The organism is Actinorhabdospora filicis (assembly GCF_030269765.1).
GTDB classification, from domain to species: Bacteria; Actinomycetota; Actinomycetes; order Mycobacteriales; family Micromonosporaceae; genus Actinorhabdospora; species Actinorhabdospora filicis.
The window spans coordinates 114413-228236 of sequence record NZ_BSTX01000006.1 but is presented as its reverse complement, the minus strand read 5'-3'; the positions used below and the strand labels follow the sequence as shown (position 1 = coordinate 228236).

The 113824-nt window shown below is 73.6% G+C and carries 100 protein-coding genes and 1 pseudogene (1 of these 101 only partly in view); 51 read left to right on the top strand and 50 right to left on the bottom strand.

Features of this window, described 5'->3' with window-relative positions; all coding sequences use genetic code 11:
* Positions 1-884, bottom strand: the 5' portion of a protein-coding gene (gene rocD, locus QSK10_RS31690; protein ID WP_285667162.1) for an ornithine--oxo-acid transaminase. It extends 298 nt beyond the left edge of the window; only the first 884 of its 1182 coding nucleotides appear in the window; it begins with the start codon at positions 882-884; its stop codon lies beyond the left edge, outside the window.
* A gap of 48 nt (positions 885-932) precedes the next feature.
* On the bottom strand, positions 933-1946 hold the full coding sequence (tsaD, locus tag QSK10_RS31685) for a tRNA (adenosine(37)-N6)-threonylcarbamoyltransferase complex transferase subunit TsaD (RefSeq protein ID WP_285667161.1): 1014 nt from the start codon (positions 1944-1946) through the stop codon (positions 933-935).
* A gap of 115 nt (positions 1947-2061) precedes the next feature.
* Here tsaD and QSK10_RS31680 point away from each other — a divergent pair, with 115 nt between their 5' ends.
* Both QSK10_RS31680 and QSK10_RS31675 read left to right on the top strand, forming a co-directional pair.
* On the top strand, positions 2062-2871 hold the full coding sequence (locus tag QSK10_RS31680; protein ID WP_285667160.1) for a hypothetical protein: 810 nt from the start codon (positions 2062-2064) through the stop codon (positions 2869-2871).
* 9 nt (positions 2872-2880) lie between these two features.
* Complete coding sequence (locus QSK10_RS31675; protein WP_285667159.1) at positions 2881-5529, top strand: helix-turn-helix transcriptional regulator; 2649 nt, start codon at positions 2881-2883, stop codon at positions 5527-5529.
* Here QSK10_RS31675 and QSK10_RS31670 read toward each other — a convergent pair.
* The 3 genes from QSK10_RS31670 to QSK10_RS31660 all read right to left on the bottom strand — a co-directional run bounded on the left by QSK10_RS31670 (position 5519) and on the right by QSK10_RS31660 (position 8417).
* Entirely contained in the window at positions 5519-6256 is a 738-nt protein-coding gene (locus tag QSK10_RS31670; protein WP_285667158.1) for a hemerythrin domain-containing protein, read from the bottom strand. The two genes, QSK10_RS31675 and QSK10_RS31670, sit on opposite strands and share 11 nt — an antisense overlap.
* 79 nt (positions 6257-6335) lie before the next feature.
* On the bottom strand, positions 6336-7544 hold the full coding sequence (locus QSK10_RS31665; protein WP_285667157.1) for a cytochrome P450: 1209 nt from the start codon (positions 7542-7544) through the stop codon (positions 6336-6338).
* A 69-nt stretch (positions 7545-7613) separates the two neighbouring features.
* Positions 7614-8417: an intradiol ring-cleavage dioxygenase gene (locus QSK10_RS31660; protein ID WP_285667156.1), complete on the bottom strand. Its 804-nt coding sequence runs from the start codon at positions 8415-8417 to the stop codon at positions 7614-7616.
* Between the two features lie 108 nt (positions 8418-8525).
* Here QSK10_RS31660 and QSK10_RS31655 point away from each other — a divergent pair, with 108 nt between their 5' ends.
* Positions 8526-11486 carry an AfsR/SARP family transcriptional regulator gene (locus QSK10_RS31655; protein ID WP_285667155.1) on the top strand — a complete coding sequence of 987 codons (2961 nt, stop codon included), beginning with the start codon at positions 8526-8528 and terminating at the stop codon, positions 11484-11486.
* On the opposite strand, the gene QSK10_RS31650 is transcribed toward QSK10_RS31655, so the two are convergent.
* The 3 genes from QSK10_RS31650 to QSK10_RS31640 are packed head-to-tail and all read right to left on the bottom strand — an operon-like array spanning position 11479 to position 14498.
* Complete coding sequence (locus QSK10_RS31650; RefSeq protein ID WP_285667153.1) at positions 11479-12390, bottom strand: GIY-YIG nuclease family protein; 912 nt, start codon at positions 12388-12390, stop codon at positions 11479-11481. The two genes, QSK10_RS31655 and QSK10_RS31650, sit on opposite strands and share 8 nt — an antisense overlap.
* A gap of 55 nt (positions 12391-12445) precedes the next feature.
* Complete coding sequence (locus tag QSK10_RS31645) at positions 12446-13903, bottom strand: MDR family MFS transporter (protein WP_285667151.1); 1458 nt, start codon at positions 13901-13903, stop codon at positions 12446-12448.
* Between the two features lies 1 nt (position 13904).
* Positions 13905-14498 (bottom strand): NADPH-dependent FMN reductase, encoded by a 594-nt coding sequence (locus QSK10_RS31640; protein ID WP_285667149.1) that lies wholly within the window; start codon positions 14496-14498, stop codon positions 13905-13907.
* Between the two features lie 120 nt (positions 14499-14618).
* Between QSK10_RS31640 and QSK10_RS31635 the strand changes: the two genes are divergently transcribed.
* Positions 14619-15362 (top strand): TetR/AcrR family transcriptional regulator, encoded by a 744-nt coding sequence (locus QSK10_RS31635; RefSeq protein ID WP_285667145.1) that lies wholly within the window; start codon positions 14619-14621, stop codon positions 15360-15362.
* Here QSK10_RS31635 and QSK10_RS31630 read toward each other — a convergent pair.
* Positions 15245-16519 carry an aminotransferase class I/II-fold pyridoxal phosphate-dependent enzyme gene (locus QSK10_RS31630; protein ID WP_285667144.1) on the bottom strand — a complete coding sequence of 425 codons (1275 nt, stop codon included), beginning with the start codon at positions 16517-16519 and terminating at the stop codon, positions 15245-15247. The two genes, QSK10_RS31635 and QSK10_RS31630, sit on opposite strands and share 118 nt — an antisense overlap.
* Before the next feature lie 105 nt (positions 16520-16624).
* Here QSK10_RS31630 and QSK10_RS31625 point away from each other — a divergent pair, with 105 nt between their 5' ends.
* Together QSK10_RS31625 and QSK10_RS31620 are read left to right on the top strand one after the other, a co-directional pair.
* Positions 16625-17749, top strand: a complete 1125-nt coding sequence (locus QSK10_RS31625; protein WP_285667142.1) for a 5'-methylthioadenosine/S-adenosylhomocysteine nucleosidase family protein — start codon at positions 16625-16627, stop codon at positions 17747-17749.
* Between the two features lie 5 nt (positions 17750-17754).
* On the top strand, positions 17755-19716 hold the full coding sequence (locus QSK10_RS31620) for a hypothetical protein (RefSeq protein WP_285667141.1): 1962 nt from the start codon (positions 17755-17757) through the stop codon (positions 19714-19716).
* Positions 19717-19777: 61 nt separating this feature from the next.
* Here QSK10_RS31620 and QSK10_RS31615 read toward each other — a convergent pair whose 3' ends face one another.
* Entirely contained in the window at positions 19778-19978 is a 201-nt protein-coding gene (locus QSK10_RS31615) for a hypothetical protein (RefSeq protein ID WP_285667140.1), read from the bottom strand.
* A complete protein-coding gene (locus QSK10_RS31610) occupies positions 19975-20175 on the bottom strand; it encodes a hypothetical protein (RefSeq protein ID WP_285667137.1) in 201 nt (66 codons plus the stop codon). The genes QSK10_RS31615 and QSK10_RS31610 overlap by 4 nt, the downstream gene beginning before the upstream one ends.
* Before the next feature lie 507 nt (positions 20176-20682).
* On the opposite strand from QSK10_RS31610, the gene QSK10_RS31605 reads away from it, so the two are divergent.
* Both QSK10_RS31605 and QSK10_RS31600 read left to right on the top strand, forming a co-directional pair.
* On the top strand, positions 20683-20922 hold the full coding sequence (locus QSK10_RS31605) for a DUF397 domain-containing protein (RefSeq protein ID WP_285667135.1): 240 nt from the start codon (positions 20683-20685) through the stop codon (positions 20920-20922).
* A 292-nt stretch (positions 20923-21214) separates the two neighbouring features.
* On the top strand, positions 21215-22096 hold the full coding sequence (locus QSK10_RS31600) for a Sco1979 family transcriptional regulator (RefSeq protein ID WP_285667134.1): 882 nt from the start codon (positions 21215-21217) through the stop codon (positions 22094-22096).
* A gap of 54 nt (positions 22097-22150) precedes the next feature.
* On the opposite strand, the gene QSK10_RS31595 is transcribed toward QSK10_RS31600, so the two are convergent.
* Together QSK10_RS31595 and QSK10_RS31590 are read right to left on the bottom strand one after the other, a co-directional pair.
* A complete protein-coding gene (locus tag QSK10_RS31595; protein ID WP_285667133.1) occupies positions 22151-22987 on the bottom strand; it encodes an SAM-dependent methyltransferase in 837 nt (278 codons plus the stop codon).
* A 203-nt stretch (positions 22988-23190) separates the two neighbouring features.
* A complete protein-coding gene (locus tag QSK10_RS31590) occupies positions 23191-24648 on the bottom strand; it encodes a DUF1349 domain-containing protein (protein ID WP_285667132.1) in 1458 nt (485 codons plus the stop codon).
* Between the two features lie 86 nt (positions 24649-24734).
* Here QSK10_RS31590 and QSK10_RS31585 point away from each other — a divergent pair, with 86 nt between their 5' ends.
* From QSK10_RS31585 to QSK10_RS31535, 11 genes are all read left to right on the top strand, one after another.
* Entirely contained in the window at positions 24735-25799 is a 1065-nt protein-coding gene (locus QSK10_RS31585; protein WP_285667131.1) for a sensor histidine kinase, read from the top strand.
* Positions 25796-26467: a response regulator transcription factor gene (locus QSK10_RS31580; RefSeq protein ID WP_285667130.1), complete on the top strand. Its 672-nt coding sequence runs from the start codon at positions 25796-25798 to the stop codon at positions 26465-26467. The genes QSK10_RS31585 and QSK10_RS31580 overlap by 4 nt, the downstream gene beginning before the upstream one ends.
* 30 nt (positions 26468-26497) lie before the next feature.
* Complete coding sequence (locus tag QSK10_RS31575) at positions 26498-27010, top strand: hypothetical protein (RefSeq protein ID WP_285667129.1); 513 nt, start codon at positions 26498-26500, stop codon at positions 27008-27010.
* Between the two features lie 73 nt (positions 27011-27083).
* Positions 27084-28616 carry a choice-of-anchor A family protein gene (locus QSK10_RS31570; RefSeq protein ID WP_285667128.1) on the top strand — a complete coding sequence of 511 codons (1533 nt, stop codon included), beginning with the start codon at positions 27084-27086 and terminating at the stop codon, positions 28614-28616.
* A 293-nt stretch (positions 28617-28909) separates the two neighbouring features.
* A complete protein-coding gene (locus QSK10_RS31565) occupies positions 28910-30010 on the top strand; it encodes an ABC transporter permease (protein WP_285667126.1) in 1101 nt (366 codons plus the stop codon).
* Positions 30007-30885: an ABC transporter permease gene (locus QSK10_RS31560; RefSeq protein WP_285667125.1), complete on the top strand. Its 879-nt coding sequence runs from the start codon at positions 30007-30009 to the stop codon at positions 30883-30885. Before QSK10_RS31565 ends, QSK10_RS31560 begins: the two co-directional genes overlap by 4 nt.
* 7 nt (positions 30886-30892) lie before the next feature.
* Positions 30893-31933: an ABC transporter ATP-binding protein gene (locus tag QSK10_RS31555; RefSeq protein WP_285667123.1), complete on the top strand. Its 1041-nt coding sequence runs from the start codon at positions 30893-30895 to the stop codon at positions 31931-31933.
* Positions 31926-32951 (top strand): ABC transporter ATP-binding protein, encoded by a 1026-nt coding sequence (locus tag QSK10_RS31550; protein ID WP_285667122.1) that lies wholly within the window; start codon positions 31926-31928, stop codon positions 32949-32951. The genes QSK10_RS31555 and QSK10_RS31550 overlap by 8 nt, the downstream gene beginning before the upstream one ends.
* Entirely contained in the window at positions 32951-33139 is a 189-nt protein-coding gene (locus QSK10_RS31545) for a hypothetical protein (protein ID WP_285667120.1), read from the top strand. The genes QSK10_RS31550 and QSK10_RS31545 overlap by 1 nt, the downstream gene beginning before the upstream one ends.
* The gene (locus QSK10_RS31540) at positions 33136-34923 is read left to right on the top strand and encodes an ABC transporter substrate-binding protein (RefSeq protein ID WP_285667119.1); all 1788 of its coding nucleotides are present in this window, start codon (positions 33136-33138) and stop codon (positions 34921-34923) included. The genes QSK10_RS31545 and QSK10_RS31540 overlap by 4 nt, the downstream gene beginning before the upstream one ends.
* Before the next feature lie 174 nt (positions 34924-35097).
* On the top strand, positions 35098-36081 hold the full coding sequence (locus QSK10_RS31535; protein ID WP_285667118.1) for an MsnO8 family LLM class oxidoreductase: 984 nt from the start codon (positions 35098-35100) through the stop codon (positions 36079-36081).
* A gap of 7 nt (positions 36082-36088) precedes the next feature.
* Here QSK10_RS31535 and QSK10_RS31530 read toward each other — a convergent pair whose 3' ends face one another.
* From QSK10_RS31530 to QSK10_RS31515, 4 genes are all read right to left on the bottom strand, one after another.
* Positions 36089-36691: a hypothetical protein gene (locus tag QSK10_RS31530; protein ID WP_285667117.1), complete on the bottom strand. Its 603-nt coding sequence runs from the start codon at positions 36689-36691 to the stop codon at positions 36089-36091.
* 13 nt (positions 36692-36704) lie between these two features.
* Positions 36705-37763: a hypothetical protein gene (locus QSK10_RS31525; RefSeq protein WP_285667116.1), complete on the bottom strand. Its 1059-nt coding sequence runs from the start codon at positions 37761-37763 to the stop codon at positions 36705-36707.
* A gap of 110 nt (positions 37764-37873) precedes the next feature.
* The gene (locus tag QSK10_RS31520) at positions 37874-40390 is read right to left on the bottom strand and encodes an ATP-binding protein (protein ID WP_285667114.1); all 2517 of its coding nucleotides are present in this window, start codon (positions 40388-40390) and stop codon (positions 37874-37876) included.
* A gap of 71 nt (positions 40391-40461) precedes the next feature.
* Positions 40462-41748 (bottom strand): hypothetical protein, encoded by a 1287-nt coding sequence (locus QSK10_RS31515; protein WP_285667112.1) that lies wholly within the window; start codon positions 41746-41748, stop codon positions 40462-40464.
* A 183-nt stretch (positions 41749-41931) separates the two neighbouring features.
* Between QSK10_RS31515 and QSK10_RS31510 the strand changes: the two genes are divergently transcribed.
* Positions 41932-43311: a M20/M25/M40 family metallo-hydrolase gene (locus tag QSK10_RS31510; protein WP_285667110.1), complete on the top strand. Its 1380-nt coding sequence runs from the start codon at positions 41932-41934 to the stop codon at positions 43309-43311.
* A gap of 58 nt (positions 43312-43369) precedes the next feature.
* On the opposite strand, the gene QSK10_RS31505 is transcribed toward QSK10_RS31510, so the two are convergent.
* Together QSK10_RS31505 and QSK10_RS31500 are read right to left on the bottom strand one after the other, a co-directional pair.
* Complete coding sequence (locus QSK10_RS31505; protein WP_285667108.1) at positions 43370-43582, bottom strand: hypothetical protein; 213 nt, start codon at positions 43580-43582, stop codon at positions 43370-43372.
* A gap of 117 nt (positions 43583-43699) precedes the next feature.
* Positions 43700-44692 carry a sigma-70 family RNA polymerase sigma factor gene (locus QSK10_RS31500; RefSeq protein ID WP_285667106.1) on the bottom strand — a complete coding sequence of 331 codons (993 nt, stop codon included), beginning with the start codon at positions 44690-44692 and terminating at the stop codon, positions 43700-43702.
* A gap of 61 nt (positions 44693-44753) precedes the next feature.
* Here QSK10_RS31500 and QSK10_RS31495 point away from each other — a divergent pair, with 61 nt between their 5' ends.
* Positions 44754-45554, top strand: coding sequence for an alpha/beta fold hydrolase (locus tag QSK10_RS31495; protein WP_285667104.1), 801 nt, complete (start codon positions 44754-44756; stop codon positions 45552-45554).
* Positions 45555-45592: 38 nt separating this feature from the next.
* Here QSK10_RS31495 and QSK10_RS31490 read toward each other — a convergent pair whose 3' ends face one another.
* Both QSK10_RS31490 and QSK10_RS31485 read right to left on the bottom strand, forming a co-directional pair.
* Complete coding sequence (locus QSK10_RS31490; RefSeq protein WP_285667102.1) at positions 45593-46747, bottom strand: DUF4132 domain-containing protein; 1155 nt, start codon at positions 46745-46747, stop codon at positions 45593-45595.
* Positions 46748-46832: 85 nt separating this feature from the next.
* On the bottom strand, positions 46833-48224 hold the full coding sequence (locus tag QSK10_RS31485; RefSeq protein ID WP_285667100.1) for a M36 family metallopeptidase: 1392 nt from the start codon (positions 48222-48224) through the stop codon (positions 46833-46835).
* A gap of 239 nt (positions 48225-48463) precedes the next feature.
* Between QSK10_RS31485 and QSK10_RS31480 the strand changes: the two genes are divergently transcribed.
* Together QSK10_RS31480 and QSK10_RS31475 are read left to right on the top strand one after the other, a co-directional pair.
* Positions 48464-51259, top strand: coding sequence for a hypothetical protein (locus QSK10_RS31480; protein ID WP_285667099.1), 2796 nt, complete (start codon positions 48464-48466; stop codon positions 51257-51259).
* 68 nt (positions 51260-51327) lie between these two features.
* Positions 51328-52182 (top strand): peptidoglycan-binding protein, encoded by an 855-nt coding sequence (locus tag QSK10_RS31475; RefSeq protein ID WP_285667098.1) that lies wholly within the window; start codon positions 51328-51330, stop codon positions 52180-52182.
* 440 nt (positions 52183-52622) lie between these two features.
* On the opposite strand, the gene QSK10_RS31470 is transcribed toward QSK10_RS31475, so the two are convergent.
* Positions 52623-53651 (bottom strand): hypothetical protein, encoded by a 1029-nt coding sequence (locus QSK10_RS31470; RefSeq protein ID WP_285667097.1) that lies wholly within the window; start codon positions 53649-53651, stop codon positions 52623-52625.
* Between the two features lie 115 nt (positions 53652-53766).
* Between QSK10_RS31470 and QSK10_RS31465 the strand changes: the two genes are divergently transcribed.
* Positions 53767-56829 (top strand): ATP-binding protein, encoded by a 3063-nt coding sequence (locus QSK10_RS31465; RefSeq protein WP_285667096.1) that lies wholly within the window; start codon positions 53767-53769, stop codon positions 56827-56829.
* On the opposite strand, the gene QSK10_RS31460 is transcribed toward QSK10_RS31465, so the two are convergent.
* From QSK10_RS31460 to QSK10_RS31425, 8 genes are all read right to left on the bottom strand, one after another.
* Complete coding sequence (locus QSK10_RS31460; RefSeq protein ID WP_285667095.1) at positions 56775-57734, bottom strand: hypothetical protein; 960 nt, start codon at positions 57732-57734, stop codon at positions 56775-56777. The genes QSK10_RS31465 and QSK10_RS31460 overlap by 55 nt on opposite strands.
* Positions 57735-57781: 47 nt before the next feature.
* Entirely contained in the window at positions 57782-58045 is a 264-nt protein-coding gene (locus QSK10_RS31455; RefSeq protein ID WP_285667094.1) for a GlsB/YeaQ/YmgE family stress response membrane protein, read from the bottom strand.
* A 90-nt stretch (positions 58046-58135) separates the two neighbouring features.
* Positions 58136-58399: a GlsB/YeaQ/YmgE family stress response membrane protein gene (locus QSK10_RS31450; protein ID WP_285667093.1), complete on the bottom strand. Its 264-nt coding sequence runs from the start codon at positions 58397-58399 to the stop codon at positions 58136-58138.
* A gap of 72 nt (positions 58400-58471) precedes the next feature.
* Positions 58472-59317, bottom strand: a complete 846-nt coding sequence (locus tag QSK10_RS31445; RefSeq protein WP_285667090.1) for an NAD-dependent epimerase/dehydratase family protein — start codon at positions 59315-59317, stop codon at positions 58472-58474.
* A gap of 820 nt (positions 59318-60137) precedes the next feature.
* The gene (locus QSK10_RS31440; RefSeq protein WP_285667088.1) at positions 60138-60821 is read right to left on the bottom strand and encodes a response regulator transcription factor; all 684 of its coding nucleotides are present in this window, start codon (positions 60819-60821) and stop codon (positions 60138-60140) included.
* The gene (locus QSK10_RS31435; protein ID WP_285667086.1) at positions 60818-61894 is read right to left on the bottom strand and encodes a sensor histidine kinase; all 1077 of its coding nucleotides are present in this window, start codon (positions 61892-61894) and stop codon (positions 60818-60820) included. Before QSK10_RS31435 ends, QSK10_RS31440 begins: the two co-directional genes overlap by 4 nt.
* Positions 61891-62364, bottom strand: coding sequence for a hypothetical protein (locus tag QSK10_RS31430; RefSeq protein ID WP_285667084.1), 474 nt, complete (start codon positions 62362-62364; stop codon positions 61891-61893). The genes QSK10_RS31435 and QSK10_RS31430 overlap by 4 nt, the downstream gene beginning before the upstream one ends.
* Before the next feature lie 84 nt (positions 62365-62448).
* A complete protein-coding gene (locus QSK10_RS31425) occupies positions 62449-63537 on the bottom strand; it encodes a WD40/YVTN/BNR-like repeat-containing protein (protein ID WP_285667083.1) in 1089 nt (362 codons plus the stop codon).
* A 181-nt stretch (positions 63538-63718) separates the two neighbouring features.
* On the opposite strand from QSK10_RS31425, the gene QSK10_RS31420 reads away from it, so the two are divergent.
* Positions 63719-64378 (top strand): hypothetical protein, encoded by a 660-nt coding sequence (locus QSK10_RS31420; protein ID WP_285667081.1) that lies wholly within the window; start codon positions 63719-63721, stop codon positions 64376-64378.
* Here the strand turns inward: QSK10_RS31420 and QSK10_RS31415 are convergent.
* Together QSK10_RS31415 and QSK10_RS31410 are read right to left on the bottom strand one after the other, a co-directional pair.
* Positions 64317-65516, bottom strand: a complete 1200-nt coding sequence (locus tag QSK10_RS31415; protein WP_285667079.1) for an RNA polymerase sigma factor — start codon at positions 65514-65516, stop codon at positions 64317-64319. The genes QSK10_RS31420 and QSK10_RS31415 overlap by 62 nt on opposite strands.
* Positions 65513-65926, bottom strand: a complete 414-nt coding sequence (locus QSK10_RS31410; RefSeq protein WP_285667078.1) for a YciI family protein — start codon at positions 65924-65926, stop codon at positions 65513-65515. Before QSK10_RS31410 ends, QSK10_RS31415 begins: the two co-directional genes overlap by 4 nt.
* 156 nt (positions 65927-66082) lie before the next feature.
* Here QSK10_RS31410 and QSK10_RS31405 point away from each other — a divergent pair, with 156 nt between their 5' ends.
* The gene (locus QSK10_RS31405) at positions 66083-67669 is read left to right on the top strand and encodes an alkaline phosphatase D family protein (RefSeq protein ID WP_285667076.1); all 1587 of its coding nucleotides are present in this window, start codon (positions 66083-66085) and stop codon (positions 67667-67669) included.
* A gap of 67 nt (positions 67670-67736) precedes the next feature.
* Here QSK10_RS31405 and QSK10_RS31400 read toward each other — a convergent pair whose 3' ends face one another.
* Entirely contained in the window at positions 67737-68642 is a 906-nt protein-coding gene (locus QSK10_RS31400; protein ID WP_285667075.1) for an oxidoreductase, read from the bottom strand.
* A 79-nt stretch (positions 68643-68721) separates the two neighbouring features.
* Between QSK10_RS31400 and QSK10_RS31395 the strand changes: the two genes are divergently transcribed.
* From QSK10_RS31395 to QSK10_RS31375, 5 genes are all read left to right on the top strand, one after another.
* The gene (locus QSK10_RS31395) at positions 68722-69321 is read left to right on the top strand and encodes a TetR family transcriptional regulator (protein WP_285667074.1); all 600 of its coding nucleotides are present in this window, start codon (positions 68722-68724) and stop codon (positions 69319-69321) included.
* 154 nt (positions 69322-69475) lie between these two features.
* Positions 69476-70579 (top strand): NHL repeat-containing protein, encoded by a 1104-nt coding sequence (locus QSK10_RS31390; RefSeq protein ID WP_285667073.1) that lies wholly within the window; start codon positions 69476-69478, stop codon positions 70577-70579.
* A 56-nt stretch (positions 70580-70635) separates the two neighbouring features.
* Positions 70636-71205: a hypothetical protein gene (locus tag QSK10_RS31385; protein ID WP_285667071.1), complete on the top strand. Its 570-nt coding sequence runs from the start codon at positions 70636-70638 to the stop codon at positions 71203-71205.
* A gap of 67 nt (positions 71206-71272) precedes the next feature.
* The gene (locus QSK10_RS31380; RefSeq protein ID WP_285667070.1) at positions 71273-71950 is read left to right on the top strand and encodes an NIPSNAP family protein; all 678 of its coding nucleotides are present in this window, start codon (positions 71273-71275) and stop codon (positions 71948-71950) included.
* A 75-nt stretch (positions 71951-72025) separates the two neighbouring features.
* Positions 72026-73150 (top strand): LLM class flavin-dependent oxidoreductase, encoded by a 1125-nt coding sequence (locus QSK10_RS31375; protein WP_285667069.1) that lies wholly within the window; start codon positions 72026-72028, stop codon positions 73148-73150.
* On the opposite strand, the gene QSK10_RS31370 is transcribed toward QSK10_RS31375, so the two are convergent.
* The 4 genes from QSK10_RS31370 to QSK10_RS31355 all read right to left on the bottom strand — a co-directional run bounded on the left by QSK10_RS31370 (position 73117) and on the right by QSK10_RS31355 (position 75717).
* Positions 73117-73584, bottom strand: a complete 468-nt coding sequence (locus QSK10_RS31370) for a GNAT family N-acetyltransferase (protein ID WP_285667067.1) — start codon at positions 73582-73584, stop codon at positions 73117-73119. The two genes, QSK10_RS31375 and QSK10_RS31370, sit on opposite strands and share 34 nt — an antisense overlap.
* Positions 73581-74693, bottom strand: coding sequence for an LLM class flavin-dependent oxidoreductase (locus tag QSK10_RS31365; RefSeq protein WP_285667065.1), 1113 nt, complete (start codon positions 74691-74693; stop codon positions 73581-73583). Before QSK10_RS31365 ends, QSK10_RS31370 begins: the two co-directional genes overlap by 4 nt.
* Before the next feature lie 108 nt (positions 74694-74801).
* Positions 74802-74981: a hypothetical protein gene (locus QSK10_RS31360; RefSeq protein WP_285667063.1), complete on the bottom strand. Its 180-nt coding sequence runs from the start codon at positions 74979-74981 to the stop codon at positions 74802-74804.
* Between the two features lie 220 nt (positions 74982-75201).
* Positions 75202-75717, bottom strand: coding sequence for a CGNR zinc finger domain-containing protein (locus QSK10_RS31355; RefSeq protein ID WP_285667061.1), 516 nt, complete (start codon positions 75715-75717; stop codon positions 75202-75204).
* Between the two features lie 96 nt (positions 75718-75813).
* Between QSK10_RS31355 and QSK10_RS31350 the strand changes: the two genes are divergently transcribed.
* The gene (locus QSK10_RS31350) at positions 75814-77037 is read left to right on the top strand and encodes an MFS transporter (RefSeq protein ID WP_285667059.1); all 1224 of its coding nucleotides are present in this window, start codon (positions 75814-75816) and stop codon (positions 77035-77037) included.
* Here the strand turns inward: QSK10_RS31350 and QSK10_RS31345 are convergent.
* Entirely contained in the window at positions 77027-78412 is a 1386-nt protein-coding gene (locus QSK10_RS31345; RefSeq protein ID WP_285667057.1) for a basic amino acid/polyamine antiporter, read from the bottom strand. The genes QSK10_RS31350 and QSK10_RS31345 overlap by 11 nt on opposite strands.
* Before the next feature lie 260 nt (positions 78413-78672).
* Here QSK10_RS31345 and QSK10_RS31340 point away from each other — a divergent pair, with 260 nt between their 5' ends.
* On the top strand, positions 78673-79440 hold the full coding sequence (locus tag QSK10_RS31340; protein ID WP_285667056.1) for a ribosomal RNA small subunit methyltransferase A: 768 nt from the start codon (positions 78673-78675) through the stop codon (positions 79438-79440).
* Between the two features lie 54 nt (positions 79441-79494).
* On the opposite strand, the gene QSK10_RS31335 is transcribed toward QSK10_RS31340, so the two are convergent.
* Positions 79495-80424 (bottom strand): hypothetical protein, encoded by a 930-nt coding sequence (locus QSK10_RS31335; RefSeq protein WP_285667055.1) that lies wholly within the window; start codon positions 80422-80424, stop codon positions 79495-79497.
* 207 nt (positions 80425-80631) lie between these two features.
* On the opposite strand from QSK10_RS31335, the gene QSK10_RS31330 reads away from it, so the two are divergent.
* The 4 genes from QSK10_RS31330 (at position 80632) to QSK10_RS31315 (ending at position 84775) form a co-directional block, all read left to right on the top strand.
* The gene (locus QSK10_RS31330; protein ID WP_285667054.1) at positions 80632-80961 is read left to right on the top strand and encodes a hypothetical protein; all 330 of its coding nucleotides are present in this window, start codon (positions 80632-80634) and stop codon (positions 80959-80961) included.
* A gap of 61 nt (positions 80962-81022) precedes the next feature.
* Positions 81023-83737 carry an ATP-binding protein gene (locus QSK10_RS31325; RefSeq protein WP_285667053.1) on the top strand — a complete coding sequence of 905 codons (2715 nt, stop codon included), beginning with the start codon at positions 81023-81025 and terminating at the stop codon, positions 83735-83737.
* A gap of 182 nt (positions 83738-83919) precedes the next feature.
* Positions 83920-84141, top strand: coding sequence for a hypothetical protein (locus tag QSK10_RS31320; protein ID WP_285667051.1), 222 nt, complete (start codon positions 83920-83922; stop codon positions 84139-84141).
* A 58-nt stretch (positions 84142-84199) separates the two neighbouring features.
* Positions 84200-84775 (top strand): dienelactone hydrolase family protein, encoded by a 576-nt coding sequence (locus QSK10_RS31315; protein ID WP_285667049.1) that lies wholly within the window; start codon positions 84200-84202, stop codon positions 84773-84775.
* On the opposite strand, the gene QSK10_RS31310 is transcribed toward QSK10_RS31315, so the two are convergent.
* From QSK10_RS31310 to QSK10_RS31300, 3 genes are read right to left on the bottom strand one after another with little or no spacing between them, the layout of a single operon-like run.
* Positions 84690-86249, bottom strand: coding sequence for a non-homologous end-joining DNA ligase LigD (locus tag QSK10_RS31310; RefSeq protein WP_285667047.1), 1560 nt, complete (start codon positions 86247-86249; stop codon positions 84690-84692). The two genes, QSK10_RS31315 and QSK10_RS31310, sit on opposite strands and share 86 nt — an antisense overlap.
* Before the next feature lie 40 nt (positions 86250-86289).
* Positions 86290-87507 (bottom strand): MFS transporter, encoded by a 1218-nt coding sequence (locus tag QSK10_RS31305; RefSeq protein WP_285667045.1) that lies wholly within the window; start codon positions 87505-87507, stop codon positions 86290-86292.
* A gap of 41 nt (positions 87508-87548) precedes the next feature.
* A complete protein-coding gene (locus QSK10_RS31300; RefSeq protein WP_285667043.1) occupies positions 87549-88445 on the bottom strand; it encodes an NAD(P)-dependent oxidoreductase in 897 nt (298 codons plus the stop codon).
* 63 nt (positions 88446-88508) lie between these two features.
* Between QSK10_RS31300 and QSK10_RS31295 the strand changes: the two genes are divergently transcribed.
* The 4 genes from QSK10_RS31295 to QSK10_RS31280 all read left to right on the top strand — a co-directional run bounded on the left by QSK10_RS31295 (position 88509) and on the right by QSK10_RS31280 (position 94747).
* Positions 88509-91427, top strand: a complete 2919-nt coding sequence (locus QSK10_RS31295) for an AfsR/SARP family transcriptional regulator (protein ID WP_285667041.1) — start codon at positions 88509-88511, stop codon at positions 91425-91427.
* A 797-nt stretch (positions 91428-92224) separates the two neighbouring features.
* Positions 92225-92863 (top strand): maleylpyruvate isomerase N-terminal domain-containing protein, encoded by a 639-nt coding sequence (locus tag QSK10_RS31290; protein ID WP_285667039.1) that lies wholly within the window; start codon positions 92225-92227, stop codon positions 92861-92863.
* 17 nt (positions 92864-92880) lie between these two features.
* Complete coding sequence (locus QSK10_RS31285; protein ID WP_285667037.1) at positions 92881-93738, top strand: aminoglycoside phosphotransferase family protein; 858 nt, start codon at positions 92881-92883, stop codon at positions 93736-93738.
* Between the two features lie 226 nt (positions 93739-93964).
* Positions 93965-94747 (top strand): GNAT family N-acetyltransferase, encoded by a 783-nt coding sequence (locus QSK10_RS31280; protein ID WP_285667036.1) that lies wholly within the window; start codon positions 93965-93967, stop codon positions 94745-94747.
* 10 nt (positions 94748-94757) lie between these two features.
* Here QSK10_RS31280 and QSK10_RS31275 read toward each other — a convergent pair whose 3' ends face one another.
* Both QSK10_RS31275 and QSK10_RS31270 read right to left on the bottom strand, forming a co-directional pair.
* Positions 94758-96041 (bottom strand): extracellular solute-binding protein, encoded by a 1284-nt coding sequence (locus QSK10_RS31275; RefSeq protein WP_285667035.1) that lies wholly within the window; start codon positions 96039-96041, stop codon positions 94758-94760.
* Complete coding sequence (locus QSK10_RS31270) at positions 96025-98040, bottom strand: vWA domain-containing protein (RefSeq protein ID WP_285667034.1); 2016 nt, start codon at positions 98038-98040, stop codon at positions 96025-96027. Before QSK10_RS31270 ends, QSK10_RS31275 begins: the two co-directional genes overlap by 17 nt.
* Before the next feature lie 57 nt (positions 98041-98097).
* Between QSK10_RS31270 and QSK10_RS31265 the strand changes: the two genes are divergently transcribed.
* From QSK10_RS31265 to QSK10_RS31245, 5 genes and pseudogenes are all read left to right on the top strand, one after another.
* Positions 98098-98487, top strand: coding sequence for an ASCH domain-containing protein (locus QSK10_RS31265; protein ID WP_285667033.1), 390 nt, complete (start codon positions 98098-98100; stop codon positions 98485-98487).
* A gap of 56 nt (positions 98488-98543) precedes the next feature.
* A complete protein-coding gene (locus QSK10_RS31260) occupies positions 98544-101048 on the top strand; it encodes an Hsp70 family protein (RefSeq protein WP_285667032.1) in 2505 nt (834 codons plus the stop codon).
* Entirely contained in the window at positions 101045-101458 is a 414-nt protein-coding gene (locus tag QSK10_RS31255) for a hypothetical protein (RefSeq protein WP_285667031.1), read from the top strand. The genes QSK10_RS31260 and QSK10_RS31255 overlap by 4 nt, the downstream gene beginning before the upstream one ends.
* Positions 101455-101922, top strand: a complete 468-nt coding sequence (locus tag QSK10_RS31250; protein WP_285667030.1) for a hypothetical protein — start codon at positions 101455-101457, stop codon at positions 101920-101922. The genes QSK10_RS31255 and QSK10_RS31250 overlap by 4 nt, the downstream gene beginning before the upstream one ends.
* A 78-nt stretch (positions 101923-102000) precedes the next feature.
* Positions 102001-102615, top strand: a pseudogene (locus tag QSK10_RS31245) (DedA family protein); the annotation flags it as partial.
* Positions 102616-102620: 5 nt separating this feature from the next.
* Here QSK10_RS31245 and QSK10_RS31240 read toward each other — a convergent pair.
* Both QSK10_RS31240 and QSK10_RS31235 read right to left on the bottom strand, forming a co-directional pair.
* Complete coding sequence (locus QSK10_RS31240) at positions 102621-103268, bottom strand: response regulator transcription factor (protein ID WP_285667028.1); 648 nt, start codon at positions 103266-103268, stop codon at positions 102621-102623.
* A complete protein-coding gene (locus QSK10_RS31235; RefSeq protein ID WP_285667027.1) occupies positions 103259-104419 on the bottom strand; it encodes a sensor histidine kinase in 1161 nt (386 codons plus the stop codon). The genes QSK10_RS31240 and QSK10_RS31235 overlap by 10 nt, the downstream gene beginning before the upstream one ends.
* Positions 104420-104511: 92 nt before the next feature.
* Between QSK10_RS31235 and QSK10_RS31230 the strand changes: the two genes are divergently transcribed.
* Positions 104512-105033: a hypothetical protein gene (locus tag QSK10_RS31230; RefSeq protein WP_285667026.1), complete on the top strand. Its 522-nt coding sequence runs from the start codon at positions 104512-104514 to the stop codon at positions 105031-105033.
* Here the strand turns inward: QSK10_RS31230 and QSK10_RS31225 are convergent.
* Complete coding sequence (locus tag QSK10_RS31225) at positions 105030-106163, bottom strand: amino acid deaminase/aldolase (RefSeq protein WP_285667025.1); 1134 nt, start codon at positions 106161-106163, stop codon at positions 105030-105032. The two genes, QSK10_RS31230 and QSK10_RS31225, sit on opposite strands and share 4 nt — an antisense overlap.
* Complete coding sequence (locus QSK10_RS31220) at positions 106160-107464, bottom strand: D-arabinono-1,4-lactone oxidase (RefSeq protein ID WP_285667024.1); 1305 nt, start codon at positions 107462-107464, stop codon at positions 106160-106162. The genes QSK10_RS31225 and QSK10_RS31220 overlap by 4 nt, the downstream gene beginning before the upstream one ends.
* A gap of 97 nt (positions 107465-107561) precedes the next feature.
* On the opposite strand from QSK10_RS31220, the gene QSK10_RS31215 reads away from it, so the two are divergent.
* The 3 genes from QSK10_RS31215 to QSK10_RS31205 all read left to right on the top strand — a co-directional run bounded on the left by QSK10_RS31215 (position 107562) and on the right by QSK10_RS31205 (position 109179).
* Positions 107562-108479: a LysR family transcriptional regulator gene (locus QSK10_RS31215; protein WP_285667023.1), complete on the top strand. Its 918-nt coding sequence runs from the start codon at positions 107562-107564 to the stop codon at positions 108477-108479.
* A gap of 85 nt (positions 108480-108564) precedes the next feature.
* Positions 108565-108762, top strand: a complete 198-nt coding sequence (locus QSK10_RS31210; protein ID WP_285667022.1) for a hypothetical protein — start codon at positions 108565-108567, stop codon at positions 108760-108762.
* A 186-nt stretch (positions 108763-108948) separates the two neighbouring features.
* Positions 108949-109179 (top strand): helix-turn-helix domain-containing protein, encoded by a 231-nt coding sequence (locus QSK10_RS31205; protein WP_285667021.1) that lies wholly within the window; start codon positions 108949-108951, stop codon positions 109177-109179.
* A 61-nt stretch (positions 109180-109240) separates the two neighbouring features.
* On the opposite strand, the gene QSK10_RS31200 is transcribed toward QSK10_RS31205, so the two are convergent.
* A complete protein-coding gene (locus QSK10_RS31200) occupies positions 109241-109939 on the bottom strand; it encodes a TetR/AcrR family transcriptional regulator (protein ID WP_285667020.1) in 699 nt (232 codons plus the stop codon).
* A gap of 198 nt (positions 109940-110137) precedes the next feature.
* Here QSK10_RS31200 and QSK10_RS31195 point away from each other — a divergent pair, with 198 nt between their 5' ends.
* Positions 110138-111154: an aldo/keto reductase gene (locus QSK10_RS31195; RefSeq protein ID WP_285667019.1), complete on the top strand. Its 1017-nt coding sequence runs from the start codon at positions 110138-110140 to the stop codon at positions 111152-111154.
* 1434 nt (positions 111155-112588) lie between these two features.
* On the opposite strand, the gene QSK10_RS31190 is transcribed toward QSK10_RS31195, so the two are convergent.
* The gene (locus tag QSK10_RS31190) at positions 112589-113695 is read right to left on the bottom strand and encodes a thioesterase domain-containing protein (protein ID WP_285667018.1); all 1107 of its coding nucleotides are present in this window, start codon (positions 113693-113695) and stop codon (positions 112589-112591) included.
* Positions 113696-113824 lie beyond the last annotated feature (129 nt).

Here is a 113824-nt window from a genome sequence, read left to right as displayed (position 1 = left end):
ACGACCTCGGCGCCGACGGCGGCGGCGAGGGGGTTGCCGCCGAAGGTGGAGCCGTGGCGGCCGGGGGTGAACACGTCCATGACCTCGCGGTCGGCGGCGATCGCCGAGAGCGGGACGACACCGCCGCCGAGGGCCTTGCCGAGCAGGTACACGTCGGGGCGGACGCCTTCGCGCTCGCAGGCGAAGGTGTGCCCGGTGCGGCCGAGGCCGGACTGGATCTCGTCGGCGATGAGCAGCATCCGGTGCTCGTCGCAGAGCTCGCGGACCCGGGCCAGCCAGCCGGGCGGCGGGATCAGCACGCCCGCCTCGCCCTGGACGGGTTCGGCGAGGACCGCGACGGTGTCGGGGGTGATGGCGGCTTCGAGGGCCTGGGCGTCGCCGTAGGGGACGACGTCGAAGCCGGGCGCGAAGGGCCCGAAGCCGTCGCGGGCGACGGGGTCGGTGGAGAAGCCGACGATGGTGGTGGTGCGGCCGTGGAAGTTGCCATCGAAGACGATGACGCGCGCGCGGCCGTCCGGGACGCCCTTGCGGGTGTAGCCCCAGCGGCGGGCGGCCTTGATGCCGGTCTCGACGGCTTCGGCGCCGGTGTTCATGGGCAGCACGGCGTCCATGCCGGTGAGGGCGGCCAGGTCGGCGACGAAGCGGCCGAGCCGGTCGTTGTGGAAGGCGCGGCTGGTGAGGGTGAGCCGGTCGAGCTGGGCGTGCGCGGCGGCGATGAGGCGGGGGTGGCGGTGCCCGAAGTTCATCGCCGAGTAGGCCGAGAGCAGGTCGAGGTACCGGCGGCCCTCGACGTCGGTCACCCACGCGCCCTCGCCGTGGGCGAGGACCACCGGGAGCGGGTGGTAGTTGTGCGCGCCGAAGCGGTCTTCCAGATCGATGGTCATCGTTCCCCCTACTGGAGATGGGCCGCGGTGGGCGGCGCGTTGGCCGCCTTACTGCAGTAGGGCGGCGATCAGCGGTGCGGACGGGTCAGCCGCAAGCCCCATGGGCGCCCATGGGGCTCCGGCGGCGGCGACCATGGAGCCGACGGCGGCGATCATCGCGCCGTTGTCGGTGCACAGGCGGGGCGGTGGGACGCGGAGGGTGATCCCGGCGGCGGCGCAGCGGGCCTCGGCGACCGCCCGCAGGCGCGCGTTGGCCGCGACGCCACCGGCGATGACGAGGGTGCCCACCTCGTGGGCGGCGCACGCGGCGACGGCCTTGGCGGTGAGCACGTCCACGGCGGCCTCCTGGAAGGACGCGGCGAGGTCGGCGATCGGGAGGGGCCCGTCGTGGCGTTCGATCCAGCGCGCGACGGCGGTCTTGAGGCCGGAGAAGGAGAAGCCGTAGGTCCCGGCGCTGGGGCGCGGGAAGCGGATCGCGGCCGGGTCGCCGCGCTCGGCGGCGCGCTGGACGGCGGGCCCGCCGGGGTAGCCCAGGCCCAGGAGCCGGGCGACCTTGTCGAAGGCCTCCCCGGCGGCGTCGTCGGCGGTGTCGCCGAGGTGGACGATCGGGTCGCGCGCCAGGTCGCCCAGCAGGAGCAGCGAGGTGTGCCCGCCGGAGACGACCAGGGCGATGCTGCGCTCGGGCAGCGGGCCGTGGACGAGGGTGTCGGCGGCGACGTGCCCGGCGAGGTGGTGGACGCCCAGCAGCGGCACGCCGAGGCTCACCGCGTAGGCCTTCGCGGCGGCCAGCCCCACCTGGAGCGAGGAGGCCAGGCCGGGACCGGAGGTGACGGCGACCGCGTCGATGTCGGACAGCGCGAGCCCGCCCTCGCGCAGCGCGGCGCGGACGGTGGGCACCAGGGCGTCCAGGTGGGCGCGGGCGGCGATCTCGGGCACCACGCCGCCGAAGCGCAGGTGCTCGGCCATGCTCGACGAGAGCGCCTCGCCGAGCAGGACCCCGTCGCGGACGAGGCCGACGCCGGTCTCGTCGCAGGAGGACTCGATGCCGAGGACGAGGGTCACGCGCGGCTCCTAATCAACCGGCCGGGGCGGCACTAACACAAGATCACTGTTGTTGCATATTACTTGCAACAAGACCGCCCGCCGGTTCGGGCTCCACTCCCCTACGGTGGGGCATATGGACCGTTTACCCCTCCGCACGATCCTCATCGCCGCGGCGGCCGTCCTCGCCGCCGCAGCACTCACCGCCGCGCAGATCCTCATCGCCGAGTGGTGCGGGCTCATCCGCCTCACCCCCTTCCCCGGCGGAGGCGACGACCGCGTCGGCGAGTCGAGCCTCGCCGTCGCGGGCTGGTTCGTGGCGGTCTCGGCCTCCATCGCCGTGCTCCTCGCGCGCCATCTGGCGCTGCCGGTCCGGCTGCTCACGGCGGCGCTGGCCACCGGGGCGGGCGCCGAGGCCGCGCTGCTGACCGCCGGGTTCTACACCGACGCCGACGGCGTCTCGATCATGACCGGGACGGTCCTGGGACTGGGGATGGCGCTGCTGACGGCGTGGCTCCCGGCGGCCGGGGCGGGCATGGGGCTGCACGCGGGCGTGCTGTGGCTGACGGCGGCGGCCGGGAGCGTGGCCGGTCACCCGGCGATGCTGGTGGGCTTCACGGTGGACTCGATCATCGAGCCGGGCCTGCTCACCGGGTGGGGCTTCCTCCCGGACCACGGCGTGGTCACGCTCGGCGCGCTGCTGCTCTTCGCGGCGGTGACGCCGGCCGTCGCCCACCGGGCCACCGGGCGGGTCCGGGACGCGCTGCTCGCCGCGTGCGCCGGGCCGCCGTTCGCGCTGGCGCTGTACCTGCCGCGCCCGCAGGACCTCGTCCAGTGGCACGGGTACGCGTTCGGCCTGCTGGTGCTCCTCACCCCGGCGATGCTGGTCCTGAGTGGACTGTCCACGCTGATCGCGGCACTGTGGCGGCGGGCCCGTTCGGGCTAAGGTCACCGGATGATCCACGGTCGGGACGGCGAACTGGCGGCGATCGGCGAGGCCCTCGGGCGCGTCCGGGACGGCGGGAGCGCGGCCCTGGTGCTGCGCGGCGAGCCCGGCGCGGGCAAGACCGCGCTGCTGGAGCACGCCGCCGGGACGGCCGCGGACATGACGGTCCTGCGCGCCGCCGGGGTCCAGGTCGAGACCGAACTGCCCTACGCCGCGCTGCACCAGGTCCTGCGCCCCGCGCTGCGGCTGAGCGAGCGGCTCCCCGCGCCGCAGGCCGCCGCGATCGGGGCCGCGCTGGGCCTGGCCGAAGGCGGCGCGCCCGACCGCTTCGCCGTCGGCCTGGCCACCTTGAGCCTGCTGGCCGAACTGGCCGAGGAGCGGCCGGTGCTGTGCCTGGTGGACAACGCGCAGTGGCTGGACCGCGAGTCCGCCGACGCCCTCACCTTCGCCGCGCGCCGCCTGCACGCCGACCGCCTCGGGCTGCTCTTCGCCGCCCGCGACGGCGGTTTCCCCGCCGAGGGGCTGGCCGAGCTGCCCGTCCCGGGCCTCGACGACGAGGCCGCGCAGGCGCTGCTGGCCGAGGCGGGACTCGCCCCCGCGCTGCGCGCCCGCGTCATCGCCGAGACCGGCGGCAACCCCCTCGCGCTGCGGGAACTGGCGCGCACCGCCGCCAGCGCCGACCCGGCCGGGTCGGCGCTGCCGCTGCCCCGCCGCGTTCAGGACGCCTTCGCCGCCGAGGTCGCCGCGCTGCCGGGCGAGGCGCGCACGTTCCTGCTCATCGCCTCCGCCGAGGACACCGGCGAGCTCGGCGTCCTGCTGCGCGCGGCCGCCGCGCTGGGCGTGCCCGCCACGGCGGTGGAGTCCTGCGGCGAGCTGATCGAGGTCTCGGCCTCGGCCGTGGCGTTCCGGCATCCGCTGGTGCGGGCCGCGGTGTACCAGTCGGCGCCGCTGACCGAGCGCCTCGCCGCGCACCGGGCCCTGGCCGGGGTCCTCACCGACGACCGCCGCGCCTGGCACACCGCCGCGGCCGCCACCGGCCTCGATGACGACGCCGCCGACCTGCTGGCGGCCACCGCCGAGCGCGCCCGCGCCCGCGGCGGACGCGCGGCGGCGGTGACGGCGCTGGTGCGCGCCGCCGAGCTGACCTCGGGCACCGAGAAGAAGGCCGCGCGGCTGGCGGCGGCCGCCGAATCGGCCGGTGACTCCGGGCAGGGCGCGCGGGCCCGCGACCTCGCCGAGCGGGCCGCCGCGCTGGCCACCGACCCGCGCGTGCTCGCCCACGTCGCCGAGCTGCGCGGGGAGGCCGAGCTGCTCACCGGCTCCCCCGCCACCGCCCACCGGGTCATGCTCGCCGGGGCCGCCGCCGTCCTGCCGGTCGATCCCGGGCGGGCGGCGATCATGGTGATGCACATCGTGGACGGCTGCCGCCAGGCCGGCGATCACGAGCGCGCGGCCGAGGCGGTGTCGCTTCTGGACGGCGTGGACCTCACCGGGCCCGCCGCCGCCGGGCTCCCGGCCACCCGCGGCCTCGCCGCGATCATCGCCGGGCGTCCCGCCGGGGCCGCCGCGCCGATCCGGGGCATGGTCGAGGCGATCCTGCCGCTGCGCGGCGGGCAGCCGGGCCTGCGCGGGTACGCCGCCTCCCTCGCCTTCGCCGTCGGCGACCACGACCGCGCCGCCGAGCTGACCGGCGCCCTGGCCGGGGAGTGCCGCTCGGCGGGCATGGCGGGCTGGCTGCCGACGGTCCTGTCCACCCTCGGCGAGTCGCTGCTGCGCCTGGGCCGCTTCGCCGAGGCCCGCATCATCGCCGCCGAGGGCGGCCGGATCGCCGCCGACACCGGGCAGTACCGGCTCACCGGCCACTTCGGCGCCCTCGCCGGCTGGCTGGCGGCCACCGCCGGTGAGGTGCCCGCCGAGACCGACGACGACGCCCTCACCTCGACCGTCGCGACGCGCGCGTGGGCGCACGCGCTGGCCGATCTCGGCGCCGGGCGCCACGAGGCCGCCGCCGACCGCTGGGACGCCGCCACGCGCGGCCCCGCGCGCCACACCGCCGCCGCCCTGGGCTGGGCGCCCGACCACGTCGAGGCCGCCGTCCGCGCGGGCGACCCGGCGCGCGCCGAGGCCGCCCTGGCGCTGTTCGCGCCCTGGGCCGAGGAGAACGGGCGGCCGTGGGCCGAGGCGGTCCTCACCCGCTGCCGCGCGCTGTTGTCGGCCTCACCGGAACCGCACTTCGAGCGCGCGATGGCCCTGCACGGCCGCGAGCGCCGCCCGTGGGACGAGGCGCGCACCGCGCTGCTGTACGGCGAGTGGCTGCGCCGCGAGAAGCACCGCTCGCGCGCGAGGGCGCACCTGCGCGCGGCGGCCGAGACCTTCGAGCGGCTGGGCGCGACGCCGTGGGCCGAGCGCGCCACCACCGAGCTGCGCGCGTCCGGCGAGAGCCACGGGCCCGCGCGCGCCGCCGAACCAGACACGTGGTCGCGGCTGACCCCGCAGGAGGCGCAGGTGGTGCGGCTGGCCGCGACCGGCGCGTCCAACCGCGACATCGCCGCGCAGCTGTTCCTCAGCCCCCGCACCGTCGGCCACCACCTGTACAAGGCCTACCCGAAGCTGGGGGTGTCCGGGCGCGGCGAGCTGGCGCGGCTGATCAGCCCGTGAGCTCCCGCGCCAGGGGCTCCCACGGGGTCTGCACGGCCGACACGTCCGGGCGCGGCAGGCCGCCGAAGACGGTGCGCTCGGTGGCGGCGAAGGCGTCCTTCGTGGCGTCGAGGAGCCCCTGGACGCGCCCGCCGCTGACGGTGTTCATCCGGTCCCACTCGGCGGGCGTGGCGTAGCGGGCGGTGAAGGGCAGCACCCACCCGGCGTGGGCGGGGTCGATCTCGGCGCGGATGCGCGCGTCGGCCTCGGCGTAACCGGCCGCCGACACGTACCGCAGGATCGCCGGGAACAGCTCGCGCTCCTCGGCGGCGATGTGCTCGTCGAGGAACGCGCTCAGCTCCAGCAGCTCACCGCCCAGGACCGCCCGGTGGTTGCCGGGGTCGGCGGCGAAACGCGCGGCGGCGTCGGCGATGCGGTCCAGCACCGGGTCGAGGTCGCCGTGCTCGGCGCTGAGCGCGGCGAGGTCGACGGCGTCTCCGGGCACCGAGGCGGCCACGTAGGGCCACAGGATGCGGTCCTCGCGCTCGTGATGGGAGTGGACCTCGGCGCACACCGCGCCGATGTAGTCGCGGATCGCCACCGCCCGGTCGGGTCCCACCGGCCCGAGCTCGCCCATGAGGGCGGCGAGGCGGCGGACCTCGGCGAGCATCGCGCGGTGCACCAGCGCGAAGGAGGTCAGGTCGGCGACGGGGTCGCCCTCGGCGCGCGGGGCGAGGTTCTCGATCATGGGCCGATGGTGGTACGGACCGATAGCAGCCCGGTTGCAGAAGAGTGGCGGCCCCACCCGGGCGGGGCCGCCCCCGGCGTCACCAGGTGACCGGCAGCTTCTCCAGCCCGCCGACCACGACGCCCTTGCGGAGCGGCAGTTCCTCCAGCGGCACCGCCAGGTCCAGTCCCGGCAGCCGCCGCAGCACGACCGACAGCACGCTCTGCAGCTCGGTGCGGGCCAGCGCCTGCCCGATGCAGGAGTGCGGCCCGACACCGAAGGACATGTGCGTGTTGGGTGAGCGGTCCAGGCGCACGTCCCCGGCGCCGTCGAAGACGCTCTCGTCGCGGTTGGCCGACGAGAGGCTGGAGATGACGGTGGTGCCCGCCGGGAGGGTCTCCCCGCCGATCTCGACGTCCTCGGTCAGGTAGCGCGGCAGCCCGAAGCCGGACAGGGCGTCCATCCGCAGGGTCTCCTCCACGGTGGTGCGCACCAGGCCCGGATCGGCCAGCAGCGCCGACCAGCGCTCGCGGACGGCGAGGAGCTGGGTGAACATCTTGCCGAGCTGGTTGGACGTGGTCTCGTGCCCGGCGAGCAGGAGGCCCTGGCCGGTGGCGATCAGCTCGGGCTCCGACAGCCGCCCGTCCTCGGCGTCGACGACGGTGATCAGCTCGCTGAGCAGGTCGTCGCCGGGAGCGGCCCGCTTGGCGGCGATGTGCGCGGCGAAGTACTCGGCGTACTCGGCGGCGGCGGTGTCCACCTCCTCCTGGGTGTACTTCGAGATGTTCAGCCCGGCGCTGGACCAGTGCGAGAAGCGGTCGCGGTCGCCGTCCGGGACGCCCAGGATCTCGCAGATGACCCACACCGGCAGCGGGAAGTTCAGCCCGGCGACCATGTCGGCGGGCGGGCCGTCCTTGATCATGCCGTCCAGCAGCGTCTCGGCCATCGCCTCGATGCGCGGCTGAAGCTCGTTCATGCGCCGGACGGTGAACCACCGCCCGACCAGCCGCCGCCACCGCTGATGCCCGGGGCCGCTGGCGGGGATGACCGAGGCGCCCTCGAAGACGCCGCCCCGGGTGGTGGCCAGGCGCGCGGCGTCCGGCGCGGTGAGCTCGCGGGTGAAGCGCGGGTCGGACAGCATCGCCCGCACGTCGTCGTAGCGGGTCAGGAGGCGGGCCTCGTCGCCGCTGGGGAGACGCACGTGCGCGACGGGACAACCTTGTCGCAGTTCGGCCCACTCCGGCGGCGGCTCGACCGGAGTGGGGGCGGTGAAGGGATAGTCGGGCGGGGTCTGCGTGGTTTCGCTCATGGTGAGCCCCTTTCGACGGGTGATCGCCCACTCACCCTATGCCGCACGCCCTTTCCAGTCCAATGTGGATCAAACCCCCACGTCGAGGCTCACGTGGTATCCGGCGGAGGGGTCGCCGGTGATCGCCGCGAGCTGCTTGTCCGAGCCGTCCCGGAAGACCATGTCGGAGTCGAGGGAAACCCGCGCGAAGGTCCGGGTGCTCTTCTCGTACCCGCCGGTCGCGTAGACCTCGTCGCAGGCGGCCTTCGGCAGCGCCAGCTGCGAGGTCTTCAGCTTGTCCCCCGCCGAGGTCGCCGCGGCCAGGTCGGCGTAGACCTCGAAGTGCATGTGCGGCCAGCGCCCGTCGTAGCAGGCGGGGAAGATCGTGGTGAAGGTGACCGTGCCGCCCGCGTCGGCCTCCTGGACGCCGCGCAGGTAGTTCTGGTCCTTGGCCGCCGCGGAGTACATGGAATAGTTCCCGTCGCGGTCGCAGTGCCAGATGTAGACCGCCGCGCCCTTGAGCGGGGTGGCGGTGCCCGCGTCCACGATGTTCAGGGTGACCACCGCCGGCACGCCCTCGGCGGTGCCGCTCGCCGTCCCGAAGCTCGACCGGATGTCGGAGCGCACGATGCCGCTCTCGGTGAGCGCGTTCGGGCCGTTCGAGCCGTCGCCGGGGTAGGGCCCGGCGGTCTCCTCCGGGATCTCGCCGACGTCGGTGGCGGTGCCGGTGGCCGGGCCCGGCGCGGACGCCTTGGGCTCGGCGGCCTTCGGCGCGGCGCACGCGGCGAGCGCGCCAGCGCCCGCCGCGCCGAACAGCCCGAGCACGAGCCTGCGGCTGGTCAGGGTCCGCAGGTCGAAGTCGAGTCCGCGGTCGTGGTCTTCGATCTCTGTCATCGTTCCTCCTTGGTCGCCGCGACGTTATGGCGGCGGCCTCGGAGCCGGGTCGGCGTCACCTCGGAGGGACCTCGGAACCGGTGCCGGGCGTCGGGCAGACTGGCCGTCGTGCGTGTACAGCTCCTGGGCGCCTTCGAACTGCGCGGCGATGACGACGTCGTGCTCCCCCTGTCGGGCGGGCGGCTGCGCGCGCTGGTGGCGCGGCTGGCGCTGGAGCCGGGCCGGGTGGTGTCGGCCGAGGCGCTGATGGACGCGATCTGGGGCGAGGGGCTCCCGGCCAACGGCGCCAACGCGCTCCAGGCGCTGGTCTCGCGGGTCCGGCGGGTGGTGGGGGCGGCGGCGCTGGAGGGGCGCGCGCCGGGTTACGTGCTGCACGTCGGGGAGCCGGATGTGGACGCCCTGCGCTTCGAGCGGCTGGCCGCGCTGGGCCGCGAGCGCGGTGACGCGACGCTGCTGCGGGAGGCGGAGGCGCTGTGGCGGGGCACGGCCCTCGACGGGCTGCGGGACGCGCGCTTCGCCGACGCGGCGGCGGTGCGGCTGGAGGGGCTGCGCCTGGCGGCCGCCGAGGAGCGGCTGGCGCTGGAGCTGGCCGCCGGGGGCGAGGTGCTGGGCGAGCTGGAGCCGCTGGCGGCGGCGCATCCGCTGGCGGAGCGGTTGCAGGGGTTGCTGATCCGCGCGCTGTACGCGGCCGGGCGGCAGGCGGAGGCGCTGGCCGCCTACGACCGCACCCGCGACGCGCTGGCCGATGAGCTGGGCATCGACCCGTCGCCGGAGCTGGCCGGGCTGCGGACGCGGCTGCTGCGGCAGGACGAGGTCCTCGCGCCCCGGCGGCGGGGGAATCTGCGGGCGCGGCTGAACGGTTTCGTGGGCCGCGCCGACGAGCTGGCCGGGCTGCGGGCGCTGATGGACGAAGCGCGGCTGGTGACGGTGGTCGGGCCGGGCGGGGTCGGCAAGACGCGCCTGGCGGTGGAGGCCGCGGCCGGGCTGGACGTCCGCGACGGGGTGTGGCTGGTGGAGCTGGCCGCCGCCGAGGCCGGTGACGTGGCCACGGCGGTGCTGCGGGCGATCGGGACCCGCGAGGCGGGCCTGCTGGAGGCGGCCGCGCACGACGCGGCGTGGCGGCTGGCGGAGTACTTCGCCGAACAGCGGGCGGTGCTGCTGCTGGACGACTGCGAGCACGTCGTCGACGCCGTGGCGGTGCTGGCCGAGCGGCTGGTGGCCGAGTGCCCCGGGCTGCGCGTGCTGGCCACCAGCCGGGAGTCCCTGGGCGTCCCCGGCGAGCGGCTGTTCCCGCTGGGGCCGCTGGGTGAGGCGGCCACCGAGTTGTTCGCCGAGCGCGCGCGGGCGGTGCGGCCCGATTTCCGCCCCGAGGCCGAGGCCGGGGTGGTGGCCGAGATCTGCCGCCGCCTGGACGGGCTGCCGCTGGCGATCGAGCTGGCGGCGGCGCGGCTGCGGTCGATGAGCGCCGCGCAGATCGCCGCTCGCCTCGACGACCGTTTCGCGCTGCTGAGCGCCGGTCCCCGCACCGCCGCCGAGCGGCACCGCACGCTGGAGGCGGTGGTCGCGTGGAGCTGGGAGCCGCTCACCGCCGCCGAGCGTGACCTGGCGACGCGGCTGGCGGTGTCGCCGGGCGGCGTGGCGGCGGCGCACGTCGCCGACACCGACCTGGACGCCCTGTCGGCGCTGGTCGACAAGTCCCTCGTGCAGCACGCCGGGGACCGCTACCGGATGCTCGAAACGATCCGGTCCTACGCCCTGGCGCGGCTGGCGGAGTCCGGTCGCGCCGATGAGGTCACCGGCGCGCACGCCCAGTTCTTCCTCGCGCTGGCCGAGGACGCCGACGCGGCCCTGCGCGGCGCCGGTCAGCTCGCGGCGCGGGCGCTGCTGGCCGCCGAGCACGAGAACCTCCTCGCCGCGCTGCGGTACGCCGCCGGTGACGCGGCGGTGAGCCTGCGGCTGGTCGCCGCGCTCTTCTGGTTCTGGCACCTGCGGGGCCTGCCGACCGAGCGGACCCGCTGGACGCGCGCGGCCCTGGCGATCCCCGGCGCGCCGCCGGAGCTGGCGCCGGTCGCCGAGGTCCTGCGCGGGCTGCTGGCCTACGAGTCGGGCGCGTTCGCCGAGGGCGCCGCGCTGATCGCGAAGGCCGCCCCGGGGCCCGGTGGCGGCGCGCTGTTCGTGATCGCCTCGGCCTTCCTGGAGGGCGCCGAGGCCCGCGCGGCCGCCGAGCGCCTGTCGGGCGCTTCGGGCTGGGAGCGCGGCATGGCGCTGCTGCTGTGGCCGGGCGAGGAGGGCGGGCGCGAGCGCGTGGCCGAGGCGCTGCGGGAGTTCACCGCGGCCGGTGAGCGCTACGGGCTGTCCTCGGCCCTGCGCGTCCACGCGCAGTTCCTGTCCCGCGACGGCGACCTGGCCGGGGCGGTGGACGCGCTGCGCCGCGCGGCGGTGCCGGTGGGCGAGCTGGACGTCCCCGCCGACGCCGCCGAGGTGCACGCCGAGCTGACGATGGCCCTCGCCCGGCTGGGCGACCTGGCCGGGGCGGGCCGCGCGCTGGCCCGCGCCGACGAGCTGGCCGCCGAGGTCCACGAGCCCCGCACGGCCGCCTACGTCCGCGTCGCCGAGGCCGAGCTGCGTTTCGCCGCGGGTGACCTCGTGGCGTCCCGGGCCCTGCTCGACGTGGTCGACGCCGCCTTCGCCGGTACCTCCCTGGCGGCCCGGGCGCGCACCTGGACGGGCGGGTTCCGGATCATGGCGGCCGTCCTGGACGGCGATCTCGCCGCCGCGCGCGCCGAGCTGCGCGCCTGCGTCCCCGACCCGGCGGCCGTCCCCGCGCCGGACCTGGCGATGGTCGCGCACGCCGCGGCGGCGCTGGCCCTGGCCGAGGGCGAGGCCGGGCGCGCGGCCTTCCTGCTGGGCGCGGCGGCGTCCCTGCTCGGCGGCGAGGACCGCCGCGGCTACGACGCGCCCCTGCGCCCCGCCGAGCGCGCCCGCGAGCTGCTCGGGGAGCGGTTCGCGGAGGCGTACGGACGGGGCGCGGGGCTGGGTGCGGCGGAGGCGGTGGCGGTCTTCAGCTGAAACCGCCGCGCGGGTAGTCGGGAATCGGCCTGGGACTCGGGATGTCGGGTCGGCCGACGCGCATCGCGATCCTCCCCGCCCGCTCCATCGCGGGCGGCAGCCGGTCCCAGGTGTAATAGTTCAGGATCTTCGGCCACGTCCCGTCGACGAGCTGGACGTCCCAGGTTCGGCTGAGTACCCGGCAGTGCGAGCGCATCTCGAACATCGCGAAGTCACAGCCCCCGTCGGACCTCGCGGAGAGCCATACCAGCCGATCGGCCGGAAACAGCCCCTCGTGCCCGTTCAAGATGCCGTTCGGGCGCTCCTCCTTCGGATCGAAGTAGCGCCGGGGATCTGTCAGGGCCTCCTCGTCGCCCGCGGCGAACGATGGCGCGGGCGTGGCCGTGCCTTCCAGCTCCAGCATGTCACCGGTCGCGTGGACCTCCCACAGGTCGAGCAGGTCGGGACGCGGGTCATCGGGCCGGTGGTGCGCCTGGACCAGGAACACGTCACCGGCTCGCGCGCTCAGCGCGAGGATGTCCCCGGCCTCGACCCGCACGAAGTCCGCGAACCCTCCCCAGTGACCGATGCCGCTCATCCTCAGCAGTTCGGCCCGCACGGCCTTGACGGCTTCTTCGACGGTGACGTCGAAGTACTCCCGGCCGGGCCTGACCCGCGCGTCCGCGAGACGCTCGTGAACCGCCCGCTCGACCGCCTTCACATTCGACGCCCGTGCCTGGAACTCGACCACGAAGTCCTCCGGAACGGCGGTGCTCAGCTCACGAAGTCGCGACTCGACATAGGGTCGTTCGGTGAACCCGATCTTGAGCGGGTTGCCCATGAACGACGGATTGCTCAGTACATAGACGTACCCGGTCTCGTACGCTCCCCCGGTCCGCCCGGCCGAGCCTCGTACACGTCCCATGCCGTGAATCTCCCTTCAGGACGGTCGGCGAGAACCCTGCCATTCCCCTGTGACATCAGGCGTCCTTCGGCTTGTCCCGCACCCACCACGCCACCGCCAGGGCCAGCGCCGAGGCGATCGCCACGCCGATCACCACCGCGTGCATGCCCGATACGACGCCCTCGCGGAAGGTGTCGCGCGCGGCGGCGGGCATCGCCGCGACCGCCTCGGGGGTGGCGTGGGCGTCGCCGATGTTGCTCGCGAACAGCGCGCCCAGGGCGGCGATGCCGAGGGAGCCGCCGATGGTGCGCAGGAGGGTGACGGTGCCGCTGGCGGCGCCCATGTCGCGCCGGGGTGCGCTACCGAGGGTGATGAGCATGCTGGCCTGGGCGATGAAGCCGACGCCCGCTCCGGCGATCACGCCGAGGCCGGAGGCGAGCCAGGTGGGCGTGCCGGTGTCCAGGACGAGCAGCAGTAGCGCGCCGGCGGTGGACAGCAGGCCGCCCAGGATCGGGTAGATCCGGTACTTCCCGGAGCGGGCGGCCAGGCGCCCGCTGCCCAGTTGCGCGGCGAGCATGCCCATCAGCAGCGGCAGGAGCAGCAGGCCGCCGGTGGTGGGCGAGGCCCCGGCGACGAACTGCATGTACTGCGGCAGGTAGTTGGCCAGGGTCATCATCGCCGCGCCGCCCAGGAAGCTGAGGACCTGCGCGAGCCCGAACTCGCGGCTGGCGAACAGGCGCGGCGGGATGATGGGCTCGGCGGCGCGGCGTTCGACGCGCACGAACCAGGCGGTGGCCAGCGCGCCGACGGCGATGAGGGCCAGGATCTGCGGCGAGGTCCAGGCGTACATCGTGCCGCCCCACGCCGCGACCAGGGTGACGGCGAGGATCGCGGTGACCAGCAGGGCGGCGCCCAGGACGTCCACGCGCGCCCGGACCCGCTCCTGGGTGAAGCGGACGCGGAAGGCGACCAGCAGCAGCGCGATCGCGCCGATCGGGAGGTTGACGTAGAACGTCCACCGCCAGTCGAGTTGATCGGTGAGGAAGCCGCCCAGCAGGGGCCCGCCGACGAACGCGATCGGCATCATGATCCCGATCATCGACTGGGCCTTGCCGGCCTCGGCGGGCGGCAGGATCGTGCCGATGATGGCCAGCGCACCCACCATCAGCCCGCCCGCGCCCAGGCCCTGCACGGCCCGGAACGCGATGAGCTGCGTCATGTCCCCGGCCAGCCCGGACAGCGCCGATCCGGCCAGGAACAGCGAGATGGCGGCCATGAAGGTGGGTTTGCGCCCGGCGAGGTCGCCGAGCTTGCCCCACAGCGGCGTGGTCACCGCGGCGGTGAGCAGGTAGGCGGTGACCACCCAGGACAGGCGGTCGAGCCCGCCGAGCTCACCGACGATGGTGGGCAGGGCGGTGCCGACGATCAAGCCGTCCAGCATCGCCAGGAACATCCCCAGCATCAGCCCGAAGACGCCGACGTAGAGGCCGCGGCGGGTCGCGGGCGCCGGTGGGGCGAGGGTCGCGGTGGTCATCTCAGGCCGCCACCGTCCCGAACGGGCGCGCCGCGCGGGCCTCGCGCAGCGCCAGTCCCCACCAGGTGAGCTGGTCGAGGAACGCGGTGAGGCTCTTCTCGCCCCCGGCGTCGGCGTTGCCCTCGGCGTCGAAGCGCTCCCACGCCCCGGCGAAGCTGACCGTCTCACGGATGGTCATCGCGTTGAGTTCGGCCAGCACGTGACGCAGGTGCTCCACCGCCCGCAGGCCGCCGGAGACGCCGCCGTAGGAGACGAAGCCGACGGGCTTGCCGTGCCATTCGGTGTCGTGCCAGTCGATGGCGTTCTTCAGGGACGCCGGGTAGCTGTGGTTGTACTCGGGCGTCACGATCACGAAGGCGTCGGCGGCGGCCAGGCGCGGCGAGACCTCGGCGAGCGCCTCGGTGGTGCCCGGCCGGGGCGGCTGCCCGAAGGCGGGCAGGACGGTGGGGAGCTCGTGCTCGGCGAGGTCCACGACGTCAACGGTGAGGTTCGCCCGGTCGGCGAGGCGGCGGGCCAGCCAGCCCGACACGACGGGGGCGAAGCGGCCGTCACGGGTGCTGCCGACCAGGACGGCGATGCGCAGAGGGGTGGTCATCTCGGGCTCCTGAACATAGGTGTGTGTACGTTGTATCTAGCTCGATACAACGTACACAGGATCGGGTACACCGTCTACTCCGGGTACGATGTACACAGCCGACCAGGAAGGATGGTCCCCTTGCCGACCACATCCCCGTCCCCCAAGGGCGACGCCGACCGCCGCAGCCTCTGGGAGCGCATCGACCCGTCCGCGCCCTCACCGCGCCCGTCGCTGACCGCCGAGCGGATCGGCCGGACCGCCATCGCCGTCGCCGACGCCGAGGGGCTCGACGCGATCACCATGCGCCGCCTGGCCACCGAGCTGGGCGTGGCGCCGATGGCCGCCTACCGCTACGTCGACGGCAAGGACGAGCTGCTCCAGCTGATGGGCGACCTCGTCCACGACGAGATCGAGCTGCCCGAGGCCGGCGTGCCCTGGCGGGAGACCTTCCGGACGATCGCGCTGCGCACCCGCGAGCTGCGGCTGCGCCACCGCTGGCTGGCGGCACTGCCACCGGAGGCCGCCGTCATCCCCAGCCCGCACCGCATGGCGATCACCGAGCGGCTCATGGCCTCCCTCGACGGCCTGCTCCCCGGTCCCGACGAGCGCATGGCGACCGCGCGCTCGCTGCACGCCTACGTCGGCGGCGCGATCAACTACGAGGCCTCGCTGGTCATGCTAATGGAGAACCGGGGGTGGGCCAGCGGCCACGAGGTCCGCACCGCGCTGGCCCCCGAGATGACCTACCTGATGGAGTCCGGCCGCTACCCCTCCATCCGGGCCTGGGCGCTCGGCGCCGCCCGCAAGGACGACCCGTCCTGGGAGTTCACCTTCGGGCTCGACTCACTGCTGGACGGCATCGCCGCCCGCCACGGCATCTGAGCCCGCGCCCGCACGAAGGCCGCCACGATCGCGTCCACCTGCTCGCCGGTGTGCCGCGCGGTGACCGCGACGCGCACCAGCTCGCCGCCCACCGGCACACCCGGCGAGGAGACCGCGTTGACCAGGACGCCCTCGTCCAGCAGCGCCCGCCACATCGCCCGGCAGCGCTCGTCGTCCCGCACGAAGACCGGCACGATCGGCGCGTCACCCGCCGTCTCGAAACCCTCCGCGCGCAGCCCCTCCCGCAGCCGCGCCGACAGCCCCAGCACCCGCTCCCGCAGCTCCGGCTCGCTCTCGATGATCTCCAGCGCGGCCAGCGCCGCCCCCACCGACGGCGGCGGCAGGGCCGCGGAGAACACCAGCGACCTGGCGTGGTGCCGCAGGAAGTCCACCACCTCCCGATCACCCGCCAGCACTCCTCCCACCGACCCGAAGCACTTGGAGAACGTCGCCGTCACCAGATCCGGCGCCACCCCCTGCACCTCCGGCGTCCCCCGCCCGTTCGGGCCGAGCAACCCCATGTCGTGCGCGCAGTCGACGACCAGCCGCGCCCCCTGCTCCCCCGCCAGCCGCTTCAGCGCGGGCAGATCGGCGACATCGCCCTCCATCGAGAACAGTCCATCGGTGACGATCAGCCGCCCGCAATCAGGATCCGTCGCCTCCAGCAGCCGCCGCAGATGCCCCAGATCGGCGTGCCGGTACCGCCGGTGCCCACCGAACCCGAGCCGCGCGGCGTCCACCAGCGACGCGTGATTGGCCCGGTCGGCGAAGACCGTGTCACCCCGCCCGAGCAGCGTCGCCAGCGCCAGATTCGCCTGAAAACCACTCGGCGCCAGCACCGCCGCCTCCCGCCCGAGGAACACCGCGAGCCGCTCCTCCAGCTCCCGGTGGATCCCCGTCGTCCCGTTCATGATGGGCGCCCCCGTACACGACGCCCCATACCGCCGCGCCGCCCGCGCGGCCCCCTCGACGACCCGCGGATCGACCGACAGACCCAGATAGTCGTTCGAGCTGGCCATGATCACCTCCCGCCCCCCGACCACCGCGACCGGCCCCCGCCGCTCGGCGAGGACCGTGCCGTAGGGGTAGGTGCGATCGCGCTTCATGGCGTCGGCGCGGGTGGTGCTGGCCTGGATCTTGGCGAAGACGTCTCTCATCCGGTGACGGTAGGGGGAGGGATCAAGGGGTGGGGTGGGTGGGACGGGATAAGGATCAAGAGGAGAGGGGTTTACGTCAACTTGACATTAAGCTAGCCTCGGGTCATGGAAGAGAAACTCATCGTGATCCTCACCGCTCTCGACCTTGAGTACGAAGCGGTCCTCGCCCACATCGGACCCGTCACCCCGCACCGCTACCGGGGCGGCACCCGCGCCGAGATCGGCCGCGGCCCAGGCGGCTGCCGGATCGCGTTGACCAATGTCGGCAAAGGGAACACGTCCTCCGCCGCGCTCACCACCCGCATCATCGACGAGGCCGACCCGGCCGCGGTGATCTTCTCGGGCGTGGGCGGATCCCGGCGCGCGAACATCGTCCTCGGCGACGTGGTCGTCGCCAGCCACGTCTACCACTACCAGGGCGGCACCAGCACCGACACCGGATTCAAAGCCCGCCCACGGGTCTTCCCGACCAGCCACGCCGCCGAGCAGATCGCCCATCACCTGAACCGCTCGAACGACTGGCGGAAGCACTTACGCGGAGCCGCCCACCCCAAGGTCCACTTCGGTCCCATCGCCGCCGGCGAGATCCTGCTGGATTCGGTCACCTCACCCGAGGCGATACTGCTGTTCGAGCACTACAACGACACCTACGCCGTCGAGATGGAGGCGGCGGGCGTCCTCCAGGCCGCCCACATGGCCGGTTCACTTCCCACGGTCGTCGTCCGGGGGATCAGCGACTTCGCCGACGGGCGCAAGTCCGAGACCGACGCCCGCGACTCCCAGCCCAATGCCGCCGCGCACGCCGCCGCGTTCGCCTTCGCCCTGGCGGGCGAGCTCGCCACCCTCGACCGCCCCGCGCGGGGACTCACCCGAGAGGACCGGACCATGGTCGGCTCCAACCAGAACAACGCCAACGGGAACGCCCGGGTCGGTGTCCAGACGGGCGTCTTCGCCGGCAGCTACACCTTCCACGAGGTGGACGCCATCCCGGTCGGCGACGCCTTCGCCGGTCTCCGCGCCGCGCTGCGCCGGGCCGCCGACTCCGGCGAGCTCGACACCACCGACCACGGCGCCGCGATCGCCGAACTGGACGCCGCGGAGTCCCTGCGCGCCACCGACCGCGCCGCGGCGCTGCTGGCGCTGAAGCGCCTGCGCGGCTTCATCTTCGCGCTGCCCGGCCCGGCCGGGCTGCTATCGGCGCTGATCACCGACCTCGGGGACGGGCGGTGAGCCCGGTGGAGAACGCCAATACCGCCGACGGCCACGCCCGGGTGGGAGTACAGGCGAACACGGTCCACGAGGTCACCGTCTACCAGGTCGGCGCCGACGCCGATCCGAAGGAGAAGTTCCTGGCGGGGGTGCGGTACCTCGACGGCGGGATGCCCACCGCCGCGCGGAAGCTCATCGACGAAGCCGTGCACGCCGGCCACACCGGCGTCGACGTGGGCTTCTACTGGGTTCTCGCCCGGCTCAGCGGCCGTACCCGGCGTGACCTGTCCGATGAGGACATGGCCGCCCTGCGCCGTGCGCCCGAACGGTTCCCTTCCCGCGAGAACGGACAGTGGACGCACGGGCTTCGAATGATCGCGCGCCTGATGGAGACGCCCGAGGCCGACGTCGAGACCGTGACCCGCGATTTCGACCACCTGCCGGTCAGGCTGCGCGAGGACATCCTGCGGCACCTCGACCGATTCCTCACCGGGCCGATCCGGGACCGGCTGTGGGAACGCACGGTGCGGCAGGCGGCGAGCGGATGGCGTGCCGGGTACCGGGTCGAGCGGGCCTGGAAGTTCTTCCAGCCCACGCCGAATCCTCCGCGCCCACGCCGCACCGAGCCCTTCGCCGCCACCCGCCGTGAGCGCGGCACGATGTGGACCACCGCCGCGCTCGCCGCGCTGTCCGCCGCGGGCATCGGCGCGATGCTCGTCGCGAACCCGAACGTGCCCGGCCTGGTGGCCTACGCCCTGGCCGTCACCGCCGGGCTGTTCGGCGCGGGACCCGCCACCGACTGGCGCCACCTGGCCGAGCGCGTGCGCGCGAAGGAGGCCGTGCTCAGCCCGTACCGGCCACCGCGCCGGGAACCACCGGACGGTGGCTTCACCGCGCGGATCCGCGAGCTGTTCGCCCACTACTTCGCCACGTACGTCCCCGCCGGGCTCACCGCGAACGCGTGGCGTGCCCAGATGGCGGGGATCGAGCAGGATCTCGGCACCGAGGTGGCCCACCGGTACCGCGAGAGCAGAATCGGCGCCGACGGGCTGGAGTGGCTGGTCGATTTCCTCGCCCGCCGCACGATGGAGCGATGGGAGAGCGGCGCGATGCTCGCCCACCGGCACCGGCCGGTCGCGCCCGCCCGGATGAAGGCGCTCGCCGGGGTGGCCGCCGCCGCGTTCATCGTGACGACGCCGATCGCGCTGATCGGAGCCTGGTCGTCCTCCCCGGAGCTCGGGTTGCCGCTCACCGTCTCGCTGGCGCTCTTCGGCTTCACCGCCGCAAAGATCGCCTACCGGCTGCGCACCGGCCCGGTCCGGGCGGCGGAGGACGCGAAGGCCGCCTCGGCGGAGTACGCCGAGTGGCACGGCGCGTACCTGCGCCGCGTCGCCGAGCTGGCCGACCGGCCGTCCGACGAGGAGATGGCCGCCTGGCTCGCCACCGACAAGGTGCTCCTGATGAACCGGGCCCTCCATGACTACAAGCTGTCTCCGGCCGACGTACTGGAGCACGCGTTACTCGAAGATCCCGCGCAGGAGGCCGGACGGGCCCGCATCAAGGACGGCCCATGGCGCTACACCTGGTACCGCCTCATGCTGTTCATCCTCACCGCCGACGGGGTCCGCCAGGTCCTGGCCGAGGTGAACACGTCGACCGGGCGGCTGCACATGAAGGAGTGGAACGAGTACGGCTTCCACACGATCGCCTCGGCGCACCTGGTCCGCTACGAGAACAACCGGCGCCGGTTCACCTTGCGGCTCCTCTCCGGCCTGGAGACATCGATCCCGGTGCGTGGGCCGCGCAGCGATGACACCGAGGAGGAGCGGACGACCCGGCTGACCATGGACGCCTCCGGTGTCCACGCCACCCTCCACGTCCTCCAGGGCGTGGCCGCCGAGGGCAAGGAGTGGGTCGCGCTCGACGGCCGCCGCGATCGCAACCGCATGTCGCTCCTCAAGGCGTCCCTGCACGCCATGACCCCCTGACCCCCACAAAAAAACCGGCCACCCCCCACCGGGTGGCCGGTTCGTCTCTGCGGGCGCCCGGTCATAACGCCGGGATCGCGACCTCCCCGCGTTTCACCGCGTACGGGTCGACTCCCGCTTCGCGCAGCTGCGAGTCGGCGTCGCGGCGGGAGGCGCAGGGCCAGGATTCGTGGCAGCCTTCGCGGCAGACCTTGTACGGGACGATGGCCTGGCCGTGGGCGTCCCAGACCGACCACATCGCGTGGATCTCCATGGCGTTCATGAGGCGCTGCCGGCCGCGGCGAGACGTTCGTCGTCGCGCAGGATCTGGGCGGCCATTTGATGGGGACCGCAGGGGAAGCTGCGTCCACAGTCGACGCAGCGGCCGGTGCCTACGGGCTCGCCGTGCTCGCCGGGCGTATGTATCGCCTCGACGTGAGCATCCCGGATCGCCTTCCACGCGACCACCAACGCGGCCATGATCACCGTCTCCCTCCGTACCCGGGGCGCGCTTCTTTCGGCGCGTCCCTCCCACCGATTCGCGAAGTGATCTCACCGGCGGCGGGTGTCGTGGTTCCGACAATCGCACTCTCGACTCCGTATGTGGGGGGACGGCTCCCGCGCGGCTGGTGAGCCGCGGCCGGAGCCGTCCCCGCCGACGACGTAGCGAAGCCACCCCATGGCCTCCTGCGCCTGTGCCGCGCGGAGTGTCCGAAATGGACCCGCACGACCCCACCTGACTATGGATCTCCACCTACTTGTCGGTGCCGGTGCATGTGTACGTTATCACATTCATCGTCACTTGCATCCGACCGCCGCAGATGCACGTGCATCTGCACGGCAGTTTTCTCGCGCATTCGCACGCGCGGCCTTAGAGTGTTCCTTGCACAGCCGCTGACGGCCGGTGGTGGGATTCCGGCCGTCGCGCCCCCAGCAGGCGGCAGGTGCCGACCGCCCGTCCACATCGGACGGGGGAAAGGAAGACCCATGGACACGGCTCGCAACGGCATACCGGCCGGCGAACTGCCCTCCACCGTCGTCTGGCAGAAGAGCCGCCGCTCCAACCCGAGCGGCAACTGCGTTGAGATGGCCGCCCTTCCCGGTGGCGAGTTCGCGGTGCGCAACTCGCGCGACCCGCAGGGACCCGCGCTCGTCTACACGCGCGATGAGATCGTGGCGTTCCTCGAAGGCGCCCGCGACGGCGACTTCGACAACCTGATCCGGTAGTCGTCCCCAAAGGACGGACCGCCGGAGGCATCGCGCCACCTCGCCTCCGGCGGTCCCGGCTAAGCTGGAACAGTGCGCGAGCGGGCACCGTCCCGCCGTCCCAACGGCGGATCCGCGAGCGCGCGGGCCTCATCTGATGCACCATGTGGTATCCCGGACGGCCGCTCGGCGGCGGGCGGACGGGACCGCGTAAACGGAGTGGGGCCACGGCAGCGCGCCCTCGCCGGGACGCGTCCCTTAAGCGAACCGGTGAGTAGGCCCGTATACATCGACGAGGCGAGGAGGTGGGATCGTGACGTCAGCACCATCGTCGTCCGGTGGCGCCACCGGACCGACCGCGCTGCGCATGCTGTTGGGCGCGCATCTGCGCCGGCTACGCGAGGCCGAGGGCATCAGCCGGGCCGACGCGGGCTGGGAGATCCGCTCCTCCGAATCCAAGATCAGCCGCATGGAGCTGGGCCGGGTCAGCTTCAAGGAACGCGACATCGACGACCTGCTCACGCTGTACGGCGTGGACGATCCCGATGAGCGCAAACGGCTGCTCGACCTGGCCCGCGAGGCCAACGCGCCGGGATGGTGGCACCGCTTCGGCGACGTCCTGCCCGGCTGGTTCCAGTCCTACATGGGCCTGGAGGCCACCGCCTCGCTGATCCGCAACTTCGAAGTGCAGTTCGTGCCGGGCCTGCTGCAGACCCGCGCGTACGCCGAGGCCGTGGTGCGGCTGGCGCACGACCTCAAGGGAAGCAAGGACGTGGAACGCCGCGTCGACCTGCGCATGTCGCGGCAGGCGGTCCTCACCCGCCCCAACGCGCCGCGACTGTGGACGGTCATCGACGAGGCCGCGCTGCGCCGCCCGATCGGCGGCCGGGAGATCATGCGCGACCAGCTGGAGACGCTGATCAAGCTGTCCGGCAAGGCGAACGTGCAGATCCAGATCATCAAGTCCGACGCGGGCGGTCACGCCGGTGCCGGTGGCGCGTTCACCGTGCTGCGGTTCCCCGACGCCGACCTGCCGGACCTGATCTACCTGGAGCAGCTCACCAGCGCGCTGTACCTGGACAAGCGGGACGACGTCGACCAGTACGTCGCGGCGATGGAGCGGCTCTGCGTGCAGGCCTCACCGCCGTCGGACACCCCGAAGATCATCGACGCCATCATCGATGAGCTCTACTGACCGTTAGCTCTATATGGACGGGCGCGGCACCATCGGGTGCCGCGCCCGCCGTCGCTACTTCTTGACCGCGATTCCGGCCATCAGGATGCGCTGCCACGGCTCCAGCGCCTGCTTGTCGGGCACCTCGGCGGTGGGGTTCTCGGGGAACCACCGGGCGAGGAAGTCCACGCCCGGCTTGATGATCTCCATGCCCAGGAAGTGCTCCTCGATCCGCTCGGGGCTGCGGATCCAGCCGTTGCCGAGGGACTCCAGACCGGCCTGCTCCATGCCCTTCTGGAGCGGTTCGCCGGTGTCGACGAAGTCGGTGATGAAGAGGTGGCTGCCGGGGACCATGGCGTCCATCAGCGTGCGGACCCATTCGTCGGGCTGCTCATCGTCGTGGAAGTGCATGTGCAGGCCCACCAGCATCAGCCCGATCGGGCGGGTGAAGTCGAGCATGCGCTTGACGTCGGCGTTGCCCAGGATCTTGTCCGGCTCGCGCAGGTCGGCGGTGATCACCGTGGTCGACTCGTTGGTCGCCAGCAGCGCCCGCCCGTGGGCCAGCACGATCGGGTCGTTGTCCACATAGACCACGCGGGCGCTCGGGTTGATCTCCTGCGCCGCCTCGTGGGTGTTCTTCGACGTCGGCAGTCCGCTGCCGACGTCGAGGAACTGGTCCAGCCTCGCCTTGCGGGCCATGTAATGGACGCCCTTGATGAGCGCCTGACGGTTCTCCTGGGCGCAGCGCCCGGCGTCCGGCACGTACTTCAGGTAGGTCTGCGCACCGACGCGGTCGGCCTCGAAGTTGTCCTTGCCGCCGAGCAGCGCGTCGTAGACGCGGGCGATGGTCGGCTGGGAGATGTCGAACTCGGGCACGTAACCGGGGTCAGTCACGCCGTCGGTAGCGGTCATGGCGTCGCCTTTGCGGCTAGGGAGTAATTGGTGCCGCATATGTTACGACTTCCCTTGTCCGCCCGGGTAACCGATCGTACCCGGTTTCGGCCCCGGGAAGATGATCTAGCCGGTTCCGCGCGGAAAGCGCAGGTCCGCGCGGTCCCGGGTCACTCGTTCGGGCCGGACGGCCCCCGACCGACTGGCCGGTTCGTAGTGGTCTCCTAGCGCCAGGCGGGCCGGTCGGCGCGTCCCTTGCGGACGGCCGGGTACAGCAGCGCCCCCGCGTAGGCGGCCGCGATGAGCAGCCCCGCCCACCACGGCAGCGGGTAGTAGCCGGTGTAAGGCGCGTAGAGCGACTCCACCTGCGGGTAGGCGGTCAGGACGCCGAGGACGGAGTACCCGGCCGACGGCGTCACCATGAACAGCCAGTCGACGACGCCCGGCGGCAGCACCGGCAGCATGACGAAGAGGTAGGGCACCAGGGCCGCCGCCGAGGCCACCAGCCCCGCCCGCCATCCCTTGCGCAGCAGCACTCCGAGCGCCAGCGCGAGGACGGCCGCGCAAGCGCCGAACACTCCCGCCCCGAGCACGACGCGCGCGCCGGTGGCGAATCCGGCGTGGAACATCGGAGTCTCCGGTGCCCGCAGCGCCGATCCGGCCCACACCGCCACCGCGGCGCCCACCGTCGTCACGGCGAACGCGGCGGCACCGGCGACGCCCGCCCGCGCGGCGGTCCCCGGCCTCCCCGCCCCGCGCGCGCCGAAGCGGGCGGCGGCGATGAGCAGCGCCAGCAGCGCGAAGGGCAGCCCGGCGAGCGTGTCGGAGAGCGTGCGCACCATGTCGGTCGACACCGGGCCGATGTCGCCCGAGCCGGTGACCTCGAAGGCCTCTCCGTCGCGCACGACACCGGAGGCCTTGTGGTCCTTCTCCCAGTCGGTGTGGCCGTACTCGCCGACGTGATCGGCCGACCACTCCTGCTGCGGCGCGCCCTCCACGGTGACGTTCTCGAAGCGCCCGGTGGCCTGGGTGAAGCGCATGGCCGCGCCGATCGCCTCCACGGTCACGTCACCGGGCGAGGCGGTGAACAGGCCGACGCGGACGCGCTCGGGCAGCCGCAGCCGCGCCCGGCCCACCTCCGTCCACTGGAGACCGTCCGGCGACTCGTAGCCGGTGATCTCGTCCCCGGCGCGCACCAGCCGCAGCCAGCGCGTGAGCTCACCGGCGGGACTGCCGGCGATGTCGCCGGTGTAGTCGTACTGGAAGCGGACGCCGTGCGCGCCGGTCATCGCGATCGCGGCGTAGGAGGAGCCCTGCCCGGTGCCGTCCTTGATGATCAGGCCGGTCTTGGCCCACGGCACCAGGCCGGAGACGATCTCGTCGTGGTTCGGCGGCGGGTAGGTGATGATCCCGTTCATCGCGGTGAGCCGGGCCGTGATCATGCCGTCGGGGCCCAGATCGCGCCCGGCCATGGCGAAGATGTCGGCGACCGGATTCCCGTCGGGCCCCACCGGGCCGCTCACGCAGGCGACCTCCAGATCGCCCTGCATGCAGGCGTTTCCGTCACCGGCGCCGACCAGGACGCCGAAACCGGCCAGCAGCAGGAAGGCGCAGGCGAGCCCGATCCAGTTCCCGATCCGGCGGCGGTAGTCCGTCCACTGTGTTGCGAATGCGTTTGGCATGCCGTCGTTTCTAGGGATCCGGCCATGACGCGGGCCGCATCGCCGCCGTCATCGCGGTGTTATCCGCCGCCGGGCATGCTGATGCGATGGTGCGGACGGTCGGCTGGCGGTACACGCTGCTCTACGCGGTGGTCTTCCTGGTGTCGGGAGTGGCGCTGCTCGGGCTCTCCGGCGCGCTCTCGTGGAGCGACACCACATCGGCCGCGCCCGCCGGGGCGCCGCCGGTGGCCGAGCGGGAGCGGCTGCGCGCGCTGGAGGAGGAGCGCAACCGGCAGCTCCTGGTCTCCTCCGCGCTGTCGCTGACGGTGATGACGGCCGCCTCGCTGGTGCTGGGCCGCCTGCTGGCCGGGCGGGTCCTGCGTCCACTGCGGACGATCACCGCGGCCACCCGGCGGATCACCGCCGAGAACCTGCACGAGCGGCTGCGGGCGCCCGGTCCCGACGACGAGGTCAAGCGCCTGGCCGACACCATCGACGGCCTCCTGGAGCGGCTGGAGGCGTCCTTCACCGCGCAGCGCCGGTTCGCGGCCAACGCCTCCCACGAGCTGCGCACGCCGCTGACCACGATGCGCGCCTCGGTGGACGTCGCGCTGGCCAAGCCCGGCCCGCTCGCGGAGTCCACGGTGGCGCTGGCGGGACGGGTCCGCGCCGAACTGGACCGCATGGAACCGCTGCTGGAGGGCCTGCTGCTGCTGGCCCGCGCGCAGCATCCGGACGCCGGTGAGCGCGTCCCGGTGACGCTGCGCGACCTCGTGGACGACGCGCTCGCCGCCCGCGACCGCTCACGCGCCTCGGTGGTCGCCGACGCCAGCGCGGTCCGCGGTGTCCCGGCGCTGCTGGCGGGGCTGGTGGACAACCTGGTGGCCAACGCGTTCGCCCACAACCGGGACGGCGGCGCGGTGCGGATCGCCGTGGCCGCCGGGATCCTCACGGTGGAGAACGACGGGCCGGAGCTGGATCCGGCGCAGGTGGCCGGGCTCGGCACGCCGTTCCGGCGCGCGGCCCCCGAGCGCACCGGGCGCGGCACGGGGCTCGGGCTGTCCATCGTGGCCGCGGTGGCCGAGGCGCACGGGGCGGTGCTGGAGCTGTCGGCGCGCCCGGCCGGCGGGCTGCGCGCGGTGGTGGCGTTCCCGGGAGAGGAGAACCGGTGAGGATCCTGGTGGCCGAGGACACCGAGGCGCTGGCCGCGGTGCTCGCCGAGGGCCTGCGCGATCAGGGCATGGCGGTGGACGTGGCCCCGGACGGCGCCGAGGCGCTGGCGCGGGTGGGCGTGAACTCCTACGACGTGGTCGTGCTGGACCGGGACCTGCCGGGCGTGCACGGCGATGACGTGTGCCGGATCCTCACCGAGCGCGAGGACCGGCCGATGGTGCTGATGCTGACCGCGGCCGCCGCGCCGGGCGACCGGGTGAGCGGGCTGTCCCTGGGCGCCGACGACTACCTCGGCAAGCCCTTCCACTTCCCCGAGCTGGTCCTGCGTGTCCACGCCCTGGCCCGCCGCCGTCCCGGCGCGCGGCCCCGGGTGCTGCGCGCGGCCGGGATCGAGCTGGATCCCCTGCGCCGCAGCGCGACCCGCGACGGCCGCGTGCTGGACCTGTCGGTGAAGGAGTTCGCGCTGCTGGAGGAGCTGCTGCGGGCGGTGCCGGGCTATCTGAGCGCCGAGGACCTGCTGGAGCGGGTCTGGGACGAGCACGCCGATCCCTTCACCAACACTGTCGCGGTGACGATGGGGCGGCTGCGCCGCAAGCTCGGCGAGCCGGGCGTCATCGCGACGCTGCCGCGCGTCGGCTACCGGATCATGGTGGACGCCGCCGGATAGCATGTGCTCCCCTTCGCGGAGGTGCCCGCCATGCGCAGGATGTTCGCGCCGCTGCTCGCCCTCGTCCTGTTCGCGCTGGCCGCCTGCGGCGGCGGCGGTGAGCCGGAGGCGACCGTCGGCACCGATGAGCCCTCGGCCGTGGCGCGCGAGATGCGCACGGTCCTGGACGGCGTGGTCGCCGGGAACGGGCTGAGCGCCTCGCGGAAGGCGTTCACGACGGCCTTCTGCGAGAAGCCGAAGTTCGACAACCCGCCCAAGGACCGCTTCAAGATCCGCGCGGAGTACGACTATCCGCAGGAGCGCGGCATGGGGAACGAGCACGTGCGGGCCCTGTTCGAGCGGTGGCAGGCCGACGGCTGGGGCGCCGAGGAGAAGTTCGACGAGTTCGGCTACGCGCGCGCCAGCGCCATCGATCCGGCCACCGGCTACTACTACGCGGCCTGGACGGACTGGCTGACGCTCAAGGTGTGGGTGATCTCGCGCTGCCATCGCTATCCCGAGGGGAGCGAGGTCTACGGCGAGGTCGATCCGGACGCGCTATGAGATCCACTTTGCCGGACAAATTGGACTAATGCCACTAATGTGATTCCTCAGGCCGTCTATCTGGGGGATCCACGTGCGCACCAGAGCCCGTCTCGCAGTCGTGCTGACCGTGGCCGGGGTGGCCGCGCTACTGGGCATCGTCATGGCCCTGCCCGGATCGGCCGATCCGCTGCCCGGCGGGCTCGGTCCCTGTCTGGGCGGTGACTGCCCGACCGGCTGGGACGAGCCGCACACCGGCCCGGCCGCCGGTTACGACGCGGCGATCAACGTCTACGTCGGCGGGAACTACTCGGTCCAGGACCGCGCCGCCGAGGCCGAGGGCAAGATCGTCGTCCTGGGCGACTTCACCCAGAACAAGGCCGCCGGCAGCGGCGGCCTGTACAACGTGGGCATCGTCGGCGTCGGCTCGCAGGTGCAGCCGCCGCCCGGCAGCGACTTCCTGACCGTCGGCGGGAACATCACCATCACCACCCCGCAGATCCTGGAGGCGGCCGGCGGGAACGTCCGCTATGCCGGGACCGCGACCGGCACGATCAACGCCGACCAGAAGATCCAGGACCCGAACGCGGTGGCGCCCTACACCGACCTGCGCGGCGAGCTGGAGGAGGCCTCGGCCTGCTACGCCGACCAGTCCAAGGTGCCCGCCACCGGGACCGTCACCTACCCCAGTAACCAGACCGGGCCGGTGGTCACCTTCACCGGCGACGGGACCTCACAGCTCCAGGTCTTCTACGTCGACCGCGACATCCAGACCGCCGGCGGCGGCGCGGTCGACATCCAGTTCGCCGGGATCCCGGCCGGGGCGACCGTCCTGATCAACGTCACCAAACCCGACTGGACCATCAAGGCCACCGGCAGCAATCCCGACACCTGGACGCCGCTGCGCGAGACGATGCTGTGGAACATCCCGGAGGCCACCACGCCCAACTTCGGCGGCACCGCCCAGTTCCAGGGCAGCGTCCTCGTCGGCGCCCCCGCCAGCACCACCAGCGTGGTCGTGCCCGGCATGAACGGCCGCTTCTTCACCGCCGGGAACGTCATCCACGGTGGACCCGGCGGCGGCACGGGCAACGAGTTCCACTCCTACCCCTTCACCGGCGACCTGCCGTCCTGCACGAAGCCGACGCCCAGCCCGACGTCCTCGTCGAGCGCCTCGCCGACGGCGAGCCCCACCGCGTCCCCGACCGCGTCGCCGACCAGCTCGCCCACGAGCTCGCCGACCCCGTCCCCCACGGTCTCGCCGACGGCGTCGCCGACCGCCAGCCCGACGGCCTCGCCCACCGCGAGCCCCACCGCGTCCCCGACGGCCTCCCCGACCGCCTCGCCCACGGCGTCGCCGACCGCGTCACCCACGAGCTCCCCGACGAGCTCGCCGACCTCCTCCCCCACCGCCTCGCCGACCACGTCGCCGTCGTCCAGCGGCCCGGTGCCGACCGGTCCGACGACAACCCCGTCCTCGCAAGGCCCGGCACCCACGGCGCCCACCACGGGCCCGGTGCTGCCGACGACCGGCGTCAAGCTGTGGATCGGCATCATGTCCGCGCTCGGCCTGAGCCTGGTGGGCGTCGGCGTCCTGGCGATGATCCGGCAGCGCCGTCAGGAGTAGCCCGGGACACTGAGGTCACAAGATCACCGGTGGTGTGCGGAAACGCGCGCCACCGGTGCTTTTTGTTGCTTCCCGGTGACGGTACGCAAGCCATTAAAGGTCCCTTGTGGACGCGAAGTGGCGCAAGTCACTCCTACCCGAGTTCTGGTCCCTCTTCGGCGTCAAACAGGTCAATCCAATGCTCAAGAAAGGTAACGATTTGATAGCCGATCTGGTGTGACCACGGGCACTACGGATAACTTCCTTTTGCAAAGAGACTTTCCTGCATCGGCTGGTCTTTGAGGAGACGGCGAGTGTCCGTGAAAACCCCCGCACCCCCCGCGAGCGCCCCACCCCCTACGCGATTGCGGCGGGCCGGGCGGGTCGCGCTCCGGATCTGGCGCTCCTACGCCTTCCGGCGGTTCCGCCGCGGCGTCCTGGTCGTCTTCATCGTCACCAACGCCGGGTTCTTCCTCATGCGCGCCATGCCCGGCGACCCGGTCGACGTGCTGGCCGGGCAGATCAGCCAGCGCGGTGTGTCCCCTGTGGAGGCGCGGGCCCTGGCGATCCAGTCGCTGGCCTTCGATCCCGGCGCGCCGCTGTGGGAGCAGTGGTGGGACTACTTCTCCGGCCTGGTCACCGGGGACATGGGCACCAGCGTCACGCAGGTCGGCGTCCCGGTCAGCGAGGTGATCATGAAGGTCCTGCCGTGGACGCTGTTCTCGGTGGGCGCCGGTGTCACCATCGCCATCACCCTCGGGCTGCTGTTCGGCATGGTCATGGCCTACCGCCGCAACAGCCGCGTCGACCACGCGCTGAGCCTGATCGCCTCGATCCTGGGCGCCATCCCGAACTACCTGATCGCGATCACCCTGGTGACCGTCGGCAGCACGCTCCTGGGCGTCATCAACTTCCTGGACATGCGCGGGCGCTACGGCCAGGGCGTGCAGCCCGGCTTCAACCTCGACTTCATCGGGGACGCGCTCTACCACGGCATCCTGCCCATCAGCACCTACGCGATCGCCACCATCGGCACCTGGATGCTGGTCATGAAGGCGGCGACCACCGAGGTCCTCGGCGACGACTACGTCACCGTGGCCAGGGCGCGCGGCCTCACCGACAAGCGCATCGCGCTGACCTACGTCGGCCGCAACGCCGTCCTGCCGCTGGTGCCGCAGGTCGCCATCGCGCTGGCCACCGTCATCGGCGGCTCGATCCTGGTGGAGCAGGTCCTGGCCTACGAGGGGCTCGGGCTGCTGTCGCTGAGCGCGGTCAACAACCGCGACTACTTCGTCCTGCAGGGCGTCCTGGTGATCACCACCTCCTGCGTGGTCTTCACCAACTGGATCGCCGACCTCATCTACGGGCGGCTCGACCCCCGGGTGCGCGTGTCCGATGTGGAGGCCTCCTCGTGAGCACGAAGACCAAGAAGGGCACAGGGGGCACCCTCTCCGTCCTCTGGCAGGGCATCACCCGCAGCCCCAGCGGCTTCACCGGGATGTGCATCGTCGTGGCGATCCTGGCGTTCGTCTTCCTCGGCCGGTTCCTGGTCGACCACGACAACCCGACCGACCCCGACGCGCTGTGGCTGCCGATGTCCGGCGAGCACTGGCTGGGCACCAACTTCGAAGGCAAGGACACCTTCACCAAACTCGTCCTGGGCGGCGCCGAGCCGATCTGGGTGGGCGCGCTGGCGGCGGCCATCACCGTGGTCGTCGCGGTGATCCTGGGCGCGCTGGCCGGTTACCTGCGCGGGCGCTTCGACGACATCGTCCTGCAGGCCACCGACATCACCATGACCATCCCGTTCATCACGGTGCTGATCATCGTCGCCTCCTACTTCCGGAACATCTCCCCGCTCATGGTCGCGCTCATCATCGGGCTGCTGACCTGGCCGTTCCTGACGCGCTCGATCCGGGCGCAGGTGCTGACGCTGAAGGAACGCGAGTTCATCGAGGCCGCCAAGCTGCAGAACCTCGGGACGACCCGGGTGGTGTTCGTCGACATCCTGCCGAACATGGCCGGCTACATCTTCATCAACTTCATCATCGCCGTCACCAACGCCATCTACGCCATCGTCGGGCTCTACCTGCTGGGGCTGCTGCCCTCGACGGCGGAGAACTGGGGACTGATGATCCAGCAGGCCTGGCAGAACTCCGCCTACCTGCTGCCGCGCGCCCTGCCGTTCCTGCTGGCGCCGCTGGCCATGATCGCGCTGTTCCAGGTCGGGCTGGTGCTGGTGACCCGGTCGCTGGAGCAGGCCCTCAACCCGCGCCTGCGGGAAAGGTAGGTCGACGATGCGCGAACCCATCCTGTCCGTCCGGGACCTGTCCATCGTGTACCGGACCGGCCGCCGCACCTCGGTGACCGCCGCCCAGGACGTGTCCTTCGACCTGTACCCGGGCCAGTCGATGGCGCTGGTCGGGGAGTCCGGCTGCGGCAAGACCACCCTGGGTCTGGGGCTGCTGCGGCTGCTGCCGCGCCTGGGCCAGGTGTCCAAAGGGGAGATCGTCTACCGCCTCAAGGACGGCATGTCGGTCGACATCACCGGCCTGGCCAAGGAGGAGCTGCGCCGGTTCCGCTGGCACGAGGCGGCCATGGTCTTCCAGGGCGCGATGAACTCCTTCAACCCGGTGCTGCGCATCGGCGAGCACTTCACCGACACGCTCCGCTCGCACGAGGGCGAGAAGCGGCGGACGCGCGCCGAGATCACCGCGCGCGCCACGGAGCTGCTGAGCATGGTGCGGCTGGAGCCCGAGCGGGTCCTGAAGTCGTTCCCGCACGAGCTGTCGGGGGGTATGAAGCAGCGGATCCTGATCGCGCTGGCCCTGGCCCTGGAACCGCAGGTGCTGGTGCTGGACGAGCCGACCACCGCGCTGGACATCCTCACGCAGCGCTCCATCGTGGAGCAGCTGCACGAGCTGCGGGAACGTCTCGGTTTCGCGATGATCTTCATCACCCACGACCTGGGGCTGGCCGCCGAGCTGGCCGACCGGGTGGCGACGATGTACGCCGGGCGGATCATCGAGAAGGGCTCCGCCGAGGACGTCTTCTACGAGCCCCGGCACCCCTACACCGTCGGGCTGATCAAGGCCGTGCCGCCGGTGATCGGCGACCTGCCGGAGCTGTCGTCGATCGCGGGCTCCCCGCCGAGCCTGGCCGACCTGCCGTCCGGGTGCTCGTTCCACCCGCGCTGCGAGTGGGCCGTCGACGCCTGCCGCGAGACCGTCCCGTCCCTGACCGTGCTGACCCCTCGCGGCGAGGACGGCGGGCACGCCGCGGCCTGCCTGCGCGCCGGGGACATCGAGTACACCCGCAAGGTGGTGGCCCGTGCCTGAGCAGACCGAATCCGCCCCGCTGCTGGAACTGAGCAAGTGCGAGCAGATCTTCCGCACTAAACGCGGCGACGTGCGGGCGGTGGCGGGGGTGGACCTGGAGGTGCGCCCCGGGAAGGTCCTGTGCCTGGTCGGGGAGTCCGGCTGCGGCAAGACCACCACGGCTCGCGCGGCGGCCGGGCTGACGCGGCCGACGGCCGGGTGGGTCCGCTACAAGGGCGAGGACGTCAACACGATGGACTCGGCGTCGCGGCAGGCGTTCCGCGAGGCCGTCCAATACATCCACCAGGACCCCTACGCCTCGCTGAACCCGGTGCGCACGGTCTACTCGACGGTGACCGCCGGGCTGCGGCGGCACAAGCTGGTCAAGACGCGCACCGAGGCGCGCGCCAAGGCCGCCGAGCTGCTGGAGCTGGTCGACCTCACCCCGGCGGAGTCCTATCTGGACAAGTACCCGCACCAGCTCTCCGGCGGGCAGCGGCAGCGCGTGGCGATCGCCCGCGCGCTGGCGATGGGGCCGCAGGTGCTCATCGCCGATGAATCGACCTCGATGCTGGACGTGTCGATCCGGGTGAGCCTGCTGAACACGCTGGGGCGGCTGCGGGACGACCTGGACGTCGGCTTCCTGTTCATCACCCACGACCTGGCGGTGGCCAAGTACTTCGCCTGGGACGGCGAGATCGCCGTGATGTACCTCGGCGAGATCGTCGAGCAGGGCCCGACGCCGCAGATCATCAATGATCCGCAGCACCCCTACACCAAGGCCCTCATCTCCGCGGTCTGCGAACCGGACCCGCGGCTGGCCCGCGAGAAGAAGACCGTCCGGTTGCGCAGCTCGGAGATCCCGAGCCTGACCGCGCTCCCCTCCGGATGCACGTTCCATCCCAGGTGCCCGCTGTTCGAGCCGGGTCTCTGCGATGCCTCCGCACCGCCGCTCTCCTTGATCAACGGGGACGCCCGGCGGCTGGCCTGTCACGTGGTTGCGCGAGACCACGGGCCGGCGCGGGCCGGTGCGAACTGATGCTGGCCTTCGTGGCCCGCATGGGTCTGTACATGGCGATCTTCCTCATCACCGTGCCCGCGGTGATGCTGCTCTTCCTGCAACCCCGGACGGCCGAATTCGTCATCACCGTGCTGACCCTCGGCATGGGGCTGTTCCTCGCGCTCATCTCCACCTTCGCCCTCATTCGAGAAAGGAAGAGGCTGTGACCTCTCAGTTCGACATCTCCCGGCGGCGCCTGTTTCAGGTGATGGGCCTGACCGCCGTCGCCGCCACGGGCGCGACCGCCCTGACCGCGTGCGGCTCCGGGGACGACGGCGGCGGCAAGAGCGGCGGCGAGTTCACCGGTGTCTACGACTTCAAGCGCGACACCCAGAACATGAACGCCGCCGACGCCAACGGCGGTCTGCTGCTGTCGTCGATCTACGCCGACCTGTTCGCGACCACCGGCGCGTTCTACGACTGGGGTGCCAAGACGTGGCTGTACCAGCTGATCGAGTCCCACTCGTGGGAGGGCCCGGTCCTGGTCATCAACGTCCGCAAGGGCGTGAAGTGGAGCGACGGCAGCGACCTGACCTCGGCCGACTTCCACCGCACCTACGCGACGCTGATCCTGAACACCCCGGTGTGGGGTGACGCGTGGCCGATGGTGAAGCAGATCGACGTGGTCGACGACCACCAGCTGAAGCTGACCGTGGACAAGCCGTACCCGGGCATGGAGCGGCCCATCCTCAAGCAGCGCGTGTGGCCGAAGGCCACCCACGGTGCCCTGGGCGACAAGGCGATCGCGATGCTGACGGAGGGCGTGAAGAACGCCGACCCGAAGCAGACCGCCTTCAACGACGAGCTGCTGGCCCTCAAGCCGGAGAACTTCGTCTGCTCCGGCCCGTTCAAGCTGGACCTGGGGCAGAGCTCGGACACCGTCCTGACGTTCGTGAAGAACACCGGCGGCTACGGCGCCGACAAGGTCAAGTTCGACAAGGTCACCATCTACAAGGGCGACAACAAGGCCGCCGCGCAGTTCCTGGTGGAGCGCAAGCTCGACTACTCCACCAACGCCTTCACCCCCACCGAGCACGAGACCTTCTCGGCGGTGTCGGGCCTGAAGCTGCTGGAGACGCCCGGTTACGACGGCGCGGGCGTGATGTTCAACTACGCGTCCAAGCCGGAGCTGAAGGACGCGCGCGTCCGCAAGGCCCTCGCCTACGCCCTGGACTTCGAGAAGGTCGGCAAGATCGCGCGCGGCAAGACCTTCTACGTCTCCAAGTACGACAACGGCCTCCCGGACGTGCAGAGCGAGGAGCTCTTCACCGCCGACCAGCTGGCCAAGTTCGAGGTCTACAAGTACGACACCGCCAAGGCCGAGGCGCTGCTGACCGAGGCGGGCTGGAAGAAGACCGACGGCAAGTGGCACCTGCCCGACGGGAAGCCGGCCACCTTCGAGGTCATCGGCGTCCAGGGCTGGAACGACTTCGAGCTCACCGCCTCCCAGGTCGCCGAGGCGTGGACCGCCTTCGGCATCGAGACCAAGGCCAACAACGTGCCCGGCGACAACCCGTGGGGCGTGTGGTCCTCGGGCAAGTGGGAGGTCGCCGTCCGGCACTGGGGCAACCCGTTCAACCCCGAGTACTGGGGCGCCGGCTTCATGAACTTCCAGGTGGACAACGGCCGGACCGCCGAGGCGCCCGGCCAGATGCTCGACCTGAAGATGAAGAGCCCGACCCTGGGCGACGTCGACGTCGACGCCCTGATCCTGACCGCCAAGACCGACCCCGACGCGGAGAAGCAGAAGGAGGCGGTCCGCAAGATCGCCACCGTGTTCAACGAGCTGCTCCCCCGCATCCCGATCTGGGGCTACAAGTACCTCAGCCCCGCCATCGAGGGCGTCCGGGTCAAGACCTTCGACGCCGGCGGCACCACCGCCAAGAACCAGGTCTACCAGGACAACCCGGTCATCCTGTCGCTCCTCGACGGACGGCTCGGGCCGGCCTGACCGGCCGCGACGCACGAAACTCTCCTGGCGGGCGACGCGGCCGGCCGGGATGGGACGGCGGGTCCGCCCGCCGTCCCGCTCCTCCCTCAAGGTGGCGGGTCCCTCCGGGGGCCCGCCACCGGGGTCTTCGTCACGTCGGGGAATCGCCCCCGCGCCGGGCCGGTTGCGATGATCATGACGCGCATCTCGGTACTCGACCGCTCCCTGGTCCGCGAGGGGCACGGTGCCGCGCAGGCGCTGCGCGACACCATCGTGTTCGCGCGGGCCGTCGAGGAACTCGGCTACCACCGCTTCTGGGTCTCCGAGCACCACAGCGTGCCGGGCGTGGCCGGATCGGCGCCCACCGTCCTGGCCTCGGCCGTCGCGGCGGCCACCAGCCGCATCAGGGTCGGCACCGGCGGCGTGATGCTGCCCAACCACAACCCGATGGTCGTCGCCGAGCAGTTCGGGGTCCTGGAATCGCTGTTCCCCGGCCGCATCGACATGGGACTGGGCCGCTCGGTCGGCTTCACCGACGGCGTCCGGCGGGCCCTCGGCGTCGGCAAGGACGAGGCCGAGGCCTTCGGCGAGCGCCTCGGCGAGCTGCTGTCGTGGTTCGCGGGCGGGAACCCGGCGCATCCGGGCGTCCACGCGCTGCCCGCCGAGGGGCTGCGGGTCCCGGCGTTCGTGCTGGCGATCAACGGCGGCGCCGACATCGCCGCCGCGCACGGGCTGCCGCTGGTCATCGCCGCCGGACGCGACGGTGCCCGGCTCACCGACGCCGTGGCGCGGTACCGGGCGTCCTTCACCGGCGAGCGCCCCTACGTCGTCATCGCCGCCAATGTCGCGGTGGCCGCCACCGACGCCGAGGCGCGGCACATGCAGCTGTCGGAGGCGTGGGCGACGGTGGTCTCCCGCACGCGCGGGTTCTTCCCGGCGCTGACCCCTGCCGACGAGGTGGCCGCCCTGGTCAAGACCGAGCGCGAGGAGCGGATGCTCACCGAGGCCGTCGCGGGCAACGTCCACGGCACCGAGGAGGAGGTCGCGGCGGCGCTGGGCGGCCTGGTCCGGGCGGCCGGTGCCGACGAGGTGCTGGTCACGCTGAACACCTTCGACCCGGCCGCCCGCCTGGACTCCTACCGGCGGCTGGCGCGTCTCATGCCGGAAACACTCGCTTAGGCCGTGCTCACTTCGGTGGCGTGACCTCGGCGGAGGTGACCGCGCCCTCGGCGAGAGCGGTCACCTCGGTCCGCAGGCCCATCCCGGTCGCCGCGTCGACGGCCTCCCGCAGCAGGACGTGCGGCCCGGCCACAAGGGTGCGGACCTTCGTCACCCAGCGCGCGCCCTCGCGCGTACCGGACAGCTCGGAGATGTACTCGGCGCAGTCGCGGTCGAGGAAGCGGACGCGCCCGCCGGGCGCGCGGCCCGCGAGGTCCCCCGCCAGCAGGCCCGTGGCGAGCGGCAGGACGGCCTTCACGTCCACCGTGACCGGCTTGAGGTCGTCGACGCGCACCACCGCCTTGCCCGCGGCGAGGTCGCCCCACACGTCCACGGTGCCCTCCATGGCCTCGCGGGTGTCCATGATCTCTTCCTTGGAGCGCGGCTCGAAACCGATGCCGCGCTCGCCGGTGGCGTCGGCGAGGATCTGGTTGAGGGGACGGCCGGAGACGTCGCGCAGGTGGAACCGGTCGCCGAGCCGCCACAGGGTCTGCGCGGCGGTGACGTCGCCGGAGTGCCGCAGGCGGGTGATCAGGAGGTCGGCGCGCAGGCCGGCCGCTTCGGGTGCCATGCCGGTGCTCCTCTCATCGGGTGACGCGGAGGGCGTCGGAGTAGGCCAGGGCGACGTCGGCGTGTCCCAGCGGGCCCACGTCGTACATGTGGACCGCGGCGGGCATCCGCCCTTTACGCCGCAGCCAGTTCATGTGGTAGCTGCCCATGGCCGCGTAGCGGACGTTGTTGGCGCTGGCCTGGGCGACGACACCGGCCATGTAGAAGTTGCGCCACCGGTTGAAGATCTTCAGCATCTTCTGCGGCGAGGTCCGGGGCAGCCCCTGGAGCTCCAGGCGCTCGGCCGGCTGGATGCCGGGGTCGGTGAAGGCGCGCTGGAGCATCAGGTCGCAGTAGGCGGCGCAGAAGTCCCGCAGCGGCGCGTAAAAGTCGCGGTGCCCGTCGATGGAGACGCCGAGGTACCCGCGGAAGGTGAGCCCGTTGATCCAGCCGCCCAGCAGGTTCCGGTGCGTGTTGTACTCGTGGACCAGCACGGTCTCCTCGGGCGAGGCCGCGCCCGCGGCGGCGATGTCGTGCGCGTGCGCCCACGCCATGCGCAGGTAGCGCTGGTTGGGGATGCCGTCCCAGTTCGGCGGGCGCTGCTGCGCCATGTCCTTGACGCCGGTGAAGTACGGGATGAGGTCGGCGGTGGTGTCGGCGATCTTCGGGTAGAGCGATTCGCCACCGTACCGGCGGTGGTCGGGCGCGGCGGCGATGCCGAGGGCATTCATCCGCTGCCGGTTCTCGTCCAGGTAGACCCGCGCCAGCTCGGAGCCGGGGGCCAGGACATCGGTGCTGAAGGGTTCGTAGGTGAAGGACCGCGCACGCACCGCCGCGCCCAGCTCGTTGAATTCGATGTAGCTGTGGTCCTCGCCGATGACGTTCATGTGCGCGTCGTGCTCGAACCAGATCCACGCTCCGGCGCAGTTGGGTCCGGGAAGGGTCCCGATGTAGTCGGTGGCCCGGTCGATGTAGGCGGTGACCTCGGCCCAGTCGGCGAAGTCGCGCACCACGTCGTCGGCGACGAACGCCGCCGCCCTCGCCTCGGTGAGGGGGTCGCCCGCGCGGACCCGCCGTCCGCCCACCCACATCATCGCGTCGCCCGTTCGCTCATGCCGTCCGCCTTTCGGTGAATCGAGCCTTCACCGTAGGCGCGCGGGCGAGACCGCCCGAATGTCCATAAGGGACGATGAACGGGCCGCGGTCACGCCCCCTCGGGCACGTGCTCCAGTCCCGCGCGCAACAGTGCCGCCCGCGCCTCGGCCGCGCGGGCCTCATCGGCGTCGTCCAGCGCGGTGTGCACCGCGGCGAGCACGTCCAGCCCGGTGGCGGCCCACGCGGGCGTCCCGATCGACTCCCACAACCGCGCGGCGCGGGAGGCGCGGGTCAGCGCGCGCTCGGCACGCCCGGCCGCCAGGTGCGAGACCGCCAGGCAGTGCAGGACGGCCGCCTCGCCCCACGTGTTGGCGTAGGCGCGGTAGACCCACAGGCTCTCGGCCATCAGCCGGTGCCCGCGGCCGCGGTCCCCGAGGCGCGCGTGGACGTCGCCGAGCCACACGCGGGCGTGCGCGGTGCCCAGCCGGTCGTCCAGGTCCAGGCTGATGCGCTCGGCGTCGCCGTAGTGCCGCAGCGCCGACTCCAGGTCCCCGGAGTTGCGGGCGGCCTGCCCGAGGCAGCGGTGCGACTGGGACTCCCCCATCAGGTAACCGGCCTCGCGGCTGAGCTCCATCGCCGAGCGGAACAGCTCACCGGCCCGCCCCGGCCGGCCCTCCTCCAGCCACACCACGCCGATCCCGTTGACCGCGTAGACCTCCAGGTTGCGGTTGCCGGTGCGGCGGGCCAGGTCGCGGGCGCGCTCGAAATGCGTCAGCGCCGAGGCGTAGCGGCCGGTCAGGCGGCACACGTAGGCGAGCCCGGCGACGGCGTCGGCGGTGTAGGCGGGATCGTCGGCGGGCCCGAAGGCCAGGCAGTCCTCGAAGTGCGCGATCGCCGCGGGGTAGTCGTCCACAATGGTCGTGAACTCCCCCAGGGCCCGATGCAGGCGCGCGGCGGCCACCGACAGCCCGGCGTCCCGCGCGGCCGACAGCGCGCGGGTCTGCACCCGCCGCCACTCCTCGAACAGGCCCCGGACCTGGAAGTACGCGGTGAGCGAGGCGGCGATCGAGGTCGCGGGCACCAGCCGGGTCGCCGCCCCGGACAGGCCCCGCTCGCTGAGCCGGATCAGGAAACCGTGCTCGCGCTCGAACCAGGCCAGCGGCTCGGCGAGTTCACGCTCGACGGTGGCCGCGTCGGGACGCCAGCGCGTCGCCGGCGGGCCCGGCAGGCCCTGGAAGTCGGTGCCGACCCGGGACTCGGCCTCACCCGCCAGATGCATCGCGCCGCTCAGGAGCCGCGCGAAGGCGGCCTCGCGGCCCGGTTCGGGCAGCTCGGCGGCGAAGTCGCGGACCAGGTCGTGCAGGCCGAAGCGCTCGTGCCCGTCGCGGTCGATGGAGGCGACCAGGTGGACCTCGACGAGCTCGTCGAGGGCGCGCTCGGCCGCCTGCGGCGTGGCGTCCAGGAGCGCCGAGGCGGCCCAGCCGGGGAAGTCGCCGGGGACGGGGGCCAGCAGCCGCAAGAGGCGACCGGCGTCGGGCCCGAGCCTGCGGTGGCCCACTTCCAGGCTGGTGCGGACGCCGACGTCGCCCACGGTGAGGGCGTCCAGGCGTCCCCGCGCGTCGCCGAGGGCGTCGGCGACCACGGCGACCGGGAGGTTGGGGCGCGCGGCCAGGCGGGCCCCGGCGATCCACACCGCCAGCGGGAGGCGCCCGCAGTGCTCGGCGATGGCCTCGACCTGCCCGGGATCGGCGTCGGCGCGGCGGTCGCCGATCATCTCGCGCAGCAGCGCGGTGGCGTCGGCCAGCGGCAACAGCCCCAGCTGGAGACGGTGCCCGTCGAGCCCGGCGAGCCCGGCGCGGCTGGTGACGAGGGTGGCGCAGTTGTCGCCGGTGGGCAGCAGATCGCGGACGTGCGCGGGCCCGGCCGCGTCATCGAGGACGACGAGGATCCGCCGGTGCGAGGTGATCGAGCGGTACAGGTGCACGCGCCCGTCGTGATCGGCGGGCACGGCGGTGCCGACCGAGCCCAGGGCGCGCAGGAACCCGGTGAGCACCGCCGCCGGATCGGCCGGATCGGTGCCCGCGCCGCGCAGATCGGCGTAGAGCAGCCCGTCGGGGAAGTCGGCGGCCAGATCGTGGGCGGCGTGCACGGCGAGACTGGTCTTGCCGATCCCGGCCGCGCCGGTGACCAGCACCGTCGCCGAGGCCTCCCCCAGCAGCGCGGCGGTGACACGGGCGAGCTCGCCGTCACGTCCGGCCAGGTGCGCGCCGCGCGGCGGGATCAGGCGCGGGACGACGGCGGGCGCGGCCTCACGCCGGGCGGGCGGCGCGGCCGCGCGGGACACCCGGGCGCGGGCGGCGGACTTCTCGGCCAGGCGGCGCCAGGCCGCGGCCCATTCGGTGACTCCCCCGCCGCAGGCGCGCACGAAGGCGGTCACCACCGCCAGCGGCGGGAGCGTCTCGCGGTTGAGGGCACCGGCGAGGGTGCTGGCGGGGAGGACGTCGCCCGCCGAACGGGCGCGGCGCTCGATCTCCCGGTACGACAGGTCCGACCAGGCGCGCAAACGGCGCAGCTCATCGACGAAGGCGGCCGGGGTGAGCACCTGGCCGGGTTCGGGCACCGTCATTCCGGCCAGCGTACGGGAGGTGAAGGGTGGGAGGCGAGAGCGATTTTCCCCCGCCCCGCCTCCCCCTGGGGTCACCAGCTGGTGGGCATCGCGTAGAGCATCCGCCTTCCGTTTCCGGTGGCGTGCTTGTGTTCGGTCACCGACCACACCTCGCTCCTGCTGCGCCAGACGGACAGGGCCTCGGGGCCGATGGGCGCGGCCAGGCCCTGGCCGACCACGGTCAGCGCGCCGCCGCTCCTGGTCGCCCGGAACAGCCGCCCGGCGTTGACGGCGGTGTTGCTCTGGTTGAGGAACACGTAACCGCCCGCGCTCGCCACACCCTGCACGCGCCGCACCGGCAGGTCCCACGAGGCGTCGGGGACGCCGTCCATGAGGCGGTGGTCGTCCATGTCGTAGGCGACGACCCGGCCGTTGGACGCCTCGCCGCCGTCGCAGTACTCGCCGACCACGAGCTGATGGCGCGGGCGCGCGTCCCGGTCGATGGAGATGGTGGAGTAGCGCGAGTCACCGGAGTCGGCCTCGCAGTAGACGGCGCTGTTCGGGTCGCGGCCCGCGGTGCCGGCCTGCTGCCACATGCCCACCTGCGGCATCACGTACTTGTAGGTGCTCGCGCAGTACTTGTCGGCGACCCCGTTGGCGTTGGTGTCGACGTAGCCGATGCCGCTGCACGAGGTGGTGCCGTTGGTGGAGGCGCCCAGGTCGAAGATGTGCTTGGTGTCGAAGACCCTGATCCCGTAGAAGGTGTCCACCACGTAGAGGTAGTCCCCGTACCAGGCCATGCCGCCGGCGTGCAGGCCCTTGAGGGCCTTGTAGGTGTAGCGCTCGCCGTCCCAGTACGGGTTGGCCAAGAGGACGTGGCGGTAGGTGTTGGTCGCGGTGTTCAGCACCGAGATGCGCACGCCGCTGCCGCCCTCGTGGTACCAGCCGACGATGATGCCCTTGTTCCCGTTCCAGTCCTCGTCGTCGAGGGCGTCGGCGGTGGTGGTGACCGCCTGCGGGATCCAGGCCGAGACGCCGTCGTCGGGGCCGTTGTAGAAGCTGCTGGTGTCGCCGCTGTCGAAGCAGTACCAGTACTTGGGGTAGGCGGCCTCGTCGGCGCCGTTCTTCGCCGCGGCGCACTCGTTTCCGTTCAGCACCGCGTTGCGATTGCCGTCGCCGAAGACGGCGGTCATGCTCGCCTTGACCATCGGGATGTTGTCGGCGGCCGGGTAGGCCGTCCAGTCCATCACGAAGTCGTTCGCCGGTGGCGCGGCGGCGGCCGGAGCCGTCGCCACGGTGACGGCCACCGCCGTCGACGCGGCCATCGTCAGGGCCAGCACCGCGGCGCGCAGCCGGGCGCCGGGTCGCGTGTCGTTCAAGCGTCCTCCATGCGGACAGCCGCATCCCCCGTGGATGCGGCTGTTCAGTAATGAAAGTAGGACGACGGGGGCCGGGGGTGGCGGGCGCGGGCGTGCGGATCCGTACGCATCCGTACGAGCGCGCGGCGCATTCACGGTCTCACCGGCACGGCCCGATCCCCCCGGATTGTCTACTTTGGACGCATGTCCCAGTTGGAACCGCCCACCGGCGCTCCGCGCCGGGTACTGCTGACCGGCGCGCTGGCCGCCGCCGGCGGCGCGCTCGTCGCCGGGCGCGCCTCGGCCGAGCCGGAGGCCGCGCACGTCCCCGAGGACCTGGCGCGCTTACTGCGCCGGGTCGATCCCGGCCGGATCGAGGCCACCGTGCGGCGGCTCGTCTCCTTCGGCACCCGCCACACCCTGTCCGCGCAGGACGATCCGGCGCGCGGGATCGGGGCCGCGCGCGACTGGCTGCTGGCCGAGCTGCGCGGCTACGGCGGGCGCCTCCAGGTCACCGCGCAGTCCTATGTGCAGCCACCCGGCCCGCGCATCCCGTCGCCGACGACGATCACCAACGTCGTCGCCACGCTGCCCGGCACGGTCACCCCGAACCGGACCTACGTCGTGTCCGGGCACTACGACTCCCGGGTCACCGACGTCATGAACGCCACCGCCGACGCCCCCGGCGCCGATGACGACGCCTCCGGCGTGGCCGTCGCGGTGGAGCTGGCGCGGGTGCTGGCCGCCCACGAGCCCGCCGCCACGATCGTGCTGACCGCCGTGGCCGGCGAGGAGCAGGGCCTGTACGGGTCCCGGTACCAGGCCGCGCGGTACAAGGCCGCCGGAGTCGACGTCCAGGGCATGTTCACCAACGACATCGTGGGCAGCTCCACCGCCGAGGACGGCACCCGCGACGCGCGCACGGTCCGGCTGTTCGTGGAGGGCGTCCCGACCGCGGAGACCCCCGCGCAGGGCGACGTCCGGCGCGCCGTCGGCGGCGAGAACGACTCGCCCACCCGGCAGCTGGCGCGGCACGTCCTGGCGGCGACGAGGGGCGCGCGCGGCGCCGCGGAGGTGCGGCCGGTCTGGCGCCGCGACCGGTACCTGCGCGGCGGCGACCACATCGGGTACCTGGAGCAGGGCTTCCCGGCCCTGCGCTTCACCGAGCCCGCCGAGGACTTCGCCCACCAGCACCAGGACGTGCGCGTGGAGAACGGGAAGCGCTACGGGGACCTGCCGGAGTTCTGCGACTTCGACTACATAGCGCGGGTCGCGCGGGCGAACCTGGCGGCGGTGTGGTCCCTGGCCAACGCGCCCGGCACGCTCACCGGCGTGAAGATCCTGACCGCGAACCTGAGCAACGACACCGAGCTGGTGTGGAACCGCGGCCCCGAGCCCGGCATCGGCGGCTACGAGGTCGTGTGGCGGGAGACCTCGGCGCCGGACTGGACGCACGTGATCCCGGTCGGAAACGTGACCGGCGCGCGCGTGGCGATGAGCAAGGACAACGTGTTCTTCGGCGTCCGCGCCGTCGACCGGCGCGGGCTGCGCGGGCCGGTGGCGTTCCCGGTGCCGCAGAGCTGAGGAGGGCCGGTCCGCGAGGACCGGCCCCTTGCCGTCAGCGGCAGAGCGCGCGGCCCTGTTAGCGGCAGAAGGCGCAGTGATCGAACTCGTAGATCCAGGTGCCGTTCGAGCAGCGGTAGCGGTTCTGCCAGTACTGCCCCCTCGTCGCGGTGCAGCCGGAACCGACGATGCACCACTGGCCGACGAACGGGCACTCCTGGGCGGCCGCGCTGCCGGCGGGCACGAACCGGGAGAGCATCCGGTCGGCGAAACGGGTCAGGGCCTTGGACATGTGCCACCTCCATGACGGTGGACCGGACGGTCCCGGTCCTCTTCCGCCACGCTCCCCCACCGCCCTTGCAGAAACCTTGCGCACCGAGATCATCCGGTGACACACGGCTCGTGTTGATCACAGAGTGAGAGGAAGCCCCATCGCGGTGAAGCTCTCGTCGCCGATGAACGACGTGAGCGCGCAGACCCGGCCGTCCCGCAGCGTCAGCACCGTCACCGACCAGCGGTGGTGGCGGCCGTCCTCGCCGAGCAGGTAGCCCGCCACGGCGGGCTGGCCGTTGGCCTCGGTGACCACGTGCCGCCACTCCCCGCAGCTGCTCAAGGGCACCGCCTCGGCGAACGCGGTGACACTGGCCAGGCCCGAGTACCACGACGGCAGCGGCGGCATCGCCCACGTGACGTCCTCGGTCAGCAGCGCCACCAGCGCGTCGGTGTCGCCCAGTTCCAGGGCGGTGGAGAAACCGGTGACGATCTCGCGGACGCGCGCGTCGCCGATCTCGCTCAGCGCGCGCTGCTGACCGCGGTCGGGGACGCGCTCGGCGATGACCCGGCGGGCCCGCGACAGCGCGGAGTTCACCGACGTCACCGAGGTCTTCATCATCTCGGCGATCTCGGCGGCGCTGAAGGCGAGGACCTCGAACAGCAGCAACGCGGCCCGCTGGTTGCCCGGCAGGTGCTGGAGCGCGGCCACGAAGGCCAGCTCCACCGACTCCCGCCGCTCGTAGCTGCCCGCCGGACCCACCGGGTACGGGCCCAGCCAGGCGACGTCGTCGCGCGGGGCGTGGGCGGTGTCGACCGTCTCGGCGGCCGGGCCCAGGTCGACGGGGAGGGCCCGGCGGCCCCGGCTCTCGATCAGGTCCAGGCAGGTCCGGGTCGCCACCGTGTACAGCCAGGTCCGCAGGGTGCTGCGGCCCTCGAAGCGCGGCAGCGCGCGCCAGGCGCGCAGCAGGGCCTCCTGGAGGGCGTCCTCGGCGTCGTGGACCGAGCCGAGCATCCGGTAGCCGTGCGCGCGCAACTCGTCCCGCAGCGGGGCCACGAGGCGCGTGAACGCCGCGTCGTCACCCGCCCGCGCGGCGGCGAGTTCGGCCTCGGCGAAAAAGTTCTCGCTCATCGCGACGATTCTGCCCGACGGCGGGGGTCTCACCCGGTGAAGGCCTAACAAGGAGGAAGCAATGAACCGTGTTCTCGACGTCCCCGGCGCCCGGCTCCACTACGAGGTGCGCGGCGAGGGTCCGCTGGTCGTGCTGTTCGGCACCCCGATGGACGCCCGCTCCTTCGAGGGGCTCGCCGACCTGATCGCCGGCTCTCACACCGTGGTCACCACCGACCCGCGCGGCATCCGCCGCAGCACGGTCGCCGACGCCGACGCGCCGATCTCGATCGCGACGCGCGCCGATGACCTCGCCCGGCTGATCGCGCACGTGGACGCCGGCCCGGCCGCCGTCCTGGGCTCCAGCGGCGGCGCGGTGACCGCGCTCGGCCTGGCCCAGCACCACCCGGACGCCGTCCGCCTGGTCATCGCCCACGAGCCGCCCCTGAACGAGCTGCTGCCCGAGCGCGAGGAGCTGCGCGAGAAGAGCGCCGACATCGCCGCCACGCACCTGTCGGGCGACGTGCTGGGCGGCTGGCGGAAGTTCCTGGCGCTGGCCGACATCGAGCTGCCGGAGGAGTTCGTCCAGATGATGGCCGCCCCCGGCACCGAGCAGGACACCGCCGACGGGAACTTCCAGTACACGCACCTGTTCACGCCCAGCGTGTCCTGGGAGCCGGACCTGGCCGTCCTGAAGGGCCTGACCGGCAAGCTGGTGATCGGCATCGGCGAGGACTCCGCCGGTGAGCTGTGCGACCGGACCTCACGCGCGCTGGCGGCGGCCCTGGGCGTGGAGCCGGTGATGTTCCCGGGCGGGCACATCGGCTTCGCCGAGGACCCGGCGGCCTTCGCACCTCGCCTGCGCGAGGTCCTGGGCCGCTAGGACGATGGAGGGCCGCGCCGGACGCGGCCCTCTCCGCTCTACCCGGGCAGCTGGGCGAAGGCCTGGCGGCGGCCGGACCCCAGCCGCTCGCGCAGGGCCTCGGCCTCGCCGGGCTTCCCGTCGGTCCACAGCCGGATCTCCTCGGCGGTGTCCGGGACCTCCGCGGCGAGGGCGGCCGTCCAGTCCTCGCCGTGGCGGTGCTCCCAGATCAGGGAAGCGGTGAGGACGCCGACGAGGTGGTGGTCGCGGTAGTGCTCGGCCCACTCGGCGAAGTCCCACGTGCGGCCGGCCGGGATGTCGCGCAGGCGGGCGCGCTGGGCGGCGACCTCGGCGTGGACGCGCTTGGCGAAGCGCTGGACGCCCTCGATGTTCTCCGGGCGGAAGACGCGCTTGTGGCCGCGCGGGCTGGGGAACGGGTAGGTGGTGTAGTCGGGCAGGCCGTCGGCGTCGTACCAGGTGAGCCCGACGAGCATGTTCCGGTCGACTTCGAGGTCGGCGCGCAGCCCGGAGTTGCCGTAGACGGTGGCGTCCTCGCCGCCGAAGATCGCCACGCCCTGGGCGTTCAGGGCGTGCGCGGGCACCGAGCGCTCCTCGCGCACGACGTCCGGGACGCCCAGGGCGGTGGCGACGGCCAGGAGGTGCGGCTCGACGTGCTCGCGCAGGATCACGTAGTCGATGTCGCGGCGCAGGTGGCACAGGGCGGCGAAGGCCTCCTCGGTGCCGAGGGTCTCCAGGGCCCGGAAGGCGACCTCGGCGATGGCGTCGTCGCGGTAGCGCGCGCCCATGCCGCGCAGGGCCGCGGCATAGCGGGCGAGGTGCTCCAGGTGGGCGGCGAAGGAGCCCTCGCCCGAGTACCCGGAGGCGAGCACGAAGGCCTTGGCCAGGGAGCGGGAACCGGCGGCGGTGAGGCCCATGTCGCGCCAGTTGGAGGTGTCGTGCGAGAGGGGCTCGCCGGTCAGCGCGAGCACCATGTCGAAGACGAAGGGCCGGGTGTCGGAGCCCATGAGCTTGGCGGTGGTCTTCTCCCAGGCCTTCTTCACCGCACCCCGGGCGGTGCGCTGCTGGTCGAGGGTCGCCAGGTGCGCGCCGAGCGCGTCGATCCCGGGGATGACGCCGTCGGCGAGGAGGTCGCGGAGCCGGGCCGACCAGGCGTCCTCGGCGGTGGGCACCCAGGAGGGGAGGGAGTCGATCATCCGGCGATTGTGCCCGGTGTACGCCAGCCGGCGCCGTTCGGTGTGAGGAGGGCCGCGCCGGGGTGTCCCGGCGCGGCCGTGCTCACTACAGGATGCCGCGAGCGTGGAAGGCGTTCTGGCAGACCGTGGCGGCGGAGGCGCCGTACAGCCTGCGGGCGGTGTTGACCGTGACGGTGGCCGCGGCGGCGAAGGACGTGTTCGGGGCGTAGGAGAACTGCGCCTCCAGCACGACCTTGACCGCCTGATCGCGGCCGAGGCCCTTGTAGACGTCCCACAGAGCGCGTGACCAGATCTCACCGTCGGCGTGGACCTCGTTCTCCACGTCGCCGGGGTAGACCTTGGTGCCGTCGACGCGGCGCAGGCACTTGGGGGTGCCCGAGGCGTAGGAGACGGCGTCCCAGTCGGCGACGCAGGCCAGCGGGGTCTTGACCGTGTCGGGGTTGTTCGGGATGGACATCATGACCGCGAACCAGTCGCCGAAGCCCTCGCCCATCGCGCCGGCCTCATTGGAGGAGCCGAAGCCGGGGACCTGGGCGTCCTGGATGGCGTGGCCGTACTCGTGCCAGATGACCTCGGCGTCCTCGGCGTCGTCGACACCGCCGGTGCCGAAGGTGATCGAGTCGGCCGAGGGGCTGTAGAACGAGTTGTCGTCGGTCAGGCCGGTGGTCTTGAAGTCCTGGGCCTCGTTGTTGACCGAGGTGAAGCCCAGGCTCTGGATGTAGCTCTGCGCGCTGGTGATGCTGTAGTAGGCCATCACCTGCTCGAAACCGGCCTGCGAGCGGTTGTAGTTGAAGGTGTTGGTGTTGTTCTTGACCTCGCTGGCGCTGATGTTGTTGGCGAAGGACCCGTCGAGCTTGCCGGTGCCGTTGAGGTTTTTGAGGGTGACCGACTTGTAGGCGCCGGACAGGGCGGCGTAGTCCTTGTTGTTCTGGTCGGTCAGCGTGGTGTTCTGCAGCGTCGCCACGGGGTTGGGCTCGAAGACCTTGCCGTGGCCGTCGACGTGGTCGGAGAGCTCGTCGACGCGCAGGACCGAGCCGGAGTCGGTGTCGACGACGGTGCGGTACTCGCCGGTGGCGTCCTGGCTGAGGACGGCGTAGGCGAGGGTGGCGTTGTCGCCGGGGACGACGACGATGTCGGTGCGGAAGGCGTGGCCGCGCGCCTTCGTCTCCGCGGTGGCGGCGCGGTCACCGGAGACGCGCGCCTTGCCGAGGTCGAGTTTGCCGACCGTGAGCCTGCCGTCCTGGATGGTGACGGCGCCGGTCTCGCGGTCGGTGTGCCGGGCGTAGAAGCCGCCGAGCACGGGGTGCCCGGCGTAGGTCTGGGCGTACAGCTCGTGCACGCCGAGGAGGGACTGGTTCGACGCGATCAGCGTCAGGCCCGCGGGGTCGGCCTGCGCGACCGGGGCGCTCACGAGCGTGGCGGCGATGGTCGCCGCCGCGATCGCGCCCGCCATGGCCGCTCTGGGGAGTAACCGCATGATTCACTCCATGGTTCGTGGGATGACGACGGGTGACCGCCGCCGGGCCGGATCGTAGCGGGGAAGCGAACCCCTGCGGAAGGGCCGGAGAAGGGAAAGCCGGTGGAACGCGAGTTCGGCCGGATAAGTTGCGGGAAATCCTTCATACGACGGGGGACCCGCCGCCCGCGCGACCGGGGACGGCCCGCCGCGCATCCCAATAGTCCGATTGACCCGATCAGTCCGATTAGGATGACCGGATGATCAAGCGTCTGGCCTCCGCCTGCGTCGCGCTCCTGCTGGTGCTCGGACCGGCCGGACCCGCCTTCGCCGACGCGCGCATGAGCGTGCGCCTCGATCCGGCGACGACGCCGGTGGCCGCGGGCGACTACCTGTCCTATAACGGGTTCATCCAGTGCTCCATCCCCGGCGGCTGCCAGGACGTGTCGGTCACCTTCACGCCCCCGCCCGGCGCGTCCGGGGCGGGCCAGGTGGCCGAACCGTGGCCGCCGGGGGTCACCTCGGTGACCCCGAACGCCGACGGGACCGTCACCGTCGCCTACGACCACATCGACGCCGGGGCGACCTCCCAGCTCACGGTGAGCTGGCCGTCCCTGGACTACTACACCCCGCCGGGGAACCAGAAGGCCTCGATGGAGGCCACCGCGTCCAACGGGGACGGCACGCCCAGCACCGACGACGCCACCCTCGCGGTGACCGCCTCCCCCAACCCGCAGATCACCAAGAAGGCGCCCGCGCAGGCCGTCCTCGACCAGGACTTCACCTACGAGCTGCGCGCCACCAACAACCCCCGGGGCAGCACGCCGCGCGGCAACCTCGCGCTGGAGAACGTCACCCTCACCGACCCGCTGCCCACCGGGGTCGAGTTCGTCTCGGCGAAACCCGACGAGTGCGTCTACGACGCGGCCACCCACACCGTGTCGATGCCGGTGGACACCAACCCGGACATGCCCGGCAGCCAGTGGGACCAGATCACCGAGTTCCCCTACGAGGTCCGCTGCGACGTCACGGTGAAGGTCACCGACCCCGCCCTGGTCGGCACGGTCCTGGACAACACCGCCTCGATCAGCGGGACGCCCTACGGCGGCGGGGACGAGATCACCGTCTCCGACACCAAGCAGACCACCATCGTGGACCAGGGCACCGTCACCGGCGAGTTCAGCAAGTACACCGACAGCAAAGAGGCCACCGACGGGCAGACCGTCCAGTTCGTGCTCACCGCGCACAACACCGGCAGCTCACCGGCCGACCTGGTCATCAAGGACACGATGCCGAACGGCTTCGACCCCAACCAGGTGAACCTCTACGTCCCCGGGCAGTCGGGCAGCTACCAGGGCGAGGCCACGATCACGGTCACCTACGCCAACGGCACCACCAAGACCATTCCGTGGAACCAGCAGGGCGTGGACGTCGCCGCGCCCGGCGGCAGCGACGTCGTCTCCCTCAAGATCGCCGTGCCCGGCCTGGGCGCGGGCGTCCAGATCAACGCGCAGATCTACGGCGTCATCGACGGCTCGGAGGTCTCCGGCGGCACCGGCGACGTGAAGAACTGCGCCGACTTCAGCCTCGGCCACGGCGCCGGGAAGGTCACCGGGAACGACTGCTCGACCATCCACATCCACCCGGCGCTGGCCTGGCCGCTGATCAGTAAGAAGACCGACGCGGCCCCGGTGGCCCCGGGCGGGACCCACGTGTGGACCCTGACCGTCACCAACGACCCCTACGGCCGCAACACCTCACCGCTGCGGCCCGAGATCATCGACCTGATCCCCGACCAGCTGGAGTACACCGGGGGCACGTTCCGGCTGGCCGCCGGTCAGCCGTCCTACTGCCCCGCCGGTGACCGCTTCGACGTGACGACCCGGCCGGGCGCGCGCGGGCGGGTGGCGCTGGTGGCCGTGGCGAAGCCGGGCGCGACGATCCCGGCGCAGAACTCGGTGTGCGACTACGAGTTCGAGACCACCGTCAAGGCGGGCGCGCCCGACGGCACCTACACCGGCGACGCGACCGCCTCCGACTACCCCGGCAACCTCGTGGGCCTGTTCGACCCGGACAAGCCGCTGCTGGGCGGCGAGCCCGACATCGAGGACTGGGACGGTGACGGGAACACCACCGAGGACTTCCTCAAGGCCGGTGACGACTTCGCCATCGCCCAGTCGGCGGCCCTGTCGGTGAAGAAGGAGGTCCAGGGCGACAAGGACGGCGCCTGGCAGGGCTCGGCGGAGCAGGACGCCTCGCAGGTCGGGCACGCCACGTCCGGCGGGACGGTGTCCTACCGGGTGGTCCTGGGCAACCTCGGCAACAAGACCCTCACCGACGTGGTCGCCTACGACCTGCTGCCCGCGCCGGGCACCAAGGGCGTCACCGACGGGCGCTACAACGACCCCGCGGTGAGCGTGTGGCGTCCGACGCTGACCGGGCCCGTCGACGTCGGCACCGCCCCGGCCGTCATCACCTACTCCACGAAGGACGATCCCTGCCGCCCCGAGATGGACAACTCCAACGGGGGCGCGTCCTTCTACTGCGGCGGCGTCGTGGACCCCAGTTTCGTCCCGGCCGCCGCGGTGACCGACTGGACGGCGATCCGCTCCCTGCGCTTCGACTTCGGCTCGCACCGGCTCCTCGGCGGCGAGACCTACACCTTCACCTGGACCATGGACGCCCCGGAGGGTGATTTCACCGGCAGCGAGCGGACCTGGAACAAGATCGCCATCGGCGGGCGCCGCATGGACGGCGGCACGCTGCTGTCGACCGAGGCGCCGTGGGTGGTGTGCGAGATCAAGACGGAGAAGGTCCCGCCGACCACTCCCCCCACGACACCGCCGACGGTGCCGCCCACCTCGCCCCCGACGTCGCCGCCCACGGTGCCGCCGACCGTCCCGCCGACTGTCCCGCCGACCACCGCGCCGCCCGCTCCCGGGCCGCTCCCGGTGACCGGCGTGAACCTCGCCCTGGGCCTGCTGGTGGGCCTGACCCTCGTGATCGCCGGACTGGCCCTCGCCCGCCTCCGCAGGTCTGGACAGGAGATCGACTGAGGCCCCAATATGGACGGGCTCCGGCAGAAATAGGCCCTCACCGGCCATGACACGAGTGGGAGACCGCGATGACCTTAGAGACCAACCGGACCAGACGATGGCTGCTCACCAGCGGCGCGGCCGCCGTCGCGGGAGTGGCGGTGTCGTCGGCGCTGGCGCCCGGCGCGTTCGCCGCCGTCCCGGCCGTCGACATGGAGATGGTGCTGCTCGCCGCCCAGGTCGACCCCCCGAAGGCCGACACCGGTCTCACCCCCGGCTGCCACGATCACGTGCTGCCGGTGGAGCAGGCCCTGACCGCGAAGGGCTTCCTGGCGGCCTCGGCCGATGACGGGCACTTCGGGACGTCCACGATCTCGGCGTACGCGGCCTACCAGCGGTCCCTCGGCTACACCGGGATCGACGCCAACGGCCTGCCCGGCGCGACCTCGCTGACCTCGCTGGGCAGCGGCCGCTACACCGTCACGCGGCCCGTCCGCGCCGGTGCGCGCGACGACTCCTACGGCGGCAAGCAGGTCAACGCGCGCACCGCCGACATGCTCGCCCGCGCCGACGGGATGATCGCCCCGAGCATCACCCTCACCCAGGGCTCGTACAACTCGTCGAACCCCGACTCGGCGGGCACCCACGACGGTGGCGGCGTGGTCGACATCTCCGTGTCGTCCATGACCGACACCCAGCGCTGGCAGGCCGTGAAGGCCCTGCGCACGGTCGGCTTCGCCGCCTGGCTCCGCACCCCCGCGGACGGCTTCGCCTACCACATCCACGCGGTCGCGGTCAGCGACCCGGACCTGTCGGGCCCGGCACAGCGACAGGTCCACGACCACTACTTCGGCAAGAACGGCCTGGCCAACCACGCCGGGGACAACACCCCCTCGGCGTACAAGGTGCCGTTCACGTGGTGGGAGAAGTACCTGCGCGGCTAGGACGCGCGACGCCGTCCGCCCCGCCACGGCGGCGGGGTGGACGGCGTGAAGCACGGCCGGGCCGCGCGGACGGCGGGACCCGGTCCCGGCCGTCGGCGCACCCGGCATGAGGGTGGGCACCCGGCTTCGCGCCGGCGGGCGGGTGAGCCTCACTCATCCGCCGCCGCCGCCGCGGCGAAGCGGGCGGGCGGTACACCCGGCCCGGATCCCCTACCTGCGGGCCGGACACCGGCTCCAGCCCGGCAGGCGGGTGAGCCGTGCTCATCCGCCACCGCGGCGAAACGGGCGGGCCGGTTCACCCACCCGGTCCCACCCGGCCCGGATCCCCTGCCCGACGGCCGGACACCCATTCCATCCCCGGCAGACGGGTGAGTTCCATCCAGGCAGGCGGGTGAGCCTCGCTCATCCGCCACCACGGCGAAACGGGCGGGCCCTCACCCCTACCGGCGTGTGAAGTCCAGGGTGTACCTGGTGACCTCGACGTCCTGGGTCAGCGCCAGGGTCGCCTTGTTCGACAGCAGCGTCAGCTTCCCGCGCGGCTGGAACTCCAGCTCGAAGGTCGTGGCGTCCCCGGGCATCTCGTAGACCCAGGTGAAGTAGCCGCCCTTGTCGTCGGTGTCGGTCCAGGTCACGTCGTTCGCGTTGAAGTACTGCCCGCTCGTGCTCATCTTGAGCGAGTTCTCCGCGTACAGCTCGAAGTAGGTGACCACGTCCTTGGTCTGCTTCGGCCAGTAGATCTTGATGGTCAGGCGGGCGCTGTTGCCGCTGACCCAGCCCAGCTCGGGATCCCACAGGTCGCGCCAGGCGGTGATGCCGCCGTTGCACTCGTACCAGCCCCAGGACGAGCCGGACTCGCCCTTGAAGTACGCGTGGTAGTCCGGGACGTCGACGGCGCCTTCGATCGCCGAGTAGTAGCCGTTCACGCTCTCCTGGCGCTCACGGTCGCGCAGCGAGAACGACTGCAACCGCCCCTCGTCGGTGACGGCGAGCGTGGCCGGCTCCTTCACGGGCGCGACGGCGACGATCACGTCACCGGGATCGGGTGTGCGTTCGAGGGGGACGTGGAAATCGCCCAGGACCAGCTCGGCGTTGACGCTGCCACCGGAGGAGTAGGCGGTCTCGCCGGGCGCGGTCGGGGAGATCGTGACGACCACGAACTCGTAACCGGGCGGCGCCAGCGGCGGGGCGTCGGTCTTGTCCGGGTAGACCGCGTCGAGCCCTCTCACGCTCCTCATCGTCGACACGCACGCCACGGTCAGCGCGAAGTGCGGGCCGATGAGGTCTCCCGCACCGGTCTGGACCTGGTCCTCGGCCTTGTCGCAACCCGAACCGCCCACACCGGAGACCTGGTGGACGTAACCGCGCGGCGCGGCGAGCTGGGGCGGCACGCTCGACCCGCACCCGGCGGCGACGAGCGGGAGCAGCAGTAAACCGAAACCCGCCGTCCGAAGTGGACCGATGCGCCGCATAAGGCCTCCCTGTTGAGATGCCGCAGAGGATACCCCCCACGGGCCGCCCGCGCCCGACGGCCACCCGGCGCCTCCGCCTCGCCGCCGGACCCGCCCGAGCCCTAGTCTTGGGCCAGTGCGTGTGAGCCTGCTGGGACCGGTGACGGCCCGCGACGATGACGGCGCCCCACTGGACGCCGGTGGGGCGCGGCTGCGCGCGCTCCTGGCCCGCCTCGCCCTCGACGCCGGGCGCGTCGTCCCGGCCGGCGCGCTCATCACCGGCCTGTGGGACGCCGAGGCCCCCGCCAACGCCGCCAACGCGCTCCAGGGCCTGGTCTCGCGGCTGCGGCGCGCGCTCGGCGCCGACGTCCCGCACGTCGACGGCGGCTACCGGCTGTCCGGCGCCACCGTCGACGCCGCCGAGTTCGAGGAGCTGGCCGCGCGCGGCCGCGCCGAACTGGCCGCCGGGCGCGTCCACGAGGCCGACGCGACCCTCACCGAGGCCCTGGAGCTGTGGCGCGGCGAGGCCCTCGCCGACGTCCGGGACGCCCCCTTCGCGCTCGCCCCCGCCGTCCGCCTCGACGGGCTGCGCCTGGAGACCACCGAGGACCGCTTCGAGGCGCGACTGGGCCTGGGCCGCCACACCGAAATCCTCGCCGACCTGGCCGCCGCCACCGTCGAGCATCCGCTCCGGGAACGCCCGGCGGCGCTGCGGATGCGCGCGTTGCAGGCGGCCGGGCGCACCGCCGAGGCCCTCACCGTCTACGCCGAGCTCCGCGAGCGCCTGGCCGAGCGGCTCGGCGCCGACCCCTCCCCCGAGCTGCGCGCGGCGCACCTGGAGCTGCTGCGCGGCGAGGAGCGCGCCGCCACGCCCACCGCCGGGCGGCTGCCCGTGCGGCTCACCAGCTTCGTCGGCCGGGAACCGGAGCTGGCCGCGCTCACCGGCCCCGCCTCGCGGCTCACCACGATCGTCGGGCCCGGCGGCGCGGGCAAGACGCGCCTGGCGGTGGAGGCCGCCGCGCGGCATCCCGCGCACGCCGCCGGGCGCGTGTGGTTCGCGCCGCTGGCGGGCGTCGGCTCGCCCGACCGCGTCCCCGACGCCGTCCTGGCCGCCCTCGGCCACGGCCTGCGCCGCGACGGGACGCCCGCCGAGCGCGTCGCCGCGCTCCTCGGCCCCGAACCGGCGGTGCTGGTGCTGGACAACTGCGAGCACGTGATCGCCGCCGTGGCCGCCCTCGCCGAGGAGCTGCTGGAGCGCGCGCCGGGCCTGACCATCCTGGCCACCAGCCGCGAGCCGCTCGCCGTCACCGGCGAGGTGCTGTGCCCGCTCGGGCCGCTCGACCCCGCCGACGAGGCCCGGCGGCTGTTCACCGACCGGGCCCGCGCGGTGCGTCCCGGCTTCGACGCCGACGAGGGCGCGCGCGAGGCCGTCGCCGAGATCTGCCGCCGCCTCGACGGCCTGCCCCTCGCGCTGGAGCTCGCCGCGGCGCGGCTGCGCTCGATGAGCGCCGAGCAGATCGCCCGCCGCCTCGACGACCGCTTCCGGCTGCTGGCCGCCGGATCCCGCACCGCCGTCCCCCGCCACCGCACCCTCCAGGCGGTCGTGGAATGGAGCTGGGACCTGCTCGCCGAGCCCGAGCGCGTCCTCGCCCGCCGCCTCTCGGCGTTCCCCGGCGGCGCGCGCCTGGCCGACCTGGAGGCCGTCGCCGCCGGACCCGAACTGCCCGCCGCCGACGTCATCTACGTCCTGGGCTCGCTGGTGGAGAAGTCCGTCGTGGACGCCGACGGCGGCGCCGACCCCCGCTACCGCATGCTCGAAACCGTCCGCGCCTACGCCGCCGGGCGGCTCACCGAGTCCGGCGAGCGCGCGGCCGTCGAGGCGCGCTTCATCGCCCGCCTCCTCGCGGTGGCCGAGGAGAACGAGCCGCACCTGCGCACCGGCGAGCAGCTGCGGGCGCTGGCGGTGTTCGAGGCCGAGGACGACAACATGTCGGCGGCGCTGCGGCTGGCCGTCGACGGGCACGAGCCGGACTCCTCGGCGCGGCTGATCGGCGCGCTGGCCTGGTTCTGGCAGACGCACCGTCCCGACCGGCGGCTGACCACCCAGATCCGCCAGATCCTGGCCGTCTTCGGCGATGAGCTCCCCGAGCACGCCCGGGCCGGTTTCGCGGCCGTGGCGGCGCTGTCGGAGGGAACGCCGATCCTCCCTGCGACCGCTCGCGCGCTGGTCGACGAGTGCGTCCGCACCGGCGCGTTCGAGCGGTACCCGGCGCTGGTGGCCGCCGTCCCGACCGGGGCGATGCTGGCCGGGGACGCCGAGCTCGCCGACCGCGAGCTGCGCCGCGCCGCCGGGCATCCCGACGCGTGGGTGCGGGCGGTGGGGCGGCTGATGGAGGTCACCGTGCGCGGCGACCGGGGCGACTGGGCGGGCGCGGCGGCGCCGCTGGCGGAGGCGATCGAGCGGTTCACCGCGCTCGGGGACCGGCTGGGGCTGATGATGGCGCTGTCGGTGCTCGCGCGGCGGCACTCGGTGGAGGGGGACCACGCGCGCGCCATCGCCGAGTTCGAGCGCGCGGCGGGCGTGGCCGCCGAGACGGGCCCGTTCGCCGACGTGTGGCTGCGCACGCAGGCCGCCGGTGAGCGCGTCCGCGCCGGTGACCTCGACGGCGCCGAGCGGGACTTCACCGCGCTGCTGGCGCGGCTGGCGTCCGGCCCGCCGGAGCGGGTCCTAGAGGTCCGGCTGGGCCTGGTGAACCTGCATCTGCGGCGCGGGGACCTGGCGGCGGCCGAGGCCGCGGTGGCCGAGCTGACCGGGATGCTTCAAGCGAGCGGCCATCCGCCGCCGCTGGCGAAGATGATCACCGTCGTGGCGCGGATGGGGCTGCGGCTGGCGGCGCGGGACGCGTCCGGCGCGCGCGAGCTGTGGCCGCCGGTGGTCGTCTCCTGCAAGTCGCTGCGGGACTTCCCGCTGGCCGCCGAGCTGTACGCCGCGCTGCTGGCCGCCGAGGGCGACGCGGTGGGGGCGGCGAGGGCGCTGGGGTGGAGCGAGCGGTTGCGCGGCGCCTTCGACGCCGGGAACCCCGATCTCGCCGAGCTGGTCGCGGACCTGACCGCGAGGCTCGGCGAGGAGGGCTACCGCGCCGCTTACGCCACCGGTACCGGCGCCTCCCGCGACGAGGTCGCCCGCACCCTGGCGTAGGCCAGTCCGGCGGCGACGACGATCGCGACCACCCCGTAGGCGGTGAGCGTGGCGGCGTCCGGGTGGGCGAAGGACTGGTCGCGCAGCATCTGCCATGAGGTCACCAGGAAGAACCCGGCGTACCCGAGCGCGGCGGCGCCCACGACGCGGCGGCGGGTCGCCTCCGTCATCCGGCCGCGCTTGGCGAGAACGAGGGCGATCAGCAGGAGCACGTGGACACCGTGCAGGCCCACGAAGTGGGGGACTCGGATGTCGCCCCCGGCGTCGTTCCAGCCGGTCAGGGCCATGCCGTTGCCGTCGGGGTGGCCGGCCAGGCCGTGCCCGCCGGCCATGGTGACCTCACGTCCGGCCGCGTCGGTCACCGTCCGCGTGGTCACCTCGATCAGGCCGGGCACGAAGTTCGGCACGATGACCACGATCATGCCCAGCGTGGACAGCAGCAGCCCGGCCCGCAGCGCGCGGTCCACGGCCCGGTCCCCGGAGCGCTGGACCAGCACCAGGATCGCGAAGGCGATGTTGGCCAGCGCGATCGGCGGGACGCCGTAGGCGAAGACGATCTGCACGGCCTTGCTGAACGCGTCGGTGCTCGCGTTGAAGTGGCTGAACGTGCCGCGCGCGGCGGCCAGGACGATCATGGTGATGTCGGACAGTCCCGCCACGGCGAAGACGGTGCCGAACCACCAGCCCGTCCGGCGCGCCTTCTTCAGCCGCGACAGCAGCCAGGCGAGGGTCAGGCCGTAGACGCCGAAGGCGAAGCCGAACTTGGCGGGCTTGAGCCAGACCGGGTCGCCGAGCAGCGTCCGGCCGTCGACGGCGATGCCGACCGCGGAGACGAGGGCCAGCAGGAGGAAGAGGGCCGACACGACGGTCAGCGGGCGGTGCCATTTGAGGGGTGCGAATGCCATGGCCCGACGATCGCCGGGCCCGCTGACAGATCACGGCCAGATCGCTGTCACGTCTTCTTGCGCATCGCAGCGACGATGGCGACGCCGACGACGGCCAGCGCGAGCTGGAAGAACAGCTCGATCCAGTCGACGCCCTTGGTGGTCGCCACGCCGAAGAGCTTGGCGAGCGCGGTGCCCAGGAACGCGGCGACGACGCCGACGACGAGGGTCAGCCAGATCGGGATGTTCTGGCGGCCGGGCAGGATCAGGCGTCCCAGGGCACCGACGACGAGGCCGATGATGAGGGCGGAGAAGATGCCGTCGATGGTCATGGCGCCTCCCTTGTCACGTGGGCTCCTCCATCTTGCCCTCTCACCGGCTCTCACCAGGGCGTATTCGCCGACTCCGCCCGGCCGCCCGGGTCAGCTCGAACGCCGGATGCCGGAGAGGACGCCCACGCCGACGGCGGCCAGGGCGACCTGGATGCAGATCTCGATCCAGTCCACGCCCGCGGTGTCGGCGACGCCGAGGGCCCGCGCGATGGCCGTGCCGATCAGCGCGGCGGCGATGCCGACCAGGATGGTGAGCCAGATCGGGATGCTCTGGCGGCCGGGCAGGACGAGCCGCCCGAGGACGCCGATCACGAGTCCGACGATGATGGCGGAGATGACACCTGCGATGGTCATGCCAGCACTCCTGTCCCGGGCGAGCGAGGGGGGCTTCGCCCGTGGACGGAGAGATGCCCCCGCCGTGCCGGATCAAACGTGCCGGACGTAGGACCCCGTGGCGATCTCGTCGACGGAGGAACGCGCCGGGCTCCACCCGAGCCGCGCCGCGCGCGTCGAGCGCACATCCTGGTCGAGGGCCAGCGCGGTGGCGTAGGGCGCGCCGAGGAGCTCCACCGCGCGGTCCAGCGGTAGCGGCTCGGTGCGTCCCCGGCCCCCGGCGGCCAGGTCGGCGGCCGCGGCCAGCGCGACCGTCGACACGGCCGGCTCATCGATGCCGTGCCAGATCGCGCCCGCCTCGAAGCGCTCCACGACCAGCGCGAAGAGCCCGGCGAGATCCTCGACGTGGACCATCGGCCAGCGCCCGCCCGGCCCGCCGACGTGGCGTCCGATGCCGTGCGCGGCGGCCCAGTCGACGAGCATGGCGGGAATCCCCGCGCCATCGCCGTAGACGATGCCCGGGCGGATGATCGACCCGCCGCCGCCCAGCGTGAGCTTCTCCATGCGCGGCCGGAACGCCGCGATCGGCAGCGGGTTCAGCGGCGCGTCCTCGTCGGCGTGATCGCGTCCCGTCTCGCCGAGGACCCAGATGCCGCTGGTGTACACCAGCGGCCGGTCGGCGCCCAGCAGCGCCTCCAGCGCCGAGGCGTCGGCGTCCTCATCGCCGGTGGGCGCCGCAGCGTGCACGATCACGTCCGAGCGCGACGCCACCCCCACCAGCCCCGCCGGATCGGTGATGTCACCCCGCACCCCTTCGACCCCGGGATGCGCGGCCCGCCCCGAGCGACTCAAGCCGGTGACGGCATGCCCCCGCGCGGCGAGCGCGCCGGACACGGCGGCCCCGATGTAGCCGGTGGCACCGATGACGAGCACCTTCACGTGACCTCCAGGATCGCGGCGGGCGAGTTCGGTTCGATCATGCAACGCGAGCGGGTGGGGTGGGGGCGGTTCGGGGGCATGGAGGGTGGGGCGGTAGCGCGCCCGCGCTGCGAGAGCCGCACCGTCACGGCCCGACGACGCCGTACTTCACGACGCGCCACGACGTAGCGAGCGCCTTGATCGATGCCCCGCGGCATGGAAGACCGGCGCCGGGACCGCACCCTCACGCCTGCGGCACCGCGCAGCACCGGCGCACCCGGGCCGCGCGGCCGACGCGGCACGGCGTAACACGCGGCAACCTCGACCCGGGGTGATGCCATGCGGCGGCGAGGGTCCCGGCGGGGCTGCGTCACACACCCCGCCACTCATCCAGCACCCTTCGCGTGGCCGCGTGGAGCCAGCACAAGGCCGCACCGTCGCCCGACTGGTCCGCTCCGTCACGACCGCGCCTCACACAAGCCGCCTCACCCCACCAGACACGGCCCGACGACACCGTGCCGCCCACGTCGCGGCCCGGCGAGGCCATGCCGCGCACGTCGTGGCGTAACGCACGACAGCATCGACGCGGGTCGGTGCATTACGGCGGCTAGGATCCCGGCGGGGCCGCGTCGTCGTGGCCACGGAGCCGCCCCGAACGCGCCTCACCGGGCGTACGGCGAGCCCGCGTCACGCACCCGCCGCCTCGCCCGGCACGCCCCTCCCTGGGCCGCCCCGTCACGCCCACCGGGCCGCGCGCCCCACACGAGCCCACCGTCGTCCCACCGGCCCGGCTCCACCCACGCCCTGCCCACACCCTGCCCGCTCCGAGCCCGCTCCCCGCCTACTCCCCCGGCTCCTCCACCAGTCCGTGCCGGAACGCGTAGGCCACCGCCTGTGCCCGGGTGCGCAGTCCGGCCTTGGCGAAGAGGTTGTTGATGTGCGTCTTCACCGTCGCCTCGCTCACGTACAGCTCCGCGGCGATCTCGGCGTTCGAACGACCGGCGGCGATCAGGATCAGCACCTCGCGTTCGCGGCGGGTGAGGCCGTCGGGGGCCTCCTCGCGGCGGGACGGCGGTCCGGCGACCGGCGCGGCGGGGACCGCGCCGGAGGTCATGCTGTCGAGGAGGCGTCCCTGGACGCGGGGGTCGAGTCCGGCGTGGCCGTCCATGACCGAGGCGATCGCGGCGGCGATCTCGTCGGCGCCGGCGCTCTTGGTCAGGAAGCCGCGGGCGCCGGCGCGCAGCGCGGAGAACACCGAGGCGTCGTCGGCGTAGGTGGTCAGCACGACGACCTGGGTGCCGGGGTGTTCCTCGCGGACCCGTTTGGTGGCGGCCACCCCGGACAGGCGGGGCATGCGCAGATCCATCAGGACGATGTCGGGTTGGTGCTCGGCGACCAGCCGCAGGGCCTCCTCGCCGTCGGCGGCGGCGCCGACGACCTCGACGCCGGGGAGCAGCCCGAGCAGCAGGACGAGACCGTCGCGGACGATGGCCTGGTCCTCGGCGACGACGACGCGCGCCGTCACACCGGGATCCTCAGGCGCACGGTGAACACGTCCCCGGTGGTGGTCTCCAGGGTCCCGGACAGCAGTTCGGCTCGCTCGCGCATCCCCACGAGGCCATATCCTCCCCCGGGCTCGCCGGGGGTGGGCGAGGCGGGGTTGGTGATCTCCAGGACGCACTCGGCGGCACCGAAGGCGAGGACGACGCGGGCGGGGCTGCCGGGGGCGTGGCGGCGGACGTTGGTGAGGGCCTCCTGCGCGGTGCGGGTGACGGCGAGGGCGGCCTCGGTGGGCAGCGGGCGGGGTTCGCCGTCGATGACGACCTCGCAGTCGCGGCCGGTGGCGGTGGCGAACTCGGCGGCCAGGGACCGCAGGGTGCTCGGGAGGGGCGGGAGGTCCTCGCGGAGCGCGGCGACGGCCGAGCGCGCCTCGTCCAGGCCGCGGCGGGCGAGGTCGCGGGCGAGTTCGACGCGTTCGAGGGCGGCGTCGGTGTCGTGGGCGCGCAGTTGGAGGCGGGCCGCCTCCAGGTGGACGACCTGCGCCGACAGCGAGTGCGCGAGGAGGTCGTGGAGCTCGCGGGCGATGCGCGCGCGTTCACTGTGGACGGCCTCGTGGGCCTCGGCGACGCGGGTCGCGCGGCGCTGCCGCACGGAGTAGCCCACGAGGTAGGCGATGCTGATGCTGAAGCACAGGTACAGGTCGCGCCGGACGTCGCCCTGGAACCAGCCGGCGAGGAGGAGCCCGGTGACGGCGAGTCCGCCGACGGCGAAGGAGTACATCGGCGGGTGGCGGACGGCGGCGATCCCGACGCTCCAGAGGAGCACGAACACGATCGGGTCGCGGTCGGTGAGGACGGCGACGGCCAGGCACACCACGACGACGGCGATGAGCGCGTAGATCTGGGCGGGGACGCCGAAGGGCCCGCTGCGGCGGCGCAGGAGGAGCGTGGCCCCCAGCGACAGGAGGAGCCCGGCGCCGAGGGCGATGTCGAAGGCGCCGCCGCGCAGCTGGTCGGCGGAGGCCAGGACGCCCGCGACGAGCAGGACGGCGGTGGTGAAGAGGCCTCCCGTGGGTGCCCAGCGGCGCCAGTCGGTCACGCGCCGACACTACTCATGGCACGGATCCGCGTGCCGCGCCACGCCACGAGCGCCGCCTGGACGCCGATGGTGACGCCCGCGAACAGCAGCGCGCTCTTCGGCTCGGGGCGCAGGCCGAGGGCGAGTCCGATGCCGTAGAGGCCGAAGCGCCCGGCGATGGACCCGGCCCACAGCAGCACCGTCCACCACGTCCCCCGCGACCACGCGACGCCCCGCTCGTCGACCCACACGTGGACCGACGCCGCGCGCGCCGCGCCCGCCCCGGCCGCGAAGGCGAGGTCGACGATGAGCATCAGGATGCTGAGGGGCAGCAGGTCGCGGTCGATGACACCGGTGGTGAGGCCCATGACGGTGAGCGCGGCGGCGAGGATGAGGATCCCCGGCCGGTCGACGCGGCGGGTGGTCAGCTGCCGCCAGCCGACGAGGAGGACGGCGGCGGGAATGGCGATGGCGACTGCCTCGGAGCTCATGTCCTCGACGGTATGGACGGACGCCGCCCGCCGGATCGGCGCGCGGGTGGAGACCCGACGATCTCCACCCGGGGATGGACGCCGTCAGACCGCGGCGGGGCTGCTCTCGCCGGAGCCCCTCGGCTCCGGCGGGCCGCTCTGGCGGATCCACAGGTCGGTGTTCCCGGCGATGAGGACGCGCCCGTCGGCGAGGGTCGTCACGACGCGCGCGGGATAGGCCTGGCAGCCCAGGTCACCGCGCCGCCACCCCTGGAAGGTCTCGGCCCACACGACGCCGCACTGCTCCTTCGCCGATCCGGTGTTGCCCACGATGACGAGCCGGCCGTCGGCGTCGAGGGTGGCGTCGAGGACCGAGCCTTCGCCCTCCATGGCCGCGCCGGTGTCACTCCAGTTCAGGCCGTCTTCGCTGGTGAACACGACGGGCGCCTGCTCCCCACCGTCCTCGGAGCCGCGGGAGGCGACCGCCAGGAACCCGCCCTCGCGTTCCAGCACGATGAAGGGCGAGCGGTTGTATCCGTTCGGCGGCACCCCCGTCACGGCCTCGGGCGTCCAGGTCGCGCCGTCGTCGGTGGAGACGAGGGCGGTCGCCGCCCACGGGTCGACGGCGACGAGGCGTCCGCCCGCGCGGATGATGTGCAGGTTCGGGGACGTGTCGCCGGGCACGGTGACCTCGGCCAGGGTGCGGCCGCCGTCGGTGGAGCGCCAGAGGCGCCCGCGCCAGTCGACCCGGCCGGCGATGAGGACGAGGTCGCCCTCGGCGAACAGGTCGCTGAAGCCCGTGGAGCCCTCCGCGTCGCCCTTTCCGGGGTAGATCTCGACGCCCTCGCCGAGCACGGTCACGGTCCCGTCGGCGGCGCGGCGGTCCAGGCTGGTCTCACCGATGCCGAGGAGGGCGCCGTCGCCGAGGTCCACCACGTCGCGCCTGGCGCCGAAGGGCGTTCCGAGCTCGATGGGTTTCGGCCCGTCGTGCGGCGGGTTCGCGGGCCGCTCGGCGAGGGTGAGGCTCTCGCAGCCGGTACCGCCGGTCCACATGGCGCCGACGCGGGTGTAGCCGGTGGAGTAGAGCCCGAATCCCAGGACGCACGGCCCGTACGGGAAGAGCTTCTGGATGCCCTTCGAGGGCGGTACGTAGTCGTGGGCGCCGGGAAAGTCGACCGCGCCCGGGTGTTTCACGAAGCCGAGAGTGCCCCCCGGTGCCTCCGCGCTCGCTCCGGTCGTTCCCGGCTTCGCGCACGCGCTGAGCAGTAAGGCGAGCGTCAGTAGCGCCGCCGTTCCCCGTATTCTCATGAGGCCACCCTAGCAGTGTTAGGCAAGACTTGCAGTGCTAGGCGATGGCCGGGGATAGTCTCGGCCGATGTCCCACCCCCTGCTGCCCGTCCTCCTCGACGCCGCCGACGGCGTGTTCCCCGAGGCCGACGGGACCGTCGAGATCCTCCCGCCGCTGCCCGGTGGCCTGGAGTGTTCCCTGGCGCTCACCGGGCGGGCCTACGTCGCCACCGCCCTCCCGGACGCCGAGGTCGCCGCGCTGGCGCCGGACGGTTTCGGCGGCTCGATGGCGCCGGACTTCCTGCGCGGGCTCGCCGGGCCGGGCGGGGAGATCGGCGTGCTGGACGCCGTCCTCGTCGCGCGCGGCACCGGCGGCGGGACGCTCCCGGCGCGCGGGGACCTCGCCGGGCATCCGCGCGTCCGGCACGCGCTGGGGCTGCGGGCCGGCGTGCGCGTGCACGGCGACGAGCGCGGCCTGGTCACGCTCGCGGCGGGCCTGGCGGGCCGGCTGGAGCTGAGCATCGAGACCGCGGCCACCGGGCGCGGGGACGGCCCGTCGCTGCTGGCCGACGCGCTGGCGCTGGTCCCGGCGGGCGAGCCGGTGTTCGCGGCGGTCTCACCGGGCAACGCGCGGTCGCTGCGGGCGTTCCTGCGGCTGGGTTTCACGCCGGTGGGCGGTGAGGTGATCATCCGGCCGGGCGGGCGGCGCGGGCCAGCAGGAAACGGCGCTGCGCCATGTTCCGGGTGAGGTCGGCGGCGCGCAGGTAGGCCTCGTGGGCGGCGGCGAACTCGCCGGTCTTCTCCAGGAGGTGCGCGCGTGCGGCCTGGTAGCGGTGGTCGCCGTCGAGTCCGCCGAGCCGGTCCAGGAGCGCCAGGCCCGCGCCGGGCCCGGAGGCCATCGCCACGGCCACGGCGTGGTTCATGCGCACCACGGGGTTGCCGTCGACGCGCATGAGGACCTCGTAGAGGGTGACGATGCGGGGCCAGTCGGTGTCCTCGGGGCCGGGCGCCTCGTCATGGACGGCGGCGATCGCGGCCTGGAGGCGGTAGGGCCCGAGCCCGTCGCGGGACAGGGCGGCGGTGAGCAGGGACGCGCCCTCGGCGATGCGCGCGGTGTCCCAGCGGCGCCGGTCCTGCTCGGCCATCGGCACGGGCAGCCCGTCGGGGCCGGTGCGGGCGGCGCGGCGGGCGTCGGTGAGCAGCATCAGCGCCAGCAGCCCGGCGACCTCGCCGTCGGCGGGCAGCAGCCGGTGCAGCAGCCGGGCGAGGCGGATCGCCTCGTCGGCGAGGTCGGCGCGCTGGAGGCTGCGCCCGCCGGTGCCGACGTAGCCCTCGTTGAAGATCAGGTAGAGGACGCGCAGGACCTCGGTGAGCCGCTCGCCGCGTTCGGCGCCGGTGGGCAGCGCGAAGGGGATCCCGGAGTCCTTCACGGTCTGCTTGGCGCGGGTGACGCGGCGGGTCATGGTCGCCTCGGAGACCAGGAACGCGCGGGCGATCTCGCCGGTGGTGAGGCCGCCGACGGCGCGCAGGGTCAGCGCGATCCGGGAGGCCGGGGACAGCGCGGGGTGGCAGCACATGAACAGCAGGACCAGCGAGTCGTCCCCGGCGGGGCCGGGCGGTGGCGGCGTCCAGGCCGCCACGGTCTCCTCGCGGCGGCGGCGGGCGCGTTCGGCGCGCACGAGGTCGGCGTAGCGGCGGGCGGCCACCGTCACCAGCCACCCGAGCGGTTTCTCCGGGACGCCCTCGCCCGGCCAGCGCGAGGCGGCGGCGATGAGCGCCTCCTGGACGGCGTCCTCGGCGAGGGCGAAGTTCCCGTACCGGCGCACGACCGCGCCCAGGACCCGCGGCGCGAGTTCGCGCAGCAGGTCCTGCGGCACGTCGCTCACAGCAGCTCGTCGGCGCTGTCGTTGATGGGGCGGATGTCGATGTAGGCGCCGTTCTGGACGTGCTCGGGGCCGGGGCAGTTGCTCAGTTCCATGGCGATCTCGGTGGCCTGCTCGATGCCGTCGCAGTCGACGACCCAGTACCCGGCGAGGACCTCCTGGGTCTCGGCGTAGGGCCCGTCGGTGACCACGTTCTCGCCGTTGTCGTGGGTGACGCGGCGGGTGTGGACGGGCAGGTCGAGGCCGCGGGTCTCGACGAGGACGCCGGAGTCCTCCAGCTTCTTGTTCAGCGCGGTGATGAACTCCACCATCGCCTGGAACTGCTCCGGCGTCCAGGCGGGCTTGCCGGTGGACTTGCCGGCCATGCCGTCGTAGTCCTCCTGGGTGCCGTAGGTCATCAGCATGAACTTCATCGGACTCTCCTCTGCTCGATGGTCTTCACCCGTGGATCGGAGCCGTCGGCGCCGACCGGACATCGCCGATGGGAGATCTTTCCCGAAGGCGGCGATCGGCGCGCGGTGTCGCGGGCATCCAGTAGCGTCGGGGCAGCGCGCACCCGAGGAGCCGCCATGCCCGACCTCGTCCTGGGTCCCCTGCTCCGTCACGTCGACGCGGTCTCGGCGACCGTGTGGGTGGAGACGGACGCGCCGTGCGACGTCGCCGTCGCCGGGCGCGTCTCGCCGACGTTCACCGTCGCCGGTCATCATTACGCGCTGGTGGTCCTGGACGGCCTGGAACCTGGTTCGGTGACCTCCTACGACGTGCGGCTGGACGGGGTGACGCGCTGGCCGCGCGAGGGCGCCGACGCGCCGTCGGTGCGCACGCTGGGGCGCCAGGACGAGCTGCACCTGGTCTTCGGTTCGTGCCGGATGCCGGAGTCGCGGGACCCGGCCGAGAGCGCCTCGTGGGGCACCGACGCGCTGGCCGCCTACGCCGCGCGGCTGACGGGCGGCGGCGAGCGTCCCGACCTGCTGGTGCTGCTGGGCGATCAGGTCTACGCCGACGAGACCAGTAAGGCGACCGGCGAGTGGATCGCCGCGCGCCGGGACGTGTCGGTCCCGCCGGGCAAGGAGGTGGCCGGTTACGCCGAGTACGCCCGGCTCTATCACGAGTCGTGGGCGACACCGGCGATCCGGTACCTGCTCTCCACGGTCCCCACGGCGATGATCTTCGACGACCACGACGTCCGCGACGACTGGAACACCTCGCTGGCGTGGCGCGAGGCCATCGAGGCGACCGCCTGGTGGGCCGAGCGCGAAGAGGCGGCGCTGGTGTCGTACTGGGTGTACCAGCACCTGGGCAACCTCTCCCCCGCCGAGCTGGCCGCCGACGACACCGTCAAGGCCGTCATGCACGCCGGGCGGGACGGCGGTGACGCCCACGGGGTCCTGCGCGAGTTCGCGCGCGCGGCGATCCGGGAGGCCGACGGGGCGAAAGGGACGCGCTGGAGCTACCGGCGCGATCTGGGCCGCACGCGGCTGATCATGACCGACACCCGCTCGGGACGGATCCTGCGCGAGGGCCGGGCGATGGTCGGCGACGGGGAGTTCGCGTGGCTGGAGGCCAACGCCGAGGGCGACGTCGACCATCTGCTGATCGGCTCGTCGCTGCCGTGGCTGCTACCGCACGTGATCGACCGGGTGCAGGCGATGAACGAGGCGGCGTGCCGCCGCCCGGGGTGGCGGGGCCGGTTCGCCGAGCGGTTGCGGCAGGCGGCCGACCTGGAGCACTGGGCGGCGTTCCGGGCGTCCTCGGAGCGGCTGGCGCGGCTGATCCGGGGCGCGGCCGAGCGCGGCGCGGCGACGGTCTCGGTGCTGTCGGGCGACGTCCACCACGGCTATGTGGCCGAGGCGTTCTTCGATCGGCCGGTGGGCGCGCGGGTGTTCCAGCTGGTGTGCTCGCCGCTGCACAATCGCGTCCCGCGCTGGCTGCGGCCCTTCTTCCGGGCCGGGTGGTGGCACCCCCTGGCGGCGGCGCTGTGGCGGTGGCGATCTTCGGTGCGGTGGCGCAGGCTCGCCGGGCCGTACTTCGGGAACATGGTCGCGACCCTGCGGATCAGCGGCCGCCGGGCGGAGGTGACGGTGGAGCTGGCGGGAAGCGGGCCGGTCCTGCGCCCGCTCCCCGCCGTCTCGATGTCCGCCCCGCCTCCCCCGTAGCTCTCTGCGGGCGGGACGCGCTGAGCAGATGATCTCCGGTGACGGCGAGGCCGCGGCGAGGTGGCGGCTAGTACGCCACGCCCGTGGCCTCCTCGGAGACCCGCCACAGGCGCCCGCCGTTCTCCGGATCGAGCGCGTCGGCCGAGAGCTTCACCGCGACGGGATGCCCACGCAGTTCGGCGAGTCCGCCGGGCCCATAGAAGCCGCCCGCCACCGCCTCCGGTGAGGTCGCCGCGTACAGCTGCGGCCACGCGCCGCGCTCGGCGGGCTGGGCCAGGAGCGGGTTGCCGATGCCGCCCAGCAGCAGCTTCCACACCCCGGTGGTCGAGCGGGTCTGGAGGCCCGTGCGGGTGTAGCCGGGGTGGGCGAGGACGCTGCGGACCGGGCTCCCGGCGGCGGTGAGCCGCCGGTGCAGCTCGGTCCCGAAGATCGCGTTGGCCAGCTTGGACATGTTGTAGAAGCCCATCGGGGTGTAGCCGCGTTCCCCCGTGAGGTCGTCGAAGCGCATCCGCCCCTGCCGGTGCACCGTCGAGCTGACGGTGACCACGCGCGGGTCGCGCCCGGCCGCCAGCCGGTCCAGCAGCAGCCCGGTGAGCGCGAAGTGGCCGAGGTGGTTGGCCGCGAACTGGATCTCGTGGCCCTCGGGGGTGAGGGTGCGCGGCGGGCCCATCACCCCGGCGTTGTTGACCAGGACGTCGAGGCGCTCCAGGCGCGCGGCGAGCGCGCGGATCGAGGCGGGGTCGAGCAGGTCGAGTTCCTCGACGTCGAGGCGCGCGCCGGGGTGCGCGGCGGTGATGGCCGCGGCGGCGCGGGCGCCTTTGGCGGTGTCGCGGACGGCGAGGACGACGTGGGCGCCGTGGGCGGCCAGCGCGCGGGCGGTGGCGAGTCCGAGGCCGCCGGAGGCCCCGGTGACGAGATGGACGCGGCCGTCGAGGTCGGGGATGTCGGCGTCGGTCCAGGGTTGCTTCTTCACGCCTGACACTCTGGCGCATGGTGTCACTGAGTGTCAAGTAGACCTTGAGTGCCAAGCTGGCATGACGTAGCATGTCCGGGTGGAGACACCCAGCCTGACCGCCCGGATGCGCCTGCTCGTGACCGGCGAACTGACCGGTGCCGCGCTGCGCCTGATGGCCGCCGACGGCTTCGACGCCGTCACCGTCGACCAGATCGCGGCCACCGCGGGCGTCTCCCGGCGCACCTTCTTCCGGCACTTCGCGTCCAAAGAGGACGTCGTCGTGCGCCTGCTGACCGACATGGGCGGCGACATGGCCGCCACGCTGGCCGCGCGGCCGGAGTCCGAGCCCCCGTCACTGGCGCTGCGCCACGCCGTCACGGCCCCGATCGCGGCCTGCGCCGGGCACGCCGGGGACGCGCTGCCGGTGGTCCGGCTGGTCCTGACGACCCCCGCGCTGCTCGCCCGCTTCCTGGAGCGGGTGAGCGCCTGGCAGGACGAGCTGACGGCCGCGCTGGCCGCACGCGCCGGGCTCGGCGCCGACGATCTGCGGCCGCGGCTGGCGGCGGGCACCGCGCTGAGCGCGTTTGGGACCGTCCTGCACCGCTGGGTGGCCAGCGAGGGCGCCGAGGACCCACTGGCGCTCACCGAGGCGGCCTTCACCGTGATCGGGCCGGTACTGGACGCCGTTCGGCGTTGATCGAAAATGCGCCGCGCGAGCCGGGCGGAATTGATCTAGGAATTGCGCGGCGCGAATCCACAATGGTCGGATGATGAGTCAATAACGGATTGGCCGGGCGTAGCCGTCCGTTCATCCGAATTGATCATGCGGTTCGACTGGTAGACACATTTCCATGTTTCACAGGCGGCTGTGCACGCCCGTATTGATCCTCGCGATCCTCGCCGTCGCGGCTCCCGCCCACGCCGCCGGCCCCGCCCTCACCACGTTCGCGGGCACGGGGCAAAGCGGCGCCGACGGGGACGGCGGTCCCGCCGGAAACGCGCGGCTGGACCGGCCCGTGGCGCTCGCGGTGACCGCGTCCGGAACCGTCCACATCGGTGACGCCGGCACCCGCGCGGTGCGCTCGGTCGCCGCCGACGGCACCATCCGCACCCTCGACGTCTCCTCCGCCGAGCCCACCGAGCTCCTGGCGGGCGGAAAGCTGGCCGTCGACGCCGTCACCGCCCTGGCCGCCGGGCGCGACGGCACCGTCTACCTCGCCGACTCCGGCGCGACCCCGCGCGTTCTGGCCGTCTCGCCCGACCGCACCGCCCGCGTCTTCGCCGACGAGGTCGGCGTCCCCGCCGCCCTGGCCGTGGCACCCGACGGGACCGTCTACATCGGCGACTCCTCCGGCCACCGCGTCCTCGGCTCCCTGCCCGGACAGCCGATGCGCACCGTCGCCGGGAACGGCGGCGGCGAGATCCTGGTCGCCTCCGGCGAGGCCCTGGGCATCCCCGTGCCCTACCCGACCGGGCTGGCCGTCACCACCGACGGCGCGGTCTGGATCGCCGACGCCGGCGGGCTGCTCCAGCGCCTCAAGGACGGCCGCATCGGCACCGTCACGACCCCCACCGACACCGAGTGGACCGTGACCACCGAGGCCGCCTGGCCGCCGGCCCAGACCGCGCTCTCGCAGGTCCTGTCGGTGACCGCGCAGGGCGCCGACGTCCTCGTCCTCACCGGCACGGGCACCGTCCTGCGGCTGAGCGCGGGCGGCGCGGTGTCCACCGCCCTCACCCTCGCCGAGGTCTACACCGGCCCCATCGCGGTCGCGACCACCGGCACCGTCTACATCGCCGACACCAAGGGCCACCGGGTCCTCACCGCCACCGCCGAACCGCTCGCAGAGGGCCTGCCCTGGTGGCTGTACGCCGCCGGTGTCGCGCTCGCCGTGGCGGTCGTGCTGGTGACGCTGCTACTGCGGCGGCGCCCTCGCGGACGCCGGAGGGCCTAGCCACGGCACCCTAATCTTGAGGAGCCCACCGCACCCCTACGTCCCCTGGGGCTCCCATGCGCTCGATCGCGACACGTCTGGCCGGACTCGCCGTCCTCTTCGGCGGCCAGTGGATGGTGCGCCTCGGCGCCCGCGACGCCGCCACCGTCGAGTGGTACTGCGAGCACGGCGAATGCTCCACCGACGACTTCGCCGGCGCCGCGCCGGTACTGAGCCTGTTCGTGATCATCTTCGGCTTCGTCCTGCTCATCCCCGCCGGGTACAAGCGATTCATCACGCCCGCCACGATCGCCTTCTACGCCGCCGGCAACGCCTTCGGGCTCGCCGAGGGCCTGGAGGCCGGGCACGTCACCCCCGACGGCGACAGCCACCTCTTCCCGTTCATCGAGGTGTCCAGCAAGACCATGCTGATCATCTACGGGGTCATGGCGCTGATCGCGTTCGTGATGGCGGCGATGATGTGGCGGACCCCACCGCCGAGCCCCCCGGAGCCCGAGAAGCCCGAGGAGCCGGCCGAGGACGCCAAGGTCGCCGAGGTCATCGCCCACCTGGCCCGCATGCGCGAGAGCGGCGAGCTCAGCCGGGAGGCCTTCGACATCGCGGTGGCCAAACTCAAGGAGTCCTAACCTGACGCCTTCTGTCAGGTACCGCCGGTAGCTTTCGCGCGTCACCACCACCCCACCGGGAGCCGCCATGACCATCGCCGTCGCCGAGCTGCGCCGCTACACCCTCCACCCCGGGCGCCGCGACGAGCTCATCGAGCTGTTCGAACGCGAGTTCATCGAGACCCAGGAGGAGACCGGGATCGTCCTGCCCGGCCAGTTCCGCGATCTCGACGACCCCGGCCGCTTCGTGTGGCTGCGCGGCTTCGCGTCCATGGACGAGCGGCGCGAGGCCCTCACCGCCTTCTACGGCGGCCCGGCGTGGAAGGAGCACCGGGACGCCGCCAACGCCACCATGATCGACAGCGACGACGTCCTGCTGCTGCGCCCGGTCCGCCCCGGCTCCGGGCTGCCCGGCGACGGCTACCGCCCGCGCGTGGGCGCCGAGCCGCCGGACTCGCGGGTGACGATCGTCCTGCACCACTTCCAGCGTCCGGTGGGCGAGGAGTTCCGCCGCGTCTTCGAGGCGGCGATCCCGGCGCTGGAACACGCGGGCGCGGGCCCGCTGGCCTACTACGAGACCGAGTACGCCGAGAACGACTTCCCGGGCCTGCCCGTGCGCACCGGCGAGCACGTCTTCATGTGGGTGACGCGCGGCTACGACCCGGCCCGCCTGGCGGAGTGCCCGCAGTGGGCGGCCCTGACCGCCGGGGCGGTGCGGACGGTGCGGCTGACGCTGGCGCCGACGGTCCGGTCGCTGCTGCGGTAGCGACGGGGCCGATTCCGCCGATCTCCGTATACCCTAGTTCTCCTATAGGATTACTCGGACAGAGGAGATCCGGTCATGCCCGTGGAATTCCTCGGCATCGGCGGCACCCACGACGGCTCGGAGGCCGTCGCGCGATCCGCCGGCTCCTTCGATCCCGCCTACACCCTCAAACTCGCCCGCGCGCACGCCGAGTACGGCTGGGACCGGGTGCTGTTCGCCTACGGTTCCGGCTCACCCGATCCGGCGCAGGTCGCCGCCTTCGTCGCCGGGCACGTCCCGGACCTGGGGCTGCTGCTCGCGCACCGCCCCAACGTCTCCTATCCCACCTACGCCGCCAAGACCTTCGCGACCCTGGACCGGCTCAGCGGCGGGCGGCTCACCGTCCACTTCATCACCGGCGGCAACGACCACGAGCAGGGCCGCGAGGGCGACACCCTCGGCCACGACGAGCGCTACTCCCGCACGCGCGAGTACATCCAGATCGTCAAGCGCGCGTGGACCGAGACCCGGCCCTTCGACCACGAGGGCGGGCACTACCGCTTCGCCGACTTCGTCAGCGACGTGTTCCCGCTCCAGTCGCCGCGACCGGGGGTGTCCTTCGGCGGTTCCTCCCCGGCAGCGCTGGCCGCCGGTGCCGCCGAGGCCGACGTCTACTGCCTGTGGGGTGAGCCGCTGGCCGACACCGCCGAGCAGATCGCGGCGGTGCGCGCAGCGGCCAAGGAGGCCGGGCGCGAGGACGTCCCGCGCGTCCAGGTGGCGTTCCGGCCGATCATCGCGCCCACCGAGGAACTGGCGTGGGAGAAGGCGCACCGCACACTGGGGCGCATCCACGAGCGGCGCGGCGCCGGGACCAGCGCGCTGGTCCCGGGCGTCCATCCCGTCCACCGGCCCGAGAACACCGGTTCGCAGCGGCTGCTGGCGATCGCCGAGCGCGGCGACCGCTTCGACCGGGCACTGTGGACGGCCACCGCGAAGGCGACCGGCGGCGCGGGCAACTCCAACGCGCTGGTGGGCACGCCGGAGACGGTGGCCGAGGCGCTGCTGGAGTACATCGACCTGGGCGTGGACATCATCTCCGCGCGCGGCTACGACATGCTCGACGACACCATCGACTTCGGGCGGCACGTGATCCCGCTGGTGCGCGCCGAGGTCGCCCGGCGCGACGCTCAGGCGAGGTCCTTGGCGAAGCAGCGCGAGTAGGGCAGGTCCTGGTAGGGCGGGAAGGCCGGGATCGGGCGGTACCCGGCCTTCTCGTAGGCGCGCACCGCCTCGGGCTGCCGGTCGCCGGTCTCCAGGATGATGCGGGACGCCCGCAGCCCGGCCCCGGCGGACTCGGCCGCGCGCAGCAGTAGCGCCGCGACCCCGCGCCCGCGCCGCCCGGGGACGACGTACATGCGCTTGAGCTCCAGGTCGGGCCCGTGCCAGCGCAGCGCGAGGTGCCCGGCGGGCTCCCCCGCCGCCAGGGCGAGCGCGGTGTAGGGGATGTCGTCCCCGGCGAAGACCTCCTCGGCGGGGAGGTGGATGGGGTCGCCGGGCACGTCGGCGTAGCGCACGCGCATCTCGGCGACCATCTGCTCGCGCAGCCGGATCGCGGCGGGATCGGCCCAGGCGACGCGGTGGACTTCGACGGTCACGTCCACGCCTCCGCGAGCAGCTCGAAGGAGCGCAGGCGCGCCCGGTGGTCGTGGGCGATGGTGGTGACGATCAGCTCGTCGGCGCCGGTGGCCCCGGCGAGGGCGCGCAGCCGCTCGGCGACGCGGGAGGGCGAGCCGGTGAAGCGCGTGGCGAGCCGGTCGGCGACCAGGGCGCGCTCGTCGTCGGTCCATCGCGCGCGGGCGGCGCTCTCGGGCGAGGGGTAGGGGATGGCGCCCCGGCCGTCGCGGATGGCCAGGACCCAGTCGCCGAATCCGGCGGCGTGGTGTTCGGCGGTGGCGTCGTCGTCGGCGACCAGGACGTCGGCGGAGGCCATGACGTGGGGCGCGGCGAGGCGTCCGGGGCGGAACGCGTCGCGGTAGGCGGCGACGGTGTCGAGGGTGCGGGCGGGGGCGCTGTGGTAGTTGACCACGAACGGCAGGCCCAGTTTCCCGGCGGTGCGGGCGCTCTCGCCGGGGCTGGAGCCGAGGATCCAGACCTCCGGGTCGGCGCCCTCGGCGGGGATCGCGTGGACCTCGCCGGACTCGGGCGCCCGGTGGGTCCCGGCGAAGAAGGAGAGGATGTCGGCGACGGCGGTGGCGTAGTCGGCGTCCGGGTCGGTGCCCAGGAGCCGCGCGGCGAGCCGGAAGCGCGCGGCGGCGGTGCCGAAGACGAAGGGCGCCGGCTGGAGGAGGCCGCCGGTCCCGGCCGGGGTTTCCGGGGCGTTCTCGGCGGGAGGCGACGGGCGCCCGCCGCTGCGGCCGAGCCCGAGGTCGACGCGCCCGGGGTGGAGCTGCGCGATGGTGCCGAACTGCTCGGCGACCTGGAGTGGACGCTGGTTGCCCAGCAGCACCGCCCCCGAGCCGACGCGGATGCGGGTGGTCGCGGCGACGATCAGCGCGATGAGGACGGCGGGCGCGGCGGAGGCGACGCCGGGCGCGAGGTGGTGCTCGGCGACCCAGAAGCGCCGGTAGCCGAGCCGCTCGGCGTGGCGGGCGAGGTCGAGGGCGTTCCGCAGCGCCCCGGCGGGCGTGCCGCCCTCGGCGACGGGCGCGAGGTCGAGGATCGAGAGGGGGATGGGGTGGGGGCTGGAGAGGGGAGGCGGCGGCATTGGGTGGACCTCCTGCGATACCCTATTAAACCGATAGGATAAATAGGATCAAGGGGAGAGTCAAGCCGGCTCACGGGGCACGGCTCACGGCCCACAGGGGCGCACGGCTCACGGGGGTACGGGGGCACGCCCGAGGGAGGTGTACGGCTCACGGGCACGGTGACGACCGGCGCCACACGGCGGCACGGCCGAGCCGGATCGCCGGACCCGCACCGAACGTGCCCACAGGACCATCAGGACCATCAGGACCATCAGGGCCATCAGGGCCATCAGGGCCATCAGGGCCATCAGGGCCATCCTCACATCACCAGTGGGCGCCGGGCGGCATGAGCACCCGCGCGGCCTCGCAGGCCCCCTCGCGACACGAGGGAGTGCTCCCGTGTGGACACCGGCCGACCACAGCCGCGCAGGTCACGCGGCGCGCGAGAGCACGACGTGGCGCCATGGAGGCCCGAAACCCCGCCGCCGACACGCCGAGGCTCGGCCCCTCACCCGCGCCCGGCGTCCCTCACTCCCCCTCGTTCCGCCGCGCCGCGTAGGCCCGCACCTTCGCGCGGTTGCCGCACACGCGCATCGTGCACCAGCGGCGGGTGCGGCTGCGGGTGGCGTCCCAGAACACCCAGCCGCAGCGGTGGTCCGGGCACTGCTTGAGGCGCGCCCAGTCGCCGGAGGCCACGGTCAGCGCCCACGCGGCGGCCAGCGCGCCGACCGCGCCCGAGGCCCCGAGGGGCGCGGCGGGTTCCGGTTCGCCGCCCAGCCGCACGGTGACGGGGGCGCGGGACAGCAGCTCCTCGGCGGCGGCGATGGCCTCCTCGTCGGCGGGGCCGCCGTTGGCGATGAGCAGCCGCGCGCGCAGGCCCTCGCGCAGCACGAGCATGTCGGCGAGCGGCGCGTCCTCGGGCAGACCGCGCTCACGCAGCCAGGACGCCAGCCCGGCGGGCGTGCCGAAGGCGTCGGTGGCGTCTTCGATGTCGACGGTGTTGGCGAAGTCGAGGACGAGCGCGGCGGAGGACGACGGTTCCATGAATCCATCTAAACATATAGACGGTTAGTTCGCCCACTGCTAGCGTCACACCGTCTATTGAGTTAGCCGGTGCAACGCATCCGAGGGAGCCTTCTCGTGTCCGCCGTCCTCGCCCCCGCCCAGGCGCCGCCCGCGCGCAACGGCACCGTCCTGATCGCCTTCACGGCCGTCACCAACCTCGCCGACGGGGTCCTCAAGGTCGCGCTGCCGATGCTGGCCGTCGGCCTGGCCGCCTCACCGGCGCAGATCGCCGCCGTCGGCTTCGCCCTCACGCTCCCGTGGCTGCTGGCGGCGCTGCACGTCGGCGTCCTCGTCGACCGCCTCGACCGGCGCGTCCTGCTCGGCGCGGCCAACGCCGCCCGCATCGCCGCCGTCGCCGGGATCCTCACCGCGCACCTGACCGGTGCGGTGAGCCTGCCGCTGATCTACGCCGCCGCGCTCGCCGTCGGCGTCACCGACGTCATCGCCGCCACCGCGCTCGGCGCGATCGTGCCCGGCGCGGTGCCCGACGCGAAGCTGCCCTCGGTCAACGCGTGGCTCACCGGCGCCGAGACCGTCGCCAACGAGTTCGCCGGACCCGCCCTCGGCGGCCTCCTCATCGGGCTCGGCGCGGCCGTCTCGCTGGGCGCCACCGCGGTCGCCTACGTCCTCGGCGTCGTGGTGCTGCTGGCGCTGGCGCGCGTGGCCCGGCCCGTCGCGCCCGAGACCGCGCGGCGCTCCGTCCACGGCGACATCAAGGAGGGCCTCAGGTTCGTGTGGGGCCACCCGCTGCTGCGGACCATGACCATCACCATCGCGGTGCTCATCACCTGCTGGAGCGCGTTCCTGGCGCTGCTGCCCTCCTACACCACCGGCGACCTGGGCATCTCCACGCAGGCCTACGGGCTCATCCTCGGCGCCATCGGCGCGGGCGGCCTGGTCGGCGTGGCCCTCGTCCGGCCCATCGAGCGCCTCATCGGCCGCCGCCGGACCCTCTTCCTCGACCTCGTGGGCACCTTCGCGATGGTCGCTCTGCCCGCCGTCCACCCGCATCCGGTCGTCATCGGCGTGGGCGCGTTCCTCGGCGGCATGGGCGGGACGCTGTGGTCGGTCACCGCGCGCACGATCAGCCAGCGGCTGGTGCCCGCGCACATGTACGGCCGCTACTCCGCCTCGGCGCGGCTGCTGGGCTGGGGGACGCTGCCGCTCGGCGCGGCCGCCGCGGGCGCGCTCGCCGAGCTCATCGGCCCCCGCGTCACCTTCGGGGTGTTCGCCGTGGTCGTCGCGCTGTTCGTCGTCCCGTTCCTGCGGCACGTCACCCCGGCGGCGCTCACAGACTGATCCGCCCGGTCGCCAGGAACACCACCCCGCAGACCGCCCCCGCCACCGTCACGGCGAACACCGCCCACTCGGCGGGGGCGAAGGCGCGCTCCCGGCGCTCCCGGCGCGCCATGACGTACAGGACCGTCGCGGGCGCGTACACGATCAGCGACACCAGCAGGTACTTCAGGCCCGCCGCGTAGATCAGGAACAGCGTGTAGGCCACCGCGACGGCCGCCACCGCCGCGTCGGTGCCCCTGGCCCCGCGCAGGCCGAACCCGGCCGCCAGCGCGTACGGGACCAGCACCAGCGCGCTGGTCAGGCTCAGCGCGAAGGTGAAGGCGTCGGCGGAGAACAGCGTCACCACCAGGAACACCTGGGCCAGCGCCGTCGACAGGGCCAGCGCGGCCACCGGCACGTCCCCGCGGCTGGTGCGGCGCAGGAAGCGCGGCATGTCGTCGTCGAGCGCGGCGGCGTACATGACCTCGGCGGCCATCAGCGTCCAGGCCAGGTAGGCGCCCAGCACGGCGATGACCAGCCCGACGCCGACGAGCACGGCGCCCCACGAGCCGACCGCGGCCTCCAGCACACCGCCCATCGACGGCTGGCGCAGCGCCACGATCCGGTCGGCGGACAGGATCCCGTAGGAGACGATGGTGACCGAGGCGAACACGGCGAAGACGCTCAGGAAGCCCAGGACGGTGGCGCGGCCGACGTCCTCGCGGCGCCGGGCGTGCCGGGAGTAGACACTGGCGCCCTCGACGCCCAGGAACACGAAGACGGTGGCCAGCATCGTCCCCTTGACCTGCCCGAACAGCGAACCGAGATCCCCGCCGCGCAGGTTCTCGGCGAACACGTGGGTGTCCAGGCAGAACAGCGCCAGCAGCACGAAGACCACGATCGGCATGACCTTGGCCACGGTCACCACGCGGTTGATGGCCGCCGCCTGCGTGACACCGCGCGTGACGAGCCAGTAGAACGCCCACAGCATCGCCGAGCAGACCACGAAGGCCAGCGGGGTGTCACCCGCGCCCAGGCCCGGGACGACGGCGCCGAGAGTGGAGGTGATCAGGACGACGTAGGTCACGTTGCCCACGCACGCGCTCGCCCAGTAGCCGAAGGCGGAGAAGAAGCCCATGTAGCGGCCGAATCCGGCGCGCGCGTAGGCGTAGATGCCGGTGTCGAGGTCGGGACGCCGCAGCGCGAGCCGCTGCAGGACGACGGCGAGGGCGAACATCCCGCCGCCGGCCACCGTCCACGCGACGAGGGCGCCGATGACGCCGGTCTGCTCGGCGAACAGGCTGGGCAGCGAGAACACGCCCGCGCCGACCATCGAGCCGACGACCATCGCGGTCATCGTCGGCAGGGACAGTTTGGCGGCGCGCTCGTTCCCCATGGACGGTGATGATCTCATCCGGGGCGGCGAAATATCCGTTTGCGCACTCTCCGGGCGCGCCGGTACCGTGCCCGCCATGTCGATAGGCACCTTGCGGGCCGTCCGTGGCCCGCTGCACTTCTGGCGTCCGCGCGCCCGCTGACCGGTCCTGGTCGGCGTTTCTCCTCGCGGTTCCACGGCCGGTCTTCCACGTCCCGATTCGACGTGGACGGGCGTCGCCCGTCCCTGCCCCCGTTCTCCGGGGAGACAGGACCGCCACCGTGGCCTCCCATCGGCGTACCGCCGTCGACGCGCGCCGCCGCGCGCTCTCACAGAACCTCCTGCACGACCCGTCCGTCGCCCACCGCCTCGCCGCCGCCTCCGGCGCGGGACCGGGCGACCTCGTCCTGGAACCCGGGCCCGGGCGCGGCGCCGTGACCCGCGCGCTGGCCGCACGCGGGTTCCGCGTCCTCGCCTACGAACTGGACCCGCTGCTGGCGCGGGACCTGGACGCGCCGGGCGTCACCGTCCGGCGCGGCGACTTCCGCGCCGCCCCCGATCCCGGCGAGCCGTTCCACGTCGCCGGGAACATCCCCTTCGCCGCCACCGCCGGGATCGTCGCGTGGTGCCTGGACGCACCGAACCTGCGCACGGCGGCGCTGATCACGCAACTGGAGTACGCGCGCAAACGCGCCGGGCACTACCGGCGCTGGACGCGGCTGACGGTGCTGACCTGGCCGTGGTTCGAGTGGCGCCACCCCGGCGTCATCGGCCGCGACGCCTTCCGGCCCCGCCCATCGGTGGACGCCGGGCTGCTCACCCTCACCCGCCGCGCGAGGCCGCTGGTGCCGCCCGGCCGCGCCGGCGCGTGGCGGCAAGCCGTGGAGACCGGCTTCACCGGCGTGGGCGGGAGCCTCGCGGCGAGCCTGGCCACCGTCCACTCGCGACGCGGAGTCCGGGCGGCCTTCGCGGCGGCGGGCGCAGACCCGTGGCTGCCGGTGGGACTGGTCCCGCCGGAAACGTGGCTGGCGGTGTTCGGGCGGCTGTGAGGACGGCACGGCAAAAGGGCCGGGCCCCATCGGGACCCGGCCCTCACTCCCCCACTACGCCGTGGCGAGCAGGACCGTTCCGGTGCACGCGAGCGAACCCACGTTCTTCACCGTCAGGTAGAACTCGCGCTCGGCGGTACCGCTGTTGAGGCGCTGGAGGTACCACTCGGCGGTGATCTCCAGGTCGCAGCTCTGCAGGCCCGAGGCGCCCTGCGGGGACAGGCCCGGCAGGTAGACCGCGGTCAGCGGGTTGGCGTTGTTCCAGTGCCAGGTGCCCGAAGCGCCGGGGCTCAGGGCGCCGGTCGACCAGGAGGTCGACGTGGTGGCGTTGGCCAGGCGGATCGAGGCGCTGCAGGCGATGGTGCCGACGTTCTTGACGTTGAAGTGGAACTCGCGCTCACCACCGGGCTGCTGCACGTACCAGGTGCGGGTCACCTCGAACTGGCAGGCGGTGGTGCCGGTGGCGCCACTCGGGATCAGGCCCACGAGGTGGGCCGAGTTGAGCGGGTTGGCGTTGTTCCACTGCCAGGTCTGGGTCGCGCCGGGGTTGACGCCACCGGTCGACCAGTTGGTGAACGCGCTCAGCGAGTTGAGCAGGATGGTGGTGCCGCAGGAGATGGTTCCGGTGTTCTTGATGGTGAAGTGGAACTCGCGCTCACCACCGGGCTGCTGCACGTACCAGGTGCGGGTCACCTGGAACTGGCAGACGGCCGAGGTGCTGGCCCCGGACGGGCTGAAGCCGACCTTGTAGGCGTCGGCGGGGGCGTTGTTCCACTGCCAGCTCTGGGTACCGCCGGCACCGACGGTGCCCGAGTACCAGGAGCTGACCGCCGAGTTGAGGGTGACCCCCTCGGCTCCGGCGGCCTTGCGGGCGTCCAGCGACACCCCGTCCCCCGTGGTCGCCGCGTTCGCCGCCTGGGGCGCGGTGAACAGCGCGGCCATGGCCGCGAGGATGAGCGCGATTAAGGTCGCAGTCTTGCGCATGGTTTTATTTCCCTCCCGATGTTCCTTCGCGCCGGTGACGAACCGGCACGGGAGAAAGCTACGAACGGCGGGGGTCCCCACATATCGGGGACGAACCCCACACTTGCCCACCGCCCGATTCGAGGGTGGCGCTCCCGGCGGCCTCACCCCACCATGAAGGGGCATAAGAGAAGTGCGCGTCGAGCGCACGAGGATCAAGGGGGATACATGAGCACAGGAAGCGGCCCGGCCCATCGCGACAACGGCGCCGGCGGCGGGGGGCCGACCGGGCCGGTCGTCGTCCCGCACGCCGTCGAGGACGACGGGCAGGGCGGCGGCGGGCCGACGCGCCCCGTGAAGGCCGGCGAGCACCTCGTCGACGGCAGCGGCGGGGGCGGTCCGACGCGCCCGGTCGCCGTCGACGGCTCCGGTGGCGGCGGCCCGACGAAGGTCGTCGCCGCGCACCTGGGCGACGGCGGCGGCGGGGGCGGACCGACCGCCCCGCAGCTCGCCGACGACGGCGCGGGCGGTGGCGGGCCCACCGGTCCGCGCAAGTGACGCTTTCCTTCGGCCGTGCCCGCCTCGTGCGGGCACGGCCTTCGAGTACCTGGGGGCGGATGTGGCGAAACTGATCGGCCGGGACGTCGAACTGTCCACCGTGGACGCGGTGCTCGCGGCGGGCGGGCCGGCGGCGCTGACCATCGCCGGTGAGGCCGGGATCGGCAAGAGCGCACTGTGGCGGCACGCGATGGAGGCGGCACGCGGGCGCGGCTTCGGCGTCCTGTCCTGCCGGGCGGCCGAGGCGGAGGTGCGGCTGTCCTTCGGCGGCCTGGTGGACCTGCTGCGGCCCGTCAACGGCGACGTCCTGTCGTTCCTGCCGGTGCCGCAGCGCGACGCGCTGGAGTGCGCGCTGCTGCGCCGCCAGGGCGAAGGCGAGGTCGACCGCCGGGCGGTGTACCTGGCGGTGCTGGGGGTGATCCGGACCCTCTCGCGCTGGAACCCGGTCGTGATCGGCGTCGACGACGCCCAGTGGCTCGACGAGCCGACGCGCGCGGCGCTGGAGTACACCGTCCGCCGCCTGACCGGGGAACGCGTCGTGGTGATCGCGGCGGTGCGCGGCGACGCCGACGAGGCGCCGTTCGGCGCGGGCGAGGCCCTCGGCGACGCCCGCGCGCCGATGCTGCGGCTGGGCGGCATCGACGCCGGCGCGCTGCACCGCCTGCTGCGCGAGCGCACCGGGCGGTCGTGGCCGCGGCCGGTGCTAACCCGGCTGCACGCGTCGACGGGCGGGAACCCGTTCTACGCGCTGGAGATGGCGCGCGCGATGGACCGCTCCGGCAAGGGCGCCGCCGGTGAGGTCGTGCCGCTGCCGCCGACGCTGACGCAGGCCGTCCGCGACCGCATCGACGCGCTGGAGCCGCCGACGCGGGAGGCGCTGCTGTACGCGGCGGCGATGCCGCAGCCGGAGCTGTCGGGGCTGCGCACCGTCCTGCCCGGCGACGGGATGGCCGCGCTCCAGGACGCCGAGGACTCCGGCGTGGTCGACTTCGACCGGGGCGCGGTGCGCTTCACGCATCCCTTACTCGCCTCGACGGTCTACGCCGCGGCCGCGCCGGGCGAGCGCCGCCGGGTGCACGCGAAGCTGGCGGCCTCGGCGGCCGATGACGAGGCGCGGGCGTGGCATCTGGCGCTGTCGGCGACGGGCCCGGACGAGCGGATCGCGGCGGCGCTGGAGGAGGCCTCGGCGCGGGCGCTGGGGCGGGGTGCGCCGACGACGGCGGCGGACATGCTGGACCTGGCCGCGCGGCACGCCCCGGAGCCGGACCGGTCGCGGCTGCTGGCGGCGGCGGCCGAGCGGGTGTTCTTCGCGGGGGACGCGGCGGGCGCGCGGAGCCGGTACGAGGCCGCGCTGGCGGTGGCCCCGGCGGGGCCGGAGCGGGTGCGGATCCTGCTGGATCTGGCGCTGGCGGTGTTCTACGCCGACGGTCCCGAGCACGCCGGTCCCCTGTGCGACCGGGCGATCGAGGAGGCCGAGGGCCCGGCCGCGGCGGTGGCGTACCTGCGGAAGGCCTGGTACCGGCTGGACGACCACCGGGCGCGGGCGGGGGACGCGCGGCGGGCGCTGGAGCTGCTGGACACGGCCGCGCCGCCGGATCTGCTGGCGCTGGCGCTGCTGACGGCGGCGTGGTTCGGTTTCCACGCCGGGCTCGGATTCGATCCGGCCGACGTGGCGCGGGCGCGGGCGGTGCTGCCGCCGGAGTCGCGGACGCGTGAGGCGTCGATGTCGCGGAACGTGCTGCGGGTGTTCCCGCGCTACCTGGACCCGGTCGCGGGCCGCGCCGAGATCGAGGCGGCGCGCGCGGCGGCGGCCGAGGTCGGTGACGAGTCGGGGGCGATGCAGTCGCTGGTGCACCGCGGTGAGCTGGACTGCTGGCTGGGCGCGTGGGAGGCGGCGCGCGAGGGCGCCGGGCGGGCGGTGGAGACGGCCGAGCAGATCGGGCAGCTGCCGTGGCGTCCCTACGCGCGTTACGTGCTGGCGCAGGCGACGGCGCTGCTGGGTGATCTGGACGGCGCCGACGCGATCGCCGACGCCGGGCTCACCGAGTCCGACGCGTGGGTGGAGCTGCACCTGCTGGGCGTGCGGGGGTTCACCGCGCTGTCGCGCGGCGAGGCCGAGGAGGCCGACCGGTGGCTGACGCGGCTGGCGGACCTGTGCGCGTCGATCGGCCTGGCCGAGCCGGGCGTGTGCGGCCCGGCCGCCGACCACGTCGAGGCGGTGACGATCCTGGGCGACCTGGAGCGCGCGCAGCTGCTGCTGGACGGACTGGAGGAGCGCGCGCGGCGGGCGCCCCGGCCGTGGCTGGCGGCGGTCCTGCACCGTTCGCGCGCGGTGGTCGCCACCGGGCGCGGCGATCTGGCCACGGCCGCCGAGGAGGCGGCGCTGGCGCTGGCGGTGGACGTCCCGATGCCCTTCGAGCACGCCCGCGCGCACCTGGCGATGGCGCGGGTCCGGCGGCGCGCGAAGGAGAAGCTGGCCGCGCGCGACGCGCTGCTGGCGGCGCGCAAGGGCTTCGAGGAGCTGGGCGCGGTCCGGTGGGTGGCGATCACCGACGAGGAGCTCCACCGGCTGGGCCTGCGGCGCGGCACCGAGCACGACCTGACGCCCACCGAGGAGCGCATCGCCGAGCTGGTCGCCGGTGGCATGAGCAACCGGGAGGTCGCCGCCGCGCTGTTCGTGACGCCCAAGACCGTCGAGGCGCACCTGGGACGCGTGTACCGCAAGCTGGGCATCCGCACCCGCCGCGACCTGGCGCGGGTGCTGCGGGAACCGTGATCCTCCCGTTACCGCCGCCCGCCATCCCGCCGGGTCCCCCGGCGCGTATACCGAGGACGGCGGGAACGGCCCCGGGAGGCTCCGGGCCACCCTGCAGGGGCGCGGGACGCGCCGGGGACGCCCGTCGTCGCGCGCGGGCCGCCGCTCATCCGGAGGGCGGCCCGCGAGGCTAACCTCGGGGGATGAGCTACATCGTCGGCGGTCTCATCATCGCGGTCTTCGCCGGTGCCCTCGTGGGCCTGGCGTGGATGTCGGTCCGGGCGCGCAAGCGGGCCATCCCGGGCGTGAGCGCGGCCCTGGCCTCCTACAACGAGGTCTTCCAGCCGACCGCGCACGACTCGCACTGGGAGCTGCGGACCGACGAGGAGCGCAAGGCCCCCACGCCCAGTCCCGACGATCTCTGATCCCCTGTCGCACCCCTGTGCGAGGCTGGGCCGGTCGGGCCCCGCGAAGGAGAATCAGATGGCCGAGGTAGTCCTCTTCCACCACGCGCTCGGGCTCACCCCCGGCGTCCGGTCGTTCGCCGGTGAGCTGCGCGCGGCCGGGCACACCGTGCACACGCCCGACCTGTACGACGGCCGGACCTTCACGACCGTCGAGGAGGGCGTCGACCACGCCCGCTCGATCGGTTTCGACACGATCATCGCGCGCGGTGCCGCCTTCGGCGAGGGGCTCCCGGCGGCGGTCGTGCACGCCGGTTTCTCCCTGGGCGTCCTGCCCGCGCAGCTCCTGGCGCAGACCCGGCCCGGCGCGCTCGCCGCGCTGCTGCTGGAGGCCTGCGTCCCCGTGAGCGAGTTCGGCGGGCGCTGGCCCGACGAGGTCCCCGTCCAGGTCCACGGCATGGAGAACGACCCGTCCTTCGCCGGTGAGGGCGATCTGGACGCCGCGCGCGACCTGGTCGCGCAGGCCGCCGACGGCGAGCTGGTGCTGTACCCCGGCGACGGTCACCTGTTCACCGACCCGGCCTCGGCCGGATACGACGCCGAGCAGGCCCGGGTGCTGACCGCGCGGGTCCTGAAGTTCCTGGCGCGCTTCTAGAGCGGCGGGAGGGCAGGCCCGGGTCGTCGAGGGCGTCCCACGTGATCGGCATCGAGACGGGCGCGCCGTGGGCGGGCCGCGCGCTGAAGGGCGCGATGAGGGTCTTGCCGCGCGCGTTCTGGGTGTAGTCGAGGCGCGCGAGGCCGTCCCGTTCGGCGATCTCCCACGCCCAGCTGACCAGGCCGGGGGCGGTGTCGGCGACGACCACCGAGACCTTGCGGACCCACTCGCGGGTCTCCTCGAAGGCGAGGCCGGGCCGCACCGGTATCCAGATCTGGACGCCGCGCGCGCCGGTCACCTTCGGCGCGCCCGCCACCCCGAGGTGGGCCAGCGCGTCCCGGAACAGCCGCGCCAGCAGCAGCGTGTCGGCGAAGGACGTGCGCTCGCCCGGGTCGATGTCGACGAACGCCCAGGACGGGCGGCGGGGGTCGGGCAGGCGGCCGTTCCAGGGGTGCAGCTCGATCGCGGCGTGCGCGGCGGCCCACACCAGCGCGGCGGTGCCGTCGATGACGGCGTACTCGCCGGTCCGCCCCGGTTTGGGCGCCGGGTCGCGCCAGCGGGTGAGCCAGTCGGGCGCCCCGGCGGGGACGGCCTTCTGCCAGAAGCTCTTGCCGTCGACGCCGTCGGGGTAGCGGTGCAGGTTGACGGGGCGTCCGGCCAGGTACGGCAGCATCGCGGTGGCCATGACGGCGTGGTAGCGGACGAAGTCGCGTTTGGTGACCGGCTCGGGGCCGCCGAAGAGGACCTTGTCCAGGCCGGTGAGGCGCACGTCGCGGCCGCCGACGTGCCAGCGGCCGGTGTCGCCGAGGGCGTCCAGGGCGGCCAGTTCGGCGGGGGTGACGGGCGTCCAGTGCCCGCGCGGGCCGAGCGGGATCTCGGCTCGGTCGGCGGGCTGGTCGCCGCGCCACATCGCGTCGGGGTCCTCGGCGACCTCGGCGTTGGTGCGGCCGCTCTTCACCGAGCGCGGATGCTCCTCGGGCGACCAGCCGGGGACGGCGTGCCCGTCGCGTTTGTGCACGATGATCCACTGGTCCTCGCGGCTGCGGTGCAGCACGAACCGCCCGGCGAGCTTCTCGCCGGACAGGTCGAAGTGCAGTTCGCCGCGCGTGACGGCCCGCAGCGGATCGGTGGTCTTGGCCGGCTCCCACGTGCCCCGGTCCCAGACGATGACGTCGCCGCCGCCGTACTCGCCGGACGGGATGACGCCCTCGAAGTCGGCGTACTCGACGGGGTGGTCCTCGACGTGCACGGCCAGGTGCCGCACGCCGGGATCGAGCGTCGGCCCCTTCGGCACCGCCCAGCTGGCGAAGACGCCGCCCATCTCCAGGCGCAGGTCGTAGTGGAGGCGCGTGGCGCGGTGCCGCTGCACGACGAAGCGGTTTCCCCCGGGCGCGGGAGCGGCTCCGGCGGGCTCGGAGGTCACGTCGAAGTCGCGTTTGGCGCGATAGGCGGCGAGCGGGTCTTCCCCGGCCATGGGCCCATCGTGGCAGACGGGCGGTGGCGGCGCGGGCGGATCAGGTGGCCCGGCGCTCGCGCATCGCCCGGGCCGTCGCCGCGACGCCGATGCCGGCCGCCGCGAACACCGCCGCCAGGACGGCCCAGCCCGCCGCCCCGCGCGCCAGCGGGAGCGCCGTCAGCACGCCGGGCCCGATCATCGCCGCGAGGGCGGTTCCGGCGGCCACCAGTCCCTGGTACTGCCCCTGCGCGTCGGCGGGGGCCAGGTCGGTGGACAGGTAGAACAGCGCGTTGTTGGCGCACAGGCTTCCGGTGAGCATGGCCGCCACCGCGCCCGCCAGCAGCGCCGACGCGGCGAGCGGCGGCGTCCCGGCGGTCGCGGCGAGCAGGAGGCAGGCCACGGCGAGCGCGGCCCCGGCGATGACGGCGGCGCGCACGGCGGCGGCCCGGCTGCCGACGCGGCGGGCGACGGGGACCTGGGCGAGCATGTTCGCGGCGGTGTTGGCCACGAAGACCGCGGGGATCGCCACGCGCGGTATCGCGGTGTCGGCGCTGATCCACAGGGGCAGCGCGAAGGTGGTCATGGTGACGACCACGCCGAGGACGGAGAAGAGCGCGATCATGCCCAGGTAGGGCAGGTCGCGCACGGCCCGCCACGGTGAGGGGCGCGGTCCGGCCGGGTGCGGCGGCCGGGCGGGGAGGCGGAGGTAGAGCAGCGCGGCCAGGACGCAGGTGGCGGCGTCGGCGGCGATGCCGATCCGCGCGGCGGTGGCGTCCCCCAGCGCGAGCACGAGCGCGGAGAGCCCGGTGCCGATGGCGAGTCCGGTGTAGACGACCGAGCGGAGGTGGGCGCGGGCCCGGGTGCGTTCGGCCGCGCCGGGCACGGCCTCGGCGATGAGGGCGGCGGCCACCCCCGCGACGCCCCGGTCGAGGATCTGCGCGGCGGTGACCAGTGGCGCGTACAGCCAGATGCTGTCCACCAGCAGGTAGCAGGCGATGATGGCGCCGATCCCGAGCAGCAGGCCGACCAGGACGTTGCGGGCGCCCAGCCGGTCGCCGAGGTGCCCGAGGGGGACGGCGGCGAGCATGCCCGCGCACGAGGCCACACCGAGGGCGAGGGCGACCTGCGCGACGGGCAGTCCGACGACGCCGGTGAAGTAGATGGCGCTGAGGGGCATGAGCATCCCCGCGCCGACGGTGTTGGCCAGGCTCGCGGCGGCGATGACGCGGATCTCGGGACGTTCGTGGACGACGCGGCGCAGGAGGGCGGCGGGCATGGCCGCCACCCTCCTGCATCGCTGCCGCCCGGGCAAGCGGGTTAGCCGCGCCGGATGACCTCGTAGAGGCTGGTCCAGCTGTCGCGGCCGTGACCGGCCTCGATGGCGCGCCGGTAGTGGGACTGGACGGCCTTGGGCAGTTCCAGCTCGATCCCGGCGTCGCGGCTGGCGGCCACGATGTGGTCGGTGGTCGCGCTCATCATCGTGACGTTGGCGCCGTGGTCGGTGTGGTCGCCGGTGTCGATGGCCGTGGCGGAGCCCGCCAGCAGGAGCTTCACCAGGTCGAGGTTCTCCCGGGCGTAGGGCACCAGCTCTTCGGCCTTGACGCCGCCGGAGGCCAGCAGCGCGGCGGCGTGCGCGAAGGACGACAGGCCGGTGAGGAACACGTCGAGCAGCGCCTGGTACCAGAGCTGCGCCAGTCCGAGGTCCTCGCCCTTGTAGTGGGGGCGGCCGATGACGTCGAGGGTGTCGTGGTGGGCGTCCATGATCGCGCGCGGCCCGCTGTAGAACACGAAGGACGCCTCGGTGCCGACCATGTTCTCCGGCACCATGACGCCGCCGGTGAGCAGCTCGGCGCCCCGGTCGGCGAGCCAGCGTCCGGCCTCGCGGCTGGCGGCGGGGCTGTCGGAGCTGAGGTTGACCACGACGCGCCCGGCGAGGGCGTCGCCGACGCCGTCGAGGATCGCGTACATCGCGGCGTAGTCGGTGAGGCTCAGCACGATGAGGTCGCTGGCGGCGACGGCCTCGGCGGGCGTGGCGGCCAGGACCGCGCCGCGCGCCACCAGGTCGTCGGCGCGGGAGGCCGTGCGGTTCCAGACGGTGACGGTGTGGCCCTTGGCGAGGTAGACGTTCACCATGGCGCGCCCCATGGGGCCCAGTCCGATGACGGTGACGGTCGAGGCGTTCATGCTCTTCTCCTTCAGGTGGTGTGCCGCCACTGTGCGCGGGACCGCTGATGGTCGCCTGAGGCTTCGCTGACGCCGCCGGTACGGTTGCTGATCATGCGATTCGGGGTGCTGGGCACGGTGACGGCGTGGGCGGGCGACGCCGAGGTCGCGGTGCCCGAACGCAAGGTCCGGCTGCTGCTGGCGGCGCTGCTGACCGATCCGGGACGCGTGGTGTCCGCCGACCGCCTGGTCGAGGAGGTGTGGGACGGCGACCCGCCCGGCAAGCCCGCCAACGCGCTCCAGCGCAAGGTCTCCGAGCTGCGCAAGGCCCTCGACGCCGCCGAGCCCGGCGCGCGCGACCTGGTGTCCTTCCGCGATCCGGGCTACCTGCTGCGGGTGACGACCGCCGAGACCGACGCGGGACGCTTCGAGGCGCTGGTGGCACGCGCGCGCCCGGCCGCGCCCGCCGCGAAGGCGCGCCTGCTGGAGGAGGCCCTGGGCCTGTGGCGCGGTCCGGCCTTCGCCGACGTCGACCTGTCCTTCGCGCGCCCGGCGGCCAGCCGCCTCGACGAGGCGCGGCTGGACGCCATCGAGTCCCTCGCCGAGGCGCGCCTGGAGCTGGGCGCGCACGCGCGCGTCCTCGCCGAGCTCGCCGCCCCCCTCGCCGAGCATCCCTCCCGCGAGCGGCTGCGCGCGGCGCACATGCGCGCCCTGGACCTGGCCGGGCGCACCACCGAGGCCCTCGACGACTTCGGCGAGCACCGCGAAAGGCTCGCCGACCTGGGCCTGGACCCCTCCCCCGCGCTCACCGAGCTGCACCGCTCGCTGTTGCGCGGCGAACGCCGTCCGGCGGCCAGCGCGCCCGCGCTGCCCGCGCCGGTCACCGAGCTGATCGGCCGCGACGCGGCCATCGCCGAGGTCCTGGCGCTGCTCGGCGAGTCGCGCCTGGTGACGCTCACCGGGACCGGCGGGGTCGGCAAGACCGGTCTCGCGCTGGCCGTCGCCCGCGAATCGGGCGAACCGGCGCGGCTGGTGGAGCTGGCGGCGCTGCCGGAGGGCGCCGACGAGACCGCGCTCGCCGAGGCGGCACTGGCCGCGCTGGGCGTGGCCGAGGAGCCGGGCCTGCCCGCGCCGGAGCGGCTGGCCGAGGCGGTGCGCGGCGGCGTCCTGCTGGTCCTGGACAACTGCGAGCACGTCGTGGCGGGCGCCGCCGCGCTGGCGGCGCGGCTGCTGCGGGCCGCGCCGGGCCTGCGCGTCCTGGCCACCGGCCGTGAGCCGCTCTCGACCGCCGGTGAGGCGCTGTACCCGGTGCCGCCGCTGGACGCCGCCGCGGCCGCGCGGTTGTTCGCCGCGCGCGTCGCGGCCACCCTGCCCGGCTTCGCGCTCACCCACGCCAACACCGCGACGGTGGAGGCGATCTGCCGCCGCCTGGACGGCGTGCCGCTCGCGCTGGAGCTGGCCGCGCCGCGCGTCCGCGTCCTGGGTCCCGAGAAGCTCCTGGAGCGCCTCGACGACCGTTTCGGGCTCCTCACCGGCGGCTACCGGGACGCCCCCGCGCGGCAGCGGACCCTGCGCGCGGTCATCGACTGGAGCTACGGGCTGCTGTCGCCGCGCGAACGGGAGGTCCTGCGCGGCCTGTCGGTCTTCGCCGACGGCTGCACCCTCGAATCGGCCGAGGCGGTGCTCGGCGACGTCCTCGGCGAGCTCACCGGCCTCGTCGACCGTTCCCTGGTCAGCGTGGCCCCGGGGCCGCGGTTCCGGCTGCTGGAGTCGGTCTCGGCCTACGCCGCCGCGCGCCTGGACGAGGAGGGCGAGACGCCCGGCGTGCGCGCCCGGCACACCGCGCACTTCGCCGGGCTGGCCGCCTCGGCGCTGGTGTGGGGCACCGGGCAGCGCGAGTGGCTGCCCCGCCTGGACGCCGAGGCCGCCGACGTCCGCGCCGCCCTGGAGCACGGCGCGCCGGTGCCCGACGCGCTCGCCTGGTACTGGGTCCTGCGCGGCCGCTACGCCGAGGCCGACCGGCACCTGAGCGCACCCGACGCGCGCACGGCCGCGTGGCGCTGGGGCGTCCGGCGCCTGCGCGGCGACCTGACCACGCCACCGCCGCCCCTCGACGGCCTCGACGGGCGCACCCTCTGGTTCCTGGGTTTCGCGTGCCAGGAGAGCGTCGACTTCCCCGCCGCGTGGCGGTTCCTGGCCCGCGCGCTGCCCGTCCTGCGCGCCGAGGGCGACGCGTGGGGCGTCGCGGCGGCCCTCGCGCTGCGCGCCGTCCACACCCGTGCCGTCAAGGGCCTGGACACCGCGCGCGGCGAGGCCGAGGAGAGCATGGCGGTCTTCACGCGCCTGGGCGACCAGTGGGGCCGCGTCCGCGCCGCCTACCCCCTCGCCTCCATCGCCGAGGCGACCGGCGACTACGACCGCGCCGCCGCCCTCCACACCGGCGCCCTCGCCGACGCCCGCGGCCTGGGCCTGTGGCGCGAGGCCGCCGACCGGCTGTGCGGACTCGGCCGCATCGCGCTCCTGCGCGGCGACCTCACCGCCTCCCTCCGCCTCCACACCGAGGCCCTGGCGCTGTCGGAGACCCACCACCACCGCAACGGCATCGTGTCCGCCGAGATCGGCCTCGGCCTCACCCACCGCCGCGCCGGCGACCTCGACGCCGCCGAGACGACCATGCGCCGCGTCCTGGGCTGGGGCCGCGAACGCGACTTCCCGCCCATCACCTCCCTCGCCCTGGCCGAACTCGGCTTCACCGCCGAACTCCGCGGCGACCGCACCGAGGCCCACCGCCTCCACACCCTCGGCCTCGCCGAGGCCCACCGCGCCGACGACCGCGCGGTGGCCCTGGCCCTGGAAGGACTCGCCGGAGCCACCCCCGACCCGGCCGAGGCGTCCCGCCTGCTCACCGAGGCCGCCCGCCTGCGCGAGGACGCGGGCACGCCGCTGCCACCGGGCGAGCGCGGCGACGTGGAACGGATCACGGCACGGCTCGGCGGGGTCGGCGGTACGGCGAGCGGGGACGCGGGGGGTTAGCGGACGGGGCGGAGTGATGCTGCCCCGCCGCACTGCCTCGCCGGGTGCCAGGGATGATCGGCGCACGCCGCCGGAGCCCACCGCGCGCCACCTGCCCCGGCTCACCACGACGGGACCGCCACGCCGGTCGGGCCTCCGGCGGCGCGGCATGTCCCGTGCGCTTCACCACGACACCCACCGTGACCAGGCCACACAGGCCCCGCCAAGACTGCCCAAGGCAGCCCCACCGGAACCACCGCACCGGGACCAGGCCAGTCCCGGACCTCCGGCGGCGCGAGACCCACTCGAAGCCGTGCCAGGCCACCGGCCGCGCTGCCCGTCCCGCGCCCTTGACCACGACACGGCCGTACGGAGCCGCGACGAGGCGGGCGGCCTTTCCGACGGCACCGCCACACCGACCGGGCCGTTCGGGGCTCCGGCGGCGCGGGACCCACCCGATCCCGGGCCTCACCGGCCGCATGCCGCGTCCCGTGCCCTCATCACGGCCCGCAGCACGGGAGACCGGCTCCGGCCGCGCGAGACCCGCTCGATCCCGGGCCTCACCGGCCACATGCCGCGTCCCGTACCCCCATCACGGCCCGCAAGCACGGGGAGACCGGCTCAGGCCGGCCAGGGCTCCGGCGGCGCGAGACCCACCCCCCGCCGTACCCGGCCACATGCCGCGTCCAGCGCCCCTAGTCGCCGCGCACGCCACGACCCGGCCGCGTCGCCGCATCGGCCCACACCCCGCACCGCGACACGCGCGGCCCCTCTCCGCGCCACCCCTTCCCCGCCCCTCTCACCGCTACCCTTCGCTCATGACGCCCTCCCGCCGCGCCTTCCTCGCCGCGGCCCGCGACGCCGCGCGGCTGCTGCGCGATCCCGCCGTCGCCGCCGCGTGGGAGCGGCCGAGCGCGCTCGCCGAGTTCGGCGTGTCCGGGCTCGCCGGGCACACCGCCTACCAGGTCACCGCCACCGTGCGGGCACTCGCCGAGCCGGAGCCCACCGAACCGCTCGTGTCCCTCATGGGCCACTACGAGCGCGTCGCGTGGATCGGCGCGCCCATCGACGCCGCGGCCAACGTCGGCATCCGCGAGGGCGGCGAGGAGCTCGCCGCCCAGGGCCCGGCGGCGCTGAGCGCGCTGATGGACGGCGCGCTCGCCGGTCTGGCGTCGGCGCTCCCGGACGCGCCCGCGCGGCGGGTCCGCATCCCGCTGTGGGGCGCGTGGTCCCTCGGGCTCGACGACTTCCTGCTGACCCGGGCCATGGAGCTGGCCGTCCACGCCGACGATCTCGCCGTCAGCGCCGGCCTCCCCGCGCCCGAACCGGCCCCCGAGGTCGCCGAGACCGTGGTGGTCCTTCTCACGCGACTGTCCACACGGCGCCACGGTGCGCTTCCATTGATCCGTGCGCTCTCCCGCCGGGAACGCGCGCCGGAGACCATCGCCGCGTTCTGACCGAGACGGAGCCACACGTGTCCCTCCCGCACATCGACGACTCCCTCGTCGGGCTGCTCATCGCCACCCAGTTCCACCAGTGGGCCGACCTGCCGCTGCGCCGCGTCGAGCCCGCCGGGTCGGACAACGTGATCTACCGGCTCGGCGAGGACATGGCGGTGCGGCTGCCGCGCGGGCCGTGGGCCTCGGGCCAGCCGATCCTGGAGAACCGGCGGCTGGGAGCCCTGGCGGGCGCGCTGCCGCTGCCGGTCCCCGAGCAGCTGGGCCTGGGCGAACCGGCCTTCGACTACCCGTGGCACTGGTCGATCAACCGGTGGCTGGAGGGCGAGGCGGCCACCCCGGAGGGGCTCACCGATCCTCTCGCGACCGCACGTGAGCTCGCCGATTTCCTGAGGCGGCTGCGCGAGACGCCCGCGCCGGGCGCGCTGGAGGGCGTCTCGGGCGTCCTGGCGTCACGGGACGCCGCCACGCGCGAGGCGATCGCGGCCGTGTCGGGCGTCTACGACACCGGCGCGCTGACCCGGGTGTGGGACGAGGCGCTGGCCGCGCCGGAGTGGTCCGGCCCGCCGGTGTGGTTCCACGGCGACATGCACAACGGGAACCTGCTGATCGTCGACGGCCGGCTCACGGCGGTCCTGGACTTCGGCGGGCTCGGCGTCGGCGATCCGGCCTGCGACCTCGTCGTCGCCTGGACCCTGTTCGAGCCCGACGCCCGCGCGGAGTTCCGCCGCTTGATCGGCCTCGACGACGACGCCTGGACGCGCGGGCGCGGCTGGGCGATCAGCACCGGCCTGAGCGCGTACACCGCCTACGCCGACACCCGCCCGGACATCGCGGAGGCCACGACGCGGCAGATCACCGAAGCACTGAGGTGATCCAGAGAGCAGAGCAACGAAGCACCGAGGTGATCCGGCAAGTGGAGCAACGAAGCGCTGAGGTGATCCGGCAAGTGGAGCAACGAAGCGCTGAGGTGATCCGGCGACCGGGTCACCCCAACCCTGCGGGGCCCCGGCCACCAGATCACCGAAGCGCTCACGTCACCCACCCAACAGCGCGACGAAGCACCGCGGGCAGCACACCGACGGTCGGCGGGGCACTCCGGTGACCTCCCCGACCGGGCACCGCGACGCCGAAGCCACCCGCCCCATCCCGCCCGTAAGCCCCACTGTGGTCCGCGCCCTCCAGGAACGCGCCGCCCGTGCCTTCCCCGCCGTGGACGAGTCGCGCGACGGCGGCTGGTGGCTGCGCCACACGACCTCGCCGTCGTGGTGGCTGGGCGCGACGCTCCCTCACGACGACGGCGACCTCGACCGGCGGGTCAACGCCGCCGAGGAGTTCTACGCCGAACGCCGGGCCGTCACCCGCTTCCAGATCACCCCCGGCGTCTGCGCCCCCGCGCTGGATCCGCTGCTGGCGCGGCGCGGCTACCGGCGCGAGCTGTCCGTCGAGCTGCGCACCGCGTCCACGGTGGACGCCCTCGGCCCGGCGAACGGGGTCGAGCTGTCGGACGCCCCCGGCCCCGCCTGGTTCGGCGTGTGGCGCTCGCGCCACGGCGGCGACGCCGAGGCCGAACGCGCGCTGCTCGCCCGCGTCCCCGCGCCCTCCGCCTACGCGCTCGCGCATCGCGACGGCGTCCCGGTCGCGGTGGGCCGCTGCGTCGCCGAGGACGGCTGGGCGGGCGTCTTCGGCATGGTCACGCTGCCCGGCGAGCAGGGCCGGGGCGCCGGGCGCGCGATCCTGGCGGCGCTGGCGGGCTGGGCCGCCGGGCGGGCCGCGACGGGCATGTTCCTCCAGGTCACCGCCGACAACGCGGGCGCGCGGCGGCTGTACGAGCGCGCGGGATTCACCACGGCGGCGGTGTTCCACTACCGGGTCGGCGACTGAGCCCCCGGCGTCACTCCAGGGCCGCGTCGAGCGCCCGCCGCAGCGCCGTCACGTCCAATGTGTCCGGTGTGCTCAGGGCGGGGTGAACGACACCACGTAAAGCCTCGCTGTAGCGCTGGTAGCGCGGGCTCTCCGGCCGCCGCCGCGCGTTGACCACCGCGTCCAGCAACAGCCCGGCATAGGGGTAGTCGGCGCGGACCTTGGCGTCGCGGTACACGACCTCGCGGGTGGCGGCGAACCCGCCGCGCTCGAAGAGGAGCTGCTGGCTGCGGGCGTCGGTGAGGAACTCCACCAGCTCACGCGCCGCGACCGGCTGGTCGGTGTGGGCGGAGACGGCGAGGTTCTGCCCGCCGAGGGCCCCGGGACCGGGGAGGCGCGCGACGCAGTAGCTGCGCCCGGGCTGTCCACAGGGGACCATCCCGGCGCGCGCGAGTTCCCGGTAGGCGTAGGGCCAGTGGCGCAGGAACACCGTGCGGCCCTCGGCGAAGGCCGCCAGCCCGTCGGCCTCGCGTTCGCGCAGCGAGTCGCGCAGGATCAGCGGGTCGTCACCGGCCAGGCGCGCGTCGAGTTCGCGCAGGGCGGTGTCGGTGGCGCTGCTTCCCTCACCGAGGTCGCCGCCGTGGCCCCACACCCATTCCATGACGTTGACCGAGAAGCCCTCGTAGTCGGCGAGCTGGAGCGCGATGCCCGCCGCCAGTTCGGGATTGGCGGCCCGGACGGCGGAGTCGGCCAGGACGCGCGAGGCGTCGGCGGCCAGCTCGTCCCAGGTCGTCGGCGGCGTGGTGAGCAGGTCGCCGCGGTAGTAGAGGAGCCCGGTGTCGGTGTTGAACGGGAGGGCGTACTGGACGCCGTCGTAGGCGCCGGAGCGCAGGGGCTCGGCGAGGAAGCCGGCGGTGTCGGAGTCGATGGGCAGGAGGTATCCGGCGGCGGCGAACTCGGCGGTCCAGGTGACGTCGAGGTTGAACACGTCGACGCGTTCGGACGGGGCGGGCTCGTCGCCGTCCTGCGCGGCGGCGCGGGCCTGCGCGTACTGCTGGTCGGCGTCGCCGCTGGTCTCCACGATCTCGGCGCGCGGGCCGTCGGGGTGCAGCGCGTTCCATTGCTCGACGAGCTGCCCGCGCTGGCGGCCCTCGCTGACGTCGCGGCCGGAGAGGACCCGGATCGTGCCGGGCTCCGGGGCGGGTTCGGCGGACGGGACGAGGAGCACGGTGGCGAGGACGGCGCCCGCGCCGAGCACCGCGCCGGTGAGCCCGGCTGCCGTCCGGTTCCAGCGGAGCCTAATTCGCGGGCGCATCGGCGCCTCCCCACAGCAGTCCGAAGAGTTCGCCCAGGCGTGCGCCGACGGTGCCGTACTCGGCGTCCACGCAGGCGCCGCCGCTGTCGGCGGCGATCGTCGACAGTGGACCCGACAGGCAGCTCGCCTCGCCGACGGCGACGACGAAGACGCGCACCCCGCCGGACGCGGCGGCGTCGACGGCCGCGTCGATGCCCGGCGAGCGGGTGGTGTCGGCGCCGTCGGTGAAGACCACGAGGACCGGTAGGACGTCGGGCCCGGCGCCGGTCAGGCGGGCGATGCCGTCGGTGACGGTGCGGTAGACGGGCGAGTCGCGTCCGCCGGGGCTGCGGGCGGCGAGGTCGCCGGCGACCTCGGCGGCGCGGGCGCCGGGGTCGGGTGCCGAGGCGACGGGCAGGACCTCGGTGTAGGGCGCGTCGCCGTCGCCGGGGAAGGTCCACAGGCCGAAGCGGTCGCGTGGGCCGAGCAGGGCCAGGGACGCGCTGACGGCGGAGGTGGCGACCTGGAGCCCGGTGCGCCCGTCGGCGTCCACGGGCACGCCCATCGAGCCGGAGACGTCCACAGCGAGCAGGACGGCGGTCTCGCGGCGGGCGTCGAGGTATGCGGTGAGGGTGGCGTCCAGGCGCGGGGAGAGCGGCCCGACGGGCGGCCCCTGCCAGGAGCCGCGGACGTAGTCGGCGTCGCCGCGCGCGCCGTACTGCTCGGTGACGAGGCCGCCCTGGCCGTCGGCGGGGCGCAGGCCCTCGTCGAGCAGGGCGCCGCGGCCCTCGTCGCCGCCGAGCCAGGCCGCGAAGGCGTCCACCGCCTCACGGCGGCGCTCGCGGTAGCCGCCACCGTCCTCGGTCCAGCGGGTGAGGGTGTAGTCGAGGCTCTCGGCGCGTTCCTCGAAGCCGTCGCCGGGCGCGGGGTAGAAGGCGGTGAGCCGGACGCGCGGCTGCCCCGGCAGAGGGCAGGAGGCCCCGAGGCCGCGACCGGCGTTGTAGCGGACCAGTGCCTGCTCGGTGGTGTAGACGGCGGCGCTGGCGGCGTCATCGGGCGCGGCGCGGCGGTGGCACAGCAGGGTCGCCTCGTCCCCGAGGGGGTAGCCGCCCTGGTCGGCGGCGGCGCCGAGGCGCTGCTCGATGTCGCGGCGCACGCGCGCGTCGGTCTCGTGGCGGTACATCGCCTCGGTGTGCCGCAGTCCGGTGTAGGACAGGGCCGGGTCGGGCCGCAGCATCGGCAGCCCGATCTGCCCGGCGGCGGCCCGCAGGCGCGACAGGAGGGCGGTGCCTCCGGCGTGGGCGGTCAGTGATTCGGCGCGCGGGTTCGGGACGCCCAGGACCAGCGGCGTGTAGGCGAACGGCGATGGGTCGGCCACGAGCGGTGTTCTCCCTCCGTGTGCGGCGGCGTCGGCGGCGACGCGCCCGTACTGCTCCAGGGACTCGGCGATCCACACGTCGGGTCGCGGGCCGAGGTCGCGCAGCGCGGTGCCGGTCCAGCCCTCGGCGAAGGCCTTGCGGACGCGCGGCCAGGCCGCCGAGTAGACCGTCAGGTGCGCCGGGCGGCACCCGTCGCCGTCGACGCGCTCGGCGAAGCGCGCGGCGAGCGCCGCGAAGGCCGGCGCGGACTCGTCGGGTACGAGCACGCGCACCTCGACGGGTTCATCGCAGCCCCAGAACGCCACGGAGGTGCTCTCGGCGGCGCGTGTGACGGGCCCGATGAGGGCGAGGACGAGGAGGACCGCGGCGAACGCGGCCCCGGAGACGAGCGCGAAGACGCGCAGGGCGGTGCGTGATGGGCGGATGACGATGGCGATGGCGGAGACGATCGCGCCGAGCGCGGCGACGCCGAGCCAGATCCAGCGCGCCGGTGTCGGCGGATCGCCCTGGGCGAGGACGGACGCGACGGCGGTCAGGGCGGCGCCGGCGCCCGCGAACACCAGCCACCAGGGCCGTTTCTCGTCCCGGCGCGGCTCGCGGTCCTCGGTCGATAAGGCTTCGTCAGGTGGCGTGTCGCGCATGTAGGCTCCCCGCTCGACTGCCGGTCAGTGTATGGCAGTCCGACCAAGGGAGACGCCATGTGGCCACGGGTCAACGGGATGCGCACGATGGAACTCGGTATGCCCGGTGAGCAGCGCACGCTGCTGAACGGTTACGCCCTCGCCGGCGAGAAGGTCGCAACCGCCGGTCTCCTGGTCGAATACGCCGAGGAGGGTGAGGAACTGGAGCACGTCGGCGAGCGGATGTCCCTCGTCGACGATGAGAACAACGAGCTGGGCGTCATCGAGGTTACGGCCGTCGACGTGGTGCCCTTCGCCGAGGTCACCTGGGAGTTCGCGCGCTCGGAGGGCGAGGGCTTCACCTCGATCGCGCACTGGCGCGAGGTCCACACCGACTACTGGGCGAAGACCGGTGTCACCGTCGACGATCGCACCGAGATCGTGTGCATCGGGTTCCGGCTCCTTTAACGCGTCCGGTATCCCGCGTCGGCGGGAGAGTCGCACGGCGGCGATAGACTCCGCCCGTGCCAGCCACCCCCCACTCCTCTGGGCTCGGTATCGACTTCGGGACGTCCCACACCGTCGCCGTCATCCGCCGCCCGGACGGGCGCGTCGAGCCGCTCCTGTTCGACTCCTCGCCCCTGCTGCCCTCGGCGGTCTTCGCGCCGCCCGACGGGCGTCCGCAGGCCGGTCGCGACGCCCTGGACTGGGCCCGCGTCGAGCCGTCCCGCTTCGAACCAAACCCGAAACGCCGCGTGGACGACGGGACGGTCCTGCTCGGTGAGCGCGAGCTCGCCGTCGCCGAGCTGTTCGCCGCCGTCCTCGACCGCGTCCGCGAGGAGTACGTCAAGGTCACCGGGTACACCCCGGTCAACGTGACGCTGACCTATCCGGCGGCGTGGGGTCCGGCGCGCCGGGCGGTGCTGCTGGACGCCGCGCGCCGCGCCGGTCTCGGCGAGCCCGCGCTGGTCCCGGAGCCGGTCGCGGCCGCGACCTACTTCGTGCACCAGCTGCACCACGAGGTCCCGGTGGGCTCGGCGGTGGTCGTCCACGACTTCGGCGGCGGCACCTTCGACGCCTCGGTGGTGCGCCGCACCGCCTCGGGTTTCGAGGTCCTGGCGGTGGGGGGTCTCGACGATCTCGGCGGCGTGGACGTCGACGAGGCGATCATCGGGCACCTGCGGTCGCGGATCGGCGCGCCGGAGGTGTGGGAGCGGCTGCTGCGCCCGGAGTCCCCTGTGGACCGGCGGCACCGGCGGACGTTCCTGGAGGACATCCGCCGCGCCAAGGAGCGCCTGTCGCGGCACAGCACCGCCGACCTGTTCCTGCCGCTGCTGGATCAGGACGTGCACCTGACGCGCGGTGAGCTGGAGTCGCTCACCGGGCCGATGCTGGCCCGCGCGGTCGCGGTCGTCCTGCGCGTCATCGGCGAGTCCGGGGTGACCCGTGCCGACGTCGCGGGGGTGTTCCTGGTCGGCGGTTCGAGCCGGATGCCGCTGGTGGCCACGATGCTGCACCGCGAGCTGGGCATCGCGCCGACCGCGATCGACCAGATCGACCAGATCGTGGCGCACGGCGCGCTGCTGGCGACGCCCGCGCCGGTGGCGTTCACACCGCCGCCACCGGTGTCCGCGCCGCCGTACACGCCGCCCATCCCGGTCTCGGCGCCGCCGGTCTCCGCTCCACCGGTCTCCGCACCGCCGGTTTCGGGCCCGCCCGTCTCGCCCGCCCACCCACCCCAGCCGCCGGTCTACCCGTCCGGCGGGAACGGGCCGGTCTTCGGCTCCGAGCCGGGCAAGGCGACCTATCCCACGCACCTCGAACCGGCGACCATGGCGGCGATCGAGCTCTCCTGGAAGGACGCTCTCCCGCCGGCGCCGGTGAAGGGCAAGCGCAACTGGCAGGCGGTGGTCTCCACGCTCCTGTCCCTCGCCGTGGTCGCGGCGATCATGGTCTACGCCTTCTCCAAGACCGGAGGCGGCGGCCTCCCGGACTTCCTGGGCGGCGGCGACTCGGGATCGGGCGGTCCGTCGATGGGCAAGCCGACGTCCACCTACGACCGGGCCTCGCAGACGCAGGAGCGGGTCGAGATCGCCGTCATCGACGGCAAACCCTTCGTCGTCGGCTCCGACGATTTCAACTCGATCCGGGTCTGGGACGCCTCGACCGGCGATGAGAAGGCCACCCTCAAAGAGGAATCCATCGGCGTCAAGGAACTGGCGGTGATCAACCGCGAGAACGACGACCCGCTCATCGCGTACAACATGACCGCGGTCGGCATCAAGGTCTGGAACCCGGTCACGGGCGATGTCGACGTCCTCACCGACTACGGCTTCGGCAGCGGAAAGCTGATGGCGGGAGGCGTGCTGGACGGCAAGCCCGCGCTGCTCAACCTCAGCGGGAGCGGCAAGAACTCCGTCACCGTCACCATCATCAACCCCGCCAACGGCAAGCGGCTCGGCGAGTGGACCAACAAGGACATCTACGCCGACGACGCCTCGGTCGGCGTCATCGACGGCGAACCGGTCATCGCCCTGGCCGGCAACGACAAGACCGACAACTACCGGGTGATCCTCGCGCGCCTGTCCGACGGGAAGGTCCTGCGCGTGATCGAGCCGAAGATCGGCCAGGAGAAGGACTCCGATCCCCGCAGCGGGAGGGTGGCCGTCACCGGCGGCAATCCCCCGGCCGTGCTCACGGCCAACGGCGTCAAGGAGATCGAGCGCTGGAACGCCGCCACCGGTGAGCCGATCGGCGACGCCTTCACCGGCATCCCCACGACCGTGGACATGATCCGCGCCGTGCAATGGGGCGAGCGGTGGCTCGTGATGTCCGTCGACGACTTCGACGACTTGGCGCTGGTGTGGGATCCGCTCACCGGCGAGGTCGTCAAGCGCTTCTCCCTGGACGACCTGGACGGTGACATCGGCTTGCAGGCCGCCGGAATCGGCGTCGTGGGCGCCAAGCTCGTCCTCTCCATCGCGGTGCTGACCGAGAGCAAGGTCCACACCTGGGTCATCAGCCCGTGAAGGCCGCCGTCGGCTTCCTCGTCGCCGCCACGCTCCTCCTGGCCGGCGTCCTCGTCGCCGGACCGGCGCTCGCGCCCCGCGACGGCCACGGCGCGGCGATCGCCGCCGCCCGCGAGCTGATCGACGGCTACGCCGACGAGCTGGACGCCGGGACGACGGTCGAGGCCGCCAACGCCGCCCTCGACCACGTGCAGGGCGCGTGGGTGACACGGGAGGGGATCTCCAAACCGGTGGTGGCCGTCCTGGCCACCACCTACCCCGGGTCCTCGATGGCCGACTTGGACGACCCGGTCCGGGTGGGCGCCTGCTTCATCCTGTCGGGCCGGGTGAACATCGCCGACGGCTGCCTGGACGCGTGGAGCGCGCTCCCCCACAAACCCGACTTCCTCGTCACCCCGGAGGACGAGTGAAGCGCGCCCTCATCACCGTGGCGATCCTGGAACTGCTGCTGACCGCCGTCCTCGTCGTCCACCAGCGGACCTCGGGACCGCGGCCCGCCGCCGACGCCGCCCTGTACCGCACCCGCGCCGCCACCGACGAGCTCGCCTCCCGCGTCGCGGCCTCGCTGCGAGAAGTCGCCGCGCGGCGGGAGTCCTTCACCGAGGACGGGCGCCTCGCGCCCGACGCGGCCGGTGAGCTGACCGGGGTGGTCACCGCCGTCCCCGGCGCGCACCTGTTCGCGCTGGACGCCGCGGGCGACGGCGTCCTGGTCACCGTCGGCCTGCGCGTCACCGCCACCGTCGGGGACGAGAGCGTCACCGCCGGGAGGTGCGCGTCCTTCGAGGTCAGCCCCGGCGCCGACGTCTATCCGCAGCCCGGCACGTGCGCGGGCTCCTGGGGCCCGGAGGGACCACCGCCGCACCTGCTGCCCTGAGGAAGGTAATGGTGGCCGCCGCGAACCTTACGGTTTACCCCAAGGTCCACGCGCCCGCGCCCGCATAACTTCGCCTGCATGACGACGATCGAACCCGGCGGCATCGCGGCCTGGGCCGTGGACCTGATGGACAAGCTCGGCGGCCCCGGCGCGGGCCTGGCCATCGCACTGGAGAACCTCTTCCCGCCGCTCCCCAGCGAGGTGATCCTGCCCCTCGCCGGCTTCACCGCCAGCCAGGGGAAACTGACCCTCGCCGGAGCGCTCATCTGGACCACCCTCGGCTCGGTGGTGGGCGCCGTCGCGCTGTACCTGATCGGCGCGTGGCTGGGCCGCGACCGGGTCCGGGCGATCGCGGCGAAGCTGCCGCTGATCAAGCTCTCCGACGTCGACAAGACCGAGGCGTGGTTCCAGCGGCACGGGCGCAAGGCGGTGTTCCTGGGCCGGATGATCCCGATCTTCCGCAGCCTCATCTCGATCCCCGCGGGCGTCTCCCGCATGCCCCTGCCGGTGTTCCTGCTCTACACCGCCATCGGCAGCCTCATCTGGAACTCCGTGCTCGTGCTGGCCGGTTTCTACCTCGGCGAGAGCTGGGACCTGGTGGAGACCTACGTCGGCGTGCTGTCCAAAGTGGTCATCGTCGCGGTGGTGATCGCGTTCGTGTGGTTCGTGGTGGCCAGGTTGCGCGCGCCGCGCGGGCGTCACGAGTCCAGGTAGCGCAGCACCGCCAGCACGCGGCGGCTGTACCCCTCGCCCCGGGTCAGCCCGAGCTTGCCGAAGATGGCCGCCGCGTGCTTCTCCACCGCGCTGAGGGACATGTGCAGCTCCTCGGCGATGCGCGCGTTCGTCCACCCCTGGGCCATGACCTCCAGGACCTCCGTCTCGCGCGGGGTGAGCGTCGCCAGGGGATCGCGATGCGAGGTACGGGCCACCAGCTGCCGCACGACCTCCGGGTCGAAGGCCGCTCCCCCGCGCCCGACGCGCTCCAGGGCGTCCAGGAACTCCCCGACGTGCATGACGCGGTCCTTGAGCAGGTAGCCCACCCCGCCGGAGTGACCGGTGATCAGCTCGGTGGCGTAGCGCTTCTCCACGTACTGCGACAGCACCAGGACGCCCACCCCGGGCCGCTCCTCGCGGATCCGCAGCGCCGCCCGCAGGCCCTCGTCGGTGTGGGTCGGCGGCATCCGGACGTCCACGGTGACCGCGTCGACGTCCCCCACGGCCGCCAGGGCGGCCATCAGCTCATCGGCGTCCCCCACGGCGGCGGCGACCTCGTGGCCCTCCTCGGCCAGCAGCCGGACCAGCCCCTCGCGCAGCAGTGTGGAGTCCTCGGCGACGATCAGGCGCACGGCAGCACCGCCCGCACCACGGTCGGGCCGCCGGTGGGGCTGTCGACGGCGAACTCCCCGTCGGCCGCCGCGACCCGGCGCGCCAGGCCCGACAGCCCGCCGCCGGTGGCGTCGGCGCCGCCTTGGCCCGGGTCGGTGACGGTCACCGTCAGCCGCTCATCCTCGGCGCGCACGTCCACCTCGATCCACTCGGGGGCGGCGTGTTTGGCCGCGTTGGTCACCGACTCGCTCACCACGAAGTAGGCGACCGTCTCCAGGTCGGCCGACAGTCTGCCGGAGAGCCCGTAGGACAACCGCACCGGGATCGCGCTGCGCTCGACGACCGCCTCCAGCGCCGGGCGCAGCCCACCGTCGTCCAGCGCCGCTGGGAACACCCGCCACGACACGTCGCGCAGCTCGCGCAGGATCTCGGCGGTCTCCTCATGCGCCTGCCGGACCAGGTCGGCGGCGCGTTCGGGGTCGCCGCCGCGCCGGGCGCGTCCCAGCAGCATCCCCAGGGCCACCAGCCGCTGCTGGACGCCGTCGTGCAGCACCCGCTCGATGCGCCGCCGCTCGTCGTTGACCGCCGCGACCACCGCCGCGCGGCTGGCCGCCAGCTCGCCGACCCGCCGCTCCAGCTCCTCGGTGCCGCTGGGACCGAGGAGGTCGCGCGCCAGACGCCGCTCGACCACCGCCAGCCCCGACATGCCCTGCACGTCCACGAACAGCAGCACCAGCCCCAGGAACACGTTCACCACGAACAGGCCCGGGCCGTCGTTGAAGGCGCCGTCCAGCAGCTGCGCCACCAGCACCCCGGCCAGGCCACCCCCCATGACCAGCAGGAACACGATCAGGCCACCGGCGGCACCCACCCACAGGCGCGTGGCCAGGTACAGCAGCACCCGGCGGCCGGAGTAGGCCAGCGTGCCCGGATCGCCGAAGAAGCGCTGGAGCCGCCGCAGCTCCAGCCGCGCGAAGGCGTGCGCGCGGGCCAGGATCGCGCGCCGCACCGCCGTCCGCGCGCCGGGGAAGGGCGCGGCGAAGACGTAGGCGAGTCCCGAACCGATGAGGAACAGCAGGTGAGCCGCCGCGGTCAGCGCGCCCAGGGTCAGTCCGGCCACCAGCAACCCGTACCGGCGGACGAGGGCGGACGGTGAGAAGTTCCGCAGCACGCGGCAAAGGTACGCGAGATCGGCCCTTTCGGGCAGGCCGCGATGATCCCGCTCACCCGATACTCGAACATCGGCTCGGACAGGAGGCGCGCGTGCTCAGCTGGTGGATCCCCGTGACGGCGATGGCGGTCGCACAGGTCCTGGTCCTGCTCATCCCGTGGGCGGCGCTCGCCGTGGTCTACTCCGGGTACCACACCGCGTGGATGGATCCCTATCACCAGCGCGACCAGCACCGCACCCTGTGGAACGCGCGCGTATGGATCGAGTGGCCCGTCGCGATCGGCCTCGGGTGGCTCGGGTCGTGGTGGATCGGGCCGCCGCGCGGCCTCGTCCTCGCCGTCTTCACCGCGCTGCTGGCGCGCGCGACCTACATCGGGTTCATCAAGGCGCGCCGCCGTCGCGGCTGGTGGACGGGCCGCGCCCTGGAGCTCCTCCTCACCCTCGTGTTCACCGTGGGCGGCGCGCTGCTCGCCGAGCGGCTGCTGGAGCGGTACCCCGACCCGACGTGGATGCAGTGGGCTGCGGCCGGTGCGTTCCTGCTGCTGGCGCCGATGGTCATGGCGTGGCTGCTGTCGTGGCTGGCGCGGATCATGCTCGCGGTCGCGCGGGTCTAGAGGAACGCCCTCCCCTCCCCCCGGTAGGTGGGGACGACGTCGCGGATCTCGCCGCCGTCCACCAGGTGGAGCTCGTTCACCCGCTCGCACAGCTCACCGGCCTTCGTGTGCCGGAACCACACGCGATCGCCGACGCGCAGGCCGCGCGCGCCGGTCAGCGGGGTCTGGACCTCGCCCGCGCCCTCCATCGCGGTCAGCTTGAGGCCCTCCGGCCACACCGGCGTGGGCAGCCGGTCGCGGCCGGGCGTCCCGGAGGCGACCCAGCCGCCGCCCAGGACGGTGACCATGCCCGGCGCCGGGACGCGCGTCACCGGCAGCGCGAAGAACGCCGCCGGTTCGGGCCGGAACGCGCGGTAGGTGTCGAAGAGGGCCGGGCCGTAGAGGCCGGACCCGGCGGCCAGCTCGGTGACGGCGTCCTCGGCGGCGGTGCTCTCCAGGCTGCCCGTGCCGCCGCCGTTGACGAACTCCAGCGGCGCGACCTCGGCGACGGCCGCGACCGCCTCCGCACGGCGCTGGCGCAGCTCACGGCGGGACAGCGCCTGGATCAGCCGGACGACCGGGCGCGCGCGGTCACCGAGACCGGCGATCTGCGCCTCGTAGGACATCACGCCGACCAGCCGCAGGCCCGGCCGCGCGACCACCTCGCGGGCCAGCGCGCGGGCGCCGGCCCCGTCGCGCACCGGTGAGCGCCGGGTGCCCAGATGCGCGCCGAGGAGGCGCAGGGAGGCGTCCAGGTCGAGGCAGACGCGGATGGGCGCGCCGGACGGGACGAGGTCGAGCTGCGCGGGATCGTCGATCATGATCGTGACGCGGTCGGCGAGCCCGGAGCCGGCGAGCCGCCAGAGCGCGTCGGTGTCGGTGGTGGGGTAGGCGACCAGGACGTCGTCGACGTCCTCGGCGAGCCACATCGCCTCGGGGAGGGTGTAGGCGAGGACGCCCCGGTAGCCGGGGACGGCGAGGGCGGCCCGGGTGAGGGCGCGGCAGCGGATCGACTTGGAGGCCAGCCGGATGGGTTTGCCCCCGGCGCGGCGGGTCATGTCGGCGGCGTTGCGGTGGAACGCGCCGGTGTCGACCACCGCGAAGGGCGGCTGGAGGTCGCGGGTGGCGCGGTCGAGGTCGGCGAAGGTCACGGTGCCCCCAGGACGCGGTCGAGGTAGTCGTTGGTGAAGAGGCGGCCGGGGTCGAGGGTGTCGCGCAGGGCGGTGAACTCGGTGAAGCGCGGGTACTTCTCGCGCAGGGCGGCGGCGTCGAGGCGGTGCAGTTTGCCCCAGTGGGGGCGTCCGCCGGCGGCGCCGAGGATGTCCTCCATCGCGTCGAAGAAGCGGCGGTAGGGCATGCGTCGGTATTGGTGGAAGGCGATGTAGACGGAGTCGCGGCCGTAGGTGGGGGCGAGGGGGATGTCGTCCCCGGCGACGTAGCGGACCTCGAAGGGGAACGAGACGCGCTCGTCGTGGGTGTCGACCCAGTGGCGGATCTCGCGCAGCACCTCGGCGGCCGCCTCGCGGGGGATGGCGTATTCACCCTCGAAGAAGCGGACCCGGCGGGTGGAGGCGAAGACCTTGTAGGAGGTGTCGACGTACTCGCGGCGGGACAGCGCGCGCCCGGCGAGGCGGGTCAGCGGCGGGATCGTGGCCGGTATCGCGGTGCCGGTGAGCATGATCGCGCCGAGCGCGCCGTTGGACAGGATCTCGTCGTCGATGATGTGGCGCAGCCTCCCGATGGGTTTGAGGGGAGCGTCCCCCGGCAGCCGCGTGTGCCGCTTGGTGAGGGCGGTGCGGCCGTGCGGGAACCAGAAGAACTCCCAGTGGTCGTGGGTGTCGGCGAGTTCGTCCATGCCGTCGAGGACCTCGTCGATCGGCAGCGGCTCCTCGACGCCGTGCAGCGCGAAGGCCGGGACGCACTGGAGCGTCACGCGGGTGATGACGCCGAGCGCGCCCAGTCCGACGCGCGCGGCGGCGAACAGTTCGGGGCGCTCGTCGGCGGAGCAGTCGACGACCTCGCCGTCGGCGAGGACCAGCTGCATGGCGCGGATCTGGGTGGCGATCGTCCCGATGGCGGCGCCGGTGCCGTGTGTGCCGGTGGAGACGGCGCCGCTGATGGACTGCCGGTCGATGTCGCCGAGGTTCTCCATCGCCAGGCCGTGCCGGTGCAGAAGCGGTCCCAGTTCGTACAACGAGATACCGCCCTCGACGGTTACGAGGCCGCTGTCGCGGTCGACGTCGACGACCCGGTTGAGCCGGTCGGCGCGCAGCTGCACCCCGTCCGTCGCCGCGATCGACGTGAACGAGTGGCCCGCGCCGACCGGTTTGACGCGCAGCCCCTCGCGCGCGGCGGCGCGCACCGCGTCCACGACCTCGCCGGTGGTCGCGGGCGCGACCACGCGCGCGGGATTCGCGCGGACGCCGCCGCTCCAATTGCGCCATGCGGACATGTGACCCTCCACACTGTGATGCGGGCTACCCTGGCAAACGCGGCGCGCGGAGTGAAACAACCTCTCCGGCACCGATCTACAATTTCCGGTTGTGGATGTGTCGAGTCGTCGCCTGCGTTACTTCACGGTCCTGGCCGAGGAGCTGCATTTCAGCCGCGCCGCCGCCCGGCTGTTCATGACCCAGCAGGCCCTCTCCAAGCAGCTGCGCGAGCTGGAGGCCGAGGTCGGGGCGAAACTCGTCCACCGCACCACCCGCAGCGTCGCCCTCACCGAGGCCGGAGCGGTCTTCGCCGGCGCCGCCCGCGAGGCCCTCGCCGTCATCGACGCCGGCGTCACCGCCGCCCGCCGCGCCCACGGCGTCACCCCACTGCGCCTCGGCTTCCTGATCGGCGCCGCGATGGAACTGACCACCCCGCTCCTGCGCGCCTTCGCCGCCCGCCATCCCGCCGTCCGCCTCGACCTGCACGAGTACGGCTTCGCCACCCCCTCCGCCGGTCTCGCCGACGGCTCCTCCGACATCGCCCTCCTGCGCCTCCCCCTCGCCACGACCGGGCTCACCACCGTCCCCCTCTTCACCGAACCCCTCGTCGCCGTCCTCCCCGCCGGCCACCCCCTCGCCGCCCGCCCCACCGTCACCGCCGCCGAGGTCGCCGCCGAACAACTCGTCATGGGCGCCTCCCCCGACCCCGTATGGCGCGGCTACTGGACCCTCGACGCCCACCGCCCACCCGCGACCCCCCGCCGCGTCCTCGACTCGGCGACCCAGAGCGAGGAAGTCGAGATGGTCGCCGCCGGAGTGGCCGTCACCGTCACCGTCGCCGGACTCGAACGCTATGTCGGACGCGGCGGCCTGCGCTACGTCCCGATCGAGGACGCGCCGGGCTCGACCCTCGCCCTCGCCTGGCGCGAGACCGACGGCGGAAATCCGGCGGTGCGCGCCTTCGTCGAGACCGCCCTGGCGGTACGGGACGAGGAGAGCGAGCTGGTGGCGATGATCGAGGCGGGCGGCGGTTAGGGAGGATTTGTCGCACCGGCCGTTTAGTGTGCCGGGCCATGACCACTTCCGGATTCGTCACGCTGGGCACCGGCGTCCGTTTCGCGTGGACCAGCGCAGCGCCCAATACCCGAACACCGGCGACGACGCGCTCCTCATCGAGCGCTTCACCGCCGGAACCGATGTCGCCGCGCTCGCGCATCACTTCGGCCGACGCCGGTCCGCGATCCGCTCCCGCCTCGTCAAGCACGGGCTGATGGACGCCGAGGAGGCGAAGCTCCGCTGGCGGCGGGAGGAGGACTGAGGCGGTCGGGCGCGGCGCGTTCTCCCACGCGGGCCGTTTTCGCGTGCCTGGAGCACCGAAGGCATGCACCGTCCACAGTGGGCGTCGTCCGGCCCGAGCCCGAGCGTCTCAACCGCGTGAGCGATCGCCCACGCCGCCACCTGAAACTCGGTACCGCGCCGACCGCGTCCACGGCACGATCCGAGAATGCCCGACCACTATCTCAAGCCGGCCGTGATCCTCTCCGCGCTCTTCAGCCGTGGGCTGCTCACCTACGCCTCCCAAGCCGCGCACATCGGGATCGCGAGGCAGACGCTCTCCGCCGTACTCTCCGGCAGGCAGCAGCCTCAAGCAGCGACCGTACGCAAAATCGCCGAGAGCCTGGAGCTGCCCTACTCCGCGTTCGTCGTGGCTCTCCCGGTGGATCAGGCCGACTGAGGACGCCCACCTCACCGGCTCACCTCACGCGAGCCGCCATCCCGACCCGCGCCCGGCCCGCCTAGCTCAGCCGGTCCAGCAGCTCCGCGAACAGCGCCGATTCGCCCGGGGTGAGCTTGCCGTGCGCGTCCGGCAGAACCGCCTTGAGCCCGATCGCGCGGGTCGCGACGACTTCCAGCCCGGTGACTCCTCCGTGCCCGTTCCCGGGGGCGGCTTCGGGCGCAACGATCGCGGCGAGGATCGCCTCGCGCACCGATGCGGAGAGCTCGGCCGGTGAGCCGGGGTCGGCGATGAGGGCGAGCACCACTCCCACACCGGCGGCGTGGATCATCGCCGCGGCGGCGTCCACGCCGAGGCGCAGGCGTCCGGCCGCGGCGAGCTGCTGCACCATGCCGCGCAGGATGTCGCGGCCCTCCCGCGCGGCCGGGAACTCGGCGTCGGGGCGGGGATCGCCGTACATGAGCGTGTACAGCGCGGGGTTGGCCAGGCCGAACTCGACGTGGGTGTCCCAGCCGACGCGGAGGCGGGCGACGGGGTCGCCTTCGGTCTCCTGCGCCCGCTTCGACTCAAGGTAGGTGGCGAAACCGAGGCTCGCGACCGCCGCGAGCAGGCCGCGCATGTCGCCGAACTGGCGGTAGATCGTCTGCGGCTGGACCCCTGCGTCGGCGCTGACCGCGCGGGTCGTCACCGCGTCGCGGCCGCCTTCGGCGAGCAGGCGCGCGGCGGTGTGGAGGATGCGGTCGCGGGGCGAGTCGGTCATGCATCGACGATAACACCGGGCCGTGATCACATGTCACTCCAAGCCCTCTCACCTGCGAGAATCGTCGCTCACGCGGACATGTTGCCAACGGTCACGGATCTGTGCTAACTTGATTCCGTTACCGACGATCACCTCGTCGATCAGGCGAACGACCTTCCAGCCGACTCAGGCAACGCACTCAAGCACTGGAGCCGCATCATGTCCGCCATCACCGGCACTCTCGCCCGCCGCTCGCTCGGCGCGCACGGACTCGTCAGTTCAGCCCTCGGGCTGGGGCTGATGGGCATGTCCGACCTCTACGGGCCCGCCGACGACGCCGAGTCCATCGCGACCGTCCACGCCGCCATCGACGCCGGGGTCACCCTGCTCGACACCGGCGACTTCTACGGCATGGGCCACAACGAGATGCTGCTGCGCGAGGCCCTGCGCGGCCGGGACCGCGACGGCGTCCTCATCAGCGTCAAGTTCGGGGCCCTGCGCGGTCCCGACGGCGCCTGGCTCGGCTACGACGCGAGACCGGCCGCGGTGAAGAACTTCGCCGCCTACAGCCTGCGCCGCCTGGGCACCGACCACATCGACGTCTACCGTCCCGCCCGCCTCGACCCCGAGGTGCCGATCGAGGACACCATCGGCGCCATCGCCGAACTCGTGGACGCCGGTCACGTCCGCCACATCGGGCTCTCCGAGGTGAGCGCCGAGACCCTGCGCCGCGCCCACGCCGTCCACCCCATCTCCGACCTGCAGATCGAGTACTCGCTGCTCTCACGCGGCATCGAGGCCGACATCCTCCCCACCGCGCGCGAGCTCGGCATCGGCGTCACCGCCTACGGGGTCCTCTCCCGTGGGCTGCTCTCCGGGCACTGGGACGCCTCCCGCGAGCTCACCGCCGGTGACTTCCGGGGCTTCAGCCCGCGCTTCCAGGGCGAGAACCTCGCCCACAACCTGGCCCTCGTTGAGGCCCTCCGCGCACTCGCCGAGACCAAGGACGCCACCGTCGCGCAGATCGCCATCGCCTGGGTCGCCGCGCAGGACGCGACGATCGTCCCCCTGGTCGGCGCCCGCCGCCGCGACCGGCTGGCCGAGGCCCTCGGCGCCGCCCGCGTCGAACTCACCCCCGCCGACCTCGCCGCGATCGAGGACGCCGTCCCAGCCGGCTCGGCCGCGGGAACCCGCTACGCCGAGGCCCAGATGCACCACCTCGACAGCGAACGCTGAAGCGAGCCGCACACCGGACTCCGTCAAGGGGTGACGGAGGTTGGAAGGAGGGGGGAGGGAGTCCCGCTCCCACCCGGAACCCATCTCCCGGAATCCATGTCCCGGAACCCATGTCCCCGGGCGGCCTCGGCACCGTCACGCCGCCGGTCATCCGGACCGGGCGACAGGCCACGGGCCACGGGCGACATGAGTCGGGTGACGAGTGGGCAGGAGACGAGCGAGACAGGCCACAAGCCACAAGCCACGGGTCCCAAGCGACGGGCCATGGGCCATGGCACGGGCGACGGGCGACGGGCGACGGGCGACGGGCGACGGGCGACGGGCGACGGGCGACGGGCGACGATCAGGGCTACCTCGATGTCGTGGTGATCAATGCCGGAATCGCTCAACCTGGACCACCTCCGAGGTGGCCGAGGCCATGCCGCACTGGGGCCAGGCGGCACCGGGGACAGGCGGCGCTAGGGGCCAAGCCGCACCGGGCAAAGCGGCGCCAGGGCCAGAAGGCAATGGGGGCAAGCGGCACTCGGCGCCAGGCGGTGCCGAGGCCAGGCGGCGGTGCCAAGCGGCACCGGGGCTAGAGGGCACCGGGACTAGAGGGCACCGGGGCTAGAGGGCACCGGGGCTAGGCGGCGCCAGAGACCAAGCGGCACCGGGGTCAGGCGGTGTTGGGGAACGGTGAGCGCTGGAGCCGGGCTGGGTCCGGGTCGGGCGGTGCCGGAGAGCGGCACTCCGACATTGGCTTCTGCCGACATCGCGTCTGCCGGGTCCGCCCGCTCTCACGGCCGGAGTCACGGGCGCGGTTCACCGGCGCGGCGGCCGTTTCCCGTACGGCCTGGCGGATGCGCTCGGTTCCGCTCGGGTCACCGCGATCGGTGGCCTGGCGGTGCCAACCGCCTCGCCCACGGCCCACAGCCCACGGCCAGTGGCCAGTGGCCCGGCGGTATCGGGTCGATGCCCGACATGTGCGGCCGATGGGTGAAGGTCCTCACCCTCGGATACCCACCATGTCCGCGGCATTCGCCGTCGCAGACCTGCGCGATGGGCGCGCCATGCCCGTCACGCTGATCGGCACCTGCGCCGGTGTTCGCTCCGGTCGGCTCCCGTTCGAGTCGCGGGCGCCCACCCGGCGTGATGCCATCGCAGGTCGGGGCAACACCGGTTGAAGCACGGCCGGTCGCGGTGCTACCGATTGAAGTGTCGCCGGTCGGTGTCCCGGTGCTCCCATGGCCCGGCGTTCCTGCCAGGCGGAGTGGCCGTAAACCCAGTTCACGCGCGTCAACTCCCGTCAATCGCGGCCTCGGTGTTCGTGTCGTCCTCGTGCGCTCCCATCGGGCGAAGGGGCCGGTCGGGCTGCGGATCGGGCGGGGCGGCGTAGGGCGGGTGGTGGCGGGCAGGAGTAGGGGATGTTGGGGTTGTCCGGTGGCTCGGGCGGCCTCAACCGGACCGGCGGTGGCAGGCGCCGCCGATGGCGGGGCAGTGGGAGATCCGCTGGCGCACCAGGGCTCCGGCCTGGTGTGAGCCGGGCTTCCCGGTGTGCTGCGGGATCCGGGGGCGGCGGGCCGGCCCGCTCGCCTTCGGCGGGGCGGTCACCGGCGGGAGCGGCGACGGTGCCGTCCCGGGCGTTGACCAGGGTGTCGTCCGGGGTGTCGTCCGTCGTGCCAGCGCCGGGGCCGCCGGCCGGGGCACCGGACGTGCCTCCGGCCGTGGTGGCCGTGGTGGCCGCGGTCGGCGGGGCGGCGGTTCGGTGGTGACTAATCCGAACACCCGCCGGAGGCCGTCCAGGGTGCGGGGATCGCGGAGGATATCGCGCAGGCCTTCGGCGGTGACGGTGCGGATCCGCAGCTGGCCCACGAGGGGACGCCATCCCAGGTCGCGGGGGGCGGCGGCGGACTGGATCAGCATCGCGGTGCCGGGGTAGCGCACGGGGACGTGCTCGACGTCGGCGAGGCGCGCGGCGGCCCAAACGACCTGATGCCAATGGAAGGAGGTGGGATCGGTACCGGACTCGGCCCAGCCGACGCTCGACATCTCGGCGATGAGGGCGCGGGCGTCGCGGGTGCCGAAAACACGGGAGAGCACGTCCAGGCGGAAGTCGTACAGGTCGCGCAGGTCGCGGTGACGGCCGAGATTCTCGCCCCCGGGGGCGGGGGTGTCGACCATGGCCAGGACGGCGGTGTGCTCACCGGCGGCGTGGAGCTGGCGGGCGGCCTCGTGGGCGAGGCGGCCTCCGGCGCCCAGGCCGAGCAGGCGGTAGGGGCCGCCGGGCTGGACGCGGCGGATGTCGCGCAGGTGGCGGGCCACGATCTCGGTCATGGTGGCCGGCGGCGTGCTGCGGTCGTGCAGGCCGATGGCCTCGGTCGAGTAGAGCGGACGCCGGTCGCGGATCGTGTCGCCGAGCTCGCGGATCTCTCCGCTGCCGCCGTTCTCGGTGTGGAAGCAGAAGATCGGCGAGCCGATGCCCTCGGCCAGCCGGACCAGCGTGTCGGAACCGGCGTCTGGGCGACGCGTCGCCCAGACCTTCTCAAAAGAATGTTCGGGCACGGAAATCTCCGTTTCTGGGCATGCTTGCAAGCCGGAACGACCCCCGTTGATCGTCCCGGCGCAGGGATCGAGCGACCCCGATGCCATCGACCAGTGAAGACGCGGCCCCCGAAGGCACGCGCGGGGGAG

What these genes read in the sequence shown, in the direction of transcription:
- QSK10_RS31680 (WP_285667160.1), top strand. Translation starts at nt 2,062, where the DNA reads ATGGACCGTTTACCCCTCCGCACGATCCTCATCGCCGCGGCGGCCGTC.
- QSK10_RS31675 (WP_285667159.1), top strand. Translation starts at nt 2,881, where the DNA reads ATGATCCACGGTCGGGACGGCGAACTGGCGGCGATCGGCGAGGCCCTC.
- QSK10_RS31670 (WP_285667158.1), bottom strand. Translation starts at nt 6,256, where the DNA reads ATGATCGAGAACCTCGCCCCGCGCGCCGAGGGCGACCCCGTCGCCGAC.
- QSK10_RS31665 (WP_285667157.1), bottom strand. Translation starts at nt 7,544, where the DNA reads ATGAGCGAAACCACGCAGACCCCGCCCGACTATCCCTTCACCGCCCCC.
- QSK10_RS31660 (WP_285667156.1), bottom strand. Translation starts at nt 8,417, where the DNA reads ATGACAGAGATCGAAGACCACGACCGCGGACTCGACTTCGACCTGCGG.
- QSK10_RS31650 (WP_285667153.1), bottom strand. Translation starts at nt 12,390, where the DNA reads ATGGGACGTGTACGAGGCTCGGCCGGGCGGACCGGGGGAGCGTACGAG.
- QSK10_RS31645 (WP_285667151.1), bottom strand. Translation starts at nt 13,903, where the DNA reads ATGACCACCGCGACCCTCGCCCCACCGGCGCCCGCGACCCGCCGCGGC.
- QSK10_RS31640 (WP_285667149.1), bottom strand. Translation starts at nt 14,498, where the DNA reads ATGACCACCCCTCTGCGCATCGCCGTCCTGGTCGGCAGCACCCGTGAC.
- QSK10_RS31630 (WP_285667144.1), bottom strand. Translation starts at nt 16,519, where the DNA reads ATGAGAGACGTCTTCGCCAAGATCCAGGCCAGCACCACCCGCGCCGAC.
- QSK10_RS31625 (WP_285667142.1), top strand. Translation starts at nt 16,625, where the DNA reads ATGGAAGAGAAACTCATCGTGATCCTCACCGCTCTCGACCTTGAGTAC.
- QSK10_RS31615 (WP_285667140.1), bottom strand. Translation starts at nt 19,978, where the DNA reads ATGAACGCCATGGAGATCCACGCGATGTGGTCGGTCTGGGACGCCCAC.
- QSK10_RS31610 (WP_285667137.1), bottom strand. Translation starts at nt 20,175, where the DNA reads ATGGCCGCGTTGGTGGTCGCGTGGAAGGCGATCCGGGATGCTCACGTC.
- QSK10_RS31605 (WP_285667135.1), top strand. Translation starts at nt 20,683, where the DNA reads ATGGACACGGCTCGCAACGGCATACCGGCCGGCGAACTGCCCTCCACC.
- QSK10_RS31595 (WP_285667133.1), bottom strand. Translation starts at nt 22,987, where the DNA reads ATGACCGCTACCGACGGCGTGACTGACCCCGGTTACGTGCCCGAGTTC.
- QSK10_RS31590 (WP_285667132.1), bottom strand. Translation starts at nt 24,648, where the DNA reads ATGCCAAACGCATTCGCAACACAGTGGACGGACTACCGCCGCCGGATC.
- QSK10_RS31585 (WP_285667131.1), top strand. Translation starts at nt 24,735, where the DNA reads ATGGTGCGGACGGTCGGCTGGCGGTACACGCTGCTCTACGCGGTGGTC.
- QSK10_RS31575 (WP_285667129.1), top strand. Translation starts at nt 26,498, where the DNA reads ATGCGCAGGATGTTCGCGCCGCTGCTCGCCCTCGTCCTGTTCGCGCTG.
- QSK10_RS31555 (WP_285667123.1), top strand. Translation starts at nt 30,893, where the DNA reads ATGCGCGAACCCATCCTGTCCGTCCGGGACCTGTCCATCGTGTACCGG.
- QSK10_RS31545 (WP_285667120.1), top strand. Translation starts at nt 32,951, where the DNA reads ATGCTGGCCTTCGTGGCCCGCATGGGTCTGTACATGGCGATCTTCCTC.
- QSK10_RS31535 (WP_285667118.1), top strand. Translation starts at nt 35,098, where the DNA reads ATGACGCGCATCTCGGTACTCGACCGCTCCCTGGTCCGCGAGGGGCAC.
- QSK10_RS31530 (WP_285667117.1), bottom strand. Translation starts at nt 36,691, where the DNA reads ATGGCACCCGAAGCGGCCGGCCTGCGCGCCGACCTCCTGATCACCCGC.
- QSK10_RS31525 (WP_285667116.1), bottom strand. Translation starts at nt 37,763, where the DNA reads ATGATGTGGGTGGGCGGACGGCGGGTCCGCGCGGGCGACCCCCTCACC.
- QSK10_RS31520 (WP_285667114.1), bottom strand. Translation starts at nt 40,390, where the DNA reads ATGACGGTGCCCGAACCCGGCCAGGTGCTCACCCCGGCCGCCTTCGTC.
- QSK10_RS31510 (WP_285667110.1), top strand. Translation starts at nt 41,932, where the DNA reads ATGTCCCAGTTGGAACCGCCCACCGGCGCTCCGCGCCGGGTACTGCTG.
- QSK10_RS31505 (WP_285667108.1), bottom strand. Translation starts at nt 43,582, where the DNA reads ATGTCCAAGGCCCTGACCCGTTTCGCCGACCGGATGCTCTCCCGGTTC.
- QSK10_RS31500 (WP_285667106.1), bottom strand. Translation starts at nt 44,692, where the DNA reads ATGAGCGAGAACTTTTTCGCCGAGGCCGAACTCGCCGCCGCGCGGGCG.
- QSK10_RS31495 (WP_285667104.1), top strand. Translation starts at nt 44,754, where the DNA reads ATGAACCGTGTTCTCGACGTCCCCGGCGCCCGGCTCCACTACGAGGTG.
- QSK10_RS31490 (WP_285667102.1), bottom strand. Translation starts at nt 46,747, where the DNA reads ATGATCGACTCCCTCCCCTCCTGGGTGCCCACCGCCGAGGACGCCTGG.
- QSK10_RS31485 (WP_285667100.1), bottom strand. Translation starts at nt 48,224, where the DNA reads ATGCGGTTACTCCCCAGAGCGGCCATGGCGGGCGCGATCGCGGCGGCG.
- QSK10_RS31480 (WP_285667099.1), top strand. Translation starts at nt 48,464, where the DNA reads ATGATCAAGCGTCTGGCCTCCGCCTGCGTCGCGCTCCTGCTGGTGCTC.
- QSK10_RS31475 (WP_285667098.1), top strand. Translation starts at nt 51,328, where the DNA reads ATGACCTTAGAGACCAACCGGACCAGACGATGGCTGCTCACCAGCGGC.
- QSK10_RS31470 (WP_285667097.1), bottom strand. Translation starts at nt 53,651, where the DNA reads ATGCGGCGCATCGGTCCACTTCGGACGGCGGGTTTCGGTTTACTGCTG.
- QSK10_RS31460 (WP_285667095.1), bottom strand. Translation starts at nt 57,734, where the DNA reads ATGGCATTCGCACCCCTCAAATGGCACCGCCCGCTGACCGTCGTGTCG.
- QSK10_RS31455 (WP_285667094.1), bottom strand. Translation starts at nt 58,045, where the DNA reads ATGACCATCGACGGCATCTTCTCCGCCCTCATCATCGGCCTCGTCGTC.
- QSK10_RS31450 (WP_285667093.1), bottom strand. Translation starts at nt 58,399, where the DNA reads ATGACCATCGCAGGTGTCATCTCCGCCATCATCGTCGGACTCGTGATC.
- QSK10_RS31430 (WP_285667084.1), bottom strand. Translation starts at nt 62,364, where the DNA reads ATGAGCTCCGAGGCAGTCGCCATCGCCATTCCCGCCGCCGTCCTCCTC.
- QSK10_RS31420 (WP_285667081.1), top strand. Translation starts at nt 63,719, where the DNA reads ATGTCCCACCCCCTGCTGCCCGTCCTCCTCGACGCCGCCGACGGCGTG.
- QSK10_RS31410 (WP_285667078.1), bottom strand. Translation starts at nt 65,926, where the DNA reads ATGAAGTTCATGCTGATGACCTACGGCACCCAGGAGGACTACGACGGC.
- QSK10_RS31405 (WP_285667076.1), top strand. Translation starts at nt 66,083, where the DNA reads ATGCCCGACCTCGTCCTGGGTCCCCTGCTCCGTCACGTCGACGCGGTC.
- QSK10_RS31390 (WP_285667073.1), top strand. Translation starts at nt 69,476, where the DNA reads ATGTTTCACAGGCGGCTGTGCACGCCCGTATTGATCCTCGCGATCCTC.
- QSK10_RS31385 (WP_285667071.1), top strand. Translation starts at nt 70,636, where the DNA reads ATGCGCTCGATCGCGACACGTCTGGCCGGACTCGCCGTCCTCTTCGGC.
- QSK10_RS31380 (WP_285667070.1), top strand. Translation starts at nt 71,273, where the DNA reads ATGACCATCGCCGTCGCCGAGCTGCGCCGCTACACCCTCCACCCCGGG.
- QSK10_RS31375 (WP_285667069.1), top strand. Translation starts at nt 72,026, where the DNA reads ATGCCCGTGGAATTCCTCGGCATCGGCGGCACCCACGACGGCTCGGAG.
- QSK10_RS31365 (WP_285667065.1), bottom strand. Translation starts at nt 74,693, where the DNA reads ATGCCGCCGCCTCCCCTCTCCAGCCCCCACCCCATCCCCCTCTCGATC.
- QSK10_RS31360 (WP_285667063.1), bottom strand. Translation starts at nt 74,981, where the DNA reads ATGGCCCTGATGGCCCTGATGGCCCTGATGGCCCTGATGGTCCTGATG.
- QSK10_RS31355 (WP_285667061.1), bottom strand. Translation starts at nt 75,717, where the DNA reads ATGGAACCGTCGTCCTCCGCCGCGCTCGTCCTCGACTTCGCCAACACC.
- QSK10_RS31345 (WP_285667057.1), bottom strand. Translation starts at nt 78,412, where the DNA reads ATGGGGAACGAGCGCGCCGCCAAACTGTCCCTGCCGACGATGACCGCG.
- QSK10_RS31335 (WP_285667055.1), bottom strand. Translation starts at nt 80,424, where the DNA reads ATGCGCAAGACTGCGACCTTAATCGCGCTCATCCTCGCGGCCATGGCC.
- QSK10_RS31330 (WP_285667054.1), top strand. Translation starts at nt 80,632, where the DNA reads ATGAGCACAGGAAGCGGCCCGGCCCATCGCGACAACGGCGCCGGCGGC.
- QSK10_RS31320 (WP_285667051.1), top strand. Translation starts at nt 83,920, where the DNA reads ATGAGCTACATCGTCGGCGGTCTCATCATCGCGGTCTTCGCCGGTGCC.
- QSK10_RS31315 (WP_285667049.1), top strand. Translation starts at nt 84,200, where the DNA reads ATGGCCGAGGTAGTCCTCTTCCACCACGCGCTCGGGCTCACCCCCGGC.
- QSK10_RS31310 (WP_285667047.1), bottom strand. Translation starts at nt 86,249, where the DNA reads ATGGCCGGGGAAGACCCGCTCGCCGCCTATCGCGCCAAACGCGACTTC.
- QSK10_RS31305 (WP_285667045.1), bottom strand. Translation starts at nt 87,507, where the DNA reads ATGCCCGCCGCCCTCCTGCGCCGCGTCGTCCACGAACGTCCCGAGATC.
- QSK10_RS31295 (WP_285667041.1), top strand. Translation starts at nt 88,509, where the DNA reads ATGCGATTCGGGGTGCTGGGCACGGTGACGGCGTGGGCGGGCGACGCC.
- QSK10_RS31290 (WP_285667039.1), top strand. Translation starts at nt 92,225, where the DNA reads ATGACGCCCTCCCGCCGCGCCTTCCTCGCCGCGGCCCGCGACGCCGCG.
- QSK10_RS31275 (WP_285667035.1), bottom strand. Translation starts at nt 96,041, where the DNA reads ATGCGCCCGCGAATTAGGCTCCGCTGGAACCGGACGGCAGCCGGGCTC.
- QSK10_RS31270 (WP_285667034.1), bottom strand. Translation starts at nt 98,040, where the DNA reads ATGCGCGACACGCCACCTGACGAAGCCTTATCGACCGAGGACCGCGAG.
- QSK10_RS31265 (WP_285667033.1), top strand. Translation starts at nt 98,098, where the DNA reads ATGTGGCCACGGGTCAACGGGATGCGCACGATGGAACTCGGTATGCCC.
- QSK10_RS31220 (WP_285667024.1), bottom strand. Translation starts at nt 107,464, where the DNA reads ATGTCCGCATGGCGCAATTGGAGCGGCGGCGTCCGCGCGAATCCCGCG.
- QSK10_RS31205 (WP_285667021.1), top strand. Translation starts at nt 108,949, where the DNA reads ATGCCCGACCACTATCTCAAGCCGGCCGTGATCCTCTCCGCGCTCTTC.
- QSK10_RS31200 (WP_285667020.1), bottom strand. Translation starts at nt 109,939, where the DNA reads ATGACCGACTCGCCCCGCGACCGCATCCTCCACACCGCCGCGCGCCTG.
- QSK10_RS31195 (WP_285667019.1), top strand. Translation starts at nt 110,138, where the DNA reads ATGTCCGCCATCACCGGCACTCTCGCCCGCCGCTCGCTCGGCGCGCAC.